Origin of the sequence: Streptomyces sp. TLI_55, assembly GCF_900206255.1 — a bacterium.
Lineage (GTDB): Bacteria > Actinomycetota > Actinomycetes > Streptomycetales > Streptomycetaceae > Streptomyces > Streptomyces aquilus.
The window spans coordinates 229551-344893 of the sequence record NZ_OAOJ01000002.1 but is presented as its reverse complement, the minus strand read 5'-3'; the positions used below and the strand labels follow the sequence as shown (position 1 = coordinate 344893).

The following is a 115343-nucleotide window of genomic DNA, read 5'->3' as shown; positions in this document are numbered from 1 at the left end:
GCCGGGTCGCATCCACCGACCTTCGGCCGAAGTCCCGGCCTCTCCCAGCCCCTAGCGTTGCCGACCATGAAGACGTTCACTCCCCACCTCACCCCGTTCACCTCCGCTCCACCCTCGCTCCCTCACACCTGTGCACATGAGAGGCACACGTCGTGACCGAATACGCACTGGAGGCCGTCGGGTTGGGCCGACGGTACCGCCGCGGCTGGGCGCTACGAGACTGCTCCTTCCGGCTGCCCGCCGGGCGGATATGCGCCCTGGTCGGACCGAACGGCGCGGGCAAGACCACCCTGCTCTCGCTGGCCACGGACCTGCTCACCCCGAGCACCGGAATGATCAGCGTGTTCGGCGATGCCCCCGCCAGCGCCGCCGCACGGCGGCGCACGGCCTTCCTCAGCCAGGACAAGGCCCTCTACAAGCGCTTCCGAGTCGAGGAGATCCTGCGCATGGGGCGCGAACTCAACCCCTCCTGGGACCAGGCACGGGCCGAGAGGATCATCACCGAGGGTGACGTACCGCTGTCCGCGCGGGTCGGAACGCTCTCCGGAGGCCAGCGCACTCGCGTCGCCTTCGCGCTGACACTGAGCAAGCGGCCCGAGTTGGTCCTGCTCGATGAGCCGATGGCCGATCTCGATCCACTGGTGCGGCGCCAGATGACGGAAATGCTCCTGCACGACGCCGCCCAGAACGGCACGACCGTGGTGATGTCCTCCCACATGATCGCCGAACTCGAAGGTGCTTGCGACTATCTCGTCCTCGTCAGAGACGGCACTGTCCGGGTGGCGGGCGAGATCGACGCGATCAGCGATGCCCACCGCCTGGTGTCCGCGCCCGATGCCGACAGCAGCCGGGAGTCGGAACTGACCGGGCACGAGGTCGTAGAGAGCCGCCGGACGCCCGACGGCCGGTTCACGGCACTTGTCCGCCCCCGCGGCCCGCTGCCGCGCGGCTGGCAGGTTGGCCCACCCGGTCTGGAGGATCTTCTGCTCGCCCATCTGCGCACCACCGACGTACCCCCACTGATCACGGCGACCGCGAGCGTCGACACCGCCGCCGCGCGGTCCGCGGAGGTGACCGCATGACCACCTCCAGCCTCCTCCGGCCTCGCAGTGTTCGGCTGCGCGGCCTCACCTGGCTGGTGTGGCGGCAGAACCGTGCCGCCTTCTGGATCGGGCTTGTCATCGCCCTCGCGGTGGCCGTCTACACCGCGGTCCGCCACCAGCAGACGGTAACGGCCATCGATCAGCGGCACCTGGACACGTGCCGCGGCGTCATCGATCCCTCCTCACCCTGTTTCACGAAGATCATCTCCTTCGGCGCCGACTACCAGTACCCGATGCGCCGTCCACTCCAGGTGATGGTCGTCCTGCCGCTGCTGTTCGGCCTGTTCTTCGGAGGCCCCCAGCTGGCCCAGGAACTGGAGACCGGCACCTACCGGACCGCCTGCTCCCAGTCGGTGTCCCGAGTGCGCTGGTTCCTGGCGAAACTCGCCGTGCCAGCGGCCATGACCGCAGTGATCAGTGCCGTCCTGGCCCTGGCCATGACCTGGTGGTGGTACCCGGTGGCGGACGTGATGGGAGGCCAATTCCCCTGGTACCAGTGGTATCCCTACTACGGCATCGGTCCCGTGGTGGTGGGTCTGTCCGTGCTGCTGTTCGTGGTGGGCGTGACGTTCGGCCTGCTGCTGCGGCGCACCGTCGCCGCGATGGCGGCCACGCTGGTCGTGGGCGCCGGGCTGCTCGTCCTGCTGGACCGGATCCGCGGGTACCTGCTGCCGACGGTGACCGTCAACCAGCAACACACCAGCGCGATCCCGGGTCCCGACGACGCCTGGGTGATGTCCGACGGCGCCCTCTCCCCCTCCGGCGCCCGGGTCTCCGACGTCAACAGCTGCTACTCGGCCGGCGACTTCGACAAGTGCCTCGCCGCCCATGGACGGACCGGCCACTGGGCCGACTACCACCCCGCCTCACACCTGTGGCCGCTTCAGGCGGTGGAGACCGGCCTCTGCCTGGTGCTCGCGGCGGCACTCACCGCGCTGTGCGTCTGGTGGATGCGGCGGCGTCTGGTCTGACAGACGGAACCGGTGGGTACGCCACCGTCGCGGACGCCCTGGCCGTGTGCGAGCGCAGGTATCGCTTGCTACGGCATCAGGGCAGTCCTCCAGGCGGATTCCGCACCCTGGCCGTCCCCTTGCCCATGCAGTCAGGGGGATCGCACAGGAGCTGGGTCTGCCGGAGGATCAGGACTGACCCGCGATCCGCAGGTGAGCAGCCCGGCGGTGGCGAGGTGCAGGGTGCGGCCCAGCCGGCCGGAGAAGTCGACCCTGGTGCCGGCCAGACCGGGGTGCCGCTGGGCTTCGACGACTGCCAGCGAGGGATGGGCGAACGGCCAGATACCGGCCGTCGGGAACAACGGCTCGATCCGCGCCCACTGCGCGTCTGTCAACAGCCCACCCAGACCAACGATCAGGCGATCGGAAAAGAGCGGTTGTGGGCTGACCACGTCGCCAGCCGGGCCAGTACGCGGAGGGCCACCCCGGGAGACCGCGGGGCGGGCCGACGACGTGCATGTGGTCGCTAAGGGCGGTCGCCTATGCGGCGCAAGGCTCCACGGGGCATCGGCTACCGCCCTGGCCGGGCTGTAGCACGGTCAGCGAATAGGGAGATCTGATGGTCCTGATCTGCTGACGCGTGCCCAGCTGCACGAGTGTGCCTGACTCGTTGCCAGGGCCGCGCGCCGGATGCGACACGTAGTGCTTAGAGGTACTTCCAGGCGCTGCAGCCAAGGTTGTTGCTGGGGGCGGCCCACTTGCAGACCTGGAACCGAGCCACGTCCTTGGGCAGGCTCGCCGTGGTGGTGCCGTTGTAAGTCGGCCCCCAGACCGCGTACGAGCCATCGGTGTAGTAGACATGCGTGACAGCGGCGTAGGCGTCGTTGTAGGTGTAATCGGCCTGCCAGAGCCAGCTCGCCGCTCCGTTGCCCGGGTTGTTGTCGATTTGGGCCTCGAAGTACGCCCCGCCATTGGAGTAGGAGACGAAACCGGTGGGCTGGGTGGCAGCAGAAGCGGACAGCGGCGCGGCAAAACCTGCGCCCACGCCCATGGTGGCCACCGCGGCCACGACTACAGCCGCCCGCTTGAAACGCTTCAAGGTCATTCGCTTCCCTCCAACATGCCCTCATGTCACGACGGTCGGGTATCGGACTTCCGGGCAGAGAACGTGCATTCACTCCATCAACGGAACTCATGCTGCTACGGGTTCACTTCGGGCAGGCGAGGGCTGGAGACGACCCAGGTGTGAAGGCATGGCATGCGAGAAACGCCATTGCCAAAGGCAAGTTCGAGCTCGCCAAGGACGTCTCCGCGTTCGCGAAGGCCGACGGCGGTCCGCTCGCGTGCGGCTTCAAGGCCGAGAAGAAGCCGACCGAGCTCTACGAGCTCACGGAGAAGGAGACGCCCTTCGACAAGAAGCTCCGTACGACCAGACGGACTGGTCTTGTGCGGTGATCGTCTTCGGTCGGTCACCGCCGCCGTAGTCGTGGCGGGTGGTCATGTGGGTGCTGCCGGTCGGCGAGGTGCCGCGCAGCCCCGGCGCTCGGCGGTCTTGCCGAGGGCGCTGGTGACCACGGCGTTGGCGTCATCAATCGGCTCAACACCCGTTCGACACTGCGTCGTGCGGTCGACCCCGATGAGATGGCCGAGGTGGTGGCCTGGCTCCCCGCGGCGAGTGGCGAGGGCGCGAGGCGGCCTTGTTGCTCCGCCGCCTGGTCGACCGCACGACCGCGTTACTTGGCCAGGAACTCCAGCAGCGCCTTGTTCACGTCCTCCGCGTGGGTCCACAGCAGCCCATGAGGAGCACCCTCGATCTCGACGTAGTCCGCGGACGGAAGGGCCCGATGGAACAAGCGCGCGGTGGATTCGATCGGCAGAATCCGGTCGCCAGTGCCGTGCAGGATGAGCGAGGGCACATCGATCTTGGGAATGTCCTGGCGGAAGTCGGTGCCCCAGGTGAGCGGCGCGGCAGCGGCGGCGTGGGCGCCGCCGCCCGCGGCCACATTCCAACTATTGCGCACGGCTTCGTCACTGATACGCGTGCCCAGGTTCTCGTCGAGGTTGAAGAAGTCCTGGAAGAACGCGGTGTAGTAGGCGTACCGATCGGTCTTGACCGCGTCGGAGACACCCTGGAAGAACTCCGCGGGCGCGGCGCCGTCCGGGTTGTCGTCGCTCTTGAGCAGGCACGGCTCCAGGGAGCCGAGGAAGGCCGCCTTTGCGATGCGCGCGGATCCGTAGGTGCCAAGGTAACGGCCCACCTCACCGGTGCCCATGGAGAAGCCGACAAGAACGGCGTCGCGCAGATCGAGCGTTTCCAGCACGATGTTGAGGTCGGCGGCGAAGGTGTCGTAGTCGTAACCGCTATTGGGCTGGCTGGAGCGGCCGAAGCCGCGCCGGTCGTAGGTGACGACGCGGTGGCCGGCCGCCAACAACGCAGCGGACTGCTTTTCCCACGAATGCCCGTCGAGCGGGAAGCCGTGGATGAGGACGACGGGTTGTCCAGTCCCATGGTCCTCGTAGTACAGCTCGATGTCTGTCGTGTTTTCTCGGCCCACGGTGATGAGCGGCATTGGTTGTCCCTCTCGGATGGCGGGGCGACGGGTAAGACCCCGGAATCGGTTTCGCGACTAAAGACTCATGTCGTGACGCCCACCCCGGTAACCGTCAAATGACTCAAAGTCGTCGGCTTACGTACGCGCTCACGCGAAGGCACGGCCACGGTGAACCGGGCCTCGGGACTCAGATGGTGACCCCGTGAAGTGGTGTGGCCGGGCTGTGGCCCGGAACGCGCGGGTTGCTGCGAGCACGCCGCGCCGCCCACCCGACCGGGCGCAACGGCCACCGTGCCCTGGGCCGCCACACGGACGCGACGCCGGACGAAGGAGGACGAGCAGGTCAGCGGGCCCGCGTCTCGTGGAACCCACGACTGAGAGCTGCAGCAAGTCCTTCTACGGCACCCCCGCTCATCCCGTCTCGCCGCCGACCGCCTGCGGTACCGGTACCGCCGCCGCCCGCACCCCCGGGCCGAGCGCGGCGAGCACCCCCACGGCCGCCGCCCCGGCGAACAGGGCCAGCAGGGACGTCCACGGCACCGCGAGCACCGCCCCGTGCTGGCCGACCACCGCCGCCGCTCCCGCCGCCCCGCCCGCGGCGATGCCGAGAGCGGCGCCCAGCGCCGACACCAGGACCGACTCCACGCGGAGCATCGACCGCACCCCCGGCCGGTCGAGGCCGACCGCGCGCAGCAGACCGATCTCCCGCCTGCGTTCGAAGACCGCCATGCCCATGGTGTTGGCGACGCCCAGGGCCGCGACCGCGACCGTGATGCTCAGCATCGCGTACAGCACCGACCGCAGTTGGCCGAAGCCCTGCTCGGCGGCCCTTCCCGCGTCCGCCCGGTCCTCGACGACCAGCAGCGGATTGTGCAGGGTCCGGCGGATCTCCTCCTTCACCGCCGCCGTCCGGCCGGGCTCGGCCCGCACCAGTACCGAGGTGATGTCGCCCTTGCCGGCGACCGCACTCTCGGGCAACAGGGCCGGGCTCAGGGCGTCGGGGCCGTCGTACACCGCGACGATCTTCAGCCGCAGGTCCTTGCCGACCGTGTCGCCCGCGTCCGACAGGCGTCGGCCGGTGATCCGGTCGCCCAGCCGCCAGCCGTGTTCCGCGGCGAGGGAGCGGGTGACCGCGATGCCGTGGGACAGGTCGTCCAGGTCGCCGGCCTGGACCGTGAGGGGGGCGAGGTGGCCTCGGCCCACCGCCCGCGGGCTCACCGCGGCGCTCCACACCACCGAGCCGTCGCTCAACCGGATGCCGGCCTCGCGCACCGCGCTGACCGCCGCGACGCCCGGCAGGTGTGCCACCTGTGTCGCGGTGCCGGTGCCGATCTCCGCGTAGTCGACCGCGGTGATCCGCAGGTCGGTCGGCATGTCGGCGGTCGCCTCCCGCGCGGCGGTGCTGCTCAGCGAGGCCAGCGCCACGGTGACCGCGCTCACGAGTGCCAGACACACCGTGAGTGCCCCGGCCGTCGCGGCGGTGCGCCGCGGATTGCGGCGGGTGTTGGCCAGGGCGAGTGTCCCTCGCACGCCGAGAAGAGAGCGCGTCGGCCTGCCCAGGGCCCGGGTCGCCCAGTGCGCCAACTGCGGGGTGAGCAGGAGCAGTCCGGCCAGCAGGACGGGTGTGGCCAGACACAGCACGCCGAGGTCCCCGTCGGCGGCCGCCAGCAGCAGTGCGCCGCCCGCGGTCACGGCCGTTCCGTAGCGGTTGCGGCGCCGCAGGGAGAGCGCCGCGGCCGGCGTGTCGGTGCGCAGCGCCGCGACCGGTGCGACGGCGGAGGCCCGCAGCGCGGGTACGAACGCGGCGGCGGCCGTGAAGCCCACTCCCACGCACAGGGCCGTCACCAGCACCAGCGGCGACAGGGCGTCCGGCGCGGCCGTGCTCACGGGGCCGCCGACGGCCCCGAACAGGCGGGTGAGCAGGGCGGCCACGCCGATGCCGAGCCCGTAGCCGACGACGGCCGCCGCGGCGCCGACGACGGCCGCCTCGGTGAGCACGATGCCCAGCACCCGGCGCCGGCTCGCCCCCACCGCGCGCAGCAGCGCGTGTTCACGGGCGCGTACGGCGCTGAGCATGGTGAAGGTGTTGCTCACCAGGAAGGCGGAGACGAACAGCGCGATCCCGGCGAACAGCAGCAGCAGCGTGCCGAGTTTCTCCCGGTCGGGTGCCGCGGCGGCCTCCGCATCCAGCTGGGCGCGGGTGACGGCTGCCAGGCCGTGCGGCAGCTCGCGCGTCACCCGCTCGGCGAGCGCGGCGGGGGGGACGCCGGGGTCGGCGGTCAGGGTCAGCGACGCGTACCGGCCGGGTGCGGGGGCGAACAGGGTCCGCGCGGTGGCTTCGTCGAACGCGATGAGCGTGCCGCCGGCGGCGGTCGCGGGGTCGTACACGGTGAACACGCCGGTCAGCCGTACCTGGCGGACCTCGCCGGCGACGACGATCCGCACCCGGTCGCCGACCCGGTACCCCGCCTTGCGGGCCGCCCACTGGTCGACGGCGACCTCCCCCGGCCGGTCGGGGGCATGCCCTTCGGCCAGCGGGTAGCGCGGGTCGGCACCGCGGGCGCCGGGTACGTAGTCGACTCCGGCGTCAGCGGACGGCGTGCCCACCAGGGTGTCGTCGCGCGCCACCAGGAAGGCACGTCCGCGCAGGGTGCCCCGCACGCCGGCGACGCCGGGCAGCGAGGTGAGCCGTCGCAGCAACGCCTCGCCGGGAGGTGCGCCCCCGGCGGTCGGGCGTACCTCCACCGACACGTCGGGGCGCGAGGCCCGCTGCACCTGTGCGGCGCCCCGGGCCAGCGACTGGGTGTACAGCAGTGAGCCGCTGACGCAGGCCACGCCGATCAGCACGGCCAGGGCGGGCAGGAGGAACCTGTGCCGGTCGCGGAGCACGGATCGCAGGACGGAACGGAACATGAGACCTTCAGACTTTCCAGCACGACGGAACAGGCCGGGCGGGGACCCTTCCGATCCTGGTCCGGCCACCGGGCCAGGCGGATCAGCCGAAGGACCGACCGTCGGGACCCGCACCGCGCCCTCTCGGCCGAACGGTTGAGGCGCCGGGTGTGCCGACCACGTAGCCTCCGCAGACATGACCCAGTTCTTCGACATCCCGGCGGGAGGCCGGCGGATCGCGGCCGTGTGTGTGGCCGTGGTGATGCTGGCCGCGGTGGGCGCCGAGGGCGCGGACACCGGTTCCGTACCGGCCGCCGTGGCATGGATCCTGTCCGGGGCGCTGCTGCTGGCGGCGCTCGCCGTGCGCCGGGACCGGTTCGTCGAGGTGGCCGCCGCCGGGATCGCCGCGTCCTGCCTGGTCACCGGGTTCGGCATCTGGGTGGGGGCGCGAGCCGAGGCGACGTTCGGCCTCGTCGAATCGGCAGCCCTGCTCCTGGTCGTGGTCCGGGCCACGCGGCGGTGCCGTCCGGTGCGGGCGGCGGCTCTGACCGGAGCGGCGCTGGTCGCGTTGAGCGTGATCCCGCTGCGGCTGCCGACGTCGGAGTGGCCACCGCTGGTGCCGTTCGTGGTCCCGTTCTTCTGGCTGACGACCGCTCTGGCGGTGGCGCTGGGCCTGTACCTGCGGCTGCTGGACCGGTACCGGGCCCAGCAGCACGCGGTGGGGCTGCAAGCACAACGCCTCGAATACGCGCGGGAGTTGCACGATTTCGTCGGGCACCATGTGACCGCGATCATCGCCCAGACCAAAGCCGTGCGCTACGCGACCGCGGCCGGCATGCCGCCGTCGGCGGAGGAACTCGACGGCATGCTGGCGGCCGTCGAGGAGGCCGGCGCGCAGGCGATGCAGTCGATGCGGAGCATGGTCACGGTGCTGCGCACTCCCCTGGACGACGGTCCGGACCGCGCGGCCGGGGCGCCGGGCACCTCACCGGCCGAACTGCGCACCCAACTGCGCACTCTCACGGACCAGTTCGCGGCCACCGGCCCGGCCACGACGCTCACCCTCGACCCCCGCCTGGCCACCGGCGCGCTGCCGCCCGGCGTCGCCACCACCGTGCACCACATCGTCCGGGAGTCGCTGACGAACATCCGCAAGCACGCCCGCGGCGCGAAGACGGTCACCGTCGACGTGCGCCTGGACGGCGACACCGCACACCCGGTGGTGCTGGCCTCGGTGACCGACGACGGCCCGGACACCTGCCCGGCCGACGCCACGTCACCGTCACCGGGCACCGGCTACGGCCTGACCGGCCTGGCGGAGCGTGCCGCGCTGGTCGGCGGCACCTTCCAGGCGGGCACCGTGGCGGGTGTGGGCTGGGCAGTCGAGGCACGTATCCCGCTGCCCGGCCCGTTCCCCCCGCTCAACGACCCGGCGGACACTGCCACTCTGAACGCATGACGATCAGCATCCTCATCGCCGACGACCAGCAGATGATCCGGACGGCCTACGGCATGATCCTCGGCGCACAGCCCGACATGAAGATCGTCGCCTCGGTGGCCGACGGCGCCACGGCCGTGCGGGAGGCCCAGCGGCTGCGGCCCGATGTGTGCCTGCTCGACATCCGGATGCCGGGCCTGGACGGCCTGGAGGCGACCCGCCTGCTGGCGGGTCCGGACGTCCCCCGGCCGCTGAAGGTGATCATCGCCACCACCTTCGACCTCGACGAGTACGTGTACCGGGCGCTGCGCAACGGTGCCTGCGGGTTCCTCCTCAAGGACGGCTCCCCCGCCCTGCTCGTCGAGGCGGTGCGCGCCGTGGCCGCGGACAACGCGATGATCTCCCCGGCGGTGACCGTCCGCCTGCTGCGGCACATGGCGGACGCGGCCACCCACCGCACCACCGGCAAAGAGCTCGCGACCGGACCGCGCACGGCGACAGCGACGCCCGACCTTCCCCTGACTCCGCGCGAGCTCGATGTCGTACGGCTCCTCGCTCGGGGCCGGACCAACGAGGAACTGGCCGCCGAACTCCACGTCACCCTCTCCACCGTGAAGACACACCTCGGCAACGTGCAACGCAAACTCGCCACCCGCAACCGGGTCGAGATCGCTGCCTGGGCCTGGGAGAACGGCATCTGCACCACCCGGGACACACCCGGCAGGACGTCGGGCTGACCACATGCGTATCTCGATTCCCCTGCCACCAGGAGGGCGCGCGCTGCGCCCGCTCGGGTGTCGTCGCAGATCACGGGGCCGGTCGTATCCTGAGATGTGTGAGGTCGGGACGTGGGCACGGTGTGCGTGGGGGCCGTCGCGTGCGGTGCGGAAGCAGACGTTGACACGGTGGACAACGGTTCGCAGCACCCGTATGTCGATACCCCGGCTCTTGGAGACAGCAACTCGATGAACGATCTGGACCTGGCCTCGCGCCCCGCTTCCGGGCAGCTGATCGGACGAGACGAGGATCTGGAGTTCGTGCGATCCCACTTCGACGACTCCCGTCACGGGGCGGCCCTGTTGCTGTCGGGTGAGGCGGGCATCGGCAAGACCGCGATCCTCGACGCCGTGGCCGCGCAGGCCACGCTGAACGGCGCGCGTGTGCTGCGGGTGAGCGGTGTGCAGTTCGAGACGGACATCAGCTACGCCGGTCTCAACCAGCTGCTGGTTCCCCTGTTTGAATCTTTCGACCTGCTGGACCCGGGCCACCGGGACGCCCTCAAGGTCGCGGTGGGTATCGGCAGCGGACCGCCTCCCAACCGGCTGCTCACCGCCACCGCGGCCTTGCTGCTGCTGCGCAGGATCGCCCACGACACCCCGCTCCTGATCGTCGTCGACGACCTGCCGTGGCTGGACCGGCCCACCACCTTCGTCCTCGGCTTCATCGCGCGACGGCTCGTCGGCAGCCGTATCAGCTTCCTGGCCGCCTCACGCGTGACCTCCGACGGCTTCTTCGAGGCGAGCGGGCTCACCGAGCACCGCCTCCAGCCCCTGGACGACAAGGCGTCGGCCGCACTCCTCACCCAGGCGCATCCAGGCCTGTCCCACGAGATACGGCGGCGTATCGCCGCGGAAGCACACGGCAACCCGCTCGCGCTGATGGAGCTGCCCACCGCCCTCGACCGTGAGCAGCGCACAGCGCCGGGGGTCGTGCCCTCGGTCCTGCCGCTCAGCGAACGCCTTCAGGCACTGTTCGCCTCGCGCGTGGCCGACCTGCCCAGCCCCGACCGCGAGCTGTTGCTGATCGCGGCACTGGAAGGCACCGGTGACCTCACGGTCATCGAGGCGGCCGCCGGCGGCCGCGATGTCATCGACGTGCTGGAGTCGGCGGAACGCGACCGGCTGGTGGCGGTCTCGCCGGTCTCCCACAGGATGTCCTTCCGCCACCCCTTGATCGGTTCCGCGGTGGTGACGCAGGCCACGGCCGCCGAGCGCCGCAGGGCACACCGGGCGCTCGCCGCCGTCCTCGTCGACCAGCCCGAGCGTCGCGCCGGCCATCTCGGTGAGGCGACGACCGGCCGGGACGAGGCCGTCGCCGCGCTGCTGGAGCAGGCCGCTCGCGTGCGTCTCGGGCGCGGTGACGCGCTGGGTGCGGTGGCGGCCCTCACGCGCGCCGCGGGGCTCAGCCCCTCGCCGGCCGACGAGAGCCGCCGGCTGGCGGAGGCCGCCTACATCGGCACCGACGCCGGCGGCGACCTGGCGGACGCCTCGCGTCTGCTCGTCGGCGCCCGCCGCGCCGACCCGGCCGTCCGGGAGGAGTCCCTGCACGCGGCGGCCGCCTCCGCTCTCCTGCTGATCAACAAGGACGGGGACGTCACCACCGCCCACCGGCTCCTGGTCGGCGCGATCGAGGCCGGCGCACATGGCTACGACGCCTCGGACGAGGCCCTCGTCGAAGCCCTGTTCACCCTGATCACGCTGTGCTGGTACAGCGGCGACCCGGAGAAGTGGGCGCCGTTGTTCCGCACCCTGGGCCGGATGACGCCCGCACCCCCAGACCTGCTGTGGGCGTGCGCCCAGACCTTCGCCGATCCCGCCCGCACCGGCTACCGCGGCCTGCGCATCCTCGAAGAGCAGCTCGCCGACCTCGGCGACGCCACGCACGTCGTGCGGGTCAGTACCTGCGCGGTCTATCCGGACCGGCTTGCCGACGTGAGGGAGGCGTCCCTGCGTCTGGTCGAGCAGGCCCGCGCGGGCGCCGCGCCCGTCCGCCGACACCTCTCCGCGCTGATCCACCTGGGCCTGGACGACTACTACAAGGGCCGCTGGGACGAAGCCGTGCGCCTGACCGGCGAAGGGCTCGCGCTGTGCAAGGAGTACGGCTACCCGTTCTTCGCCTGCAAGTTCCAGTTCGTGCAGGCGCTGGTGGCCGGAGCACGCGGTGACGTGGAGGCCTGCGAGGCGCTGTGTGAGGAGATCACCGCCTGGGCCGTTCCCCGGGGTGCCCATGGCGCCCGCGCACTGGCCTTCCACGCGCGGAGCCTGGCCGCGCTCGGCAGTGGGGACTTCGAGACCGCCTTCCGGCAGGCCACCGCCGTCAGCCCGCTCGCCCCTCTCGCCCCGTACCTGCCGCATGCCATGGCCGGTGCCCTGGACCTGGTGGAGGCCGCCGTCAGATCAGGACGGCCGGCCGAGGCCGCCACCCACACAGCGGCTCTACGGGAGTCCGAGATGGCGCGGCTCTCCCCGCGCCTGCACATGCTCGAGCTGGCCTGCGAGGCGCTGACGACGTCCGGCGCGGAAGCCGTGCCCCTGTTCCAGCAGGCGTTGTCCCTCCTCGACCCCGACGCATGGCCCTTCGACGTCGCACGGGTGCGTCTCATGTATGGCGAACACCTGCGGCGCCGGCGCGCGACCAAGGAAGCGCGCGAACAACTGGTCCTGGCCCGCAGGGCGTTCGAGAGGCTGGGGGCGGCCCCCTGGGTGCTGCGCGCCAAGGCCGAACTGCGCGCGAGCGGCGTCGCGGCGTCGGCCGGCACGGGAGGCAAGGGGGTACTGACGGCCCAGGAGTTCGAGATCGCGACGCTGGCCGCGACCGGACTGACCAACAAGCAGATCGCGGAGCGCCTCTTCCTGTCACACCGAACGATCGGCGCGCACCTCTATCAGATCTACCCCAAACTGCACATCGGCTCCCGGGCCGCCCTCCGGGACGCCCTCGCCGCCCTCGCTCTGGAAGAGGTCGACTGAGGGCGGGGCGGCTGACGGACACCGGGCGGATGTCACGGCGCCGGAACGGGTGCCGGACCGATGGGGATGGTCGTGGCCAGGGCCTGAGGGATTGCGACGAGGGCGTCGGCGACGGGGCCTTACTTGGTGCCGAAGTCGGCGTCCCTGATCGACAGTAGCTGGCGGGACACGGAGGCTGCACTGTCCCGTGCGAACATCGTCCCGGGCCCGAACCGGGAGACCTACGGTCAGGCGCTGCTTGGACCGTCGGACCGGGCGACGGACCGGAGCTGACGGGCCGGAGCAGCCTCGCGACGGTGGCCCGTCCGCCGGATCCGAGAGGCCGTCAGCCGTTCTCGATGCGGCGGATCTGTTCGTCCGGCGAAGCCGAGGGGACGGCGTGCAGGAATGTGGCGATGACTGTCCAAGAGGACTCCGACACGGTGATCACACCAACCATTCCAAGATCATGGCAGGCCGGATACGGCTGCCCTCACAGGCAGTTGAGCCTCTGAGGCGGGAGGGAGGTTGGCGACCGTGTAGGCCTCCGCGATGCCGAACATGCTCGCGCAGCGTGGGCACTCCGCCCGGCCGAACAGATGGCGGATGCCCTCGGCGAGTCGGAGTTCTCCGTCGCGGACTGCCGTGGCGTGCATCCATCGGCCCGGGTCGAGCAGTTCCTCGGTTGGCGCCGGCCGCAGGACACGCTGCTCGACGTCGCCCAGATCCCAGTCGCGGATCGCCGAGTAGTGGCCGTAGTCGCCGATGCCGATGGTCACCTCGACATCGCAGTGGGGACAGCACACGGTGTAGAAGTCGTCGGTGAAATCCCCCAGGGCCGCGCTCCAGTGATACTGGCCGGCAAACGCGAGTAGATCGCAGAAGACCCGGTGGTAGTCGGAAGGACGCGTCCGGAGCCGCTGGTCTGCCAGTTCTCGCAAGGTGGCGATGACGTCTGCGCACTCCTCGATCAGAGCCTCGCCGTCGTGGTACTGAAGGACGCACCGCATGATCGCGCCAGCCAGTTCTAGGGCCTGGTCGCTTCTTGGGGCCAGCGTTGCCAGGCGTGGAAGCGCTGCGAAGCCGGCCGAGGACACGGTCTCTCCATGAAGGCAGAGACGGTCCCACAGCTCATCCCATGCCTCCGTGGTTTCCGCGCGCTCGACCTGCTCCAAGAGCACCGGCACTCGTTCGGTCGCCCCATGGGCATCGACCGCCTGCGTCAAGTCCGTCACCCCAGGCATTCAACCCTCCTACCGGAGCCCGCGGCGCCACGCAGACAGTCGGAGGTGATCTTTGCGGGACAACCCCCTTATCGCGCCCATCTCTCCTTCCGTGAGAAAGCGGCGCCGCGGGACGCGGACGCGCGGGAGTGTGATGCGTCGGCGTACGTGTGAGGTGGTCGGCGTTCGGGTGCTTCAGCGGGCGGAGGACGGCGAGCGGAACGCTTCCTGCCAGGTTCCGTCGCGGGCGATCCGGGTGAGTCGGTCGATGTCGAGCGCGGGTGTGGTTCGTGTGCCGGGCAGGTGGTAGGCGCGGGCGTTGACCTCGCTGACGAGCACCCGGACACCGTTCCTCGACAGGGTGTCGACCCGCCACTCGACGGCTCCGGAGCCGCCCTTCGCCGACGGCGTCCTTGACGTCAGGACACGGGTGCCGTCCGGTGTCGTGCGTGCTTTGGCGAAGAGTGCGGCGATGTCGGCGTCATCCGGCTTCCAGTGCTGCACCGTCACGGCCACCAGGCAGGCCCCGAGTCCGTCGTCAACGGTGAGGTGGCCGAATCCGGGCTGGCCGCCGGCGTGCGCGACGTCCAGCCCCGAAGGCAGCGATCTCTCGATGATCGCGGTGATCCTGTCGGCGGGCAGGGACTGATCGACACTCGGCGCCGCCGGAGCCGGCACGTCGGGCAGCGAGGCGAGTACCGGCCGCCACTTCTCCGAGTCCGCCATGCCGGTGAGTTGCCGCAGCGTGAGGGGCAGAGGTGTGCGGTCTCGGGTTGTCGCGGTTCCCGCACCGGCCCCCACCGTCGATTCCGACAGCACCAACTGCCGTCCGTCCGCAGTGGTGAGGACTGCGGTCAAACGCCGGCCGGCGGACGGACTGGCCCCGTCGAGGGGCTGCTCGTCGGAGATCAGAACAGCTTCGCGGCGCTTCCTGGTGACGCATTTGCTGTAAGGGTTGAGTGCGCTGTCAGGGCAGCCGGAAAACTGGGGAGGAACCGGTGACGGAAGACGGCTGACGGATATTCTCAGATCACCGACGGCACCATTTCTCGTCAGTGTGAATGAGGCTGCGCTCATCGGGCCGTCGTGAGCGGGGGAATTTTCCTGCTTTTGCGCGAGGCTACCTTCGGGGACCAACGCGCGCATGGTGCGGACGAGAGCGGTCCGCACCGTGCCGGAATCGCCGGCCCGCTGCGCCGGGCCGCTCGACGAGGTGCAGCCGGCGGCGAGCAGGAGGCAGGCTGCGGTGCCGAGCAGAACCGTCGGCCGACGGTGATCAGATGACTTCATCACTCCGACTTCTCCGAAAGCGGCCGGCGGACCGAGGGGGACCTGGCCGGCCGCATCATGGGCGGGTGACCGGCCGGGCCCTCCGCTACGGGGTGTCGACTGCGATCAGCAGGGGCGGCCGGAGGAAATGCTGTCGTTGTAGGGGTAACTCAGGGTGTTCCACGTGTAGTTGTTCTGGAACACGCCCTGGATCCCGGAGTAGTTGTTGTCCGTCCAGAGGCACCAGGTACGGCCGCTGTAGTTCTGGATGTAGGAGATGCTGTCCTGGAAGTTCCCGTTGCTGGCGTACGCCATGTTGGGAACGTCGGTGTACTCGTAGGTGCAGCGGTTGGAACTGTTGTAGGCGTCCTCGCAGAGCTTGATCGTGCTAGTCGTCGGCGCGGCCGACGCGGGAACGGCCGTGAAAGCGGTCAGCGCCACGGCCGTCAAAGTGAGGCCGACAGCCGCCGTGGCCTTCTTGGTAAACCGCATGAACACTCCTTCTCGAACGACTCGGGGGTGCCGGCTATTGAGCCGGAGGTCGATGAGCGTCAGCAACTTAAACAACGTCCTCCTGGCCGGACAAGAGATTCATTGCCGAACGAATTTCTGCCGGACGAGGTTCTGTGAGCAGTCTCACGTGACTGAATATTGTGCCTTTGGTTTGAGAATTACTGCCCTCCGGTGACGCGGCGGAGGAGGCTGACATGCGGTGGTGGCAAGCGGATGCGGATCGCGCATGAACGCCTCCCGCTTGGAAGTGGCCGAGAACTGTCGGAAGTTACCGGTCCGGGGGGCGGGGGGTCACGCGAAGAGAGGGCTGCCCACACGTGCGGGCTCGGGCTGTCCCTACGGCAGCGGGATACGTGCCCGTGGGGCCTGCCCAATCGCTTCCCGGCCGGGTGTGCGCAACCCTGGAGGTGTCGCGTTCGGCAGCGGGGACGCCCCCGACCCGGCTGCCGAACGCAGCCAGTGAGCGTGGCGGGCCTTCGGAGGCGGACCGCAGTCCCCATGATTCCTGGGCCGGCATGCTTCCCCCCGCATGCCGGCCCAGGCACGACGTCCTGCGTGCCGAGCCAGGCACAGCCCGCCTGATCCTGTTGCTGACGTCTGCCCCGCCGCAGCGGGGCATCTGGATCGCCGTCGACCGCGGCGGCACACTCGCGCCCGCATCGGACCATCCCGTCGCCGTTCTGGGCGAAGTGGTGTCGCCCGCCCACTGACGGTGTCCACCGAGGAGTGAGCCAGGGACCGAAGGGACCGGATTTCCGAATCTTCGTTGCCCGATCCGCAGAGGCCCTGGGGGAAGGCGCCTTTCACATGACCTGGGTCAGTTTCTGTGCCACAGGTTCGCCGGGCCGTCCCCGGCCGAAGCACAGTAGTAGCGACCTCGTGAGTCCCCACTGCCCCCCTTGGTCCATGCAGCGACTGCGGCGTCGGCGAAAACAGCCGCCGTGGACGTGGAGGACATCGTCGACGACTTCCGGGGCGAGAGCATGAGCGGCACGGGGTCTTCGTGGGACGACCGGACCGCGCTGGACGGGCGCTCCGTGCTGCCGGGTTCCGTCCCGTTGCTCCGGGACCTGATCTCCGGCCGGATCCCGCGATGAACCCTCAGGCTAGGGTCGGTTCATGCGTCTTGCCCTGTTCGACCTGGACGGCACCCTGGTCGACCGTCGTGCCGCGTTCGCGGATGCCATAGCCGAGCTCGTCCACGACCATGCCTACGGGCCGGAGATCGAAAGCTGGCTGCGTGTCGAGCTGGCCGCCACCGCTGATCGCGGCGACTTCGAGCGGCTGCGTGACACGTTCCACCTCAGAGAGTCAGCCGAGCATCTGTGGCGGGTGTACGTCGATCGCATGGCGTCCGCCGTGCACTGCCGGCCCGTCGTGCTCGACAGCCTGGCGCGGCTCAAGGACGCCGGCTGGAGCATCGGCGTCGCGACCAACGGAGCCAGCGACATTCAGCGTGCCAAGGTCCGGGCCACCGGGCTCGCCGATCTGATCGACGGGATCGCCGCGTCCGGCGACATCGACGTGCGCAAGCCCGATGCGCGGCTGTTCGAGCTGGCTGCCGCACGGTGCGGTACGCAGTTGACGCCCGGGGACTGGATGACCGGGGACAACCCCGAGTCCGACATCGCCGGTGGTGCGGCCGCGGGGCTGCGCACGATCTGGGTGCGGGGCCGGGTCTGGCCCGAGGGGCTCGCGGTTCCGCATCACACGGCTGACGATGTCGTCGACGCCGTGGACTATCTGCTGGCCAACTCCACGCCGTAGCGGGGCCTGGTCATGGCATGCGCTCGCGCAGGCGGCGTAGCAGTGCGTGCAGGGCAGGGTCGTCGTTGGTGCGGCGCCGGACCAGGTCCAGTTCGACGGCGGCCGGCGTGGGCAGTTCGAGGGGTTTGAAGACGACCTCGGGGAGCGGAGTTGTGCGGCGGTCCCGGGGCCCAGGGCCACGCCGAGGCCTACGTTGACCAGGGGAGGATGCTGTGGACCTGGTTGAGGTACTGGCAGTGGGACCGGCCCGCCGCACAGCGGATGGGGCGGGCGTTGGAGGAGTTCGGGCTGGTCTGGATCGAGGAGCCGCTCGACGCGTACGACGCCCGGGGCATGCCGCTCTCGCCGCGTCGCTGGACACGCCGGTCGCTTCGGGCGAGATGCTCGCGAGCGTCGCCGGGCACCAGGAGCTGCTGCGGCACCAGGCGGTGGACGTGATCCAGCCGGACGCGCTGCGGATCGATGGCATCACGCGGTTCCTGTGGCGGGCGGCGCTGGCCGAGATCCAGCACGTGCACCTCGCACCCCACCTCGCCATGGAGATCCATCTGCGTCTGACCGCCGCCTATCCGCACGAGCCGCGGGTGGAGCACTGCGGCTGAACTGGAGCCGCTGTTCAACGAGCGGCTGAGGATCAGTGACGGTCGGATGCGCCTGTCGTCGCGGCCCGGCCTCGACATCCCCTCAGCGAGCAGGGCCGCGCCTGGACGCGGGCGGCGTACGTGGTGGGCGCGCGGCCCTGAGCCGACGTTTTTCGGCGGTCGGCACCCCCGGTGCGCTCCGGCCATTGACCAAGCGCGGTCATCACCCTAACCTCCATCCTCATATGTAGATGGAGTCTATATACATGGAGTGAGTTCATGACATTGAACAGGGCGGCTCAGGACGCTGCTCGACGGCTGCGGGACGGCATGGCACGCGGTGTGCTGTCCTTCCCGCTGACCAGCTTTACGGAGGACGGCAGTCTCGATCTGGACGGCTACCGGTCCTATGTGGCGGGGCAGTTGGCCACCGAGCCCGGTGCGGTGTTCCCCGCCTGCGGCACGGGTGAGTTCAGCGCGCTGGACGAGGACGAGTACCGCCAGGTCGTCAGCGCGGCCGTGGAGGTGGCCGGCGGCCGGATACCCGTCGTCGCCGGGATCGGGTACGGGTGGGCGCAGGCCGTGCGGTTCGCGCGGATCGCGGAGGAGGCGGGCGCGGACGCCGCGCTCGTGCTCCCGCACTACCTGGTGAAGGCCCCGCAGGAGGGTCTGGTCGAGCAGGTGCGCCGCATCGCCGCGGGCACCGGCATCCCGCTCATCGTCTACCAGCGCGACCATGTCGCCTTCAGCCTCGAGAGCCTGCGCCGCATCGCCGAACTGCCCACGGTCATCGGCCTCAAGGACGGCCACAGCGACCTCGACCGGCTCCAGCGCCTCACCCTCGCCGCCCCCGACCACCTGCTCTTCTTCAACGGGGCGGCCACCGCGGAGATCCAGGCCCGCGCCTATGCCACGGTCGGCGTGCCCGCGTACTCCTCGGCCGTGCATGCCTTCGCGCCGGAGATCGCCGACGCCTTCTTCGCCGCCTTGAACAGCGGTGACGACGGCACGGTCGACTGGCTGCTGCGCGACTTCTACGTCCCGCTGGTCGAGCTGCGGGACCGAGTGCCGGGCTACGCGGTCTCGCTGGTGAAGGCCGCGGCGCGGCTGCGAGGCAAGCCGGTCGGCCCGGTCCGGGCCCCGCTGACCGATCCCGGCGCGCAGGACCTCGCCGAGTTGGAGAAGCTCCTGGAGACGGGGCTGGGGATGGTCGGCGCGGCGCGCTGAAACGCCCGGGTGCGGGGCGTCGGCGAGGCCCTCCTGCCCGCCTTCGGCCTCACCACCCGCGGACCCCCTGCTCCGGCCCGCCGGCACAACACCCCACGGCGAGCCCTCCCGCCTGCCTGCCGCCACATCCCGGATGGCCGGCGAACCCCACGGTGAACCGACACCCCGGCAGACCTCCAGCCCGCCTGCCGCACCCCCTCCGGCGGGCCTCCCCCACCACGGCCCCACCGTGCCCCGTCCCGCCCCCACCTCACCACGACAGACGACCACCGCCTGCCGCGCGGGCGCCCGGTCGTCAACTGCGCACAGTTCAAAGGGGAACTGACCCATGCCTCTCGTCGTCGTCGGAATCAGCGTGCTGGTCCTGCTGTTCCTCATGACCAAGCTCAAGCTCAACGGCCTCATCGCCCTCCTCCTCGTGGCCGTCGGCGTCGCGCTGGTCCAGGGGATTCCGGCCGCGGAGATCGGAGACACCCTCGGCGAGGGCGTCGGCAGCCAGATCGGCGACACCCTGCTCGTCGTCGGACTCGGCGCCATGCTCGGCCGCGTCATGGGCGACTCGGGCGCCGCGCAACGCATAGCCGGCCGGCTCGTTGACGCCTTCGGACCGCGGCACGTCCAGATCGCCATGGTCATCACCGCCATGCTGATCGGCGTGACCATGTTCTACGAGGTCGCGTTCGTCATCATCGTGCCGATCGCCTTCACCATCGTCCGCGTCACCCGCAAGAACCTGCTGTGGGTGGGCCTTCCGATGTCGATCGCGCTGTCCACGATGCACAGCTTCCTGCCGCCGCACCCCGGCCCCACCGCCGTCGCCGCCACCTTCCACGCCTCCGTGGGCCACACCCTGCTCTACGGCCTCTTCTTCGCCGTCCCCATCGGCGCGGGCATCGCGCTGGTGTGGCCGCGGCTGCCGTTCGTGCGGCGGATGGACCCGGCCATCCCCCAAGGGCTCGTCACGGAGCGGGTGTTCGAGGAGGACGAGCTGCCGGGCATGGGCTGGTCCCTGTTCGTCGCCCTGGTCCCGATCGTGCTGATCGCGGGGGCCGCCGTCGCCGACATGGCGGTGGACGACGACAAGAACCCGGTCCTGCACGCCGTCGACTTCATCGGCTCCGCCCCGGTCGCCCTGCTGCTGACGCTCTGCCTGGCCATCTGGGCGTTCGGTCCGCGCATCGGCCGCAGCCTGGACGAGGTCAGCGCCTCCTGCGTCTCGGCGGCCAAGTCCATGGCGATGATCCTGCTGGTCATCGGCGCCGGCGGCGCCTACAAGCAGGTCCTCGTCGACGGCGGCATCGCCGACTACATCAAGGATTTCACCGAGGGCTGGGACATCTCACCCATCATCCTGGCCTGGCTCATCGCCGCGATCCTGCGCATCGCGCTCGGCTCGGCGACGGTCGCCGTCGTCACCGCCGCCGGTGTGGTGGCCCCGCTCGTCGCGGGCAGCGGTGTCCACCCAGAGCTGATGGTGCTGGCCGTCTCCTGCGGCTCCATCGCCTTCAGCCACGTCAACGACCCCGGCTTCTGGATGTTCAAGGAGTACTTCAACCTGTCCGTCGTCGACGCGATCAAGGCGCGTACGACGTACACGACCGTGCTGGCGATCCTCGGCCTGGGCGGCGTACTCGCCGTCGAACGCGCCCTGGACGCCCTGAGTATCTGAACCGACCTCCCCAGCCCCAAGGACGTGCCATGACCAGCCGCACCCAGCCCACCGTCACCGCCTTCGCCGTCTATCCCGTCGCCGGGCGGGACTCCATGGAACTGAACCTCTCCGGCGCCCACGGCCCCTACTTCACCCGCAACGTGGTGGTGCTGACCGACTCCGAAGGCCGCACGGGGCTGGGTGAGGTGCCCGGCGGCGAGAAGATCACGCAGACGCTGCGGGACGCCGAGTCGCTGGTCATCGGCGCGCGCGTCGGTGACTACAAGCGGGTCCTGCGGGAGATCGGGGACCGGTTCGGCGACCGTGACTCCGGCGGCCGCGGCCTGCAGACCTTCGACCTGCGCACCACCGTCCACGCCGTCACGGCCGTCGAGTCCGCGCTCCTCGACCTCCTCGGACAGCACCTCGACGTCCCCGTCGCCGCCCTGCTCGGCGACGGACAGCAGCGCGATTCAGTACGGGTCCTCGGCTACCTCTTCTACGTCGGCGACCCCGACCGCACGGATCTGGAGTACGTCCGCGAACCCGACGCGGACGTGGAGTGGTACCGCATCCGGCACGAGGAGGCGCTCACCCCCGAGGCGATCGTCCGCCAGGCGGAGGCGACCTACGCGCACTACGGCTTCCGGGACTTCAAGCTGAAGGGCGGGGTGCTGAAAGGCGCGGAGGAGGTCAAGGCGATCCGGGCGCTGAAGGACCGCTTCCCCGACGCGCGGATCACCCTTGACCCCAACGGGGCGTGGTCCCTGCGCGAGGCGGTCGAGCTGTGTGCGCCGCTCGTCGGCACCCTCGCCTACGCCGAGGACCCGTGCGGGGCGGAGGACGGCTACTCGGGGCGGGAGATCCTCGCGGAGTTCCGCCGGGCCACCGGCCTGCCCACGGCCACCAACATGATCGCCACCGACTGGCGGCAGCTGACCCATGCCCTGGCGCTTCAGTCGGTGTCCATCCCGCTGGCCGACCCGCACTTCTGGACCATGCAGGGCTCGGTACGGGCGGCGCAGTTGTGCAACGCGATGGGACTGACCTGGGGTTGCCACTCCAACAACCACTTCGACATCAGCCTGGCGATGGTCGCGCACTGCGGGGCTGCGGCGCCCGGTGAGTACAACGCGCTCGACACCCACTGGATCTGGCAGGAGGGTCTGGAACGGCTCACGGTCGCCCCGCCGCGCATCGTCGGCGGCGAGATCGCGATCCCCCGGGCGCCCGGTCTCGGCGTCCAGCTCGACACCGATCGTCTCCTCGCCGCACACGAGCTCTACCGCGAGAAGGCCCTGGGCGCCCGCGACGACGCGATCGGCATGCGCTACCTCGTGCCGGACTGGACCTTCGACAGCAAGCGGCCGTGCCTGGTGCGCTGATCAGGTGGTGAGTCAGGGCAGTGCCGGAGCAGGGGTATTGCGGCGCTGTCCGGAGCGGGTAGGCCATGCCGTCGGCGTCGTCCACGACGGGCGGGCCGCCCCACCGAGCACGGCCGGAGCGGACTTACCGCTTCGTGGGTGGCGGACGTCACCGTTGACCGGTGGCCTCACACGCCGAAGGGGTGCCCGGCCGACGTGGGCTGGACACCCCTCCAGTCAGAAAGTGCCTGTCAGTAGTGGGCCCACCACAGGTTGACCTTGATCGCGCTGGCCGAGGAGCAGTAGTACTGCTCGGCGCCCGTGGGGTTGGCGGTGCCGTAGGTGGTGTAGTTCCTCTGGTTCTCCGCAGCCTGACACTGGGTCCAGGCGGATACCCCCAACTGGTCGTGTAGTAGGACAAGATGAATTCGTTGTGCAGCGCCGTGGGAGCTGCCGAAGCCGAGCCGGCGGTTGCCGCGAGCAGGCCGACGGCAGCGGTGGCGGCCAGTGCAATTCCGGTGGAGGTTCGCATGAGCTTCTTGATCATGCCCGCAGTAAATCTATTGACACCCTGTCATCACAAGAGATGAAAGCATCAACGAATTTCATCGATAAAAGGTTCTGCAACACTGAAAAAAATCTTATGGGGCTTTCCGTGCCCGGTGACGGCTCTCAAGGCGTCGGCATGAAGACAGATTTCGTCTCCAGGAAGCTCTCCAGCCCCTCGGGTCCGCCCTCCCTACCGATCCCGGACAACTTGCGGCCGCCGAAGGGCACATTCGGTGACATCTCGAAACCGTTCACGGCGAGGTGGCCGGCCCGCACCCGCAGCGCCACCTCGAACGCGGTGTCGGCGTCCGCCCCGTACACACTTCCGCTGAGTCCGTAGTCCGTGTCATTGGCGATGCGTACGGCGTCGTCCACGTCGTCGTAAGCCTGCAATGTGATCACTGGGCCGAAGATCTCCTCACGCGCGATGGTCATATCGGCCGTGACGTCGGTGAAGACGGTGGGATCGATGTAGTGCCCCCGGCCGAAACCGGGCCGCCTGCCACCTCCGGTCAGCAGGCGGGCGCCCTCACGGCGGCCTGTGTCCGTGTAGGCGAGGACGCGGGCGTACTGGCGTGCGTTGAGCACCGGCCCGACGTCGGTCGCCGGGTCCCAGGGATCACCGACGGTCAGCGTCTCGACCGCTGCGACACATGCCTCCTCCACCTCGGCCATGCGGTGCCGCGGAGCCAGCACCCGGGTCTGTGCGAAGCAGATCTGCCCGGAGAACGGCATCGCCAGCGGGACGAGGGCAGGCATTACCGTGGCGGGATCGGCGTCGTCGAGGAGGATCGCGGCGGATTTGCCGCCCAACTCCAGCGTCGTGCGGGCCATGCGCCGGGCGGCCACCTCGGCAATACGTGTGCCCACGGCCAGGCTGCCGGTGAAACTTATCTTGTCCACCCCGGGGTGGGCGACCAGGCGGGCGGACTGCTCCGCGTCGGCCGTCACCACATTGACGACACCCGGAGGAAGGCCGGCGGCGATCGCGCACTCGGCCATGACCAGCGCTTCCAGCGGGCTTTCGACCGGTGATTTCAGCACGACGGCGCACCCGGCGGCCAGAGCGGCGCCGACCTTGTGCGCGAAGATGCCGAAGGTGGCGTTCCAGGGTGCGATCAGCGCGGCCACGCCCACCGGTTCACGCAGCACCCGCGCGTGGCCGCGGCGGGTGGGGCGCCGGTCGGCGAAGGAATAGGTGCCGGCGAGCTTGGCGAAGAAGTCGAGGCGGCTTTCGCCTGCCCCGATGAGGCCCTGGGCGAAGCTGACAGGTGCCCCGACCTGCGCGGTCCACAGCGCCGTCAGCATGGGCAGTCGCCGACGGACCTCCTCGGTGAAGCGCGCGAGGTAAGCAGCACGTTCGGTGGCGGGCATCCGCGGCCAGGGGCCGTGGTCGAAGGCGCTACGGGCCGAAGCGACGGCCCGGTCCACGTCACTCTCGTCGGCGAGCGGGAGGTCCAGGGTGGGTTCCTCCGTCGACGGCGAGGTCAGCGTGACTCGGCGTCCGGAGTCCGCGCGCACCCACCGGCCGCCCAGCGGGAAGCAGTGCAGGAACTCGTCCGGCAGATCGAGAGGGAAGCGCGCTGTCCCCGCGGCCGTCGAGGTGGCAGGGGTCTGCATGGCCCGGTCCGCGGCGCTCATGCGGCCACGGGCCTGGGTGCGGCGGAGCAGGTGGCGAAGATCCACCGGTTGGCGGCCAGCGCGTCGTCCGGAGCCGGCTGGGGACCGCGCCCGTACTGACGTGTGAAGTCGAAGGGGGTGTACACGTCGCTCCTCCAGCCCAGGGCCGCCAGTTCGGCGACGGTTTGTGGACGTGCCTCAACGCTCAGCAGGGTCAGCAGATCGATCCCCGTCCGCTCCCGCACGGCCGCGTAAATGGGGTAGTCCCGTTGTGCCACCGCATCGACCCCGTGTTTGACCTCGCAGCCGAGCATGCTTCCGGGGGCGCTGTGTGTGTCGAGGATCCGCAGGAGATCCCGCTCCGCCGCGGGCGGCAGATAGGGCAGCAGCCCCTCGGCGAGCCATGCTGTCGGGCGGGTGGGATCGAAGCCGGCGGCGATCAGCGGGCCGGTCCAGTCCTGCCGGAGGTCGACGGGCAGGGCGACGCGTGCGGCACGCGGTACGGCGTCGCGCGCGTCGAGCACGGACTGCTTGAAGCGGAGCACGTCCTCGTGGTCGATCTCGAAGACCGTGGTGCCCTCCGGCCACGGCAGGCGATGGGCGCGCGTGTCGAGGCCGGCGCCCAGGACGACCACCTGACGGCAGTTGTGGGCCGCTTCTATGAGGAAGTCGTCGAACGCCCGGGTGCGCAGCCCGAAGAAGCGGGCGAGCCGACCCCACAGCGGATCCGCGTCGCCGTCCGGCACCTGGCCCGTGTGGGTGGGCCAGTCGGCACATCCCGGCGCCGCCTCCAAGAAGGCCCGCGCGTAGGTATCCCGGGCCAGGGCGTCGGTCCGCGACGCCTCGATCGATCGTCCCGCGGCAACGAGAAACGCGGTCATCCCCACACCGGCCACTCCTGTACCGCTCACCTGTTCTGTGCCGGTCATCGTGCTCCTTGCTCCATCGGCGGTGCCGGCACGGGTCGCGTGCGCCGCCGGGGCCGCCCCGTCGGCACGAGATCGCTCGCACGCCCCACATCCAGACACCTTCTCCGCTGAAACGTTTGCGGCGATGACCCGGGTTCACACCTTCAGATGCCCAGGCCTGGTGGTGTGACCCGAGTCACCGCCGCAAACGTTTGGACTCTCGAAGCGACCCCGACTCGGATCCGTGTCTCAGTCCAGTGCTCGCAGTGCGCCGGTGACCGCCGACTCCAGGAACGTCCGGTCCGCGCGGGCCCGTTCCATGACGTGGATGCCCTGGATGAACGTGGTCAGGAAGCGGGCGCAGTGCACCGGGTCGACCGCGCCGTGCAGTTCGCCTCTCGTCCTGGCCTGGTGCAGGGCCTCGGTCAGCACGGATTCCACGGCGTTCAACGTCATGCGTACTTGTTTCACCGTGCCGTCGTGGCTTGCTCGTTCAGTGGTCGCGCCGACCAGCAGACAGCCCTGTTCGGGGGCCGCCAGGTCGGTCGTGATCATGGTGATCAGCAGAGCGCGCAGTGCCGTGCGGATGTCTGCGCCGGTGTGCACGTCCCGTTCGAGGGTCGCGACCAAGCCGTCACAGTAGCGTTCCAGAGCCCGGGCGTAGAGACCGTCCTTCGATCCGAACGCGGCGTACAGGCTGCCGCTGCCGATGCCGAGCGCCGCAGTCAGTTGGGGAATCGGCGTGGCGTGGTAGCCCTGTTGACGGAAGAGCGTCGTGGCCTGTTCCACTGCCCCGTCCAGGTCGAACGCGCGGGGGCGGGCCACGTCAGGATCCTTCCTTCGGCGGGGTCACCGCGTGGCAGCGAAAGAGTCGATGATGCGTCGAGGGTTCCTGCTTCGAGGGCCTCGTGGTGGAGAGATGGGGCACGTCGCCGACTCTGGCAGACGCCGCGCGCGGCGGCATGGGTCGGTTGACTGCAAACGTCAGATCCGGTTGCGGTGGCCGTTCGTGTGTCGGTGTGTGCGCACGTGGAGGGGGTGCTGTCAGGTCTGTGGTTCGGGTGCGTGCAGCGACTCCGCGACCGCTCGTACTTCCGCGGCCCGAGGGCTGTTGATCGCGCTCAGGAGTTCGGCCGCCCTGAGCAGGGAAGTCCGTGCCGCGAGGAGGTCGTTCTGCTCCTGCTGCACCGTCGCGAGGTGTTCGAGGACCTCGGCCTGGTTGTAGCCGTCGAAGGCCTCGCCGTAGAGCCGCAGGGACTCCTGGTAGTCCGTGGTCGCGCCGTCGAGGTCACCGAGGCGTTGGCGGGCGTAGGCCAGGGTGTCCCAGGCCGCGGCCTCGATGCGGATGTTGCCGTCCCGGCGCAGGAGGGGGATCGCTTCCTCGCAGAGGGCGACGGTTTCCTCGTAGCGGCCCAGCAGAGCGAAGTACCAGCCCACCGCGTTCATCTCGCGGGCCATGCCTCGCTCGTCGCCCAGCGTGCGGTAGATGTCCAGTGCCCTGCGGGCATGGTGCAGGGCCTCCTCGTGGCGTTTCTGGCGGCCGCGGACCCAGCCGATGCTCCGCTCGACGGCCGCCTGCTCCATCGGGGTGATCCGGTCCAGTTGGCCGAGCATGAGCTCGATCTGGCGGTCGGCCTCGTCGGCCTGCCCCGTTTCCGCCAGGGCGCGGGCCAGGTCGGCGGCGTTGCGTGCGACGGCGACGGGATCGTCCAGCGCCAGCGCGGCGTCCAGGGCGACGCGCTTGGTCTCGATCTCGTCGCTCCACCGGCCCATGACGGAGTAGTACGCCACCCAGTTCTGGGTGAACGTCATGCGCAGGCGCAGCAGCCGCGGGTCGTCGACGGAGCGCAGGGCCGACATGACCGTCGCCTCCTCCTGGCGGAACCAGTCGAGCGCCTCCTCGCGGGTGTGCGGGGCGACGCTCACCACTCCCTCGGCCGGGGGGTGGGAGGCCCGCAGAGAGGTGGCGCCCAGGAACCCGTTGGCCTCGTGGGCGTTGTGGCGCAGGTAGTCCAGCAGGCGGGTCCGGGCACCGAGGATGTCGTCCTTTTCGTCCACGGCGAGTTCGGTGCCGTAGGCGCGTACCAGGTCGTGCAGCACGTAGCGGCCCTCCGCGTCTCGCGACAGCAGGTTGGCCGAGGTGAGGCGGCGCAGGTGGCGGCGGGCCTCGGGCATGGGGATGCCGGAGAGGGAGGCGGCCGCCTCCGTCGACAGTGACGGTCCGGGGTGCAGGGCCAGGTGGCGGAAGAACGCGGCCGTCTCCGGGGGCAGAGCCTGGTAGGACCAGGAGAAGACGGCGCGGACGTCGTCCCGTCGGGTGCCGGCCGACAGGACGTCCAGCACGGATTCGGTCTCGCGCAGTTCGCGTAGCGCCACCAGCAACGGGAGCTGGGGTGCGGCGCTGAGTTGGGCCGCGACGATCGCGATCGCCAGGGGCAGGAAGCCGCACAGTCGGACAAGTGCTGCTGCGGCTTGCGGCTCGGCTCGGCAGCGTTCCTCGCCTACGCGTGCGGCGAGTGCGGCCAGTGCCTCGTCGTGTGTCCACACGTCCAGGCCGATCAGGCGGGCACCTTCGCCCACGGCGAGTCCGGTGAGCCGGCTGCGCGACGTGATGATGGTCAGGCATCCCGTCGAGACCGGCAGCAGTGGCCTGACCTGCTCCTCGTCGCGCGCGTTGTCCAGGACGACGATCAGGCGGCGGGTGGCGGTCCGTTCACGGAACAGGGCGCTGCGTTCCTCGGTGCCGCGCGGGATGTCGCCGTCGGGTACGCCGAGGGCGGTGAGGAACCCGCCGAGGGCCTCGGCCGGGTCCAGTGGGTGGCCGGCTTCCTCGAAGCCGCGCAGGTTCACATACAGCTGGCCGTCCGGGAAACGGTCGGCGACCTGGTGTGCCCAGTGCACCGCGAGGGTGGTCTTGCCCACGCCTCCCATCCCGCCGATGGCGGAGACGACGACGTGACCGCCCTCTTCGGCGATCTCGGAGGTGAGTCCGTGTGCGGTCTTCAGCGCATGTTCGTGACCGCGGAACACCGCGAGATCGGGCGGGAGTTGACGCGGAGTGCATCCCTCGGGGCCGCCGGGGGCTCGGCGCAGTGACGCCTCCACCAAGCGGCGCCGGTCCTCCTCCTCCAGTTCCAGGGCGTCCATGAGTTCGCTCAGGGTGGCCTGGCGGGGCAGGCTGTGCCCGCGCTCCATGTCGCTGATGGCGCGCACGCTCACCCCTGAGGCCTCGGCGAGACTCTCCAGTGTCAGCAGCGACCGCTGCCGCGCCTCCCGCAGCAGTCGACCGAACTCGGTCCTGTTCACACCCGCTCCCGGCGCATCCGTTCTGGAATGCCCATTAAAGCAAGGGGGTGGGGTGCCGTGGACGGATCTCGGTCACAGACGTGTGCTGTATCGCGGTTCTGCGGTCCGGGACATTGCACGAGAGCACACAGATGTCTCCTACGAGGAGTGCTGCCCGCATGTCCGGCTGTGCCGTGCACACCGCCATCGCGGACACACTCACGGTCGGAGTGCCTGCGCCCTGGCTTCCATCTCGGCGGCACGGGCGACACGCAGGCTGGTGAAGAGTTCGGCGGCCTCCAGCCAGCAGGTACGGGCCTCCTCGATGGCTCCGCGCCGCTGGTGGACCGTGGCGAGGTTGTCGAGTGTTTCAGCCCGGTTGTAGACGTCGAGGGTCTCCTCGAACATGTGCAAGGCCTTCTCGAGGTTGTCGACCGCGGCGTCGAGCTCGCCGAGGCCGAGCCGGGCGACCCCCAGCGTGCCCCAGGCCATCGCTTCGAAGCGGCGCTCCCCGGTCACCCGCGCGACGGGCAGCGCCTCCTCGCACAACGCGACGGCCTCGCGGTGTTCACCCAAGTCGGAAACCTTGAAGGCCAGTTCGAGGAGAGACCGGACCAGTTCGTCCGGCCGGTCGAGCGTACGGGTGATCGTCAGGGCCGTACGCGCGTGGGACAGCGCCTCGTCGAAGCGTCCGAGCTTGCTGCACACCCAGGAGGCACGCCGTTCGGCGCCCGTGCGGTGCTCCGTGGGGAGCCGGGGCAGGTAGGCGAGCCGGGTCTCAATCAGGCCGCCGGTTTCGTCGCCGCGTCCGGTCTCGATCAGGGCGCGGATCAGATTGTGGCTGCTGCGTTCGACGGCGACCGGGTCGTCGAGCTCAAGGGCCGCGTCGAGGGCGATGCGCGTGGCGGCGATCTCCTCCGGCCAGCGTCCCGTGGCCTCGTTGTAGGCCACCCACTCCAGCGCGACGGCAATCCGGCGGCGTTGCAGCCTCGGGTCGTCCACGGCACGCAGGGCAGCTGCCGCCGTGTGCTCCTCCTGGCGGTACCAGTCCAGGGCGTCCGTCCGGTTGTCGATCGGCACGTGGACCGCGCCCGCCGCCGGATCGTCGGACAGGCCGGAGCGGAACTGCTGCATCACGTAGGCGTTGGCGCTCTTGGCGTTGTGGTGCAGGTAGCTGAGCAGCCGGTCCAGGGCGCCGAGACGGTCGTCGTCGTGCCGCTCGGCGAGTTCGGCGCCGTAGGCACGCACCAGGTCGTGCAGGATGTAGCGGCCCTCGGAGTCCCGGGAGAGCAGGCTGGCCGAGGCCAGTTCGCGAAGATGCCCGCGGGCCTGCGCCATCGGGAGACCGGCGAGGGAGGCCGCCGCCTGCGCGGACGCGGCCGAGCCGGGGTGGAGGGCCAGGTAGCGGAAGAACCGGGCCGTGTCCGGGGCAAGCGCGCGGTAGGACCGGGAGAAGACGGCGCGGACGTCGACACTCCGGTCCCCGGCGGACAGTGCGTCCAACCGGGGCCGGGCCTCGCGCAGCTCGGCGACGGCGACTCGCAGCAACAGGTCGGGTTCGGCGCCGAGTTGGGCGCCGACGACCGCCACCGCCAGTGGCAGGTACCCGCACAGCCGGACCAGTTCCGCCGCGGCTTCAGGCTCCGCCGCGCACCGTTCGGCGCCGATCCTGGCAGCCAGCGCGGCGAGAGCTTCCGGGGGCGTCCACACATCGAGACTGACCGGTGTGGCGCCTTGGGCCGCGGCCAGACCGAGGAGCTGATCGCGTGACGTGACGATGGTCAGGCACCCGGGGGCGCCGGGCAGCAGAGGCCTGACCTGCTCGGCGTCCCGGGCGTTGTCGAGGACCACCACGAGTCTGAGGGAAGCGGCCCGCCGGCGGAACAGAGCGCCCCGTTCCTCGGTCGCGGAGGGGATGTCGGTACTGGGGACTCCGAGCCCCCGCAGAAACACGCCGAGGGCGTCGCCCGGGTCCAGCGGTTTGCCGGCATCGTCGAAGCCGCGCAGGTTCACGTAGAGCTGGCCGTCGGGGAACCGCTCGGACATCTGGTGCGCCCAGTGCACCGCGAGGGCCGTCTTGCCGACACCGGCCATTCCACCGATCGAGGAGATGACGACATGGCCGCCCCGGGCGGCCGCCCGGTCCTCGAGGGCGCGCAGCTCCGCCAGTACGCCTTCGCGGCCCCGGAACACCGCGAGATCCGGTGGCAGTTGCCGCGGGATCGGCCGACTGCCCGGCCGGGCCGCCGCCACCAGACGCCGCCGCTGCTCCTCGTCCACTTCGAGGGCGTCCATCAGTTCACCGAGTGTGGCCTGCCGCGGCAGGCTCTTGCCCCGTTCCATGTCGCTGATGGCCCGGACGCTGACGCCGGAGGCCTCGGCCAGGCTCTCCAGAGTGAACAGTGCCTTCTGCCGTGCCTCACGCAGCAACGGACCGAACGCGCTCGTCTCCACCATCCACCCCCGAATCGATCTCCGGGGCAAGCGTCTCACGAGGTGGATCTTCGCCGCCCACCGCGGCAGACCCAAACTGCATGTGAACTGCCTGGCCGAGCGGACCCCTGTCCGGTGGGATGAGGAACGGCCTGGAGAACGTCCCGCGCACCCGGTGGGAGCGTTCGCGCAGGGGAACAGGGGTCATCATGAACGCAGCCGCCGGGGCCGTCTCGCTCAGCGCATCAGCACAGCAGGACGCTGTACCAACGCCCGTATCGCTCTCCGTCGCCGCGGTCCGCGAGCGGCCGACGGCGGCCCGCCTCATCGGTCGCGACAGCGAACTGCGGGCGATGGAGATGTTCCTGCGGCAGGGTCTTGTCGGCGGGGCTGCGCGGACTGTGTACGGGACGGCGGGCTCGGGCAAGTCGGAGCTGCTGGAAGCCGGGGTGGAGGCCGCGGCCGGCGCGGGCCTGCGCGTGCTGCGCTGCGCCGGTGTACGGGGCGCCGACCCAGGCCCCCGCTCGGGGCTGCTGCAGCTGATGTGGCCACTTCTGGACGGCCCTCTCCCGGCCTGTGACCCAGGCCCGCTGAGAGACCTGGAGGAACTGCTGCTCGACAGCGCGCCCGGCGCCGTCACGGCACCGCTGCCCTTCCTGGTGCTCGGCGCTCTGGAGTCGGCCGCGGCCGAGCAGCCGCTGCTGCTCGCCGTGGACGACTTCGACGCGCTCGACGCAGCCAGCGCGACCGTACTGGCCTTCGTGGCGCGGCGGACGGCGGGACGGCCGCTGGCGGTGCTGATAGCCGCCCGCCCCGACCCCGGACGGCGCACCTTGCTGACCGGCCTGCCCGAACTGCCGCTCGGTCCGCTGTCCCTGGCGCACTCCGCCGAACTTCTGGCCCTGCGGCGTCCGGGCTGTGACCCGCTGGCCGAACGGGAACTGCTGGCGACCGCGGCCGGAAACCCCCTGGCTCTGCTCGAACTCCCGGCACGGACCGCGGAGTCGGTGCCCGACCTGCCCCCGTCCTCCGACCGGCTGGCCGCCGCGCTGGCCCCGGGTGCGGCACTGCTCCCGGCGGGCACCCGTGATCTGCTGCTGGTGACAGCTCTCCACCCCGATGGCGAACTGCCGCTGCTCATGTCGGCCGCGGCCCGGATCGGGGGCACCGCACCGGGCTACGAGGCGGTGGAGCAGGCCGAGCGGGAAGGGCTGTTGGTGTGTGAGGGCACGGGGTTGCGGTTCACGCATCCCGCCACGGCCGGCGCCGCGGTGCACGGTGTCGGCCCGGCTCGCTGCCGTGCCGCCCACGCGGCCCTGGCCGAGGTGCTGGAGCGGGACCCGGTACGCCGCGCGTGGCACTCGGCTCAGGCGGCGGAGGGCACGGAGGCGGGGCTGGCCGCCCGGCTGGAGGCGGTGCACGGCGACGCCCTGGAGCGGGGTGAGCCGCTGACGGCCGTCCGCATGCTACGGCGCGCGGCGGACCTGTACCCCGCACCCGAGGACCAGGGGCGCTGTGCACTGCTGGCGGCCCGGCTCGCCCACGACCTCGGTTCGCGGCGTATGGCACGGATGCTGGCGCGCCGGGCCCTGAGGCACCCGCTCGGACCGCTCGGCACACTGTGCGCCCGCCTCCTGGCGGGGCAGAACGCCGGGGACGGGGACGAGCGGCGTTCCTTGACAGACCCGGCCGACTGGCCTGCGCCGGACGGCTCCCGCGAGATGGAGCACGCCTTGGAGCTGGCCCGGCTCACTGCGCCCGGGATCGCGGGCGACGTACGGCGTTCCGAGGCGCTCCTCGCCTTCCTCGACCACATGCCTGGGCAGGCGGCCGATCCACGGCTGGTGCACGCCATGGCGATCGTGGGCGGCACGCGTCGCGCGGGAACCGTCGTCGCACGGTTGCCCGCCACCGCGGACACACACCTGCTGCCCGTACACGACCTGGAGCGGCTGGGTGAGGCCGCCCTGCTGGCCGGGGCGGCGCTGCGGGCGCTGGACCTCTACCGGCAAGCGGAACACCGGTGCCGTTCCCGTGGCCTGGACGACCGGCTGCCGCAGTTGTGGCTACGCCAAGGGGTGGCACACCTGCTCATGGGGGACTGGGGCCAGGCCGGGCGTTCGTTCACTCGAGGCGACGGGCCGGCACCGCACCGCGGCCAGAAGCAGCTCACGTCCGCCGCAAGCCTCCTCCGACGCCTGGTACGGGCGCTGCAGACAGGCACGGTGCCCTCCGTCGACACCGCGGAACTGGCAGCCGCCCGGCTCTCGGTCCGGTTCATCGACGACGTCGTCGCGGTTGCCACGGCCTGGGCTCGGGTGGAGGGTGGCGACTTCGCCGAAGGTCACGCCGGACTCCTCGCGCTCCTGACGGACCCGGGCCGCACCGCCGTGCCCCGGTACGCCCTGGTTCCCTTCGCGGAGGCGGCGGACGCTGTGGGCACCGGCCCGCAGGCACGGGCGTTGCTGAACCGGCTCACCGCCGAGACGGAGGCGGATCGCACCTCGCCGATGGCCGCCGAGCTCGCCGTAGCAGGGGCGGTGCTCTCCTGTGAGCAGGACGCCGACGACCGGTACGGACAGGCGTTCGCCATGGACTTGTCCCGACGTCCGTTCCTTGCCGCGTCGTTGCGGCTGGCCCACGGACGGCTGCTGCGGCGGAGGCGCGAGGTCACCGACTCCCGCGTTACCCTGCGGCAGGCGACGGCCGCCTTCACCGTGGCGGACGCACAGGCTCGGGTGGCGCGCATCACCGCGGAGCTGCGCGCAGGCGGAGCGCGGACGGAGACCGTCACCTCGGGCGAGGCCCGGCCGGCGAGCGTCCGTGACCTGCTCAGCGCGCAGGAGCTGCGGATCGCCCAGCTCGCGGCGCGCGGTCTGTCCAACCGGGCCATCGGCGAGGAACTGGGCCTGGCGCCACGCACCATCGGGGCGTACCTGTACCGCATCTTCCCCCGCCTGGGGGTGACCGCGCGTACTCAACTCGTCGCGGTGCTGCGGGAGCTGCGCGACGACTGACCGGTGCGGTCCGAGCGGGCGGTGTTACGACGGGTCGACGCGCTGGGCGGGCGAGGTGCTGCCCGGTTCGGGGAAGCCCTGGTCACGGTGCGGAGTCAGCGTGCACCAGGAGAGCGCAGTTGCTCCAGGACCGCCCGGTCGGGCCGGCCGCGGGCGGCTAACCGGGCGATGCTGCGGGGGCAACACGTCGCCGGTCGGTTCCGGCCTGATCCGTGCCGGCCCGGTCGCTGCTCGGCTGCGACCAAGGGCTCCCGGGATTCCAGCGGTCGGCGCCGGTGCCCGGCGCCGTGCGCGACCCGCGTCACCACCGACAGCAGCGGCCACTGCCCGGCCCCGCCGCCGAGGGCCTCGGCGTAGCGGGCCCGGGCCTCCTCGTCGGTGGCGAGCACGGCATGGGCGTAGGTCAGGCCACGTTCCGGCAGGCCTCCGCCAGGACCAGCGCCCAGTCGGTGCGCGCAGCTGAGCGTCCATCGGCAAACCGGCCGGCGCCGGACGCCGCCGGCGCGCGGGTGAGGGCGGCCGGGACGAAGACCGAGGCGGACAACCGCCTCCTCGTCTTCGGCGCCGATCGCCCTTGAGGGGCGCCTGAACCTCAACCAGGATCAGCCGTTGTCTTCCGCACCCGCCCGACCCTGCTCCTTCAACATCGCAAGCTTCGCCATCGTGCCTTCACGGCGTGCCTTGCGCCATCCCTGTTTGGCGAACACTCCGTTGAAGAAGGTCTGCACACTCTTGATCGGGGGAGCCGAGAAACCGGATGACGTGTGCGGTGCATAGACGATGGCGTCTCCGGACACCTCGAGCCAGCCAGTGCAGATCCGGTTGGCCAGGCCGACAGCTTGCGGCCCGAACGAGTGCGCGGTCAGTCCGGCGCGGCGCGCGCCCTCAGGAATCAGGCCGGGGGCAGCCTGGAGGAGCAGTCCCCGCTCACTGTGACCGGCGACATGGACGGGAACGACGACGGGGTACCCGTCCGCGCCGCGGTAGCCGAGCAACTGGTGTGCCAGTCTGTCCATCCTGCTGTGGAGCCTGCCCGTGTCGACCCGCGGCCCTGTGCCTTTCGTGGGTTCTGACTGGGTGGCAGGGGTGTCCGGCCAGGTGATGCCGGAGACCGTGCGGTGCCCGGTGCCGTGTTCGTCGGGCCAGGAAACCACCCGCCGCACGGCGATGTCGATGACGATTCGGTTGTTGAAGTAGTCACCGAGGATCCAGTTCCAGAACCGTCCGCTGGGTATCGGGCCGAGAAAACGCTCGACACGCGGTGTGAGGCTTTGCAGAATCTCAGGGGACGGCTCCAAGGGAACCTCGGCGACCCCCTGGACCAGGACGAAGTCCGCGGCCTTCGCGAAGCCGTGCTCCCGGGTGTGATAAGCCATCGCGACACGAGAGTCGCGCAGCAGGTTGAACAGCTTGCCGTTGAAGGCCAGTGATGTCGTCACACCGATCGCACCTGCGTCCCGGTCGACAAGGCCCGTCGGTGAAACCGGAATGACCACACAGCCACCGGCAGGCGTGCTGTAAGCGAGAGCGGTCACCAAGTCGCCCGCCATGACGTCCTGCGCGGCGTCCGACCAGGGCACGATGTCAGCCGCAGCACCCGGAGGTATCGATTCATTCATAATACGTATCCCTTTACTCGGAGGCACGTGTGATCCACTCTCGACGCCCGCTACGAGGACCGACTTCCGCAGGTAGGGGCCGTTCCCGTGAGTAACAGGAAGCTCGGCGGCACCGAGCCACTGGTGATGCGCAGCAGATGCAGGGACGTGACGGGGACTCCTCGCCCGGCACCGCCGCGGGGCGCTGCCCCAGGGCCTGCCAAGGTGCGGTGCCCTGATCCGCAGGGGAGTTGGGAGTGGGCGGCCCCACTGGATCACCGACTCTGACGCCGAGTCGTCAACTCGCCTCGGCTCACCACAAGATCAATGGCCGGCCGATTTGGTCATGACGACTTGCGTATGTGCACCAGCAGGCCGATGAAGCCCGCGAAGAACCCGCTGGCCAGTCCGGTTATGGCGTGGTTGACAGTGTTAGCCGTCGCGTCTGCGGGCAGGCCGACCAGGCTGCCGTTGACGAAGGCGCTCACCACGGCGCCCATGACACCACCGAACAGGCCTCCGACGGCGGCGGTGCGCACCTGGGCCGAGCGCGTGTCGGCGCGCTTCGGAGATGTGCGTGTGCTCAAAAGTGTGTTCCTCCCCAACTGGCCGCGGACAGGTCGTCGGCGGCTACGCGGCACACCCTGTGTCACGGGCCAGACATATGTCAAATGGCCCACCGGAGCGGCGAGTTGCCGCTCAAGTGTGTGGTCGGGACACCTAGGCCGAGTTTTAGAACCGGGCCTCATGCCGTGATGATCGCGGTGTGGGGCGTGGGGATTGACGGGATCCGCCGGCGGGTGCGAACCAGTGCTCCGTGGTGGGATCTGCCAGTGGGGTTCGGGCCGTGGCAGACGGTCTACGGGCTCTTCCGCCGCCGGCAGCGGGCGGCATCCGGGCGGCGGCGCTGACCGGGCTGCGGGCCAGGGCGGATGCGGCCGGGCTGATCACATGGGAGGTCAACATCGACTCCACGATCTGCCGGGCACACCAGCACGCCGCCGGCGCCCGCCGGGAGGGGCAGGCCCAGCAGGAGCCGCCCGGTGGGGATCGGCTGCGAGCCGGACGCCCACGGGCTCGGCCGGTCCCGGGGCGGCTGGACCACCAAGATCCACCTGGCCTGCGACCAGGACCAGCGACCGCTGTCGCTGCTGGTCACAGCGGGCCAACGAGGAGACAGCCCGCAGTTCGTGACCGTCCTGGAAGGCATCCGCGTGCCCCGGGCCGGGCGGGGCCGTCCGCGCAGACTGCCCCTGCGAGTGCGAGCAGACAAGGCCTACTCCTCGCGCGCCAACCGCGCCTACTGACGCAGGCGCGGCATCCGGTGCACCTTGCAGTCCTCACGGTCGAAGGCGTAGGGACGAGGCCCGGCATGCCGTCGAGTGCGGCATCAACCGGCTCAAGCGCAACCGAGCGGTGGCCACACGGTTCGACAAACTCGCCGTTCGCTTCGAGGCCACTGTCCACATCGCCGCGATCGACGAACGGCTGTGACCACACGGGGCTGTCCGCCCCGCATGCCATCCACCACGGCCCGACGCAAACCGCGCGGCGTCCAGGACTTCGTCCGGGTCACCGTCCAGCCATCACCACCGGCCACCACTCCGGACTGGGCCCGCCCGCAGATCACCTCAGCGACGTCGAAAGGGAAAGGGGCACTCACAGCGTCTTCGGGGGCGGCAGGAGCGCGGTGGTCGGGACCGGTTCCCAGCGGTCGCCGGTCAGGCGTCCGAATGTCTGGTCACCGAAGTGGAACGCGAAACCGATGGTGTGCGGTCGGGCCAGCTCCGCCGCGATGCGCCTGCGGCCCGCCGTCACCCCCGCGTGGTCCATGTCGGGCCGCGAGGGCCACTCCGGATGTACCAGCTGTGCCGGGGTGTGGAACACGTCCCCGAGAACCACCACCCGCTCGCTCCCGGCCGTGATCACGTACGAGGTGTGCCCCGGGGAATGCCCGGGTGTGACGAGGGTCCGCACGCCGGGAAAGATCTCCTGGTCGTCGTCGACCGGAGTGTGGGCCTCGCCGATACGTGTGAGGATCTCCGCCGCCGGTGCGCCCGGCACCACCGTGCCGCAGTCGTGCGGCGCCCATTCGGCAGCGGCAACGAGGTAACGGGCTCGCGGGAAGGTCTTGTCCGGGGAGAAGGCCCAGCCGGTGTGGTCCACGTGCAGATGGGTGAAGGCCACCGCCTCGATGTCCTCGGGCGCGTGTCCGAGCCGGGTGAGCACCTCCAGGAGCGCGCCGCTGTCGCTGTGGCCCACGACGTCGTCGACGACGTGAACGGGGCCGCTGACCGGGCCCAGACCGGCGTCGATCAGCAGGCTGCGCCCGTCCCGCTCGACCAGCAGACCGCCCGCCGTCATGGGTACCCGGCCGCTCCCGTCGAGCGCGTCCGGGCGGTCGGCCCAGTAGGCCGGGTCGAAGCCCGGGAAGAAGGCGGAGGGGAGCATCGCCATGGCGCCGTCGACGACATATGTCAGCCGGACGTCGCCCAGTTCGAGCGACCGGACCGCGGACTGCTCGTTCAGCTGGCCTGCCTGGTGCATGTCACACCGCTCCTACCGGCTGGTCCTGAGTGGCGAGTTGCGCGAGGGCGTCGATCAGCGCGGACAGGAGTTGCTGGGGCGCGGTGCCGTCCGGGAGTCGGCCGTCGTCGTCGAACTGCTGGTGGGCCTGGAAGAGCAGGAACTCCGGCTGCTGCACGACGCGGGCGTTCATCTTGTGCAGCACCTGACGCAGGGCCAGCTGGGCCCGGACGGTGCCGAAGGGGCCGGGTGAGGCCCCGACGACGCCGACCGGCTTGAGCAGCAGCGCGGGGCCGCCGTCCTCGGCCGGGCGGGAGAGCCAGTCCAGGGCGTTCTTCAGCGTGCCCGGTATCGAGGCGTTGTACTCGGGTGTGGCGATCAGCACCGCGTCCGCCTCCTGGACGCGGCGGCGCAGTTCGGCCACGGCAGGCGGGGCCGGGTGCTCCTCGTCCTCGTTGAAGTGCGGCAGACGGCCGAGTCCGTCGAAGTGGTCGAAGTGGTGGTGCGCGCCCAGCCGTTCGGCCTCCCTCAGGAGGGCGGTGTTGAACGAGTCGCGGCGCAGACTCCCGGACAGGGTGAGGATGCGGAGGCGGGTCACAGTCTCTTCCTTCGTGGTTCGCACGGGCGGTTCCACCCCGGCGATCACCGGAGCGGACCGGGTCGGTACGGGTACCGGCCCGCCGACCTCGACGTGATCAATCCTCGGCACAATGGCGGTATAGCGCCAGAACCGACATCAAGAAATCATGTTGTACGCCATGCATAGCGGCTATCTTGCCGAATATGCGCCAATCCCTGGATGAGACGGATCGCCGGATCGCCGCCGCTCTGATCGCCGCACCGCGCGCCTCGTGGCGTGCGGTCGCCACCTGCCTGGGGCTGTCCGAGCGCACCGTGGTGCGGCGGGCCGGGCCGTTGTACGCCGACGGCACCCTGCGCGCCACCGCGGAGCGCAACCCGATCCGTTTTCCCCATCTGGTGCCCATCGCCCTGCGCATCCGCTGCCGTCCCGACCGCGTCAGAACGGTCGCCTCCACCCTGGCGCGGCGCACCGACACCCTGTGGGTGGACATCCTCGGCGGCGGAGACGAGATCAGCACCATCGTCCACCTGGACGGAACGGAGCAGCGCAACCGTCTGCTGCTGCGCGACCTGCCGGCCACCGCCGCGGTCCACAGCTGGACCTCCCACACCCTGCTGAGGATCTTCCCGGCCTCCCTCAACTGGGGTGCCCGGCTGCTGAGCGACGAGGAGACGACACGCCTCGGGGTACGGCCCTTCCCGCTCCGCACACGATCACCGGCCCCGCTGTCCGAGGCCGACCTGGCAATGATCCAGACTCTGACCGAAGACGGCCGCACCGACTACGCCACCCTCGCCGAGCGGGCCGGCACCACACCCCGCACTGCCCGGCGCCGCCTGGAGAGCCTGCTCCACGACGGCACGGTCCGTCTGGTCACCGAGACCGATCTGGCCCTGCTCGGGCTGGAAGTCAAGGCCCAGCTGTGGCTGTCCGTTAAACCGAACGCGCTCCAGGCGGCGGGCGAACACCTCAGTCGCGAACCCGCCGTCCGCTTCACCGCGGCGACCACCGGGCCCGCCAATCTCCTGGTCATGGTCACCACCACGGACCTCGACGGCCTGTACCGCTTCCTCACCGACACCATCGGCGGGATGGACCAGGTCACCGCCATCGAGACCACCCCGGTGCTGGCCACGGCCAAGCGGACCGGGCTGATCCGCCCGGGTTTCTGAACCCGGGCGGAGGGCGGGCAACGTCCTGGCACCGCTGATCGCGTCTCTCGATCGAGACGGTCACCGCCCGGTCCCGCTCCGGTTCCGCCGAGCGAGGTCGCATCATACGTATCTACTCGCGGGCGTTTCTCCCTAGAAATACATATCTCGTGACACACTTGTGGTTCACTGATACCTGATATGACGAATCATTGGTTCGTTCGCTCTTGCGGTCGATGTCGAACCGACGATTCGCCCAGGACCATGGAGAACGGATCAGTCATGTCTTCTCAGCGATCTGACCACGACGTCGTCATCGTCGGCGGCGGCACGGCCGGCTGTGTGCTCGCAGCGCGTCTGAGTAAGGATCCCGGCACCCGCGTGCTGCTGCTGGAGGCGGGGTCGGCCACCCTACCCGAGGCCGTGGCATACCCGCCGGCCTGGCCTTCGCTCGCCGCCTCGGAGGCCGGCTGGGGGGACGCCACGGTGGTCCAGCAGTCCTCCGGAGCGCCGGTGCCCCTTCCGCGCGGGCGAGGCCTGGGCGGCTCGTCCGCCATCAACGCCATGGTCTTCGCCCGCGGTCACCACACCAGCTACGACAGCTGGAGCGAACACGGCGCCAAGGGCTGGACGTACGACGACCTGCTCCCCTACTTCGAGCGCAGCGAGACGGCCACGAGCGGTGCGCCCGGCCGCGGCACCGAGGGTCCGCTCACCGTCGGACCGGCCCGGCACCCCAACGAGATCCTGCTCTCCTGCCTCGACGGCGCGGTCGAGAACGGCCACCGCCGGGCCCTCGACATCAGCGGCGGCCTGGAGGAGGGCTTCGCCCCGGTCGACCTCAACATCGTCGCCGGGCGCCGGCAGAGCGCCGCCGACGCCTACCTCGCCCCGGCCCTGGAGCGCCCCAACCTCGACGTGGTCACCGGAGCGACCGCGCACCGGCTGCTCTTCGACGGCACGCGGTGCGTCGGGGTGGAGTACGGCGTCGACGGCTCCACCCGCACCGCGACGGCAGCAGGCGAGGTGGTGCTGACGGCCGGGACCATCGGCTCCGCGCTGCTCCTGCAGCGTTCCGGCGTCGGCGCGGAGGACGACCTGCGGCAGGCCGGGGTCGATGTCTTCCACCGGCTCCCGGGGGTGGGCCACAACCTCCACGACCACCCGCGTGCCAACCTCGTCTACGAGGCCCAGCAGCCGGTTCCCACCCCGCGCAACAACCACGGCGAGATCCTGGGACTCCTGCGCAGCACCGAGGACGTCGACGGGCCGGACACGCAGATCATCTTCATCGACATCCCGCTGCCCAACCCGGTCGCGCCGGTCCAGAACGGCTTCTCCATCGGGATCTCGCCGATGCGTCCGATCAGCCGCGGTTCGCTTCGGATCAGCTCGGCCGACCCTTACGCGGCACCGGTGATCGACCCGCGTTACTTCACCGCGGAGCAAGACGTCCGCGTCGTGCTGTCCGGTATCGCCACGGCCCGCCGGATCGCCGGTTCGGCCGCCCTCGCCGGATGGGGGGTGAAGGAGATCAGCCCGGGGCTCGACACGGTGGACGAGGAAGCACTCGCCCAGTACGTCCGAAGGTACTTCGGCTCCTACTGTCACCCGGTCGGCACCTGCCTCCTGGGTGAGGACGAGATGTCCGTCGTCGACTCGGAGCTGCGCGTGCACGGCCTCGAAGGCCTGCGGATCGCCGATGGCTCGGTGATCCCCTCCATACCGTCCAACAACACCAATGCCACGGTGTACGCGATCGCCGAGCGCGCCGCCGACCTGCTGCGCCGATCCTGAGCCGTCGGGCGGCCGCGGCCGGTCCACCGTCCGCACCGCCGGGACGGGCGCGGATGAACCATCCGAACGATTGCTCGCGTTACCTGAGCGAAGCCTGCCGCTGCGGCAGGCCAGTCATGGAAAGGGCGCGCAAGGTGATCAAGAAGCGACTCGCAGCACTGCTCATAGGAGCGGCGGCGATGGGTGCCGCAGTGGCAGGCCCCGTCTCCACCGCCTCGGCGGCACCGGCGAGCGACGGCGGATGCGACTCCGCCACCTACGAGTTCTGCGCGTACACCGGTACCGGTTACACCGGCTCGTCCATCAAGGTGCGCTGGGGACAGCCCGACCAATGGATCTCCCTGCGCAACACGGCCCTGTGGCACCAGATCTCATCCGTGGTGAACAACACCAATTACACCTGGGGCCTGGCCAGCGACGCGGGCCAGGTGTACCTGTCCGTGGCGCCGTTCCACCACCTCTCGAGCCTCGGGAGCGCCGACAACAAGGCGGAAGTCCTGGGGCTCTGGCACTGATCCGATCGTCGGTCCTGACACCGGTACCGGCGTCAGGACCGCAGCGGGCGGGTCCGGCGAGCCGCCGGACCCGCCCGCGGGTGTGGTGCGAACTGTGATCAGTGCCGACGGTACGACTGGACGTAGCCGGTCGCGGGTGTGCCCACGCCGGTCACGTCGTCGTAGCCCTTCACGGCCTTGAGAGAGGTGTCCTTGCCGAGGCTGCGCACCGACGTGAGCAGGCCGTCGGTGGCGTCGTGACCGTTGGCGAAGTCGACGCGGGCCACGGCGAGTTCGCTGCCGGTCGGGGTGTCCGTGACGTCGTGGTAGCCCTTCGACCCGTACCTGGCGTAGATCGCCGGGTTGGCGAAGCCGAGGGGTGTGCCGCCGCGGGCCTCCTGGGCCAGGGCCTGCACCGCAGCGACGACCGGAGCGGCCAGTGAGGTACCGCCGATGCGGGACTCGCCGTACCGCAGTGACCCGTCAGGGAAGGTCTGCGTCTGGCCGATGAGGAAGCCGGTGTTGGGGTCGGCGACCGCGGAGATGTCCGGGACCACCCGGTTGCCGTCGGCACTGTTGGCCTTCGCCAGCGCGTCCGGGACGATGCCGTGCTGGTAGAAGGGCGCGGCCACGGTCGTGCTGGTGCCGCCTCCCGCGCCGCCGTTGAACGTGCCGGGGAAGCCTGCCCAGGACGTGCCGTCCGCGGACAGAGCGGCCCTCTGGGTGCCCCAGCCGGTCTCCCACAGGTACTTGTCGTTCTTGCCGACGGCCAGGGAGGTGCCGCCGACGGCCGTCACCCAGGCCGACTGGGCCGGGAAGTTGGTCTGCTTCGTTCCCGTGGCCTCGGCGTTGTCCCCGTAGTCGCCGGAGGAGAAGTAGAAACCTATGCCCTCCACGGCGCCGAGCTGGAAGACCCGGTCGTAGGCAGCCGCGATCTCCGGCGTCTGGTTGGCCTCCAGGTCGCCCCAGGAGTTGGAGACGATGTCGGCGAGGTGGCGGTCGACGACCGTGGACAGCGCGTCGTAGAAGGCGTCCGTGGAGCACGAGGAGGCGCCCACGTAGGTCACGTCCGCGGCCGGCGCGACCGCGTGCACGGCCTCGACGTCGAGGGTCTCCTCGCCGTACCAGCCGGCCGCCCCGCACTCCTCGGTGTCGGTCCAGGTGTCCGCGAGCACCTGGGTCAGCTGACCGGGCTTCCAGGCGGCGTCGCCGTGTGCCTTCGCGTAGACGGCCGCGTCCTTGGCGATGGTCGGCGAGGCGTAGGCGTCGGTGATGGCGACGCGCACTCCCTTGCCGGTGTACTTCCCCGCGCCGTAGGCGGCGCGCAGCTGCCGGCCGGTGTAGCCCTTGACGGCGTAGGGGATCTTGCTGCCGTAGGCGTCGGGCAGCGTGGTCGCGGTCTTGGAGCCGTAATACGTGGAGAACGGTCCCGAGTTGACGAACACCTCACCCGGCGGCGGCAGTTGGTCGTCGTGACCGACTCGGCGCGGCGCGTTGTCCAGGCCGGTGACCGCCAGGACGGCACCTCCCAGGGAGGACGGCACCGAGGCGGCGGCGGTCGGGGCGTGGTAGGTGCGGGAGCCCTTCGCGTAGTCGTGCAGCTGCGTGCCGAACGCCTTCTCCACGGCGGCCACTTCACCGGTCACGGACACGAAGTTCCGGGTGACGTCGGTGACCTTGAGCCCGGCCGACGTCAGCCAGGTCCTGACCGCGGCGACCTGGGCCTTGCTCGCGCCGAAGCGGGCCTGCGCCTGCTTCGCGCTCAGGTACTTGCCGTACAGCGGCGAGGCGGGGTCGGCGACCGCGCGCGCGTAGTCCGCGAGACCCTTCGCGTCACGCCCGGCGAGGTAGACCCGTACGGAGATCTCCGCTCCGTTCGGTGTGGCACCCCGGTCCGCCTTGGCCGTCGCCCAGACAGGCCTGGTACCGGCCAGCGCGTGCCGGCCAGCTGCGTCCGTGGCCTGGGCCTCGGGTGAGCCGAGCATCAGCGTTACCGCGAGCAGCGGTAACGCCGCGAGGCCGGCGCCGGCCCGCCGCATGGTGAGATCGTTCTTCATCAACACTCCTGCCGTTCGGTTCCGTTGCATGGAGTGGTCGGGCGGCTGGAAACCTGACCATTGATACGAACGGAACCGAACCAGCTCCGAGTTCACACCGATGTGTCCTGGCGACCGGTGTCACATCGAGCTGTCGGCGCCACGCCAGTGGTGTGGAGACGCGGTCCTGGACGCCGTGGCGGAGGCAGCCACCGTTGACCTCGCTCTCCCCGCGTCACCTAGGGGAGGTGACGGCGGAGGCTCAGGGTGTCCTCGGCCATTCCTCTGGCATACGCGTAGATTGCGCGTTCGGATTCCAGGGACGGGGCGAGGCGGCGGTTGCAGTGCATGTGCAGGAGGGCACGGAGGACATTCGACGGAGAGAGCCAGGGCTCGGACGCTGCTGCCTTGCGGAGCCCCGCGCCAAGGTGGGCCAGCCGCTCTGCCCAGTTGTCCGGCGCGGCGCTCGGGGGGTCGTCGGTCACCGACGGTGTTGACATCAGGACACGGGCCTCCCGGCGTCGGGAGGCGTAACCCCGGTGCAGCACCGGGTCCTTGGGGTAGGCCTGGAGCAGCCACTCGGCGGGGTCTGCGGCTGTGCTGCTGCCCGGCCTACGTCTCCAGGCGCCTGTCACCACCAGCAGCCCGCTGTCCGACCTGCGGGTGGGATGGGCAGGGTTCTGGTCGCGCCCCTGGCTGTGGAGCTACACGACGGCCGGGACCGTTCTCGTTGCGGCCTGGTTGGTCGGCTTCCAGATTCTCGGCCTGCTGGTCACCGCGCAGCGGTACGCCGGGGCGCGTGACTGGGGTCTGATCCAAGCGGCCTACGCCGCCGGGCTGTTGACCGGATCGCTGGTGTGCCTGCGATGGAAACCGTACCGGCTCCTCGCCATCGCGATCGCGACCAGTGGCGCTCTCGCCCTTCCCCTGATCGCCATGGGAAGTGGCCTGCCGCTGCCCGTCGTTCTCATCGCCGCCGTTCTCGCGGGGATCGGGCTCGATATCGAGGTCGTCACCTTCACCACCGCGTTCCAGCAGCACGTCTCCCCCACAGAACAAGGCCGGTTGAGCGCCTTCAGCGGACTCGGGGAGCGGCTTTCCATTCCCTTCGGCTGCCTTGTCACCGCGCTGGCCGCCCACTCGTGGACCAGCCACGGGTTGTTGCTGACATGCGGCGGACTGATCGTTGCCGCCACGCTTCTCAACCTGTGTGTCCCGGACGTCCACAGAATCAACCGTCTGCCGGGAGACATGGCCTCCGCCAGCGGAACATGACCTCGGCCGAGTGAACTCGGTGTCGTCCCGGGCACGTCATCGCCATGTCAGAACAGGGTGCCCGCCTACCGGCGGCCCCCCATCGACGCGACCGACGCACAGACACAGACCGGGGTGGCGCGCGCTCACGGCCGGTGCCGTGAGCGCCCTGGCCTTCGGGGTCGTCACCCCTTCCGCGCCCGCTGCTGTGCCGGCGGCGGCACGGCAGACGGCCACGGCCACGGCCGTCCGGGGGGTGGTATCGCGGCGAGCCGGTGTGCTGTGTGGGTCAGCTGAGGATGGCCGCAAGCTGGTCGGCGACCTCGCGGGGAGAAGGCATCGCGGAGATCTGCTCGGCGACGGCTTGCGCATGGGTGCGGTACGCGGCGTTGTCGAGTACCTCGGTGACGGCTTCCGCGACCGCGTCCGCTCCGGCGGGCGGCATGACGGCGACACCAGTGCGGGAGCCTGCCACGGCGCCGGCCTGGAGGAACTGGTCGGCGCCCTGCGGAACGACCACCAGGGGCAGGCCTCGCGACAGGGTGCCCAGGGTCGTGCCCGCACCGCCGTGGGTGACGACCAGGTCGACGCCGTCGAGGAGTTCGGTGAGGGGGGTGAAGCCGACGAACTCCACGTGGGCGAGTTCGTCGCCGTAGTCGGCGGCTGTGGCGGTCAGGCCCAGGGTGACGACGAGGTCGGCCTTCGGAGCGAGGGCATCGATGATCGGACGCAGGACCTGGGGTGCGGCGAAATGGGTGCCGAAGGAGAGAAGGACCTTGGGCCGCGGGCCGCCGGTGGCGCGGGTGGTGCCGGTGACGTCCGGGCTCTCGGCGCCGCGGTGGGCCTCCGGCCGCAGGGGCAGACGGCCCTCGGGCGCCTGCCAGTCGGGGCCCTGGAGCGCCTCGGGGCAGGGGTCCAGGTACCAGGTGGGGGCGGTCATGCTCAGGTCACGGGCCTTGTAGCGGCGCTCGGCCACCGCGTCGAAGGCGTTGGTGAACTGGGCGGGGATCAGCGGGCCGAACGCGAGCTTGGCGTACGGCACCTTCAGGGTGGCGGCGACGAGCGGGCCCACGTAGTCGGTGGCCTCGGCCACGATCAGGTCCGGGCCGAACTCCCGTGCCGCGGCGACTGCCTCATCCGCGGTCAGGTCGATCCGGGCACCGGCGAACAACTCGGCCGCGACCGCGGGGTCGGGCACGGTCGGGTCGTCCACGCCCGCGAGTCGGGCCGCCTCCGCCAGAAGTACGGGGATCTCAGGGCCGACGGGCAGCAGCGTGATGCCCTCGGCGGCGAACAGCGGCCCGAACGACGCCGAGGTGATCACGGCGACCTCGTCACCACGGTCACGGAAGGCACGGGCGAGGGGAAGCACCGGCAGCAGGTGGCCGTGCTGCGGAGTGCTGGAGAAGAGGATACGCATGTGTGCAGCCTAGAGCATTGAATAAAGTGTGTATCTATTCAATGTTTCATGATAGACACATGTCGATTCCTGTGTCTGCGTGCCGACTTAGAACTGCGCCTGCCAAGCCCGACACACTGCTGACCCTGACCATCCGACACGTCGCTGAACCCGTCGCACACCCCCGCCCGTGTGCCGGACCCGGGTTCAGGGCAGGCCGTTGAGCAGCAGCGACGGCAGATCGTCGTGGGACCTCGCTGACGAGCACGTGTGACACCCGTGGATGTCTCGTTGCCGTCTTCATCGCGCGTGCCCGACCGGCGTGACGCCGATCACAGGGGAATTCTCCGTCCGGAGGTAATAAACGGGCCGCTGCGCACATTTCCAGGTATGAAAGCCGAGATGAGGGGGTGCTCGTGACACCTGCCGAGCGCTTCCACGATGTCTACGAGCAGTGCTACCCGCGTGTCCTCGCCTATGCCACCAGCCTGGTGGGACGCGAGGTGGGCGAGGACATCACCAGCGAGACGTTCACCATCGCCTGGCGGCGGATCCACGACGACCTCCCGTACCCGGCCCTACCGTGGCTCCTCGGGGTGACCCGCAACCTGGTACGTGAGATGCGCCGCCGTGACGCGCTGCGCTACCTCCTCGCCGCCGAGGAGGCACAGCGCATCGCCAGCGGCGCTCAGGACCATGCCGGTGACGTCGCGGCGGTGGTCGCCGACCGGCACATCGCGCTGCAGGCTCTCGCCGGGCTGCCGGAGAGCGACCGGGAGTTGCTGACCCTGATCGCCTGGCACGGCCTGAGCAGCAAGGAAGCCGCGCATGTCCTGAAGTGCACGACCGCGACGCTGGCCGTCCGCCTTTACCGAGCGCGTCGGCGCCTGGAGAAGGCCCTGGAGGCGGCGCAGGCCGCAGACCCGTACGAACCGGCCGAGGTAGCGCCGGTCCGCCCCACCGGCACGCCCCGACCGCACTGCGAAGGAGCACCCGCGTGAAGAACGCACAGGATCGATCGAAGCGACCCGACGCCATGCAGGCGCTCGTGGACGCACGGCCCGATGAACTGGACCCGGCACGGCTGACCGACCCGGCACGGCAACGGCGGGACTTCGTCCGCATCGTCTCCGAACCCGTCGACAGCCGCGTGGCACGCCGGTCCCCGCGCTTGCGTCCGCTGGGGGCGGTCGCACTCGCGGCGGTGGCGGCGTCCGTGGTGGTGTCCGTGACCTCCTTCGACCGGCAGGCACCGGCCGATCAGGCTACCGCGCAGCCGTCGGCCCCGGTCAGGGCGCACGCCCCGAGCGCAGCCACCGACCTGCGGGTCGACGGACGTATCGAACTGCTCAGCGCGGCCAGGAAGGCGGAAGCCTCGCCCGCCGAGGGGACGTACTGGCAGACCACCACGCTGTCGCAGTCTGTGGATGTCGCCGAGGTGGGCGGGCGGCTCTTCGCCGTGCGCAGCACGGCGACCGACGCCTGGTCGGTGGGCGTGCGGCCGGGGACGAAGAGTCTGATGGTCTCCGGTCTGGACTCCGTGACCGAGCCACGGACCGCGGCGGACAAGGCGGTGTGGCAGGCCGTGGGTTCGCCGCGGACGGTGCCGGTCAAGACCGGGCACTCGGTCGCCTTCACGATGGGGACCGGACGGCCGACGGTCATGCGGACGGACGTTGGCGGCAAGATCTACGCCGTCGGCCCGGACAACGTCTCCTACGAGGACCTGCGGGCGCTGCCCGCCACCAGCGACGGACTGCGCCGTTACCTGGAGAAGCTGTACGCGCGGGGCAACGGGACCGAGGGCGCCGGGACCGACCGCACTGCCTGGCTTCTGCGACAGGCGGGCAACCTCGTCACGATGCCCGTCAAGCCCGGCGTCCGGGCAGCGGCTTACCGGGTGATGGCCGGGCTGCCCGGAGTCCGGGTGGTCGGTCATGTCAGCGATCCACTGGGGCGTGAAGGTGTGGCTGTCGAGTTCCCCGGCACGTACCGGACGCCGCTGGGGACGACGAAGCAGCGGCTTGTCATCGACGCCTCCACCGGTGACCTGCTCAGCGACGAGCTCCGGATCGTCGCGCCCTCGGCGAGGGCCGAGGCGGCGGGTCTGAAGGCGGGCACCGTGGTCAACTACCAGGCGACCAGCCGGATGGGCTGGGGCGAGCGTCAGATCGCCGTGCCGAAGAACGCCCACAACTGATCCGGGCACCCGCCCGGGCAGGCGAACGCGGTCGCGCTGTGACACGCGGCCGGCGCCGGGCCGCGAGCTCTTCGGGGGCCGCGGCTCCGGCGGCGCGACCGCAGCCCCTTGTCTGCCCCGCACCTCACGGCACCATCCGGCCCCCGTCCAGCACCGCCTGGCCCCCCAGCCCCCTCCGGGGCACCTCGAACCTCCCGAGAAAGCCCATGCTCATGCGTCTGCGCAGGCCTTGCCTTTCAGTGACCGCGGCGCTCGCCGCGTCCGTGCTGGGGATCACCGCGTTCCACCACGCGGCCGCGGGTGACTCCAACCAGGCCCACGTCCGGGCCGAGGGCACCGCGTCGTCCGCCACGGCGACCGGGGCATCGGCACCCCCGTCCGCCGCTCCCTCGCAGACGGTCCGGTCACGGCCGCAACTCCCCTCCCAGTTGCCGGGGCTCGGCCCGAAGACGCTGGCGCGGATCCCGGCCGACGCCCGGCAGGTCCTCGTCGTCACGGGGACCGCCAAGAACTCGGCGTCCTCGCGGGCCGTGCTCTGGCAGCGGGTCGACGGAGGCTGGCTTCGCGGTGAAGTGTGGGCCGCCCACAACGGTTACAAGGGCTGGACGGACAAGCACTACGTGGGCGATCTGCACAGCCCCATAGGGGTGTTCGGCCTCACCGACGCCGGCGGACGCCTGGCCGACCCCGGCACCAAACTGCCCTATCACCGGTCCGGCGCCTTCTCGGTCAGCGGCACCGGCTTCGAAGGCGAACCACTGGGCGGGTCCTTCGACTACGTCGTCGCCCTCAACTACAACCGGCAGCCCGGGACATCACCGATGGACGGCACCAAGCCGCTGGGAGAGAGCCGCGGCGGGGGCATCTGGGTCCACGTCGACCACGGCGGCCCGACGCATGCCTGCATCAGCCTCTCCAAGGCGCACATGAGGCAGTTGCTGCGCGCACTCGATCCCGCGGACCATCCCGTCGCCGTCCTGGGCGACGCCGCGTCGCTCGCCCACTGACCGTCCCGGCGAGCACACGGAGGTGCTGCGGCCCGTACCCGTGTCGCCGGCGCGGTGACCGATGCGCCGCGCCAGAGCGGGTGGCGCCCTCGGGGATGTGGGCCAGGGACCGGAGGGACCGGTTTTCCGGCTCACCGTCGTTCATCACGCACTGGCCGGGCGCTCCGACGGCACGTGTGAACCCGTGGCCCTACAGGTCACGTGTACAGAATGCCCCAGTGAGACACGGCGGCCCACCGTCGTTTCCCCCGAGGGCCGTCCTGTCCCGCTTCCGACCCGAAGGACCCACCGTGTCTGTTCGTTCCCTCATCACACTGGCCTGTGGTGCTGCCGCGGCTCTGGCTCTCGGCGTCTCCCCCGCATCAGCGGCGCCGGCCGCGCCCACCGCAAGCTGCGACGGGGCCCTCATACTCTGGGACAACGTCAGCTACAACGGCACCCACATCTGCTTCGGTTCCTGGGAATCGGAGAGCGACCTGGGCAAGGTATCGGCGCTCCCCAGCGGGAGCATGCAGGACAAGACCTCGTCCGTGCAGAATTTCACCAATTCCGCCTTCTGCCTGTACGTCGACAACGGCTACTCGGGTGACAGGTTCACCATCAACGCGCACACCTCGGTAGTCGACATGCGAGTCCCGAGCTCGTATTGGAACGACAAGATCAGTTCCTTGCGTCCTGGCGCCTGCTGAGGCGCCGTCCATGCTCGCAGCCTCGCCGGTAAACCCCTTGGCACCGTTGTCCACTCCGAGGTCGACGACATCCAACACTTCAGCGATACAGGGTGAACATGACGTACATCGACACAGGCTTGTTCGGCGATCTCGCCGGTGATCTTTACGGGACCCCCGACGACGTACAGCCGCCTCTGGTCCTCCTGCACGGGCTGACGTTCGATCGGCGGCACTGGGGGCCCTTCCTCGCCCAGCTGCCCGCGGGCCGCCGGGTCCTGGCCCTCGACCTTCCCGGCCACGGCGCCTCGCCCGAGAGCACCTCGTACACCCCGGACGACGTGGCCATCGCGGTGCACCGGGCCGTCACCGCCGCAGGCCTCGCCACCCCCGTGCTGGTCGGGCACTCGATCGGCGGCCTGCTGGCCACCGTCTACGCAGCGGCGCGCCCCGCGCGTGGCGTCGTCAACATCGACCAGCCGCTGCTGCCCGGCCCGTTCGGCGAACTGCTGCGGCAGAACGAAGAGCTGCTGCGCGGCCCGGAGTATCTGCGGCTGTGGGAGCGCCTGACCGCCGGCATGGGGATCGGCAGCCTCCCGCCCGCCGCTCAAGACCTGGTCCGCACCGCCACCACTCCCCGGCAGGACCTGTTCCTCGGCTACTGGCACGACCTGCTGTCCAAGTCGGCGGATGAGATCCGCGCGCGGCGTGAGCGGGACCTGACCGCCCTGCGCGAACGGAGCGTCTCCTACCGGCATGTGAGCACGAGCGAGGTGCCCGGGCCCTATCGCGCGTGGGTCCGTTCCAGCCTGCCGGACGCCCTGTTCAGCGTCATCCCATCGGCCAGTCACTTCCCCCATCTCTCGCACCCCAGGGAGCTGATGGATCTCGTGCCATGACAGTTTCCGGGGTGCGCTTCCGCCTCGACGCCCCCGCGACGGCACGGTCCGTGACGCGGCGGGCATCCGCACGTGATGCCGCGGCCAACGCGGTGCCCCGGACGGTGGTCCGGGCCTTCGGCCTCTCACGTGAGGGACGCCGCCCCTGTGCTGCGCGTGCCCGCACCGGAGGCTTACGGTGCGGGCACGCGTGCGTCGCCAGGGCCTGACAGGTCAGAAGGTCAGGCTCCAGCGGTCGAGGTATCCGCCCTCGCTCGGCGGGATGCCGGGCGCGGCTGGGGTGTAGTCGGTGACGCGGAGCTTCCAGACGCCGTTGGCGGGCAGGCCGGAGGCGTCCAAGGGGAAGGTGTCGTGGAGTTCGGTGCCGGTGTCCCACCTGAAGTCCTTGACCAGCAGCACCGTGCCGTCGGGGGCGACGAGCTGGACGACCTGGGCGCCGATGAAGGTGTGGACGAGGTCCACGGAGACCTTGAGGTCGGCGGGGGCGTCGCCGGTGCGGCCGGTGACCGTCAGGGGGATCTCGACGCTCTGCCAGGGGCCGTAGTCGTGGCGGTCGGGGTCGACGAAGAAGTCGCCGCCGGAGGCCACCACGGTCCAGTCGAAGGTGTAACGGCGCTTCTCGGCGGCCGAGTCGGTGAAGACGACGGTGGTCCGGAAGGTGCCCGCCGTGGTGGGGGTGCCGGAGATCAGGCCGGAGACGGAGTCGAGGGACAGGCCCGTGGGCAGTCCGGTGGCCGCGTAGGTGACGGGGCCGGGCCGGGTGGAGACGGCGGAGACGGTGCGGGCGACCGGCTGGCCGACGGCCGCGTCACGGGTGTTCAGGGACGTGATGGCGATGTGCTTGACGTAGCGGGGGCCGACGTTGACCGCGGCCCAGGCGTTCGCGACGGACTCGTAGGCGTCGCTGGTGGTGCCGAACAGGTCGGCGGCGGCCTTCAAGGTGGCGGTGCGGGCGCCAGCGTAGTCGGTGGTGCTGGTCATGTAGTGGGTCAGGGCGCGGTACCAGACGTTGGTGGCGTTGCGCAGGCCGATGCCGGAGACCGGGAGACCGTCGTAGGTGGGGCTGTCGTAGTGGACGCCGTTGACGGTCTTGTGGCCGCTGCCCTCGGAGATCAGGTAGAAGAAGTGGTTGGCCACCCCGGCGCCGAAGTGCGGGTCGAGCAGGTGGGTGCCGGGCGTCCAGAAGTCCTGTGAAGTGCCCTTCTCCGAGGCGTCCTTGGAGGGCTGGTCCAGGTAGCGCAGGGGCTTGCCGGTGCCGCGGACGTCGGCGAGCTCGCCGATGGTGAAGTCGGGCACGTCCTTGGGGTTGTTCGCGTCGAACTCGACGGCGGTGCCCATGATGTCGCTGGTCGCCTCGTTGAGGGCGCCGGACTCCCCGGTCTCCAGCAGGCCCGCGGTGGCAGCGGTGACGCCGTGGGTCATCTCGTGGGCGGCGATGTCGAGTTCGGTGAGCGGGTGGCGGTTGTCCAGGCCGTCGCCGTAGGTCATGCAGAAGCAGCTGTCCAGCCAGTAGGCGTTGGCCAGGCCCGCGACGTGGACGTTGGAGACGGCTCCCACGCCGTCGTCGGCTATGCCGTTGCGGCCGAAGACGTCGTGGTAGAAGTTCCAGGTCGTACGGGAGCCGTAGGCGGCGTCGACGGCGGCGGTCGCCCGGTCGTCGGCGGTGCCGTCGCCCCACACGTCGTCGGCGTCGGTGAACAGGACGCCGAGGCCGCCGTTGGTGACGTCACGGACGCTGTTGCCGCCGCGCTGGGTGTCGACCAACTGGTAGGCGTCCCCGACCCGTTGGGTGTCGAGCTGGACGGTGCCGCTGTACTGGCTGTTGCCGATGCCCGCGGTGACCTCGTCGTAGGCGGCGAGGCGGCTGCCGGTGGCGGCGTCGAGGACGACGTGCAGACGGCTGGGCGTGCCGTCCGCCCGCTTCCCGTCGATAACGTTGTCGAAAGCCAGGCGCGGAGTGCCGGAACCGGCCCAGACGATGCGGCGCGCGGTTCCGCCGACGGCGGTGTGCGCGATGTGCTGCTTGCCGGCTTCGGCGAGGGCTCTGCTCCTGAGCTGCCGTACCGTCACACCGTCGTGGACGGCGGGCACGGACAGCGGGGTGCGCAGGGAGTCGTCGACACGGCGACCGTGCGGGCCGTCGTGCACGATCAGGTCGCCGCCGCCTTCGACGGGCAGCCCCTGGTAGGTGCGCGTGTAGCGGGTGTGGACCGTGCCGTCGGCGTCCTCCAGTACGTCCTTGGCCACCAGGTTCTCCTGGCTTCCGGCGTGTATCGCCCTTCCGACGTCAGCGCGGACGCGGTCGGCCCGGTGGAGAAGCGCCGTGCGCTGGGCGGAGTTGAGGGACAGGGCGTTGGCGCCCGCCCTGGCGCGTGCGCCGACGAGCGGGGGCGCCGGGGTGTGCGCGGCGTCGCGGACGGTACTCGTGAGGGCCGGTGCGGCGGTGGCGGTCGGGATGGTCAGGGCGAGGGCGCCCAGAGTCACGGCGAGGGACACCGCGAGCGGGCCCCCGGGTCTGAGACGCGATGTCGGCCGGTCCGCGCACGGCACTGGTGCGGCGATCTTGAGGCGGGGCATGGCTCTCCTGGCTCGGAGGTGCAGGCGACACAGGCGCCGCGGCACTGGGGCGCCTGTGGAGGCGAGAGAGTGCTGCGACGACGTGCGAAGCAGCGGGAGCGACGGGATCGTTGCAGGTAAGGAGCCTGCTGTCAGCATTCCGGTGATCGCTGTTCGAAATCCGGCCACGCGCGGGCCTTCCCCTGTCGGACCACCCTGGGCTCCGACGGGCGCCTTTACGCTGCGGCAACATTCGGCCACTGCGCAACTTTGGCTGTTTTCCGACGGGGTGGGTGCGCGTGTGCGTGCGGCGACGCCTGGGATGCCGCACACCCGGCCGCACACACACCTGGCGTCCGACAGGCCCGCCCTGGGGGCGACGCGTCAGACATGTTCAGTTCCGGCCCCGGAGGAACCGGTCATCGGCACACACCTGACGTCCGGAGGTGTCTCCATGACCCCTCGGACAGTCGCATTACGGCGTGAACCGGGCAGGGACATGTCTAGACGGGGGTTCTGCGGCTAGTTTTGACGTCATTGACGGCAAACAGCCCGAGGACCAACATGCAGGTGCACCTGAACCCCCCGCTCGAACCCGGTAGTGCGCCCCAGCTCGCCGCCGCCATCGTCGCGGCGGCAGCCGACATCAGTGATGCGGACCTGGACTACAGTCCGGAGACCATCGATGTCGTCGAGGACATTGTCGACGGCTTCCGGGCCGAGGGTGTGAGCCGTGAGGAGATGGCCGAGTCCCTCGTCGGCTTCGGCTGCTACCTCGGCGAGATCGTGACGCGCCACATAGGAGGTGTCTGGCGGCACACCCCGACCGCCCACCTCACGGCCGCCGTGTTCGTCGTGGTGCTTCCGGACGCACGGGAGTGCCATCCCATCGACTGGGTCTTCAGCCGGCTGGAGTCCGGGGCCGCTGTCAGCATCCGTGCCCTGTACGCGGCGACAGCGGCCGGCGGCGCGGACAGCACACTCGCGGAAGAGGGGGCGCATGAGTGAGTGCATGTCGCAGACCTTCGGGCCTGGAACGATAGAGGTGACCGGGTACGGGGCCGGCCTGTGAAGGGGCCGGGAGAGTGGGAGGGTACGTGATCAGCGCGCATGTCGGCACGGAGGCGATCGGCCTGACGGGAGCATCCGGTCTGGCCGACACCAGCCTGGTCGGCCGGGCGCGGGAACGTGAGCTCGTGAGCGCCCTGCTCACGGACCTGCCCCGGGTCGGCGGCCCCGTGCTCCACCTGAGCGGCGCGCCGGGTACCGGAAAGTCCGCCCTCTTGCGCTTCGCCGCGGCAGAGGCCGCGCGGCAGGGCGTACGCGTACTGTCGACAGCCTGGGCGCCCGGCGAAGAGGGGCTGCCCCACGCCGCGCTGCACGGTCTCCTTCGCCCCGCCCTGACACGGGTCGGCGACCTGCCGGACCCGGAACGCACCGTGCTGCACGCCGCGTTCACCGGCCTCGCCGCCAGGCCGACGCCGACCGAGCTGGCCGCGGCGGCGCTGCGGTTGCTGGCCGCACTGTCCGAGCCCGTTCTGCTGTGTGTGGACGACCTCGACCGGCTCGACGCCCACAGCCGCGACACCGTGCGCTCCTTGGCCACGATCCTGCCCGACCGCTCCACGCCGACGGGACCGGTGGGCATGATCGTGACCGAGCGCGCCGTCGGTGACGCGACCTGGCCCCCTCCGCTCGGGACCGCGGTGACGCTCGGCCCACTGTCCGACGCGCACGCCCGCGCACTCGTGGCCCGCGCGGGACGGATCACCGGGTACGGCGAGGAGCAGCTCGTCCTCGCCGTGGCGCGAGGCAACCCGCTCGCCCTCACCGAGCTCACCCTGGGCGGTGACCGGCTCGGGGACGCGGCCGGATTCGGCATGCTGCCCGCGACGCCGCGCCTGGCCGAGGCGTACGCACACGACTGGGAGCACTTGGCGGCGCCGGCCCGCGACGTGCTGCTCACCGCGGCGCTGAGCATCTCACCCGGCAGACAGGGCATCCTGCGCGCGAGCGCCTTGCTGCTCGACGACGCCGACGCCGCGCGAACCGGCCTCGCGGAGCTCATCGCCGGCGGACTGGTCGTCGAGGTGGCCGACGCCCAGGAAAGCGGCGGGGAAGCCGTCCAGGACGACGGCGCCCGGGTGCGCTTCCGTGACCCGCTGATGCGTCCCGCCGTGGTACGGCTGGCGTCGGCGGCGCGGCGCATGGCCGCGCACGCCGCGCTCGGGCGGAGCCTGACCGGCCCAGCCCAGAGCGCCTGGCACACGGCCCAGTGCGTGGCGGGTCCCGACGAGGAACTCGCGCGGCGGCTGGAGTCGACGGCGGCCGGTGGGCGTTCGGTCACCGGGGTCCTGGTGGCGCTCGCCGCGCTGGAGACCGCGGCGCGGCTGTCCGCGGACCCCGAGAGCCGGGCGGTACGGCTGCTGCGGGCGGCCGAGCTCGCCTGTGACCACGGGCTGGTGGACCAAGCCCTCCGGAATGTGCGCCAGATCGATCCGACCGAGCTGGGGACACTCGGCCGCGCGCTGCTGCTGCGGGTGCACGACGCGCTGCCGGGCAGCAGCGCGGCCGGCCGGGAGCGGATCGCCGAACTGTGCGAAGCGGCGCGCGCGGTCGCCGCGCAGGATCCCGCGCTCACCCGGAAGCTGATGCTCGCGGCGGCCCGCAGATGCCGGTGGCAGCAGGTCGGACCGGGCGAACGCGACCTGGTCCTGCGGACGGCGGAGGCGCTGCGTGCCGGGCCCCGGGACGGTTGGTACCTCGTCGTGCTGTCACTGACCGACCCCCTGCGCGTACCCCGACCGCCGGTTCCGGAGCCCGCCCCCCGCGCCGGGGAGGTCGAGGGACGCAGCCTGTTCAGTCAGGTCACCACCCTCACCAACGACTTCGAGCAGGCGGCCCCGCTCCTCGAGGAGATGGAGGCTGCCTTCCGCGCCGTCGGCCGGTACGGGCAGCTGCCGCTGATGCTCGTACCGCGGACGATGTGCCAGATCTGGCTCGGCACCGAGTGGCACACGGCCCTGGCGCTGGCCGAGGAGAGCCGGATGATCGCCGAACGGACGGCACAGCCCGACTGGGCGGCGCGGGCCACGGGGATGCTGGCCATCGTCGCGTCGCTGCGCGGGGAGTACGACAGGGCGCTGGAGTGCGCCGCGGAGGTCGAGGAGTCCTCCTTGCGCCTGGGCCAGGACCGGCAGCTGAGCCTGGCCGTGCTGGCCCGCGCGCTCACCGCGTCCGGCATGGGCCGGTACGCCGAGGCCTACGTCCGGCTGCGTTCTCTGTTCACCGACCCGACGACGCCGTACGCCTTCGAGCAGTTCTGGGGGCTCTCCTTCCTGGCGGAGGCGGCACTGCCCGCCGGCGAGCAGGCCGACGCCCGCAAGGTCGTCGCCCATGTCAGGTCGCTGACGCGGTCGGGGTGCTCCCCCCTGCTGGAACGGATCATGGCCTACGCCGACGCGGTGCTCGCGCCGGACGGTGAGGCGGAGGGACGCTACCGCCAAGCGTTGCTGCCCGGGATCGAGGTGTGGCCGCTGCTGCACGGCATGACCCAGTTCGGGTACGGGGCCTGGCTCAGGCGTCGGCGGCGCGTCACGGAGTCCCGCACGCCCCTGTCCACGGCCGAGTCGGTCTTCCGGGCGCTGGGGGCCGCGTCGCGCGCCGAGCAGGCCGCCTCGGAGCTGCGGGCGACGGGCTGGGCGGCGGACGAGCGGCCGGCCGAGGACGACCTGACCGACATCGCCCGCGTGCTGTCGCCGCAGCAGCTCACCATCGCCCGGCTCGCCGCGCGTGGCCTGAGCAACCGGGCCATCGGGGAACAGTTGCGGCTGTCACCTCGTACGGTCGCCTCGCACCTGTATCAGATCTTCCCGAAGCTGGGCGTCTCCTCCCGGGCGCAGCTCGCCGCGCGGTTCGGGGCCGAGTGAGGGCCGGGTGACGCGGGGCGCTCAGGGGTGTTCGGGTCCCGCAGCGTCTCGGCGAGCTGTGCGCGGGAGGTCACGCCCAGCTGGGGGAAGATGCGGTAGAGGTACGCCCCGATGGTGCGCGGCGCGAGACCGAGCTGTTCGCCTATCTCCCGGTTGGACAGTCCGCGAGCGGCCAGCTCAACGATCCGCAGTTCCCGGGCGGTGAGCAGATCGCGCACCGCGGCAGGCCGTGGTGCGCCCGGGCCGGCGCCGTCCGCCCGGTCTCCGGAGGCCCGCAATTCGGCGGCGATCCTCGGCGCGCGGGCCTCGGCGCCCAGCATCGTGAAGCCGGCCGCCGCCTGGCGCAGGGCGGCCTGGGCGTCGGCGAACTGCCGCCGCAGTCGCAGCCACCTGCCCTCCGCCAGCCGCAACGGCGCCTCCAGGTAGGGCCAGCGGGACAGGTCCTCGCGGAAGGCGCGGTCATAGAGCGTCCGAGCGTCCTGGTCGTCCGCGAGGACGGCCCGCGCCACCGTGAAGCGCAGGGCGAGCACGCGGGGGCACTGCGGGCCCAGCTCCCGCTCGAGCCGGTCCAGCGTGGCGAGCGCCTCCTGGGAGGCGTGCTCGGCCTTGGCGGCCTCGGCGAAGGTGACCACGGCGAACAGGGCGGCCGCGCGCGCGTGCGGATCTGTCAGGAGCGCCGACAACGTGGGCAGGGCGAACGCGGTCTGACCGGACTCCACCAAAGCCCAGGCCGTGCCGACCGCGAGGATCGCGTCGATCGCCCCCACCGAGCGCCGGGCCGCCATCAGATCATGGGCGTCGGCCGGGTCCACCTGGGCACCGGTGCGCAGGGCCCGTACGAGATGTTCCAGAAGCCGGGCGGCCACCATGTGGTGCTCTTGGCCGTACGCTCCGTCGGCCAGTTCCGCGCACCGTCGGAACGCGTGCTCGGCCTGGACCCAGTTGCCCATAGCCAGGTGCGCCAGTCCTTGCCGCAACAGCACCCACGGCAACTGGTCGGGCAGGGCGTGGAAACGGCGGCGCCGCTCCGCGTGCCGGAACAGGTCCAGGGCCCGCAACGGGTCGCCGGAGAGCAGCGCGGCTTCTCCGAGGCGTTCGATGTCGCGAACCGGCACATCGTTCAGGGACCGGTCGGCGCAGGCGCCGGCGAGGACGCCGGCGGCTCGGCTCAGGGGGCGGACCGTGGCCATGGCGTGCAGGAGCCGCGGGTCGTGCGCACGGTCCGGGATCGCGTCGAGGAAGGCCAGCAGCGCCTCGGACCGACTGTCGTCGCCCGCGACCACGGGCGCTGTGATCCGGGCCAGCTCCAGAGCGTTCTCCTGCTCGGCGGTGCCGACGGGGGCGGGCCAGGAGGACGGGTCGGTGGGGCAGGAGGCGACGGAATCGGTGGGACCGCCGGTGTGCGTCAAGGCCTTGGCGCACAGCATGCCCAGGGGGCCCAGGGGGTGGCGCAGGGCCCGGTACGCCAGCGTGCGGGTCATGCGGTCCAGGCCGTAGAGCTGGGCCAGTTGTGCGGCCCGGAGCGCGCAGCGGCCCCGGTCGGCGGGGTTCGGGTGGAGGTCGGCAGCGCGCCGCAGCAGTCGTACGGCCATCGTCGGGGCGCACTGTTCCAGCGCGTCGCCGTGCACCGCTTCCAGGCGTGCGGCCAGCTCCGGATCGGGTCCCTCCACCGCCTGGGAACGGTGCCACAGCATCCGCACCGAACCGGGCGGCAGGGCCGCCGCCAGGGCCGCGTGCGCGGCGCGACAGCGGTCGGGGGCGGTGCCATGGACGGCCGCCCCCGCCATCGCGGGGTGGCCGAAGCGCGGAAACATGCCGTCGAACGACATGAGACCCGCGCGTTCCGCCGGCTCCAGCGCCGCGAAGTCCAAGGCGGTGCCGCCGAGACGGGACGCGGCCGAGAGCAGCAACGGGAGGTCTGCCTCCGGGTGCAGCGCCGCGACCAGCAGCAGGTCCCGGGTTCCGGCGGGCAGCCGCGGGGCCTCGGGCGCCATGGCGGAGGCCAGACGGTCGGAGGAGACGGGCAGGCTGGGCAGGGAGTCCTCGGAGGGCGCGGGGAGTTCCAGCAGTGCCAGGGGGTTGCCGGACGCGGTCGCGAGGAGTTCGCGGCCGGTCTGCGCGTCCAGGCCGGGCCGCCGCGCGGCCAGCAGCTGAGCCGACTCGGCCGGAGAGAGCGGTCCGAGGGACAGCGTGGGGACTCCGGTCAGAGGATCCGGCAGGGTGCGGGGCGGGCGGGAGGTCATCAGCAGGGCCAGCGAATGGCCCTGGGCCCGCCGGGCGACGAACATCAGCACGTCCTTGCTGGGTGCGTCCAGGGCGTCCCAGTCGTCGACGGCGACCAGGAGGGGCGGTCCGGCGCGGCTGACGGACGCCAGCGCCTCCAGGACGGCGAAAGCGAGCCAGGAGTGCCCGGTGCCGGGTGCGGGGGCACCGTCGACCAGCACGCTGACCAGCGTGTCGATGTCCGGTGTGGGGACCTGTTGGAGGGCGGGCGGTGCGGGGGGCAGGAAGAGCGGACCTGACGGGGGCGACGAGTCCGACAGGGCCGGCCAGACGGTCTGGAGCAGACCGGACAGGTGGGGCGGGTCGCTGCCACGGATGCCGGCGCACCGCAGGACGCGCATGCCGTCGGCCCGCGCCGCCCGGACCGCGGCTTCCAGCAGCGCCGACTTGCCCGTCCCGGGCTGCCCGGTCACCACCAGGGCCGCTCCCTGGTCGGTCGCCGTCGTCGCGAGCAGGACGTCCCGCAGCGCCCGCAGTTCGGCGGCGCGGCCGACGAAGTCCGGGTCGCCGTGCCCTGCCCGGTGCGGGGAGGGGGTGGGCGGCCCGTCCTCGTCGGCGGCGAGGGAGGCGAACCTGCCGTGCCCGTTCATCGGTCCCCCTGCTGTGGTGCGCACGCTCCCCTCCGTCACCGGGAGCGCTCTCGTGCATGCTCCCACCCCGTCGGTGACAACGGCGAGCGACAAGGGCGGTCCGTCTCCGCCGCTGGGACTCGGGGTGAACCTTCCCGTGCCGCCCCACCGTGTTCCCTGTGCGACGTTGATCCACTTCCGAGCAGCGGGAGCGGAGACAGGGAAGGACGGTTGGACATGGCACACCTCGGGACACGACTCGCCACCCTTGCGATGGCGGGTGCGGCCGCCGCGACCATCACACTCGGCACCGCCGGTTCGGCGTCGGCGGACGCCTGGATCGGCTCCGGGTCCGACAAGTGCGGCAGCCAGTACGCCCTGTGCATCTGGGACCAGGGCAACTACCAGGGCAGTGGGATCGGCGTTCCCTGGGCCGACGTCTGGAAGCTCAACAACATCAGCCAGTACTACGGCTTCCTGGGCAGCAACATCTCGTCCGTCATCAACAAGACCGGCACGGCGTTCTGCGGCGCCGAATACGCCTACGGGGCCGGCAACACCTTCAAGATCCAGGCGTGGGGCTGGTACAGCGGTCTCGGCTCGTGGGACAACCGGATCCAGTCCATCCAGAAGTGGCCCTGTGACCCCGGGGTCTGACACGTGCTGACGGGCCCGGCCGGGCCCCTGTCCGACGGCCGGGTCCCGGAATGTCGGGAACGTGTCGGGATCCTGTCGCCTTCCGGTGTCCTCCGGCCCGGTTTCGCCGCGGCAGTGAGGCGGCGGCTGCCGCGGTTCCTACGATGACCACATGTGTGCGTACGTGGTGCTCGCCGACGACGATCCCAAGCAGGCCGATCTCATCCGCCGCTATCTGGAGCGGGAGGGCCATGCGGTCGGTGTCGTCCACGACGGACGGGCCGCCCTGGACGAGATCCGGCGGCAGCTGCCCGATCTTGTGGTGCTGGACTGGATGATGCCTCGCGTGGACGGGCTCGACGTGTGCCGGGTGCTGCGCAGGGAGTCCGATGTGCCGGTGCTGATGCTCACCGCGCGGGCCGAGGAGGACGACCTGCTGCTCGCGCTCGATCTCGGCGCGGACGACTACATGACCAAGCCCTTCAGCCCGCGCGAGTTGGTCGCCCGCGTCCGCACCCTGCTGCGGCGCGCCGGTCTCCGGGCCGCGGCCGATGCCGGGGACGGCGGGCAGGGCGAGCGGGTGTTCGCGGTGGGGCCGCTGGCAGTCGACCCCGCTCGGTTCGAGTTGCGGGTGGACGGACGGCTGACGGAGTGCACTCCCGGCGAGTTCCGGGTGCTGGAAATGTTGGCGTCGGCGCCGGGTCGGGTGTTCACGAGGAAGCAGATCCTGGAGCATCTGCACGGCATCGACAGGTATGTGACGACCCGTACGGTCGACGGACACGTCATGAACCTGCGCCGCAAGATCGAGCCCGATCCCTCCCGGCCCCGGCTGCTCCTCACCGTGTACGGGGTCGGCTACAAGATCGCCGAGCTCCGTCCGGGGGACGACGCCGCTCCCGGCGGGGGCGGTGCGCGTGCGCGGTGACCTGGCATTGCGCAGAAGTCTGCGCTCGCGGCTGCTGGGATTGTCCGCGCTGGTCTCGCTGTGTTCGATCGTCGCGACGACCTGGCTGGTCGTCAGCCTCACCGCGGTGGCCATCGGACGCGAGCGGGGACAGGTGCTCGCCGACGACGCACGGATCTACGACACCCTTGTCGGGTTCGCGGCCACGCATCCGGACTGGGACGGCGTCGGGCCGACGGTGCGTGCCCTGTCGGAACGGACCGGCCGACGGATCACCGTGACCGACGCGGGCCGCCATCTGCTGGCGGACTCCGGGGGCGGGGGCAGGGCGGGAACGCTGCCGTCGAGGGCGTCCGCGACGGTCGACGCGCTGGCCGTGGACACCACGCTGGCCCGCGCCCTCGACGGCACGTCTGCCGGCCTGGCCGCCGACCGTATCGACCCGCGCGCGGTCGGGCCCTTCCGATTGAGCCGCCGGGAGAGGAGCGACCTGGACGCGAGGGCGTCCCGCGTCACGGCGTGCCTGCGGGGCGACCCGTCGCAGGACGTCGAGGTGACACGGGCACCGAACGGCCGGCCCGAGGTCGAGCTCGCCGGCCGTGCCTTCGACACCGGGGACCGTTGCGGGGTCGACGAGCTGCTGCGGCCCACCCGGTCCGAAAGCCGGGCCCTCGCCCAGCTGAACGGGCTCGTCAACGACTGTCTCGGTGACCGTCACGCCCCGTCGGTGCAACTGTCCGACGATCTGACCTGGGTTCCCGTCGACGTTCGCGGCACACCCGACACCCGAGCGGTGACGGCCTGTGTCGCCACCGCGCGGCGCGAGCAGCTCGACCCCTATGTGGCACCGCCCGCTCTGCTCTTCGCCACCGCTCCCGACCGGAAGATCGCCACGTTCTTCGACCTGTCCGGCGCCAACCGCATGCGTATCGCCGGTGTGACCGTCACGGTGCTCCTGACCACGGTGACGGTCACTTTCGTCGCCGGCACCCGGATGGTCCGTCCGCTGCGGGCCCTCACCGGCGCGGCCCAGCGCATGGCGGACGGTGACCAGAGCGCGCGGGTCGAGGTGGCCGGTGACGACGAGTTCGGCAGGCTCGCCGTGGCGTTCAACCTGATGGCGAGCAGGCGCCAGGAACTGGAGGAGCTGCGGCGGGCGTTGGTGAGCGACGTCGCGCACGAGCTGCGGTCGCCGGTCAGCAACGTCCGAGGCTGGCTGGAGGCCGTCGAGGACGGTGTCGTACCCGCGGACGCGAGCCTGGTCTCCTCGCTGTTGGAGGAGGCGATGCTGCTCCAGCACATCATCGACGACCTGCGCGACCTCTCGGCGGCCGACGCCGGCGCGCTGAGACTGCACCCGGAGGACGTCGACGCGGCGGCGGTGCTCGGCCAGGTCGCCCGCGCCCACCAGGCAGGCGCCGGGTCGGCGGGGGTGGAGCTGCGGGTACGGGCCGGAAAGGGGCTCGTGCTGTCGGCCGATCCGATGCGGCTGCGGCAGGCGGTCGGAAACCTCGTGTCCAACGCGGTACGGCACACACCGGCCGGCGGCACGGTCACCCTGTCCGCGGACCAGGAGGGCGACGACGTGGTGATCCGTGTCGAGGACACCGGGGCCGGCATCAGCGCCGAGGACCTGCCGAAGGTCTTCGACCGGTTCTGGCGAGCGGACAAGTCGCGCAGCCGACAGAGCGGAGGCAGCGGGCTGGGGCTGTCCATCGTCCGCAAACTCGCCGAGGCACATGGTGGCGGCGCGCAGGTGTCGAGCGTGGTCGGGCAGGGGTCGGTGTTCTCGCTGCGGTTGCCTGCCCGACGCTGCCCGGGGCCACTCAGTCCGCGTGCGCGGCGGTCTCGTACAGCGGACGGGTGATCGGGGAGGTGAACTGGGGGCCGACCAGGTGACGGCTGCAGCCCGGGGCGTCGAGGTCGGCGCACACCTCGCCGGCGGCGGTGAGCAGGGCGCTGTGGGTGTTGGTGCCGACGACCGTGCCGAGGCCGCTCACCGGGTCGAGATCGGCGATGCGGGGCCCGCCGCTGGCACCGCCGCCCATCACACAGGCGGTGCCCCATTCGCCTTCGGGCTCCGGGAAGTCCGACGTGCCGGGATCCTCGCGGGCGGGGCCCACGCAGAAGGCCAGCCGGGCGCCGGTGTACTCGGGCAGACCCTGGCGCGCCGGGTCGGACGCGGAGCGCGGGTATCCGAACTCGCGCACCGTCCGGTCGCCCGGCCGGTCGAAGGCGATGCGCTGGGCGGCACCGACCACGTCCTGCACGGCGCGGCCCCGGGAGTCGGGGGCAAGGACGACGAACGCCTGGTCGTGGCCGTCGTACCTGCGCGAGTCGATCGCGTCGTACCGCAGCCAGGTCGTGTCGGCCACGCCCAGTCTGCCGACGAACTTCCCGTACGGCGCGCGGCCGTCACGGTAGCCGGGGACGAACATCACGTTCGTCGTCCACTGGTTGTCCTCGCCGAGCAGGTCCGGGCTGTTCACGCAGTGCCCGCCCGTCACCACGGTGCTGCGGTTGGCGCTTTTGACGACCGTGGCGGTGCAACTGGCGTCCTCACCGTGGTCGGTGAAGAACAGCCTGCCCACGGTCCGGGCGAGGGCGTCGGAACCGGTCCAGGGCGCCCCGTCCGGACCGCTCTTCGGCGCCTGGTCGGGCGAGGACGGCTCGGTGAGAGCGGCGATGCGATCCGGCGTCCAGTAGTTCAGCACGGCCCGCTGCTGCGCCGTGCTGACCGCCTGCGGGTGGACGGCGACGTCGGCGGAAGTCGCCGCGGGGGCGGGGGCGGCCAGGGCGATACCGGTGGCCAGCGCCGCCGTGACGAGGCCGAGGCCTCGGCGCGGGTGTCTGCGTATCCGGTTCCGACGGCCGACTGCGCGGCTGGAGGTCTGCGTCATGTGCGGGAGCGTAGGCAGACGAAGTCGGGATGCTGTCGGCAAACGGTCCGGATCGTATGGGCTGGTCGTGCGTGCGTGTGCGCACGGCAGCCGACGACGCAGTACGAAGGGACCGGCAACGGATCCTGACGGGTTCCCGACACACGGCGCGGACCATGGCGCCCATGACCGACCCCACCCTTGCCCGCCGCGGCCGTGTGCTCGGCGCCGCCGCTCTCCTGTCCTGCGCCGCCCTCCTGCTCACCGGCTGCGGCGATTCCACCGATGACGCTTCCCAGCGCGAGCGGCAGGACGTGGCCTCCCTCCAGAGCGGTGCCCCGGCCGGACAGGCGGGCGTGAGCGTCGCGCCCGACGCGGACGCCGGACGACCCCAGTTGCGGCTGGACAGTTCGGACGCGGAACGGGACCACTACTGGCACCTCTACGCGACCTGCCTCAAGGACCACGGGCACAAGATGCTCCCGCAACGCGGCCCGGACTCCGTCGACGACACCGACCAGAGCCCCACGGCCAAGGCCGCCACCAAGGCCTGCGCCGGCAAACTGCCTTTGCAGCCGCCCGAGTTGGAGCGGTCGACGAATCCGCACTACGACGACGACTACCGGGCCTATGTGAAGTGCCTGAACCGCGAGGGGCTCAAGGTCCACGCGCTGCCCGACAACTCGGGCTGGACGTACGACGGTGACACCACGATGAGCCAGACCCGTCAGACCGAGGTCGACAAGAGCTGCACCATGGAGGCGTTCGGTGGCACGACGCGGTAAGACGGTGGCCGCGCTGAGCGTCCTGCTGGTCGTGGGTCTCTCGGGCGCCGGGGCGGTGGTGTGGAGCGGCGCCCACACGGATCGGGGCAGCGCGGCCGCGGCCCCGCTGCGGGTGCGGACGGCGACGGTGACCAGGACCGACCTCTCCGACAGCCGCACCCTGCCGGGCACCCTCGGCTTCGGCAGGTCGCATGTGGTGAAGGGCGCCGGGCAGGGGGTGGTCACCGCGCTGCCGAAGCCGGGCGCCCGTGCCGTCAGGGGCCAGGCCTTGTACCGGGTCGACGACCGGCCGGTGCCGGTGTTCTTCGGCGCCACCCCGTTCTTCCGTCCCCTGACCAAGACGGGGGTGCGCGGCCATGACGTGAGCGTGCTCGGGGACAACCTGCGGGCCCTGGGGTACGACACCGGGCCCGTCGGGTCGTCCCGGTACAGCGGCGCGGGCGAGGACTTCACTCCCGCGCTGGCCGCGGCGCTCAAGCGGTGGCAGCACGACACCGGGCAGGATGCCACGGGCACGCTCGTGCCGGGCCGTGCCGTGGTGCTGCCCGGCCCGGTGCGGGTCGACACCGTCCAGGCGCAGCCCGGCGACCCGGCCGACGCGCCGCTGCTGACCTACACCTCGGCCGCCAAGTCCGTCACCGTGCCGGTGGAAGCCACCGACGTAGGGACCATCAAGGCCGGTGCCAAGGCGCGGATCACGCTGCCCGACGGCAGGACGGTCGCCGGTACGGTCACGGCGCTCGCCCGCACCGTGCAGGGCGGAGGCACCACGGACTCCGCGGCGCAGACCGGACCGGCCACCGTCGACGTGAGCGTCGTCCCCGACCGGGCCGCGGATGTGCGCGCCCTGGACGCGGCGGCGGTGCAGGTCAGGTTCGACACCACCACCCGCAAGGGGGTGCTCGCCGTCCCGGTGAGCGCGCTGCTCGCCCTGCGCGAGGGCGGGTACGCCCTGCAACGCCCGGACGGCACGCTGATCGCGGTGCGGACGGGCATGTTCGCGGGCGGCCTGGTCGAGGTCAGCGGCAAGGGCCTGACCGAGGGCAGCAAGGTGGTGACGGCCTCATGAGCGCCCTCGCCCCGACTGCCGCTTCCCCGGGGCCCGTTCTCGTGCTCGACGACGTCACCAAACGCCACCCCGGCGGTGTCACCGCGCTGGACCGGGTGTCGTTGCGGGTCACGGAGGGCGAACTCCTCGCCGTCGTCGGGCCGTCCGGGTCCGGCAAGTCGACGCTTCTGCACATCATGGGCACCCTGGACCGCCCTACGACCGGCACCGTGCGCGTCGGCGGGCACGACGTGCGCACGCTGCGCGACCGTCAGCTGTCCGCGCTGCGCGCGCGGTCGCTGGGGTTCGTCTTCCAGCACTTCCACCTCACCGACGGGCTGGACGCCACGGAGAACGTCGCCACCGGCCTGCTGTACGCCGGCGTCCCGCGCCGCAGACGCCGGCCACTGGCCCGGGAGGCACTGGACCGGGTCGGGCTGGCGCACCGCCACACGCACCTCCCCCAGCAGCTGTCCGGGGGCGAGCGCCAGCGGGTCGCCATCGCGCGGGCCCTGGTCAACCGTCCCGCGCTGGTGCTGGCGGACGAGCCGACGGGTGCGCTGGACGCGGCCAACGGGACGGCCGTACTGGATCTGCTCGTCGAGCTGAACGCGCAGGGCACGACCATCGCCGTCATCACCCACGACCGGGACATCGCCGCCCGGCTGCCCCGCCGGGTGGAGCTGCGGGACGGCCGTATCACGGACGACGTGTGTGAGGTGGGTGCCGTATGAGGCGTACGGTTGCCACGCATGGCCCGCGCCCGGTCCGGCTGGCGTTCTCCGACATCCTCCGGCTCGGTCTGCTGGGCATCCGGACCCGAGGACCGCGGGCCGCGCTGTCGGCGCTCGGCATCTCCATCGGCATCGCGACGCTCGTCGTCGTGACGGCTGTGCCCGCCTCCAGTCAGCGGGCCCTGATGAACCAGCTGTCCGCGCTCGGCACGGACATGCTGCGCGTGGCCCCGCAGGCGGACAGCGATCCCCCGGTGGTCCTGCCCGCCGACGCGGACGCCATGGCCGCCCGCATCGGACCGGTGACCAGTGCCAGTGCGGTGGCCAACACCCATACGACGGTGCTGCGTTCGGACCGGGCCGACTCGGCCGACGCGTCCGGCATCAGCGTCCTGGCCACGCGCACGAACCTGCTCGGGGCGGTGCACGGCACGGTCCGCTCCGGGAGGTTCCTGTCGTCGGCGACGGCCCGTTTCCCGACCGTGGTGCTGGGCTTCCGGGCCGCGTCCCGCCTCGGCTTCGACCGGGTGCGGGCCGGCCACGAACCGGGGCAGGTCTACATCGGCGGCCACTGGTTCACCGTCATCGGCATCCTCGCCCCGCTGCCACTCGCCCCCGACCTCGACAGCGCCGTCCTCGTCGGCTGGAAGGCGGCCCGGGACCGGCTCGGTTTCGACGGCCACCCGACAGTCGTCTACGTCACGGCCCGCGAGGCGCAGATCGAGGCGGTGCGTGCCGTGCTGCCGGCCACCGTCCATCCGCAACTGCCGGGACTGGTCCAGGTCAGCCGCCCCTCGGACGCCCTGGGCGCCAAGCGCGCCACCGAACAGACCCTGTCGGTGCTGCTGTTGGGGCTTGCGGGCATCGCCCTGCTCGTGGGGGGTGTGGGCGTGGCCAACACCATGGTCGTCTCGGTGCTGGAGCGGCGGCGCGAGATCGGCCTGCGCCGCGCGTTGGGGGCCAGCCGTCGGCAGATCAGGGGGCAGTTCCTGGCGGAGTCGGTGGCGTTGTCCGCGCTGGGCGGCGGCGCCGGGACCGTGCTCGGGGCGGCGGGGGCGGCCGGGTACGCCGTCTCCCAGTCCTGGCCCGTCGTGTTCCCGCCGTCGGCGCTGGTCTCGGGTGTGCTGGGGGCGGTCGTCGTGGGGATGGTGGCAGGGGTGTACCCCGCTGTCCGCGCGTCCGGGCTGCCGCCGACAAAGGCGCTGGCCGCGGTCTGAGGCCGCTGCCTCGGTGTGAGGGCAGGACCGCGCGCGTCGGCAGGAACCTGTGGCAATAGACATGTGTGTACCGGATCGCACCTTGACGGAGATATGTTCCTACATAGGATGTGTGTCGGCACGAATCATGAAACACATATCGAGGAGCCCGCCTTGCCCGAGGACAACCAGAGGCCGTTGACGACGGTTGCCGGCGCGCCGGTTCCCGACAACCAGAACTCGCTGACGTCCGGTGCGCGGGGCCCGATGCTCCTTCAGGACGTGTGGTTCCTGGAGAAGCTCGCCCACTTCGACCGTGAGGTGATCCCGGAGCGCCGGATGCACGCCAAGGGCTCCGGAGCGTTCGGGACCTTCACGGTGACCCAGGACATCACCCGGTACACGAGCGCGAAGATCTTCTCCGAGGTCGGCAAGCGGACCGACCTGTTCGTCCGGTTCTCCACCGTCGCCGGTGAGCGCGGCGCGGCCGACGCCGAGCGGGACATCCGCGGTTTCGCCCTGAAGTTCTACACGGACGAGGGCAACTGGGACCTGGTCGGGAACAACACCCCGGTGTTCTTCTTCCGCGACCCGCTGAAGTTCCCCGACCTCAACCACGCGGTGAAGCGCGACCCGCGCACCAACCTGCGCGACGCGGAGAACAACTGGGACTTCTGGACCCGGCTTCCCGAGGCCCTGCACCAGGTCACCATCGTGATGTCCGACCGCGGCATCCCCGCCTCGTACCGGCACATGCACGGCTTCGGCTCGCACACCTACAGCCTGGTCAACGCCGAGGGCGAGCGGTTCTGGGTCAAGTTCCACCACCGCACCCAGCAGGGCATCAAGAACCTCACCGACGCCGAGGCCGAGGCGCTCGTCGGCAAGGACCGGGAGTCCCACCAGCGCGACCTCTTCGACGCAATCGAGCGCGGCGACTTCCCGAAGTGGAAGCTGTTCATCCAGGTCATGCCGGAGGCCGACGCGGAGACCTACCGCTTCCACCCCTTCGACCTCACCAAGGTCTGGTCGAAGAAGGACTACCCGCTGATCGAGGTCGGCGAGTGGGAGCTCAACCGCAACCCCGACAACTACTTCGCGGACGTCGAGCAGGCCGCCTTCAGCCCCGCGAACGTGGTGCCGGGCATCGGCTTCTCCCCCGACCGCATGCTCCAGGGCCGCCTGTTCTCCTACGGCGACGCCCAGCGCTACCGCCTCGGGGTGAACCACCACCAGATCCCCGTCAACGCGCCGCGCAACCCGGTGAACTCCTACCACCGCGACGGCGCCATGCGCGTCGACGGCAACCAGGGAGCCACCCCGGGCATCGAGCCCAACTCCTACGGCCGCTGGCAGGAGCAGTCCGCCTACCGAGAGCCGAGCCAGGCCGTCGGAGCCGTCGCCGACCGCTTCGACTTCCGTGCCGACGACGACAACTACTTCGAGCAGCCCGGAAACCTGTTCCGGCTGATGAGTCCGGAGCAGCGGCAGGTCCTCTTCGAGAACACGGCGCGCGCGATCAACGGCGCCTCGCCGCAGACCGTGGAGCGGCACATCGCCCACTGCACCCAGGCCGACCCGGCTTACGGCGAGGGCGTCCGTAAGGCGATCGAGGCGTTGGCGGCCAACTGACCGGAAACGGATACGCGCATGACCAGTGGCGGCGGTCTGACCGCTGAGCAGACGGAACGTGTCGTGGCCGTCGCTCTGGACCTGGCCCGGGAGGGCCGTACCGAGGAACTGGGGGAGTTCGTGGCGCACGGGCTCCCGGTGGACGTGTGCGACGCGGCCGGCAACACCCTGCTGATGCTGGCCGCCTATCACGGCCACGCCGACACCGTACGGGCCCTGCTGCGGGCGGGTGCCGACCCGGACCTGCGCAACACCCGGGACCAGTCGCCTCTCGCGGGCGCCTTGTTCAAGGGCGCGGACGACGTGGTGAAGGTCCTGCGGCGGGCCGGTGCAGATCCCGACTCCGGTACGCCCACGGGCAGGGCCGCCGCGGTTCTGTTCGGTCGCGCGCACCTCCTCGAGGACTGACCACGCGATCCGAGGCGATCGGAATGCGGAATTCCAGTCCCTTCAGCCCCTGGCTCCGCCTCACACGTGGCTGAGTCGCATCTGGGGCCGCGGTGCAGCGGCCGGGGTGGGCGCAGCCACGTCGGCGCGGACCTGGCCGACGAGACCGGCTTCGACCAGGTCACCTTCCCCGAGTTCACCGCGCGCCGTGGTGTACCGCCCCTTCAGGTGGCCGTGGGCCAGGTGCGCAGCTGGGCGGCGATCCTCGCGGTGGTGCAGGCGGGGTCGCGGAGCAGCTCGCGCAGGGCGAGGGCGTCGTCGCGGGTGGGCTTGAGGGGGATGCCGGAGGCTTCCAGGTACATGACGCCGGTGGCGGCGGCGACGGCCATGTTGGAGCGTTCCAGCCAGCGGCAGCGGCCCAGGACGTGGACGAGGGCGGCGGCGCGTGCGTAGGGGCCGTCGTAGACCGGCTGGTCGAGGAGTTCGGCGCGGTGGGCGGCGACGGCGGCGACCGGGATGCCGTAGTCGTCGGGGGCGGGGTCGCGGGCGCCGGCGATCTCGGCGACCTGGAGGATCCAGGGGACGTCGATGTGCAGGTCCATCAGGCGGCGTGGGCTCCCGGGGCGGCGGCACGGTCGGCGTCCTCGGCCTCGTCGAAGAGGGCCTGGTGTTCGTCGAGGAAACGGCGGGCGGCGTCCAGACCGCGGGCGCGCAGCCCGTCGGTGTCCTCCCGGACGAGGGCGGCGATGTAGTCGCCGACACTCAGGCCCCGGTCCTTGGCACGGGCCTTGGCCAGCTCGGCGACCTCGTCGTCGACACGGGCACCCAACTGAGTCTTTGCCATACGAGCATGGTAACAGCCGTTACCAGGTTCCGCCATGTGCTGTGTGACGGTGCCGGTCGCTTCGGTCGCTCCGGGCGGTCTGCGGCCGGCCGGTGATGAGCATGGTCGGCTCGGCGAAGCAGACGGCCACGACGCCGGGGCGGCTTTGCAGTCGAGGAGCGCGGGCCGTGGCGGTGAAGTCGGTGGCGCCGCACGGCGCCGAGTCGGGGGGTCGGCGCCGCGGTCGCCGCACAGGCCGACCTCCAAGCCGTAGCCGCCGTCGTCGTAGATCACCACGAGGCCCGGGCGTCCGGTGCGGATCAGGGTCCCGAGTGCAGGCAGCCCCGTGAGCGCTCCGCCGTCGCCGAGGACGACCGCGCCCGCGAAACCGAGGCCGACGCTCTGGAAAGCGGCTCCAGTGAAGACGTGGGCGGCCGGGTCGGGGACCGTCCAGTTACATGGCGGGCCAGCCGATGAAGTGGCCGCCGTCGGTGACGAGGGGACGTTCCTCGGGCAGCAGGCCGGCCAGGCGGCGGGTCAGGATGCGCGGGTCGGTCCGGTCGCTCGCGGATGCCGCTGCGAAGGCTCCGGGTCCCAGTGGAGGTGGCCGATCCGGTCGGTGACCTCCTCACGCCAGGTGTGCCGAGGCAGGGGGCGCGCCCGGACCCCGTCGAGAAGAGCCGCGGCCGCCTCGGCGGCGTCGCCGGTCACATGGATGTCGACGCGGTCGGTGGTGGGGGCGGGCCAGGTGTCCACCTGGACGAGCACCGCGTTGGGGGCGAGGAGCCCGCCGTCGGCGAGCGTCCAGTGGTCCAGGCTCGCTCCGAAGGCGAGCACGACATCGGCCCGGCTGATCAGCTCGGCGGCGCGTGCCGCGGCGAATCCGCCGCACACGCCCAGCGACCAGGGGTTGCCGGCGAAGAGACCGGCGGCCATGGCGCTGGTCGTGAGGAGCGCGCCGAGCAGGTCCCCGAGTTCGGTAAGGGGTAGGGCGGCCCCGGAACGCCAGGCGCCGAGGCCGCCCAGGATCAGGGGCCGTCGGGCGGCGTCCAGCGCCTCCAGGGCCGCGGCCGTCCCGGCGGGGTCCGCCGCCATCCGGCGTGGGCGCCGCGAGAGGCGGTCGGCCGGTGTCCGCTCGGTGACCTGAACCGTGACCAGGTCCTGTGGCAGGCACAGGGCCACCGGACGCTGCTCGGTGCGGGCCAGTCGCAGGGCGCGCAGGATGTCGGTGCGGGCCGTGGCGAGGTCGGTCAGCCGGACGACGGGTACGCCGAGGGAGTCGAGGAAGCCGTCCTGGTCGACGTCGATCCGGCGGGGCCCCGTGCCGGGCACGTCACCGCACAGCAGCAGGACACCGCTGCGGTGCTTGACCGCGTCGGCCAAGCCCGTGGCGGCATTCCTCAGCCCCTGGCCCGCGCCGACGGTGCACACCGCGACCTCGTCGGTGGTCCGGTAGTAGGCGTCCGCCATGCCTACCGCCCCGCCCTCATGGCGTGCGGAGAGGTAGGAGATGCCGTGCCGGGTGAGACCGGCGACGGCGAGGACGTTGCCGTTGGCCACGACGCCGAAGGCGTGTCGTACGCCGTCGTCGGCGAGGGTCTGTCCGATCGCCTCGGCGAGAGTCGTCATCGTGCGGCCTCCGTGCCGCGTGCACGCGTCCCGCGGGTACGCGGCACGGTGGAGAGGAGCGCGGCTGGGTTTTCACATCCAACACGTGTCTTCGGGTGGGATAGGTTCACGGATCCTCTGAGGCGGACTCCGCCCGCGCGCGGGCCCCACGTGTGCGAGGATTTTCGGTTGCCATGGACATGTGTGAGGTGGCCGGTATTACTCTCTCCCGTGCATGGTTGAACGTGCAAGAGTCTGGCGGGCACGTGCGACGGAGCACGTGGTGAAGTCATCACACGACAGGAAAGGACGGATCACATGTCCCCCTCCAGGACGAGACTCCGCGGTGCAGTCGCCGCGGCCTTCGCGGCCGCTCTGATCGGCGTCGGCGCCCAGTCGGCGGCCGCCGCCGACTGGCCGGCACTGCGAGAGGGCGCGTACCTCTACTCGGGCCCCACCGGGACGGGCACGGTCACCGAGGTCGACCTCGGTGACCTGGGGACCTGTCACACGCTGACGACGGCGGCCCGGTCAGTGCAGATAGCCTCCGGCTCCGCCGCCCTGGAGCTGTACTCCGGTCCGGGCTGCACCGGGGCCTTCCCGTGGCGCAGCGGCTCGCTGACGCAGACGAACCTTCCCTGGGCGATGCTGAGCTACCGGGTGGTCCCGGCCTGACGGTCCCTGTCCGCGCCCGCCACCAGCGGCGGCACCGACCGCTCGGCACGGGGTTCTTTTCAGCCTTGGTCGGTTCCCCGGCAACCGATACGACTCCCCAGTGATCAGCGCGGCCCGGCCGCGGTCGCGGACCACGTGGGTTGACGTCCTCGCCCTTGTCGTTGAGTAGCTGCAACCCCGCATAGCCCTCGGTCCGTACGGTGGTGTGGGCCGAGAAGATCTACGGCTGTGCGATCATCGCTACTCACACGTGTGATGAGGATGAGGTGGTCCAGTGATCTCCGAGCCGGAGATGGCGGAGGGGTTCGCCTCGCGGGAGTCCCGCGAGGTCGAGGGCGACGTCGTGCAGCAGTCTCCCCCAGGCCTCCGGCGGCGCAAGTCCTGGTTGTGGGCGCTGGGGGGCGCGTCGGTGGCGTCCGTGCTCTGGGGCGCGGGCTTCCTTCTCTCCCCCAGTCATCAGGACCCTGATCTGCGCGGCTACCGGTTGGACCAGAAGTCGTGCAGATCGGCACGGCTGGCGTCGCTGCAAAAGGCGCTGGCGTTGAAGAGCGTGCCCGACTCGACCGAGGACGAGGTGCTGAAGCACCCGGCTCTCGACCAGCTCCACTGCTCCCTGTTCTTCCAGAGAAGATCCGAGGTCGCGGGCGGACACTGGGCGGTGACCACCGCCATCGGTGTCTCCGTGGCACTGCACAAGAAGACCGATCCCCGTGACGAGTTCGAAGCCGACCGGAGGGTGACCGACTCGGGTGTCGTCTCGGCGGACAAGGTGAAGAGGGTGGCGGATCTCGGCGATGAGGCCTTCCTGATCGCCAAGGATCTCGAGCACACCGAGCTCAGGGTGCTCGACGGAGCCGCGGTCGTGAAGCTGACCCTTGCCACCGGCAGCTACTACGACGGGGACCTCGCCGCCGACACCGCCGACGCGGCGCCGGAGCTGCCCGATGTGTCCACTTACTGGCCCGCCATGATCAGTGATGCGCGTGAGCTCACGAGCGTCTTCCGGCATCCATAGGAACTGCCGTGAGCCGTCGCTCAGCGGAGGAAGCCCTCGTAGTGGCGCTGCTGCAGCTGGCTCTCGATCTGCCGGACGGTCTCCAGACCCACACCTACGACGATCAGGATGCTGGTGCCGCCGAACGGGAAGTTGTTCGTCGCCCCGAAGCCGATCAGCGCGATGGTGGGGACGAGGGCGATCAACCCCAGATACAGAGAACCCGGCCAGGTGATCCGGGTGAGCACGTACGACAGGTACTGCGCGGTCGGCCGGCCCGCCCGGATACCGGGCACGAAGCCGCCGTACTGCTTCATGTTGTCCGCGACCTCGTCCGGGTTGAAAGAGATGGCGACGTAGAAGAACGCGAAGAACACGATCAGCAGGAAGTACGCCGCGATGTAGATCGGGTGGTCGCCTTTGGTCAGGTTCTGCTCGATCCAGGTCTTCCAGCCGGGGTTGCCGCTCGCGAACTGCGCCACGAGGGCCGGGATGTAGAGCAGTGATGAGGCGAAGATGACCGGGATCACGCCCGCCTGGTTCACCTTGAGCGGGATGTACGTCGACGTGCCGCCGTAGGCGCGGCGGCCGATCATCCGCTTCGCGTACTGCACGGGGATGCGGCGCTGGGCCTGCTCGACGAAGACCACCAGGCCGACCATGACCAGGCCGACCGCGATGACGGTGCCGAACTCGATCCAGCCGCCGCCGAGGGTGCCCTGCTTCTTGATGGCCCACAGCGCGGACGGGAAGGTGGCGGCGATCGAGATGAACATCAGGATCGACATGCCGTTGCCGATGCCGCGGTCGGTGATGAGCTCACCGAGCCACATCACGAGCGCCGTGCCCGCGGTCATGGTGATGACCATGACGACGGTGGTGAAGATCGAGCGGTCCGGGACGATGGACGACGCGAGCGTGCAGCCGGAGAAGAGCGCGCCGCTGCGGGCGGTGGCGACGAGGCCGGTGCCCTGCAGGATGGCGAGCGCGACGGTCAGGTAGCGGGTGTACTGCGTGATCTTCGCCGTGCCGGCCTGGCCCTCCTTCTTGAGGGCTTCCAGGCGCGGGATCACAACGGTCAGCAGCTGCAGGATGATGCTCGCCGTGATGTACGGCAGGATGCCGAGCGCGAAGATCGTGATCTGCAGCAGCGCGCCACCGCTGAAGAGGTTGACCAACCCGAACAGGCCCTGGTTGCCGGAGGCTTGTGAGACGCATTCCTGGACGGCCGTGTAGTCGACGCCCGGGATCGGGACATGCGTACCGATCCGGTACACCACGATGATGCCCAGTGTGAAGAGCAGCTTCTTGCGTAGGTCAGGTGTCTTGAACGCCTGAAGGAACGCGGTGAGCACAGAGCCTCCTGCTGTGAAGCGGCGCGACCTGGGCGGTCACCGCCCCTGACCGGTTACGGACACACCACCATGAGATCACACGTGTCTCTGATGTGCCCTTTCCGTTGAAAGTACAGCAAACGTTTCGAGCACTGTAGGTGTGCCCACTCCGGCATCCAGCGCCGAGGCCGGGCGGCGTCCCTGAAAGGCCCCCTGCTCCTTCTGTCCCTCTTGCCTCTCTTGCCTCTCTTGCCTCTCCTGCCCTCCCACTCCTCGGGCGCCTCGGGGGCGGCAGGGCATTATGGGCGGAAGTGCAGAGATGAAGCGGCCGGGCCCGGAGAGGAACACATGAGCGCGCGGACCAGCGGCCGACGGCGACCGTACCGTAACGACAAGCGGGCGGAAGCCGCCGCGGCTACCCGGGCGACCATTCTCGACACCGCCCTGCGGCTCTTCGTCAGAGACGGGTACGCGCAGGTCACCATCGGCGACATCGCCCGGGAGGCCGGGACCGCGGTGCCCACGGTGTACGCGAGAACCGGCGGCAAGTCCGCCATCCTCACCGTCCTGATGAACCGCGGAGTGGACGATCCGGTCGTCGAACGGACGCTGGAGGAGGTCCGCTCCGCGACGGACGCCAGGACCGCGATCAACGCCATGGCACACGGGGTGCGTCTGGACAACGAACGTCATCTCGACATCGTCCAGGTCATGATCACGGCCGCCGCCGTGGAGCACACCGTCGAGGAGGAACTCCACCAGGTGGCCGCCGCCTACCGCCAAGCGCTCGGTGTGCTCGCGGAACGCCTGGCGGAGCTGGACGCGCTCCGCCCCGGTCTGAGCCAGGAGCGGGCCACCGACATGCTGTGGTTCTTGTTCGGTCTGCCGTCCTGGCGCCTGTTCGTCGCGGAACACGGCTGGTCCTGGGACGAGACCGAACACTGGCTCGCGCAGCAGGCCGCCGCCGCCCTCGTCGCGGAGCCGGAAAGCAGCTGACCGTCGCGGCGGCAGCGGAGCCGGACAAGGTCCGGCAATGGGCGGCGCCGGGTCCGGCTGCCGTCGGTGCGCGCGCCGCGCCGAATGCGCACGTCCGCATGCCGTTCTCCGGGAGAGGTACGGGCCGGTGCCCCACACCGCGCGGGGCGTGGGGCACCGGCCCGTACCGTCGGGTCAGCCCAGGCCGAAGGCGCGGGTGAGGGTCTGGGTGACACCGCCGCCGTTGCGCTGCTCCGCGGTGACGCGGAGGGACACGTAACCAGCCCCGGACGGGGCGTGCAGCCGGGTCTGCCAGGCGTCCTTGTCCTGCTCGAGGTGCTGCTCGCGCCAGGTCGCCCCGTCGTCGTAGGAGACCTCCAGACGGACCGAGGAGACGGCGTTCTCGGGCGCGGTGCTTCCGACCACGACGGGCTTCACGGAGAACCGCGAGGTGCGCCGGGCGCGGCCCGCGAGGTCCACGTCCGTACCGTAGTCGAGCTGGACCAGCGGAAGGGCCTGGTCGTCGGCGGTGCCGGAGCGGAAGGTCCACTCGGTGTGCGTGGTCCTGGAGTACGGCAGAAGGTCGCTGGTCGAGCGGGTGTCGGCGACGAGCCGGTACGGCAGCGTCTGCGGTGCCAGGTCACCCACGCCGAAGTCCGGCCGGGCCCCGTTCCGTACCAGCAGGGTGTCCCCCTGGTAGAGCGCGAAGCTGCGCGTCATCAGATTGCTGTCGCCGCTGTGGGCGGACCCTCCGTCGCCGAAGCCCGCCAGCGTGCCGCCCATGGCGTTGCCGACGCGGTGCGGCACCTCGAAGCCGACCATGCGCGGCCGGACGACGGGTCCGAACCACCGCTCCTCGTGGACGCTGCCTGGCCGGTAGCCGACCACGTCGGTGAAGGTCGACCAGCCGTCGACGGCCGCGTACTGCTGCCACTTGACGCCGTTCCCGGCGGACACCCAGTCGGTGCGATGTCCCGCGGCGACCGGCTCGCGCGGGAACGGCGGCACGCGCGTCATCCCGAACCCGGCGTAAGGGTAGGCGGCCGGCCAGTACTCGTAGGGCGGGCTGTCCTCGCGGCTCTCGGTGACCTGCTTGCCGGCCGGCGGGGCGAAGGTGTTGTCGATGCGTGCCAGGCTGCCGGGATCGGTCCTGGCGGACGGGTCGTCCGGTACGCCTCCCCGGTGGTAGTCGGCCAGGTCGTACAGGTAGGCGGGCGAGGGGTGTGCCTGGATCGCCAGCTTCAGCCGGTTGCGCTCCGCGACCTTGATGCTCCGGATCAGTGCCTCGCCGTCGTCCGCGGTGAGCGAGCTGACGGGGAGCTGCCCGGTGGTTCTGCCGTCCGGGTCGCCGTACCAGTCGAGGCCGCGGCCGTCGCCGTCGTTGACGACGAGGAGCATCGCCGCGCCGGCGGTGTGTGCCGCGGCCGCCTGGTCGGTGGCGGCCACCTCGGTGCTGTGCCGGACGACGACGGCCTTGCCGCGGGCGTCCAGGCCGGCGTACTCGGCGGCCGTGCCGGTGCCTGCGTAGACGGCGTCGACGTGGGTGGTGCCGTCCGGGAAGGGGTGGCTTCCGGGTTGGACCAGCAGGGTGTCGTCGAGGCTGTGCCCGCCGCGGTAGGTGATCTGCAGGGAGGTCTGCTCGGCCCGGATACGGGTGGTGAAGACGAAGCTGCCCTTCTTCACCCGGCCCTTGGTGGGCAGCGCCCACAGGCTGTCGTAGCCGGCCGAGGGCATCAGGATCTCGTGCAACGCCTGTCCGTCGCTGGGTGACGGGGTGGTCGAGGTGAAGGAGCGGAACAGGTCGATCCTGCTGGTGGTGACGGACGTCGGCTTGGGGGTGTCCACCTTGATCCGGCGGATGCGAGAGGCGTCGAGGACGACGTCCCGGTCCCCGGTCAGGTCGAGTTCGGGGGCCGTCAGGACCGCATAGCCGAGGGAGCGGGGGCCGTGGCGTCCCGCCACGTCGAGGGTGGAGACGATCGTGTACGAGCCGGGCGCCAGGCGGGCGGTGAGCTTGCCGTCCGGCACCCACATGATGGTGGTGCGTCCGTCCGCGCCGGTGATCTCGACATCGTTGTCGACAGGCTTGCCCCGGCGGTCCTTCAGATGGATCGTCAGGTCGTACTTCTCCGATTCGACGGACATCCCCACGGCCGTGTGGACGGCGCCCGTGGCGGAGCGCGCGACGACCTGAGCGCCGTACTGCCCCGGTGCCAGCCTCTTCGGGTCTGCGACGAGACCGACGGTGGAGGTGCCGTGGGCGGGGACGGTGACGTGGGAGGCGGCCGGTGTGAACACTCCGGCGGGCGCGGTGCCGGGGTCGACGGAGAGGGCGAGCGTGAGGGCGTGGTCGGTGGTGTTGCGGTAGGTGAGGCGCCGCTCGACCGGCTTGTCCTGGTGGTCTGCCGACCAGCGGACGAGTCCGGCGTCCACCGAGCCGCTGGCGATGACCTGGTCGTGCAGGTAGGCGGCGGCCACGTCGACCCGGCCGGTGCCCGCCTGGTAGGGGCTGTAGTCGGGGGTAGGCGCGCTGGTGCTCATCAGCGCGTCCTTGATCTCCTGGCCGGTCCACCGCGGGTGCTTCTGGGCGAGCAGGACCGCCGCGCCGGTGACGTGCGGGGCCGCCATGGAGGTGCCGCTGTCGGTGCGGTAGTAGCCTTCGCCACCCTGCGAGTACTGCGACCGCGCGGCCAGGACGTCGACGCCGGGCGCGGTGATGTCGGGCTTGAGGCCGTCGTCGTTGAGGCGCGGGCCGGTGCTGGAGAACCCGGCGAGCTGGTCGGAGGCGTCGACCGCGCCGACGGTAAGGGCGGCGTCGGCGGTGCCCGGGGAGCTCACACTGTAGGGACTGTTGCCGGCGTTGCCCGCGGCGATGACGAAGAGGGCGCCGGTCTCGGCGCTGAGCTGGTTGACCGCCTGGCTCAGGGGGTCGTCCTGGGTGTGCCACACCGGCGTGCCCAGGCTCATGTTGACGACCTTGGCGTGCTCGGTGCGGGCCGCCCACTCCATGCCCGCGATGATCTGCGACATCGCTCCGGAGCCGGAGTCGTCGAGCACCTTGCCGACCAGCAGGTCGGCGCCGGGGGCGACGCCCCGCTCCTTGCCGCCGGACGCGGCGCCCGTTCCGGCGACGGTGGAGGCGGTGTGGGTGCCGTGGCCGTTGCGGTCGATGACGTCCTCGCCCGGCACGAAGCTGCGGGTGCCGACGATGCGGGGGACGAGGTCGGGGTGGGTGATATCGACGCCGGAGTCCAGGACGGCGACCCGCACCCCCGCGCCGGTGCCGCCGGCGGACCAGGCCCGGGGGGCACCGACCTGCGCGGTGGTATCGGCCAGGGCGACGTGCGCCTTGCCGTCGAGCCACACTGTGCCGACACCGGCGGTGAACGCCGGGGGCTGGTCGGCGGAGGGGGCCGTGGACCGCTCGGCGTCCTGGCCCGTGCTGCCGGTGAGGGCCGACCAGAAGGCGGCGGCCTTCGTACGCTGGGCGTGCACGGCCTGCGCGCGGATGGCGGGGAGCTGCAAGGTGGTTCTGGCACCCGGCAGTTCGGTGCCGGCACCGGCGCTCGCCCTGGCGGTGCCCTGCGCACGGGTCATGATCAGGGGGAGGGCACTGGTGTGCGCGTCGTCGTAGCCCTGGGCCACCAGCTGCGTGACGTTGAAGAGCTGACGGTCGAGTCGGCCGGTCGCGATGTAGGCCATGGCCTCGTCCGGGTACACATACGTGTCACCGCCCTCCGTGGCGACCCGCACCGAGTCGGCGGCTCCCGGCGGACGCTGCACGCCTTCGACCGACACGGCGTGGCCCGGCCCCCGGCTCACCCTGACCTTGTCGCCGGTGATCAGGGTGACCGTGAGGGGCGCACCGCGGGCGGCGCGATGTTGGGTCGGTGAGACAGCGGCAGTTGGTGGCGGATCTGCGCCATGGGCCGCTGTCGGAACGCCCAGGGCGGCAACCAGGAGCGCTGCCGCCGAGGTTGTACATATTCGGGAAAGGGGAATGGACACATGTCCTCCGTGATCGTGATCGGCCGAATCCGACCATCTTCAGGGAGTCATGTAAAGGAGTTGGACAAGTGGTGTTAACGCGAGGCGAGTTGACCCGAGGGAAAGGGGCCCGGCCGGTCCGGTGTTTGTTCGGTCAGGCGATCACGTGTGTTTCTCTCAGGCCCGGGAGGGCTCAGGCGCCTGGTGAGGGGTGACCCGCACCGCGGCGGTCAGTAGTGGATCGCACCCTTGTAGCCGCCGCTCGGGATGATCGTGTCGCCGTTGAGGGCCACGCTCAGCGGACTGGCCAGGAAGGCGACGACCGACGCGACCTCGTGCGGTTCCACGATCCTTCCGATCGCGACGGACTCGGCCCACTGCCGCTCCAGGTCCGCTCGGCTGCATCCCTTGGCCTCGGCCTGCCGGTCGAGGTTGGCCAGGAAGGTCTCGGTCCGGGTGGCGCCCGGCTGGACCGAGACGACGTTGACCCCGCTGGGGCCGAGTTCGTCGGCCAGGTTCTTGGACATGGCGACCACGGCGGCGTTGCGGACCGAGCCGGTCACCGAGCCGGTCATACGAGCCGCCAGTCCGCTGATGTTGATGATGCGGCCCCAGCCCCGCTCCGTCATGCCCGGAGCGAAGGCACGGACACACCTAAGGTATCCGCGGACCTTGACGTTGATCTCGGCTTCCAGATCGTCGTCGGAGATGTGACCGGGGTTGGTGACGGCGGCGTTGTTCACCAGGATGTCCGCGCCCCCGAACCGCTCGCGCACCACCTCGGCCATGGCCGTCACCGCGGCGTCGTCCCCGGTGTCGGCCGCTACTGCGATGACGTCTGCCCCGGTCTCCTCGCGGAGCACCGCCGCTCGCTCCTCGGCGTGCGCGGCGGACCTGGAGACCAGGGCGACGGACGCGCCTTCCGTGGCCAGGGCGCGAGCCACGGCGAAGCCGATGCCGCGGGTCCCGCCGGTGACCACCGCTCGTCGTCGGCCGAGTTGGAGATCCATGCACTCGTTCCCATCTGCCGGCGGTCGCCGGCGTTCGCATGCTCAGGCGGAGAAGACGACCCAGGATTCTTCGGTGCGGAAACCGGCCTGCTCGAAGAGCGGAAGGGCCTCGTCGCTCGAGTGCAGGTAGGCCGTGTGCGCCCCTGCGGCCCGGGCGTCCCGGAGAATGGCCTCGACGACCGCCCGGCCGACTCCGCGCCGCCGGTGTGCGGGCAGGGTGCCGATGTTGGCCAGGCCGACATGCCGTTCGGTCACGACCCCGAGCCCGGCCGCGACCGGTGTGCCGTCCGCTTCGGCGACGTAGGCCTTGACGAACGGCCGGCCCAGGACGTGAGGCGTGTAGAGACTGGTGATGATGGCCGGCGGCGCACCGAAGGCCGTACCGAGGACCTCGGCGAAGGTCTCGTGCTCCTCGTCGTCCAGCCGACGGACGGTCACCGACTCCCCCCGTTGACGAGTGTCCGGACGCTTCTCCTCCAGGGAGAGCAGCATGAACGGCTGCTTCGTCCGCGTGGTGAGACCGTGCTGTGCGGCCAGGTCGGTGATCTCCTCGCCGACCTCACCGCGCAGCCGGATGCTCCAGGGCAGCTGCCGGACATGCGGCTCTGCCTTCCCGCACAGCAGCTTGATCTCCTCCACGTCCGGTACGTCGGACGCACTCATGACGGTGTTCAGCAGCGGGATCAGGGAACCGGTGACGGCCAGCAGCGCACCGGCGGGACCGCGCTCGTGGAAGCCGTTCGGAAGGCTGTCGACAAGCTGTTCCGTGGCTGCCTGGAAGGCTTCGGCCGCGTCGATCGCTGCCTGCTTGTTGGTCATACGTGTGAGTGTAACCGTGCACGCCTCACCCCGGACTGACACCTGTTCTGCGTATCCCAGGACTCCAGGACCCACTGCATGCAGACATGTATCTGGGGAAGAGTCAGGCCGAGGGACGGCGGTAGGCACCGTGCCACCAGATCCGGGCGAGTTCGCGGGCGAGGACGGTGTCGCCGCTGCCGTCGTCGACCGCGATGTGGTGGGCGATCGCCTGGGCGCCTCCCCAGACGATGACACGGCTCGCGGCGGTGACGTCGAGGTCGGCCGGTGCCGATCCGGCGGCCTGCTCCGAGCGCAGGGTCCGCCGGACGGCCTCGTCGAAGCCTTCCAGGTCGGCGGTGTAGAAGTCGCTCACAGCGGGGTCGTAGGCCGCCGCCTCACGGACCGCGGTGATCACACCCTGGTGCGCGCGGTGGATCGTGATCACCTCCTCGAAGAACCGGGCGAACCGCTCGGCGCCGTCCTGACCGGCGCCCGGGTCCCACTGCCGGGCCAACTCGAGCAGGGAGTCGCGCAGTACGTCGGTGAGCCGCACCAGCACGTCCGACTTGCTCTCGAAGTGCGCGTAGAAGGTGGCCCGGGACACGCCGGCCTCCTCCAGAATTCGCTGGACGCTGATCTCGGAGAAGGCCTCGCCGGAGTCGAGCAGCCGCTCCAGGGTCCGCATCACCCGCGCCCGGGTCACCGCCGAGCGTGTGGCGTGGTGGTCTGCCTGGCGTCGGGTGACGGGCCGCATCAGACGCTCTGGGCGATCTGGACGAGGAGGTCGGCGAGCTTGTCCGGCATGGAGAGCAGCGGGGTGTGGCCGCTGGGCAGGTGGTATGTGGTGCCGGTCCGCCGGGCGAACGGCTCCTGGTAGGCGGGAGGCAGGCTCTGGTCGTCGTCGCAGAACACGTAGCTGGAGGGGAGGACCTGCCACGCGGCCCGGTTCACCGGCTCGGCGAAGGAGAGCGCGCTCTGCGGCAGCAGCCGGGCGAGGGCGGCGTCCCTCTTGTCGTGCGGGACGTCGTTGTAGAGCGTCGTTTCCGGGTTCTCCCGGACGGGGATGACGCCCTCCACCGTGCTGAGGTCCGGCTGTTCGCCGCCGAAGCATGTCATCAGGCTCTCCCCCTCGTCGAGGGCGAAGGCGGACACGTACACGAGGTGGGCCACGTTGGCCGCGCCGACGGCCGCCTGGGTGACGGGGGCGCCGCCGTAGGAGTGTCCGACGACCACGACAGGTGCCTCGACGGCGTCGATCGCCTCGCGGACCACGCGGGCGTCGTCCAGCAGGCCGGGTAGCCTGCCCTCCGCTCCCGCGGGGATGACGCTCGGCAGGTCGACGGTGTGGCACGTCCGGCCGCGCTCGGTGAGGAGGTCCTGGAGTTCCCGCCAGCACCACGATCCGTGCCAGGCCCCGTGCACGAGGAGGAAGTGGGGGGCGCGCGGGTCGTCATTCATGTGGTTCCTTCGTATGTCTGTGGGTTTCCTGCCGTCCGGGGTCAGCCGAGCAGGGGCAGGGCGAGGTCCCACAGGCGGTCCGCGGCGGCGGGGTCGACCGACCAGCGCGCGACACCGGCCATCACCTCGGGACCTCCGTCGACGACCCCGGACTCCTGGTTGTCCTCGAAGTAGCGCCCGCTGACGCCGTCGAGGAGTGGGGAAGCGGCCAGCAGCACCGTGGTGGCGGCGCCTTGGGCCGGGGTCTTGTAGTAGTCGGGGGTGAGGAGGTTGCCGTCCGCGTCCATGGCGCCGAATGCCTGCATGGTGGCCGGGTCGAGGTGGCGCGTGAGGTTGGTGTGGATCCAGCCTGGCGCGCAGGCGTTGGCGGCGATGCCGTCCTCGGCCCAGCGACGGCTGATCCCCACGGCGAGCAGCACGTCGGCGGTCTTGGACTGGGCGTAGGCGAGGAATGGGTCGTAGGGACGCTGCTCGAACTGCGGGTCGTCGAAGTCGAATCCGGCCCGCAGCTGGGCACCGGAGCTGACGACGGTGACGCGGGGCCGGTCGGCCGCCTGGAGAGCGGCACGCAGGCCGACGGCGAGGGCGAAGTGGCCGAGGTAGTTGGTGGCGAGCTGCATCTCCCAGCCCTGCGCGTTGGCCTGCCGGGTCGGCAGCATCATCACGCCGGCGTTGGCGACGAGGGCGTCGAGTGGCCCGCTCCAGTCGGCGCAGAAGGCGCGGACGGAGTCCAGGTCGGAGAGGTCGAGTGCGGCGGTCCGTAGGCCCGGCAGCTCTTTGGCCAGTGGTTCGGCGGCGGCGGGGTCGCGGGTGGCGACCGTCACCTGGGCGCCCGCGCCGGCGAGGGCTCGGACCGTTTCGACGCCGAGGCCGGAGGCTCCACCGGTGACGATCATGCGTCGTCCGCTCAGATCGACTCCGTCGAGGACCTCCGCCGTGGTGGCGCGCGGTCCGAACGGGGTGGTTGTCGAGGTCATACCTGTGCCGCCTTCGGAGGGGTGGATCTCTCATCTCGCCAACCATACAACGTGTTCATACATGTCGATTGCCCGGAGGCCGTCAAGAGAAGACACATGTGACATGCGCAGCCACCGATCCCCCCGGGGCCTCCCGGTGCTCTACGACGGTCGCGCCCTCGGCGGCAGCAGCTTCGCGGCGGCCTCGCCGAGTCTCGGTGGTGTCGGAAGCCCTCGCCGGGGTCAGACAGTGATCGTCTTGTACTCGGTGTAGGTGCCGAGTCCGACCGCGCCGTACTCGCGGCCGATGCCGCTGGCCTTGAAGCCGCCGAACGGGCCGTCGAAGGCGATCGAGGCGCCGTTGATGGTGATGGTGCCGGTGCGGACGCGCCGGGCGACGGCCAGGGCGCGCGCCTCGTCGGCGGACCAGACGCCGCCGGAGAGCCCGTACTCGGAGTCGTTGGCGATGCGGACGGCGTCGTCCTCGTCGTCGTAGGCGATGACCACCAGGACCGGGCCGAAGATCTCCTCCTGGGCGATGCGCATGGAGTTGTCGACATCGGCGAAGACGGTGGGCGTGACGTAGTTGCCCTTCTCCAGGCCCTCGGGGATCTGCGGGCCGCCGGTGACCAGGCGGGCGCCCTCTTCGATGCCGAGCTGGATGTAGTTGCGCACCCGCTCCTGTTGGTCGGGGCGGATCATCGGGCCGATGAAGGTGTCGGGGTCGTTCGGGTCGCCGACCTTCAACGACTCCACCAGGGTCTTGAGGCCGCTCACGACCTCCTCGTACCGGCTGCGCGGGGCGAGGATGCGGGTCTGGGCGATGCAGGACTCGCCGTTGTTGAGCAGGGAGCCGAACTTCACGCCCGCGACGGCCTTCTCGATGTCGGCGTCGGGCAGGATGATCGCGGCGGACTTGCCGCCGAGTTCCAGGCTGACCCGCTTGAGCTGCTCGCCGGCGATGGAGGCGATACGGCGGCCGGCCCGCGTCGAACCGGTGAAGGCGATCTTGTCGACGTCGCGGTGCGACACCAGGTACTCACTGGTCTCCCGGTCCGCCGGCAGGATGCTGAGCACGCCCTCGGGCAGGCCCACCTGCTCCAGCAGTTCGGCCAGGAAGCCCATGCTCAGCGAGTTCTCCGGGGAGACCTTCAGGACCACCGAGTTGCCCGCGAGCAGCGAGGGGATGATCTTCGAAGTGGCGGAGGAGAAGGGCGAGTTCCACGGGATGACGGCGGCGACGACGCCGACGGCCTCACGACGCACCACGCTGCGCACCGGGGACGCCGGGTCGGAGGGGACAAGGGTCTCCTCCCAGGCGAACTCCTCGGCCGCTTTCAGGTAGGCGTTGGCCTGACGGGTCAGACCGGGCTGTCCGGCGCGGGTGAACCAGCCGGCCGAGCCGTTCTCCAGGGAGATCAGGTGCGCGATCTTCTCCGCGTTCTCCTCCCGCAGGGCGTTGAAGCGGCGCAGGACCGCGATGCGCTCGGCGGGCGGGGTCAGCCGCCACACTCCCGCGTCGAACGACGCGCGGGCGGCGGCGACCGCGCGGTCGATGTCCGCCGGCCGGGCCTGCGCGGCACGGCCCACCACGGACTGGTCGTGCGGTGAGGGAATGTCCAGCAGCTCCGGGTTGCTCGGCTCCACCCAGGAGCCTGCGATGAAGAGCCGGTCATAGGTGATCATGTGCGTTCTCTCTTCCGGTGCGCTGTCGGTGCTTTGGGCGTCTCGGGCTTGCGCTCCAGCTCGTTCAGCCTGAGCCTTAAATGCCACTCCAATGTAGCACTTCATATCTCTAGATACACATTGGCGTGGTTCTAGAACTTTTGATTGTCCACATTGGCGGTACTTTTGAACGATGAGAGCCGGTGCAGCACGCAATCTTGCAACCGTCGTGACCACCGGGGCCCACATGCTCGCCGCCGATCCAGGTGTGAGCGTGGCGACCACCGAGGTCGAGTCCCTTTTGATCTCTGTGTTGCTGCAATACAGATCTGGAGGTTCGTGCCGGGGGGCCTGCCGACACCCTCCTGACCTGCGACTTGGTGGCGGGGCAGGGGCGCGGATGGCTTAAGACGTCGTCTGTACCCGGCCGCCTTGGGCGGATGACCGTCACATGACTGATGTGTCCGATTTCGTGGCGGACGAGAGTGTGACCCGGCACCCCCGTTCACGGGTTTGCGGGGCGGCATCGGAACATATGACGGAAGGCTTCACATGATCAACAGGCGCACCTTCAGCAAGGCCGTCGGCCTGGGCACCGGCGCGGCCGCGGTCTCGCTGTCCGGCCTGCAGAGCAGCGCATCCGCCGCGACCGCCGCGCAGCAGTCGAGCGCCGCATCCGTGCCCACCATCGCCCCCGGTACACACACCGAGTTTCCCGCGATCAAGCAGGTCAAGGCCGGTCTGCTGAACATCGGTTACGCCGAGCTCGGTCCCGCCCACGGCCCGGTCGTCATCTGCCTGCATGGCTGGCCGTACGACATCCACAGCTTCGTGGACGTCGCCCCGCTTCTCGCCGACCAGGGCTATCGCGTCCTCGTCCCCTACCTGCGCGGCCACGGCAGCACTCGTTTCCTGTCCCGGCACACGCCCCGGACGGCCGAGCAGTCCGCCATCGCGCTGGACATCATCGCCTTCATGGACGCCCTGAAGATCGAGAAGGCGGTCCTCGCCGGCTTCGACTGGGGTTCGCGCACCGCCGACATCATTGCCGCGCTGTGGCCCGAGCGGGTCAAGTCCCTCGTCTCCACCAGCGGTTACGTCATCACCGACCGCAAGGCTCAGCTGGCGCCCGCCCCGGCGGCCGTCGAGCACAACTGGTGGTACCAGTGGTATTTCGCCACGGATCGCGGCAAGCAGGCCATGGAGAACGTCGACGACCGTCTCGCGCTGTGCCGCTATGTGTGGACGCTCGTCTCCCCCAACTGGAACTTCGACGACGCCACGTACGCGCGCACGTCCCAGGCGTTCCTCAACCCCGACTACGCCGCCATCGTCCTGTACAACTACCGCTGGCGCATCGGCCTCATCAAGGGCGACCACCACTACGACCGCTGGGAGAAGCTGCTCGCGGCGCAGCCGTCGATCGGCGTGCCCACGATCACCCTGGACCCGGCCCTGGACCCGTTCACCGCACCGGGCGACGGCGCCGGCTACCGCAGCCACTTCACCGGCGCGTACGAGCACCGCACGATCGCGAACATCGGACACAACCTGCCGCAGGAAGCACCCACGGTCTTCGCGCAGGCCGTGGTCGACGCCGATCACCTCTGAGCACGAGGAGCCCCCGATGAGTGAAGTCCTGTGGAACCGTCTGACCGCGGCCGACCTGCGCGCCCTCGCGGCGCGGGATGCGGTGGTGCTGCTGCCCATCGGGGCCACCGAGCAGCACGGCCCTCATCTGCCCACCGGTGTGGACGACTTCCTGGCGGCGGAGGTGTGCCGGCGGGCCGCGCTGCTGGCCGCCGAGCAGACCGGTGTGGTGGTGACGCCGTCCGTGCCGACAGGGCTGTCGGAGCATCACATGGCGTTCGGCGGCACGCTCACCCTCAGCCTGCCGACACTGCACGCGCTGCTGCGTGACATCTGCCGCTCCGTGATCCGGGCGGGCTTCTCACGCATCCTGATCGTCAACGGGCACGGCGGGAACATGACCGCCCTCAACGCCCTCACGACCGAGCTGACCGCGGAGTTGTCGACGCCGATCGCGTTCGCCAGCTACTTCGGCGCCGGGCGGGAGGTCGTACGGGACACCCTGGAGACCCAGGACGGCCTCATGCACGCCTGCGAGGGGGAGACGTCCATGATGATGGCGGCCCACCCCGAACTGATCCGCGCCGAGCACCTGCCCGAGGCGCACGGGCCGCGCATCACCCTGCCCGCGGAGTCCACGGAGCCGGTGTACATGGCCGTGCCCTTCGAACGGATCACGAAGTCCGGGGTGGCGGGCGATGCCCGGGTCGCGAGTGCCGAGAAAGGGGAGCGGATGCTCGCCGGGTGTGCCTCGGTGCTGGCGGACATCATCGTGCGGGACCCCTGGGCCCAGTGACGCGGAGGTGCGGCAGGGACGGCGACGCCGTCTCCCGCCGCACCCCGCACATCACGCCTCGGCGCGCTTGGGCAGCCGCCAGTTCGGGCGCGGGAAGTGGCAGGTGTAGCCGTCCGGATAGCGCTGAAGGTAGTCCTGGTGCTCCGGCTCGGCCTCCCAGAACGGACCGGCCGGCACCACCTCGGTCACCACCGGCCCCGGCCACAGGCCGGAGGCGTCGACGTCGGCGATGGTGTCCTCGGCGATCCGCCGCTGCTCCTCGTCGAAGTAGAAGATGGCGGAGCGGTAGCTGAGGCCGATGTCGTTGCCCTGGCGGTTCCTCGTGCTCGGGTCGTGGATCTGGAAGAAGTACTCCAGGATCGTGCGGTAGTCGGTGGCCTTGGGGTCGAAGGTGATCTCGATCGACTCCGCGTGCTTCCCGTGATCGCGGTAGGTGGCATGGGGCTTGTCGTTGTCGCCGCTGTAGCCGACCCGGGTACCGGTCACCCCGGGCAGTGCCCGGATCAGCTCCTGCATCCCCCAGAAGCAGCCGCCCGCCAGCAGCGCCCTCTCCTCGGCGTCGCTCATGGCACCTCACCTTTCCGTTCGCGTCTCTTCGCGTCGCGTTCGTTCGCGCAGGTCTCCAGGCTCGCACGTCGGCGAACTGGAAGCCCCACCCTATCCGTCACCGTCTTGACAGGTGACGAACCCGCATGACAGATTCGTCACCAGTTAAAACGGTTACTTCGTCCGGCAAGGACGCAACACCGCAGTTACCGAGAAAATTTCCCGAGAGGACTTTGTCGTGGTGAGCATCAAGAGTGGACGTAAGCGGCTGATCACGGGAGCCGTCGCGACGGCCACAGCGGGGCTCGCGCTCGGCGCGTTCGCCCTCAGCGGCACCGCCAGCGGGGCCACCGACACCGCCGAAGCGGCCAGTGCCGGCAAGCACGCCAAGCCCACCATCGTCCTGGAGCACGGCGCCTTCGCCGACGGCTCCAGCTGGAACGGCGTGGTCTCCCGCCTGCGTGCCGACGGCTACCCGGTCGTCGCCGCCGCCAACCCGCTGCGCGGCCCCGCGTCGGACGCCGCCGCCCTGCGCGCGGTCCTTGACCATGTCAAGGGCCCGAAGATCGTCGTCGGCCACTCCTACGGCGGCAACGTCATCAGCGAGGCCGCCACCAACGATCCTGACGTCAAGGCCCTGGTCTACGTCGCCGCCTTCCTGCCCGCCCCCGGCGAGAGCGCCCTGGAGCTGACCAACAAGTACCCGGGTTCCACGCTCCCCGACGCCCTGGACCCGGTCACCTACCAGCAGACCGACGGCTCCACCGTCACCGACCTGTACATCCAGCAGGACAAGTTCCACCACCAGTTCGCCGCCGACGTGCCCGCCAAGCAGGCCGCCCTGATGGCCGCCGAGCAGCGCCCCATCGCCCAGTCCGCGCTGGCGGAGAAGGCCACCACCGCCGCCTGGAAGTCCATCCCCAGCTGGGACATCATCACCACCGAGGACCTCAACATCCCGCCCGCCGTGCAGCGGTTCATGGCCAAGCGCGCCCACGCCCACACCACCGAAGTCGCCGCCTCGCACTCCGTCGCCGTCTCCCACCCCCGTCTGGTGACCGACGTGATCGAGCGGGCAGCCCGAACCACCGTTCGCTGACCCCGCGAAGGGCGGCGGGGCGTCGCGCCCCGCCGCCCTCGGCCACATCACACCCGTACCGCCGTCACGGGTGTGCGGATCGCAGGAGAATGGACCCATGACCTCACACTCCGACCCCCGGGCACTCGGCGCGTTCCTCAAGGCACGGCGCGCGCAGCTGGACCCGCGTGAGTGCGGCCTGCCCGAATCGGACTCCGTCCGCCGCATCGCGGGACTGCGACGGGAGGAGGTCGCCGCCCTCGCCGCGATCAGCGTGGACTACTACATCCGCCTCGAACAGGGCCGCGTCCGCGCCTCCGCCCCCGTCCTGGCCACCCTGGCACGCGCCCTGCGCCTCGACGACGACCAGCAGCGCTACCTCTACGAACTCGCCGGCCGCACCGACGACCGGCCACGCCGCCGCCCCTCCGTCCAGCAGGTACGTCCGCCCATGCGGCGCCTGCTCGACCAGCTCGCCCACGCCCCGGCCCTCGTGTTGGGCAAGCGCCTGGACATTCTCGCCTGGAACGCCGCGGCCACCGCGCTCTACACCGACTTCGCCGCGATCCCGGCAGCCCGGCGCAACTATCTGCGCCTGATGTTCCTCGACCCCGCGGTGCGCGGCATGCATCGTGAATGGGCACACGACGCGCGGGACGCGGTCGCCGCGCTGCGCATGGAGGCCGCCGCCGACACCGACGACCCGGACCTCGCCCGCCTCGTCGGCGAGCTGACCACCCAGGACCCCGACTTCCGCGTCTGGTGGGCCGAACACCGGGTCAACAGCGCCACCTACGGCACCAAGAACTACCGTCACCCCCTGGTCGGCGACCTCACCCTCGATTGCGACACCTGGGCCGCGGCCGACGGCTCCGGCCAACGACTCATGGTCCTGACCGCCGACCCGAGCGGCCCCTCCCACGACGCCCTGCGCATCCTCACCTCCTGGGCCGCGAAACCGGCGGCGCCGGACGCGGCGCGGAACAGGAACCGGTAGCGCCCGCCGCGATGCCCAGACAGGACGGATGAACCCGCGCGCCACCCTTTCTCGTGCTCCTAGGGAAGCCCGTGCAGCTCTTGCTCCCGAGGCACGTGTGAGAGAGGTGGCGCATGCTCGCGTACGACGTCCATGGCAGTGGGCCCGGTCTGGTGCTCCTGCCCGGTGTCGGCGGCACCTCGGCCCTGACCTGGGAGACGCTGCTCGCCGGGCTGGCGGCCGAGCACGCCGTCGTACTCGCCGACCTCCCCGGAGCGGGGCGCAGCCCGTTACCCGTCGGCCGGCTGGAGCTCGACACCCTGGCCGACCAGGTCGTGGCCACGGCGGAGCGGGCCGGGTTGGGTGACTTCGTGATCGCCGGGCCCTCGCTCGGCGCGGCCGTCGCCATCACGGCCGCCGCGCGCCATCCCGACCGCGTGCGCGCTGTGATCACGCTGTCCGGCTTCGCCCGGCCGCAGACCTCGCTGTGGCTCGGACTGGAGACCTGGGCGTCGTTGCTGGCCCGTCCGGACGGCACGCTGCACACCTTCCTGACCAGACTGGCCTTCTCCGAGGAGTATCTGGCCGGCCGCACCTCCGCGACGGCCCAGTACCTCGCTTCGCGCCTGATGACGACCGCCTCCGGCACCGCCCGGCAGATCGCGCTCGCCCTCAGCGTCGACCTCCGCCGCGTTCTTCCCACGGTGATGACCCCCACGCTGGTCGTGGCGGCCGCCGCGGACCGGTTCGTGGCACCGCAGCACTCGGTGGACCTCGCGAACGGCCTGCCCGGAGCGCGACTGGCCGCCGTGCCGGGCGGACACGCGGCGACCGTCGAGGAGCCGCTTCGCACGCTGGAGATCCTCACTTCGTTCCTTCGTGACCTTCGTTCTTCCCCTACTCATCGGCCGGCCGCCTGTGCACACGTGTGAATGGCATGTGACTGCTCGGCCCCCACTAGGAGACACTCCCCCATGGCAAAGTTGTTCTACGACGCCGATGCCGACCTGTCCGTCATCCAGAACCGCAAGGTCGCGGTCATCGGCTACGGCAGCCAGGGCCACGCCCACGCGCTGTCGCTGCGCGACTCGGGCGTCGACGTCCGGGTCGGCCTGCACGAAGGCTCCACGTCCCGGGCGACGGCCCAGGAGCAGGGCCTGCGGGTGATGTCGGTGGCGGAGGCCGCCGCCGAGGCCGACGTCGTCATGATGCTGATCCCGGACCCGATCCAGGGCGAGGTCTACGAGCAGCACATCGCCCCGCACCTCGAGGTCGGTGACGCGCTGTTCTTCAGCCACGGCTTCAACGTCCGTTTCGGCTTCGTCAAGGCCCCGGCCGGCGTCGACGTGTGCATGGTCGCCCCCAAGGGCCCGGGCACCTGGTGCGCCGCCAGTACGAGGAGGGCCGCGGCGTTCCCTGTCTGGTGGCCGTCGAGCAGAACCCCTCCGGTGGTGCGCTCGCGCTGGCGCTGTCGTACGCCAAGGCCATCGGCGGCACCCGGGCGGGGGTCATCGAGACGACGTTCACCGAGGAGACCGAGACCGACCTGTTCGGCGAGCAGGCGGTGCTGTGCGGCGGTACGACCGCGCTGGTGAAGGCCGGTTTCGAGACGCTGACCGAGGCCGGGTACCAGCCGGAGATCGCCTACTTCGAGTGCCTGCACGAGATGAAGCTGATCGTGGACCTCATGTACGAGGGCGGCCTGGAGAAGATGCGCTGGTCGATCTCCGAGACCGCCGAGTGGGGCGACTACGTCACCGGCCCCCGGATCGTCACCGAGGTCACCAAGGCGGAGATGAAAAAGATCCTCGCGGAGATCCAGGACGGCTCGTTCGCCAAGAGCTGGATGGACGAGTATCACGGCGGCCTGAAGAAGTACCACGAGTACCAGCGGCAGGACTCCGCGCTGCTGCTGGAGACCACCGGCAAGCAGCTGCGCAAGCTGATGAGCTGGGTGGACGAGCGGGCGTAGGGCCGCGTCAGTCCGTCAGGCGGTCCAGCAGCGCGGTGGCGAGGTGGAGCGCGGCGTGCAGTTCCGTCACCTCGGCGACGGTGGGCCGGACCACGTCGGACCACTCACCGCGCAGGCCCGGCCAGACCGCCAGCAGTACCTGGGCGCCGGCGAGGCCGAGATGGGCCGTGACGTCGGTGCGGTCCTCGCCCGCGGGTGTCCAGGACAGCAGGATCCGGCCCTGTGGGATGGGCGAGGGGTCGTCCAGCGGCACCCAGGTGGCCATCGGGGTGCCGTGCACCGGGGCCACGAGCGCGCCCCGTGCGTCGCCGGGCATGGGCTGCCGGGTCAGCGTCGACAGCTCCACCCGGGTGCCGAGGCCGGTGCCCGGTATCAGGGTGAGGGCGGGCCGTGCCGGTCGGTGACCGCAGGGGTGCTGCCCGGCCGGTGACGTCGTGGCGGGTGCGGGGCCGCCGCCCGGTCGGCTGAACCTGTCGTGTCTCGTCATGTTCTCTCCCCCTCCGCGCCTGGTACATACTTCGTGGCGCAGAGCTTTCCGGACGCGGAGGGCGAGGACATCCGTCATCTGACTGCGGTCCCGGCTCAGAACCCGTCGCCGTCCTGACTGGGTATGCCCGCGGCGACACGTTCCAGGAGTCGCGCGGCACCGGCCGCCGCGTGATCTCGATCGTCTCCGGGGGCAGGGTGTGCGGCCTCCTCGTGCAGCGCGGACAAGAGGCGGGTGAGGCGACCCCCTCCGGCGTACGTCAGGGCGACGCTGCCCTCCCACAGGGTCTCGCGCAGCCGGACCGGGGTGAACTGACCGTCACCGGCACAGGCCACCAGCAGGCGCCCCGCCAGGGCTCGTTCCAGAGGTCCGGGGGCCCAGTGGCCCTGGTCGAGGTCCGCACCGAGGACGGCGGTCAGCTCGGCGAGCCGCCCCGCGGCCGAAGTGTGCCGATGCGGAACGGCGCGAGGGGCGACTGTGTCGTGGGACATGGGATTCGATGGCCTTCTGTTCAGCGGGGGTCATGGGTTGACGTGTGTCCGGCGGGATCACCGGACGACATGTCGGTGTAGGTTTCAGTCAGAATACGTGTCTCGCCGGGCTCGAAGAAACGTGTGCGCTCGGCGGAGAGGGACCGGAGCATCGATGAGATCGGACGCGCAGTCCAACCGTATGCGCATTCTGGAGGCGGCGGCGGAGGTTCTCTCCGCTCCCGGCGGCGCCTCTCTGAAGTCCATCGCGCGCAGAGCGGGCGTGGGCCAGGGCACGCTCTATCGCCACTTCCCCACCCGTGAATCACTGGTGCTCGAGGTGTACGGGGAGGAGGTCGATCAACTGGTGGCCGCCGTACCCGACCTCCTGGGCGCCCTGTCCCCGCAGCGCGCCCTGTGCGCCTGGCTGCGCCGCCTGCTGTACGTCGGGCGGTGCATGCCGGAGTTCGCCGACGCGATGAGCGAGGCCTGCGAGTCCGCGACAGAGCGGTGTCGGCGGGCGTACCGGCCGCTGTCGGACGCCCTGTCGGCGCTGGTGGCGGCCAATGCGGCCGCCGGGACCATCGCACCGGGGACCACGGCGGAGGACGTACTCGTCCTGCTCGGTCCGCTGTGGCGGGTGGGCGTGAACTGCGCGGAAGAGTCGCGGGCCGAGCGGCTCTTCGAGGTGCTGATGCGGGGGCTGTGTCCCGAGGCCCCGCCGAAGGAGCAGGGCCGGGGCCGGGATCAGCAGAAGTCGTCGGCGGGGTAGAGGGTGAGCAGCCTGACCAGCTCCACGTACAGCCAGGTCAGGCTGAGCGTGAGCCCGAACGCGGCCGGCCAGCGCTGGTCGCGGGGTGTGCCGTGGGTGAGGGCGTCCTCGATCCTGCGCAGGTGCAGGGGCACGAAGGACACCGCGAGGGCGACGCCCACCACGCCCATGAGGACGCCCAGGCCGATGGAGTGCAGGCCCAGGCCGTCGGCGCCCATGATGGGGAACACGGCCGTGTCCGCGAGCGCGACGAAGCACCCGGCGAGCACCACGGCACCCACGTAGCCGTACCGCCGCCGGTGCACGCGCATCCAGCCCAGCCGGTGGGCGAGGAGGACTCCCGCGGAGGCCCCCATCGTCCCCAGGACGGTCTGGACGAGCAGGCCTGGGGAGAGGCGGCTGAACGCCGTGGTGGAGAGCACGCCCAGACAGCCGCCCTGCAAGGCGGCGAACGTCAGCGTCAGGGCCGGTGACGGCAGTTTGCGGCGGCACTGGATCACTACCAGTGCCGCGCCGAGGACTCCGGTGCCGGCGGCGATGGCGTAGGCGACGGCCGTGTCGACGGGCAGCCGGTGCAGCAGGGCCCACGACAGGATGACGGTGAGGGCCGTCACCCCGAGTCCTGTCAGCCAGCGGGACAGAACATCGTCCATCGTCAGCAAGTCGCCGACGGACAGCGACAGCGGGTCGGTGCGGTCGCCGGGGACCTGGTGGAGGTCCTGGCCCGGCGCGCTGCGGCCTTGTCCGACGGTGATGCCCGCACGCGGGTCTCTGGCCGCCGTCTTCTGCCCGTTCCGCCGCTCGAACTGCGGCCAGGCCAGTATCGGGTTGCTGCTCTTCAGCGAATGGTGCTGCTCGACCGGTGTCACGCCAGGTCCTCTTCTCCGTGTCGGGACACGCCGGAGGCGTCGGCTGCCGTCAGCCTGCACGAACGGACAAACGCCGCACATCAGTCAGTTGACGGTGCGGTGCGCTGCCTGCGCCCCACCGGCGCGGTCCGTCACGGGACGTCGAATCCCAGTTCACGGGCAGCCACCTCGGGGGTGGGCTGCGACCAGCGCTCGGCGACCGCCTCGTTGGTGGACAGCGAGCGCGGCTGGGCCACGTCCAGATAGAGCGTGCCGTCGAGGTGGTCGCACTCGTGCTGCACGATGCGGGCCGGCCAGCCGGTGAACACCTCGTCGATCTTCCGCCCGTGCTCGTCCTGCCCCCGCAGCCGGACCCGGGCGTGGCGGGCCACCACCGCCTGCCAGCCCGGCACGCTCAGGCAACCCTCGAAGAACGACGCCAGCGAGTCGCCCTCCGCCCGGCAGGTGGGGTTGACCAGCACGTGGAAGGGCAGGGGGGCGCGGCCACGTGCCTCAAGTACCGCACGGGAGCCGCGTGCCCGGTCCTCCACCACCGCGATGCGCAGCGGGACGCCCACCTGGGGCGCGGCCAGACCGACGCCCGGGGCGTCGAGCATCGTCGTGCGCAGCGCGGCCACGAAACGCTCCAGCAGGGTGTCGTCGAGTTGGCCGTCGTAGGGCTCGGCGATGCCGCGGAGCACGGGGTCGCCCGCGGCGACGATGGGCAACGGGCCGCCCGGCGCGAGGAGTTCCTCGACGCGCTCGGACAGGTGCCGGGGCGTGGTGCGTGTCGTCATGAGTCAGCTCGCAGGGGTGTAGAAGCGCATGGCGGAGTTCGGCTCGAAGCCGATCCGCGGGTACACGGGAGCCCCGGCGACGGTCGCGTGCAAGGTGGCCCGGGTCAGGCCGGTGGCGCGGGCGCCCTCGTACAGCGCCTTGCGGGTCACCGCCTCGCCGTAGCCGCGGCGCTGCCGGTCCGGCTCGGTGGCGACGAGGATCACGAACAGGCGGCCCTGGGCCTCGACGGTCGCGGCACACGCGACCGGCGTGCCGTCCCGCAGCGCCAGGTAGGCGTACACCTCCCGCTTCCACAGGGCGGAGCCGGCCAGCCCGTCGCGGCCGTCCTCCAGGTCGAAGCCGTACGCACGTGAGTTGATGTCGGCGTACGCCGTGAGCTGTGCGTCGGTGGTGACCCGCTCGAAGGTGAGCTCGGGGTGGTGGGGCTCGGGGACGGGCAGCAGGTCGCCGGCCATGCCGGTGCCGGGGAAGGCGTGGACGAGACCCGCGCGCTGCGCCGCCTCGTCGAGTGCGTCGCGTGCCTCGTCCGCGAGGAGGTCCTCGAACAGCCACAGGAAGCCGGGCCGCCGCTTCGACCGCATGATGTCCGCGGCCTGATGCAGGCGTGCTTCCAGCAGTTTCCGGTCCGCGCCGACCTCGTTGAGGGTGATCGCGTTCCAGAAGGCGAAGCGGCAGTCCGCCCAGCGGACGGCGATGCCCGGCAGATCGCGTACGTCCGCCTGTCCGTCCCGGTCGAGCACCATGGCGCGCCAGACCGTGGACAGCTGTTCCACCGATTCGACCGCGGCCGCGAGATCCGTCACTGCGACTCCCTCACCAATTGTGTGTGCAGGCTGTGGGTACAACGACCGGCAGCACCGGGCTCCCCTTGTCCGTCCTCGCCCCCACAGCGGGGACGGGAGGGGAGCCCGGTGGGCGGCATGCCCGCATGAGAGCCATACGGGGCAGCCGCCTGGTCCCCGCCCAGGCCGACGGCGAGAACCTGCCGACCTTCACACGGATGCGGGGGCTCCGCGGGTTCACCTGGTCAGGCGCGCTTGGTTCACCTGGAGTTGGAGCACCTGTGGCGTCATCGGGCGGGGGCGATGTTGTAGTTGAAGCGGAAGACGTTGGCCGGGTCGTACGTCTTCTTCAACGCCGCCAGCCGCTCGTACCGCTCCGCCCCGTACAGCTCGCGCACTCCCTCGGTGTCGGTCGCCTCGTCCGGTGACAGGAAGTTCACCAGGCTCCGCTCAGCCGTCCAGGGGGCAAGACCGTCGAAGACCCGCGCCAGCTCGGCCCGCAGCGGTTCCGCCTGGTCCGGGCCGCCCACCGCGAAGCCGAACATGACGTACGGAAGGCCCCGGCTGGGCACCGAGTTGGGGAACTCCGGTTCCCGGTCGAAGGCGCCGCCGAGCGCCCGTATCTCGACGCTCACCAGGCTGCATCCCGACTCCGGACCGGCCAGCTCCACGAGCGTCTGCGCCGTCTTCGCGGAGAACTCCTCCAGACCGAGGCTGCGGTCGTAGTACGGCATCGGGGCGACGGGGTCCATGTGAATCTCCCCGATCGCGGTGAACGGCTTCTCCCCGACCAGATCGATGAGGGCCGGCGCAGACACCCGCAGCGGCTCGATGAGCCGCTCGCCGTCGGCCGCCGAGCCGAGATAACCGATCCGCAGGTGCACCACGAAGGCACCGCGCAGCGGGTCGGGCAGTTCGGGGAGGTCGGGCAGCCGCTGGACGCCGACGGAGGAGGTCATGTCCTCCCCCACCGTGGGCAGCCAGGCCCGCCAGGCGTCCAGCACCTGCGCCAGGTGCTCGCCGGCGAAGTAGATGCCGCCTCCGTAGAAGCGGGAGACCGGGAAAGCCTCGAACTCCATCTCGGTGACGACACCGAAGTTGCCCTTGCCGCCCAGCAGCGCCCAGTACAGGTCCGGGTCGTTCTGCGGGGTCACCCGGCGCAGTTCGCCGTCCGCCGTGACGACGTTCAGCCGGCGTACGTGGTCCGCCGCCCAGCCGTAGCGGCGGCCGAGCAGCGGGCTCTGGCCGCCGCCCAGCGTGTAGCCGACGACGCCGACCTCGGGCGCCGAGCCGACGATCGGGGCCAGGCCGGCCTCCGCCGCGAGCGGCAGCACGTCGCTCCAGCGGACGCCCGCCTCGACGCATACGGTGCCGCTCTGCGCGTCGACGGACATGCGCTGCAGGCGCCGCGTGGTGATCAGCAGCCCGCCCTCCGCGGGCGCGACCACCTGGTGGGCGGCGGACTTCACCGCGACCGGCAGGCCGTGTCGGACGGCGAAGCGGACCGCCGTCACCACGTCCCGCTCGGTGCTCGCGCCGACCACGACGGCCGGACGCAGGGGGCAGGCCAGGTTGAACGTGGCGCATTCCGACTCGTAGCCCGCAGCACCCGGCTCCAGCACCGGGCCGGTGACGGAGTGCCGCAGCTCCACCACGTCCTGAGAACTCGGCCGCCTGCCCGCCGCACCAGACATATCCGCACTCATCTTGATCGCAACCTCACTCACACACGCGGAACACCCGATGGCACGACCGCGCGGAACGGCGCGGAAAGAGGCTACGGGTGTCGCTACCTGACGTGATGGACACGAGCCGAACGCCCTTTGTCGTTCACATGGATGTGTTCATAGGTGTGTGGACACCGACTCATGGGCGGTAGACGGTGCCGGGCCGGGGCGCGGCAGGCGACATGAGGCCGGAGACGGTGACGAAGGTGTAACCGCGTTTCCGGAGCGCGGGGATGAGGTCCGCGACGGCCGGAATGGTCCCCGCATAGCGTTCGTGGAGCAGGATGATGCCGTCGCGTTCCGTCTGGTCCAGGACCCGTTTCTCGATCAGTTCGGTGTCGGTGGTCTGGTAGTCCTTCGCCGTGACGCTCCACAGGATCTGGGCCAGGCCGAGGTGTCTCATCACCTTGGAGACGTCGTCGTCGGTCCTGCCCTGCGGTGGCCGCATCAACGTGGGTGCTTTTCCGGTCGCCTTCTCTATCTCCTGCTGGACCGGTTCCATCTCCGCCAATATCTGCTCGGGCGTGAGCTTGGTCAGGTCCTTGTGCGACCAGGTGTGGTTCCCTATTTCGTGGCCTTCTCCGGCCATGCGGGCGATGGTGGCGGGATAGGTGTCCGAATGTCCCTTTCCCTGGAGGAAGAAGGTGGCCTTCACCTTTTCCCTCTTCAGAAGGTCCAGGAGTTCAGGGGTGGGTTTGCTGGGGCCGCCGTCGAAGGTGAGGGCGACGCAGCGGGCCTGACGGCAGTCCACGGGGCCGGAGGCCGCCTCGTCCGCACTCGCCTCGCCGCGGGCGTCCGCCGGGGAGACGACCCCCGTCAAGGTGCTGCACGAGGTCAGAACGGTGACGGCCAGTCCGGCGGCGAGCGCGGCAGTCACCCTCGGCGGTCGGATGCGACGGAACACCCTCACCGTTCGCCGGCCTCGTCCTGACCGGCGTCGCGCCGGGTGCGCAGGCCCGGGCGGACGACCGCGGCGACGACGGCGGAGCCGACGAGGAGCAGCAGGAGCTGGATGAGCGCCGGGTTGTAGGAGGAGCCGCCGAAGATCAGCTCGGACACGATCTCCGGTGCGCGCCGTGCCAGCGGCAGACCGCCCGCCACGGCGAAGACGGCGAAGAGGGCGGCCACCGCGGTCAGGGCGGGGCGCAGGGTCGATCGGCTGCGGTCGGTCATGCGGGACTCCTTGCGTAAGTTCGACGAGTGAGGCCGAGAGCGGGACTCGACAGAAGCCGCTGATCTCGACCGGAAACACGCTAGGAGCGCGGTAACTGTCTTTCTTCGGCGAAAGGTAGATTCCGCGAAGGCATTCCAAAGTATGTGTGCGGACGCGCACTCATACTTTGGTCTGTTCCCGAGCTCGACAGGCCGGTCGGCGTTTTGTGCCCCGTACACTTGGGCGCTGTGCAGGAGGAAAGAAGCGGGGTCGCGCGGCGACATGTGATGGATGCCCTGGTGGTGTGTGCGAGCGCGGCCCTGTCGGTGACGGTGGGTGTGGCAGCGTCGCGCGGGTTGCAGGTCTATCCGCGCCTGTCCTCACCGCCGACGCTCACCTGGGGCGGAGTGATTCCCCTCCCTCTCGCGGACCTGACCCGCTCCGCGCTGGTGCCGCTGGCCGGCAGTGCCCTGCTGCTGCGGCGCCGACGCGCCGCCGTGCCGGTGACGGTCGTTCTGCTGGTCGCGGCCACCGTGGCACCGCTGATCCCGGCCGCACTCATCGCGCTGTTCACGGTCGCCGCGACTCGCCCCGACCGCACCACCTGGACGCTCGCCGGCCTCGCGCTGGTGCCCCTGCCGCTCTATCTGGTGGCCCAGCCGTCCCTGACGGTGCAGGCGCTGACCACCGTCGTCACCGGGGCCGTCCTGGTCGCCGCCTCGATGGGGTGGGGTTTCTTCGTCCGCGGCATGCACCGCGCCGCCGAGCAGGCACGCGACGAGGCCGCGTGGCGTACCGAACAGGTGCGGCAGCGCGAACGTGAAGCGCTGGCCCGGGAGATGCACGACGTCCTGGCCCACCGGCTGTCGCTGCTCAGCGTCCACGCCGGGGCCCTGGAGGTGAACCAGAACGCCACCCGTACCGAGGTCGCCGAAGCGGCCGGTGTCATTCGTTCCAGCGCCCACCAGGCCATGGAGGACCTCCAGCAGGTCCTGGGCGTCCTGCGCACCCCTCTTCAGCCAGACGCCGCGACCGGGGTCGAGCCGCCGCAGCCCACCCTGGCCGAACTGCCGCTTTTGATCGAGCAGTCCCGGAAGACCGGTATGCACATCACCCTCGACGCCCCCGCCGATCTGGGGGCGGTGCCCGGCACCAGCCAGCGCACCGCCTACCGCATCGTCCAGGAGTCCCTGACCAACGCCCACAAGCACGCCCCCGGCCAGAGCGTGCGCATCCGTCTGCGGGGCGCACCCGGCGAGGGCCTGACCCTGGACGTCACCAACCCGCTGCCCCCGCCCGCCGAGCGGACCGGCCCCCGGCTGCCGGGCGGCGGCTCGGGCCTGAAGGGCCTGAGCGAGCGCACCGCCCTGATCGGCGGCCGCCTCACCCACGGCTCCCAGGGAGCGACCCACCGGGTCGAGGCACACCTGCCGTGGCCGGCATGAGCGACATCCTCCTCGTCGACGACGACGCGCTCGTCCGCTCGGGCCTGCGCCTCATGCTGGCCTCCGCCCCCGACCTCCGTGTGGTCGCGGAGGCCGCCGACGGCACCGAGGTCGAGGCACTGGTCGACGCGCACCGGCCCGATCTGGTGCTGATGGACATCCGTATGCCCGGTCTCGACGGCCTGGAGGCCACGCGCCTGCTGCGCTCCCGCCCCAACGCGCCCGAGGTGGTGATGCTGACGACCTTCACCACCGACGGTTACGTCCTGCGGGCCCTCCAGGCCGGAGCGGCCGGGTTCCTCCTCAAGCACACCCGCCCCGAGCGCATCCTGGAAGCCGTCCGTCAGGCCGCCGCGGGGGAACCGGTGATGTCACCGGAAGCCCTGACCCAGCTCATCGGCGCCGTCACCGAGACGGCCGCGCCCGAGCAGATGCCCGCTCCGGACGCGCGACAACGGCTGTCCCTGCTCGGGGAGCGGCAGCGCGAGGTGGCGCTCGCCGTCAGTCACGGGAAGTCGAACGCCGAGATCGCCCGGCATCTCCACATGAGCGTGGCCACGGTCAAGAGCCACATCTCACACATCCTGGCCAAGCTCGACCTCAACAACCGGGTCCAGATCGCCCTGCTCGTCTACCGCGCAGGCATGACCGGGACGACGTCCTGAGTGCCGGGCCAGGCCGACGATCCCGCCCGGCGGCGCGGCGCAGAGCGCCGGCGGAGATGAAGGCCGCCGCCGTGTGATCGACGCGGCCGGGCAGCCGGGCACGGGTGGCCACGATGTCGGGGACGCAGAGATACATGTTCTGCGCCGAGCCGGGCGTGGCGGTGATGAGGCCGGTGCATGGAAGAACGCCAGGCCATCACCGGTGAGATATCTCCCCAAACAGCGCAAGTACGGCTAAATGTAGGTCTGGTGCCCGGCGGGAGCGAGGGGTGTGCGCACGATCAAGACACACGTACCCCCTGTGTGGAGATACATTGCACACTCCGGGTTGTCTGGTTTCTTTTCATCGGTGGGCGGGGATGAGTGCGCAGCAGGAGTACAAAGGGCGGCGGCTGGGGCTGACGAGCCTGACGGTCGCGGCGAGCGGCCTGCTCGCCCTGCTGATCGGAATAGCGTTCGCGGTCCTGCTGTGGGCGATCTCCGACGCCAACAGCTCCACCTCCGCCCGCCGGGCCTCCCGCACAGCGCTCGTCGAGGCCGGGACCATGGAACGGCTGCTCCTCGATCTCGAGACCGGACAGCGGGGCTTTGTGATCACCAAACACGAAACGTTTCTTCAGCCTTGGTACCAGGCCCGCTCCGCACTCCCCGCGGAGGCGCGGCGGTTCACCGCGAGCGCCACATCCGCGCAGCAGCGACGCACCGCGCAGCACATCACCCGCGGCGTCGACTCCTTCCTGAACGACTACTCGGTGCCGCTGGTCGAGATGGTCCGGCGAGGCGATCCCGCCGCGTCCTCCCTGGCGACGACCACCGAGGGCAGGAAGCGCGTCGACACCCTGCGGGCCCAGTTCGGCCAGTACATGGCGGACGAACGCGCACAGCTCGCCGAGCGCACCGACGCCGCCGGCGCCAACAGCCATCAGGCGGTGCTCGCGGCGGCCGTGGGCCTCGCGGCGTCGATGGCACTCGTGGCCGTCTTCACGGTCCTTCAGCACCGTGCCGTGGTACGGCCGGTGCGCGGGGCGGCAACCGCCGCGCAGGATCTGGCGGGCGGCGACCTGAGCAGGCGGATTCCGCCCAGCAAGGTGGCGGAGATCGATGCGCTGGGCAGTTCCTTCAACAGCATGGCGGCCTCGTTGCAGGACAGCCGCCGGCGGATCATGGAGAGCACCGAGGCAGTGCACCGGCGCACTGCCCGGGATCTGCACGACGGAGCGCAGCAACGCCTGGTGAGCCTGATGATCGGGCTGCGGCTCGCACGGGAGATGCTCCCCGAGACGGAGGCGGCGACGGCCGACCTGCTGGACCAGTCCATCGACAACGCGCAGACCGCCATCAACGAACTGCGCGAACTGGCGTCTGGCATCTACCCGCTCGTGCTGACCGTGAAGGGGCTGGTGGCGGCGGTCAAGGACCTCGCGGCCCGCTGCCCGGTGCCCACGGTCGTGGAGACCAGGGACGAGCGGCGGATCTCCTCCACCGTGGAGTCGAACGCGTACTTCGTGGTGGCCGAGGCGGTGACGAACGCGGTCAAGCACGCTCAGGCATCCCGGATCGACGTGTCCATCGAGTTCGGGGACCTCCTGCGGATCAGGGTCGCCGACGACGGCGTCGGGGGCGTCGACAGGGCGACCGCCGGGAGCGGGATGTCGGGGCTGACGGACCGCGTGGCGGCCTTCGACGGCAAGCTGGCCATCGACTCCCCGTCCGGCGGCGGCACCGCGATCCTGATCCAGATCCCGCTACGTGACTGAACAGGCGTGCGGGGTTCTCAGGGACCGTCGACCGGAGGGAGCGGGATGGTCGCGGTGAGCGTCGTGCCGGTGCCGGGGGTGTGGTTCACCGTCAGGGTTCCGTCGAGGCCGGCGGCACGTTCGGCCAGGGCGCTCAGTGCCGCCTGGTCGGCCGCCGTCACGGGCGGTGCTCCATCGTCGACGATGGTCAGCAGCAGGTCCGGGCCGCCGTCGGCGGTCACGTGGACACGGCTGGCCGCGGCGTGCACCATGGCTCGCTCGACGGTCTCCGCGACCAGGAGATAGGCCTGGGTCTCGATCAGCCGGGGCAGCCGTCCGGACAGGGTGCCCGAGACGGTCAGCCGTCCGGGGTGGCGCCGGGCGAGAGCGGCGAGCGCCGCGGACAGCCCTCCGGCGCGCAGGGCGCCGGGGGACAGAGCGTCGGTGACCTCGCGGACGCCCGCGAGGGCCTCTTCACTGTCGCGTACCACGTCGTGCAGCAGGTCGGCTCCCGGAGAAGGGAGCGCGCCCAGGGCCTGCCGGGCCAGGTGCAGCCCGAGCAGAGCCCTGACCATGCGTTCCTGGACTTGGTACTGGAGGTTCTCGGCGTACCGCCGCTCTCGTTCCGCCTGCCGGTGGGCGAGGCGCCGCAGCGGTGCCCGCGGGTCCTGCGGCGCAGAACCGGCGGAATCCGGCTCTGCGCTCGGCTGAAAGATGTACAGGGTCACGTGGCCGTCCGCCTGGGGCAGAGGCATCCGGCTCCATGCGACCGGCACCAGCGAACCGTCGGCGTGGGTGAGCAGGCCCGTGCCCCGTTCGGCGGCGTCCGGACCGGCCGGGGCCGGGACACCGGACGCGGCACACATGGCGTGCGTGACGGTCGGACGGCCGTCACGGCCCAGCAGCTCGGACGGCCGGGAGTGTCCCGTCGCCTCGGCAGCCGCCGGGTTGGCGTAGCACACGGTGTGCTCCGCGTCGACGGCCCAGACAGGCTGTCGTACGACGTCAAAGACACTTCCCCAGGCTTCGAGCACGCTTCCCCAGGCTCCGGCGATCGACGTCATCGCGCTTTTTCCTTCCCCCCGGCCCGGCGACCTGCCGCCGCACCCACCGCTGGGGAAGACTCTGACAGGCGATTCTCGGCCACGCATCCGTCATATGACTCGGCTCCCCCGCACCCGCGTCGGGACCGCTGTCAGGGAACGGTGGGGGTGAACAGGCTCTTCAGGTCGGCGTCGAAGAGTCTGTCCTTGGCCACGAAGGACGCGATGCCCGCGCGTTCCAGCTCCTCCGGTGACCAAAACGACTGGTCGGTGGAGGTCAGCACGATCCGCGGCCCGCCGTGCTGCTCGCTGAGCCGGCGTGCGACGGTGAGCCCATCGGTGTCGGGCAGGTGCAGGTCGAGCAGCAGCCCGTCCGGGCGGTGCTCCTGTACGGCGGCCAGGGCCGAGGCGCCGTCCTGGGACTCCGCCACCACATGCAGGCCCCGTGCCGCAAGCAGCGTCGTGGCGATGCGGCGGAACCCAGGGTCGTCGTCGACGACGACGATGTTGATGCGCATGGTCCCAGCATGCCGAACGGCCTGACGAGCGGACCATAGGGGGAGCCCTACGCTTTGTGTATCGCTCACGCAAAGCCGCCCCCGCCTGCTCCCAGTGGCTGTTCAGGCCCGGCATGGCAGGCTCCGACTACGCGCGGCACTGCTTCGCCGAACTCTTCGCCCTCCCGGCCACCGGCCTCCGTCTGGTGAGAATCGCCGCACCACGGAGCAGGCGAGGCCGGGGCACGGCGATCCCGCGTCCGAGGTCAGGAACCGGGCGTCCGGGGGGTGCTGCTGGGGCCGTCGGCGGGCTGCGCGGACCGGGCGTCGGCCGCCGCCTGGACCAGGCCGCTGGAGGCGCGCAGCGGGACTTCCTTGATGAAGAGGGTGACCAGGAAGGCGATCAGGGCGACCGGGGCGACGTACATGAAGATGTCGCCGATGGCGTGGCCGTAGGCGTCCTCCAGCCAGGTGCGGACCGGGGTGGGGAGCAGGGCCAGGTCGGGCAGTTGGCCGCTGCCGGAGGTCTTGGCCGCGGCCGCCTGGTCCTGCGGGGCGAGCCGGGTGATGGTCTCGCGCGCGTAGTGGCCGATCCTCGTGGTGAGGACCGAGCCGAGCACCGAGACGCCCAACGCGCCGCCGAGGGACCGGAAGAAGGTGACCGTGGAGGAGGCGACGCCGAGGTCGCTCGGGGAGACCTGGTTCTGTGTGCACAGCACGAGGTTCTGGAGGGTCATGCCGACGCCGAGGCCCATCAGCGCCATGCACAGCGCGATGAACAGGTACGGGGTGTCGTAGCGGAGCATGCCCAGCAGGGCCAGGCCCGCTGTCAGCAGCACGCCGCCCGCCAGCAGCCAGCCCTTCCACCTGCCGGTGCGGGTGATGATCCGGCCGGAGACCGTGGAGGCGAGGAACAGGCCCGCGATGAACGGGATCGTCATGAGGCCGGACTTGGTCGGGGAGTCGCCGCGGGCCAGCTGGAAGTACTGGCTGAAGAAGACGGTGCCCGCGAACAGTGCGACGCCGGTGAACAGCGAGGCGACGGAGGCGAGGGCGATGGTGGGGTTGCGGAACAGCCGCAGCGGGATGATCGGTTCGCTGGCCTTCGTCTCCACGAACAGGAAGACCAGTGCCAGCACGAGCGAGGCGCCGACCAGCGTGTACGTCTGCCAGGACAGCCAGGCGTACTTGTCGTCGGCGAAGGTGACCCAGATCAGCAGGGTGCAGACGGCCGCGGTGACGAAGAACGCGCCGGCCCAGTCGACCTTCACCTGGCGCTTGGTCACCGGGAGGTTCAGCGTCCGCTGGAGCACGACCAGGGCGACGAGCGCGAAGGGGATGCCGACGAACAGGCACCAGCGCCAGCCGAGCCAGCTGGTGTCGGTGATGACCCCGCCGAGGAGCGGGCCGCCGACGGTGGCGACGGCGAAGGTCGCGCCGAGGTAGCCGGAGTAACGCCCGCGCTCGCGCGGGGCGATCATCGCCGCCAGGACGACCTGGGACAGTGCCGACAGACCGCCGCCGCCCAGGCCCTGGATGACGCGTGCGGCGATCAGCGTGGCCGCGTTCGGCGCGAGACCGGCGACGAGCGAGCCTATGCCGTACACGATCAGCGCCGACTGGACCAGGATCTTCTTGCTGAACTGGTCGGCGAGTTTGCCCCACAGGGGCGTGGACGCCGTGACCGCGAGCAGGGAGGAGGTGACGACCCAGGTGTAGGCGCTCTGGCCGCCGCCGAGGTCGCCGATGATCCTGGGCAGCGCGTTGGTGACGACGGTCGAGGACAGGATGGCGGCGAACAGGCCGAGCAGCAGTCCCGACAGCGCCCGCATGATCTGCGGGTGGGTCATCGGTACGGCGTCTTCCGCCACCGGTGCCGGACCGGCGGGTGCGCCGGTCCTGGGGGTGGTTGTCATGGGGTATCTCGTCCTTACGAGGTGACTGCGGGGGTACGGGTGGAGACGTCGTCGAAGCTCGCCCGCAGCCGGGACAGCAGGGACGTCAGCCGGCGGATGTCCTCCTCGCTCCAGTCGCTCAGCCGCAGGGCGAGCGACTCGGCGGCGCGCTCGTAGAGTTCGGCCAGCCGGAGGCGGCCCTCGGGAGTCAGGCGCAGGATGCGCGAGCGCCGGTCGCAGGGGTCGGGGCTGCGGTCGATCCAGCCCCGCTCGGCCAGGTGGGTCACGTGGCGGCTGGTGACCGACATGTCGACGGCGAGCAGTTCCGCGAGGGTGCCGATGCGCAGCCCGCCATGGCGGTCGAGGAGCGCCAGCACCACGGCGGTTCCGCTGGAACATCCGCCCGGCAGGCTCCGGTCCAGCTGTCGTCGTACGGCACTGACGGCACTCAGCTGCCGCGTCAGCTCCTCGTACTGGGCTTTCTCGGCCACATGTGTCTCCTGTTGGGTGGGCCTTTTCATTGCTTGAGGCAACCATGAGATTGCTCGGTTGCCTCAAGCAGGTCTCCAGGTGTGCGTCAGGTCACCGCAGGATCCGGCGGGCGACGTTGGTGTTCACCAGATCCAGCAGCTCTTCGCCCCGGCCGGAGAGGATGGTGCGGATCGCATAGAGGGTGAAGCCCTTGGCCTGCTCCACGGTGACGGCGGGCGGCACGGACAGCTCCTGACGTGTCGTCATCACCTCTACCAGCGTGGGTCCGTCATGGGCGAAGGCACCCTTCAGCGCGTCCTCCAGGTCACCGGGCCGCTCGACCCGGCGGGCCCACAGCCCGATCGCGGCGGCGACCTCGGCGAGCTGCGGATTGTCCAGCTCGGTGGCGTAGTTGACGATGCCGGCGGCCTTCATCTCCAGCTCGACAAAATTGAGCGACCCGTTGTTGAAGACGACGATCTTGGCGGGCAGCCGGTTCTGCCGCAGGGTGAACAACTCGCCTAGGAGCATGGTGAGTCCGCCGTCGCCGGACAGCGAGACGACCTGGCGGCCCGGGTACGCCGCCTGCGCGCCGACCGCGTGCGGCAGGGCGCAGGCCATCGTGCCGTGGTTGAACGACCCCAGCAGCCGCCGGCGCCCGTTGAAGGTCAGATAACGGGCCGCCCACATCACAGGGGAGCCCACGTCGACGGTGAAGACCGCGTCGTCGTCGGCGAGCCGGTCCAGGGTGCGGGTCACGAACTGGGGGTGGATCGGGGTGCGGTCGCGGTCGTTGACGGCGAGCGCGTCGAGAGACTTGCGGGTGCGGGCGTAGTGGGCGAGGGCTCCGTCGAGGTGGTCGTGGGCGTGCTTGTCCGTCTTGACCGACAGCAGCGGCAGCAGCGCCGGCAGGGTGTCCCGGACGCTGCCGACCAGCGGCAGGTCGACACGGGTGCGCCGGCCGATCTGCTCGCCGCGCAGGTCGAGCTGGATCACCTTGGCGTCCTGCGGATAGAACTGCCGGTAGGGGAAGTCGGTGCCCAGCATGAGCAGGGTGTCGGCCTCCTCGATCGCCTTGTAGCCGGAGGCGAAGCCAAGCAGCCCGGTCATGCCGACGTCGTAGGGGTTGTCGTACTCGACGTACTCCTTGCCGCGCAGCGCGTGCACGACCGGGGCCTTGAGGGTCTCGGCGAGCCGGACCAGGTCGTCGTGGGCACCGGCCGCGCCCGCACCCGCGAGGATCGTGACCCGCCGCGCGGCGTTGAGCAGCTCGGCGGCCTCGCCCAGTGCCTCGTCGTCCGGGCGGACGACGGTCCGGGTCGGGCGTACGACGGTGGGGGCGAGGTCCCGGCCGGTCTTGGCGAGAAAGCGCTCGCCGGGGACGACCACGACGGCCACCCCCCTGCGTTCTACGGCGGCCCGCATCGCCATCTCCAGGATGCGCGGGCCGTTCTCCGCGCTGGTGACGACCTCGGCGTAGACGCTGCACTCGGCGAAGAGCTCCTGCGGGCGGGTCTCCTGGAAGTAGCCGGAGCCGATCTCGATGCCGGGGATCTGGGCCGCGATGGCCAGGACCGGGACCCGGCTGCGCTGGGCGTCGAAGAGACCGTTGATGAGGTGCAGGTTGCCCGGGCCGCAACTGCCGACGCAGACGCCGAGCTCGCCGGTCAGCCCGGACTCGGCCGCCGCCGCGAGGGCCGCGCTCTCCTCGTGCCGCACATGCACCCAGTCGACGTCGTCGTCCCGGCGTATCGCGTCCGTCAGCCCGTTGAGCGAGTCCCCGGGCAGACCGTAGAGACGGTGGACTCCTGAGGCCTTGAGCGAGGCGATGACGTGGTCGGCGAAGGTGGCCATGCGGGTTGCCTTTCGTCAGGTGTGAGCGCTTGCCTGATCAGTGTTCGGGAACATGCATTGCGCACACATCCGTCGAATGACTGCGTGGGTGGTGTGGCGGCGGCGGAGACTCCTGGGTCGGACGACTGCCGGACATGTCGGCTTTATGAACGGGAGTGCGGAGCGCGCGCCGCCCGGACGCAGAGAAGCCCGCACCCCCTTCTTTCCGGCACAGGGACGGGGCGCGGGCTTCTTGCGGTCTTCGGCCACGTTACGGGCTTGACTACAGCCCGAGATCGAGGGCGAGACACGAGAAGGTGCGATACGCGGCCGTCTCGTCGGGCGAGGTGTTCGCCCCGCCGTGCGGCTGGGACTGCACCGCTGCCGTCATGTCCTCGTACCGGATGCGCTCGGGCAGCTTGCCGAAGCGGGCGTGCCGGGCCGTCGCGGCGGGGTCCATCGTGGCTTCCTGGCTCATGGCCAGCCTCCACTTCATCGATCGGGGTACGGCCCCGTCAGCCGGGGCCACAGTCAGCTTGCACCTCCGGCTCGTCACCTGTCAAGGCGGTGACGAATTCAGGATTGGGTGCGATACCGCACCGGCAGTACCCCGCGCACCATCCCCGCCGGGAACCAGTCCAGGGACTCGGCCAGCACCGCCAGTTCCAGGTGCGGAAGGCGAGTGAGCAGGGCGTGCAGGGCGACGCGGGCCTCCAGTCGGGCCAGCGGGGCGCCCAGGCAGTGGTGGATGCCGTGGCCGAAGGCGAGATGACGGACGGTGGGACGGGTGATGTTCAGGGCGTCGGGGTCACCGCCGCCGGCCGGCGGGGCGTCCCGGCTCGCCGACCCGAGCGTCACGCCGACGACGTCGCCCCGGGAGATGTGTACCCCGCCGAGCTCCAGATCCTTGGCGACGTACCGGTTGGTGGTGCGCTCGACGGAGCTGTCGTAGTGCAGGAACTCCTCGATCGCGTCGGGCAGCGGCCCGGCTGTTCGCGAAGGCCCTTGCCACGCCGGACGCGGAACAGTGGCCGTTCGCCCTGGCGCGGGTGCGGCTGGCGCATGGCGAGTGGCTACGCAGGTCCAGGGCACTGTCGGAGTCCAAGGCGCCCCTGACAGCCGCACTGAAGACGTTCGAGCGGCTGGAGTCCGCGGCGTGGGCGGAGCGTGCGCGCAAGGAACTGTGGGCGGCCGGCCGGGGCGTACTGCATCCGGACGACCGCAACGGGGCGTGCTCACCGCGCAGGAACGCGAGATCGCGGAGCTCGCCGCGACCAGTCTGACCAGCAAGCAGATCGCCGAGCGCCTGTTCATCTCCACCGCACGGTGGGCGCCCACCTGTACCAGATCTATCCCAAGCTCGACATCGCCTCCCGGGTGGTGCTGCGGGACGCGCGGCGGCGCACGGACCAGGGCCCGGGCTGACACTCCGGGAAAGCCCATGTGAACCCCACATCGGGTGAAACACGTTTCTCCAGTGTCATCGGGTGTGTCGCCGTTGATTCCGCACGCTGGAGATCCCATGAGCACAATGTAAGAGAGTTTCGGCCGGCTCGACACCTCGGTGGCATGGGTGGTGTGGAACGCCAACGGGGGGCTTCCTCGGCGCGCTGCCCGGCGAGCACGGCACCGCCGTGCCCGTCGTACGGCTCTTCACTCTCCGCCGGGACCAGGTGTCCGTCGAGGACGCCTGAAACGTCAGCGGCATGCTCGGCACCGGCGGCAACACCGCCGCCGTCGCGGACGTGTTCGTTCCCGAGGAGCAGGTGGCCCGCTTCGACGTGCCCGCCCGTATGTAGTGGCCCCTCTACCAGGGCTTCATCCCGGCACTGGTGATTCCCGGTTGCTCGGCCGTGGTGCTGGGTGTCGCGCAGAGCGCCGTCGCGGAGGTGGCCTTCGCCAGGACCAAGCCCGTCTTCACCGGCGGCACCCTCGACGCGGCCCGACTCCTGGTACTGTCCACCGCCGCGCCGAACGGCCCGTCCTCACGCCTGGTCCCACTGCCCGTCAGCGGCGACAATTTGGACACGTGTGCAGGGCGCGTAGACTCATGCGCGTCATAACACATGTGCACTAGGCAACCAGATCCGACTCAGCCACATATGACCGTCGTCCCAGCGGGAGCAATACGGTGACCGAACACGACCCCGACACCGCGTCGTCCCCGACGGTCTCGCGGGCCGACGACCGCATACACCTCGTCCACACCGGGACCCGGCCCCCGAAATGGCTCACCGAGCTCGCCGGGCGACTCTCCCCCGCCCGCCCGAGCGAAGCCCTCGTGGTGGTCGGCGCGCCCCTCGACGAGGACGGCGCCGAGGCGTTGTGCGAGTGGTTGGCGCCGAGCCTGGACTCGATCCGGGACGCGCAGGTGCGGCTGCTGACGCTGGTGATGTCCGCGGGCGCCCATGGAGCGGGAGGGCGCCCGTCGGCGGCCAGGGTGATCTGCGAACGCTGGGGGCTGGATGTCCTGGCGGCGGCCGGAACCGCGCTGGTCACAGCCGACGGCGCGCTGTTCTCCCCCGACCTTCCGGGCGCCTCCGGCGGCTGGTGGCACTTCTCCCCCGGCGTGGACGCCCGGCGAGTGAGCAGCCATCTGCCGGTCCCGGAGTGGGAGGCGGCCGTGCGGCGGGTGGGCCGGCAGACGGTCGCCGGTCATGTGGTCGAGCCCGTCCCGGCCGGGCTCTCCGTCCGGCCCGCGGGCCCGACGCCCGTCACGGCCCACACCCGGCCACACGCGATCCCGCCGGAGCGCGACCGGCCACAGCTGATCCTGGCCTCCACCCAAGTACCCGCCGCCGCCCTCGCCGTCGTGGTGGCCGCCCTGCCCGAGCCGGTGCGCGCGGCGCTGCGGTTGCTGTCGCTCGACGGGCAGCCGCTGACGCGGCTCGGGGAGGAGCTGGCGGACCTGTTGGACAGCGAGGTCCAGGTGGCCGTGGGCGCCCCGGCCGGCACGGACAGCGGCGCGCCGAGCGGCGCCTCGGCGGGCGACGCCATGGTGGAGCTGCGCATGGTCGACTCCCGCGGTCGGCCGTCGTGGCGCCCCTTCGCCCGCACTGTGGTCTGCTCACCCGCAACCGTCGGAAGCGGCCGGGCTCCGCGCGTGACGGAGTCGCGGCCGCCGGCGGCCCTGCGCGGGACCGCCGCACCCGACACGCTGTCGGTCGACGGGGACTGCAAGGTGGTCGTGACCCCGGCCGGCCTGTGGCTCGGCCCGCACGACACCGATCCGCCCCTCCTCACCCTGATCCGTCCCCCCGCCCCGGAGTCCGTCGCGGTCGACCTCGGAGTGCCGCGCCAGCCGCTCGCCGACTGCCTGTGGAACGGCCTGGAGACCCTGCTGGGACGGCTGGAGCCCGACGTTCTGGCACGTGTCGTGGTCCACGCGTACGGCGACCTCGATGCGCGGGACCGGGAGCGGCTGGTCGAGTTCTCCGTCCGGCACCGGTTCTCCATGGCGTCCTAGGTGTATTGACCCGCAGGGTTGTTGACACGGCTGATGGGTGGGTGGCCATCGAGTGCGGTGTGGCAGCGGTGGTGGTTGTAGGTGTGCAGGAAGTCTGCCAGGGCTTCGGCGCGTTCGGTGTTGCTCGTGTAGGGCTTGAGGTAGGCCCATTCGTCGAGCAGGGTGCGGTTGAAGCGTTCGACCTTGCCGTTCGTCTGGGGCCGGTAGGCACGGGTGAGTTTGCCGGCCGCGCCGAGGTCGGCCAGGGCATGGCGCCAGGCGAGGCTTTTGCGGTAGGGCCAGGCGTTGTCGGTCAGGACCCGTTCGATGCGGTCGATGCCCGAGGCCGCGAAGAAGGCCGCGGCCCGGCGCAGGAAGGCGGCGCAGGCGGCGGCCTTCTCGTCGTCGTGGATCTCGCTGTAGGCCAGGCGGCTGTGGTCATCGACGGCGGAGTGGACGAAGTCGAAGCCCATGTTGCTGCGGGCGGCCCGGCCCGCCTGGCGGCCTGGTGTCCTGTGGCCGCCGCTTTCGGGAATGCGGCCGAGTTTCTTGACGTCGAGGTGGATGAGTTCGCCCGGGCGGGCGCGTTCGTAGCGGCGGATGAGCCGGCCCGTGGGCCGGTCCAGGAACGCGAGCCGGTTCAGGCCGTGGCGGGCCAGGATGCGGTGCACGGTGGAGGCGGGCAAGCCCAGGATCGGGCCGATGCGGGCCAGGCCCAGCTTGCGGTCCTGGCGCAGCCTGCAGACCTGCGCCTCGGTGGCGGGTGCCGTCCGGTGCTATGTCCTGCCAGGGCGGCTGGAACGGTCGAC

Annotated in this window: 98 protein-coding genes and 4 pseudogenes (1 of these 102 only partly in view); 51 read left to right on the top strand and 51 right to left on the bottom strand. The window is 70.9% G+C overall.

Annotation, left to right across the window (positions count from 1 at the left end; translation table 11 throughout):
- The first annotated feature begins 152 nt into the window (after window positions 1-152).
- The gene (locus CRP56_RS49490) at window positions 153-1082 is read left to right on the top strand and encodes an ABC transporter ATP-binding protein (RefSeq protein WP_097275565.1); all 930 of its coding nucleotides are present in this window, start codon (window positions 153-155) and stop codon (window positions 1080-1082) included.
- The gene (locus tag CRP56_RS44385) at window positions 1079-2074 is read left to right on the top strand and encodes an ABC transporter permease (protein ID WP_097275563.1); all 996 of its coding nucleotides are present in this window, start codon (window positions 1079-1081) and stop codon (window positions 2072-2074) included. Before CRP56_RS49490 ends, CRP56_RS44385 begins: the two co-directional genes overlap by 4 nt.
- 131 nt (window positions 2075-2205) lie before the next feature.
- Here CRP56_RS44385 and CRP56_RS47895 read toward each other — a convergent pair whose 3' ends face one another.
- Window positions 2206-2448 carry a hypothetical protein gene (locus tag CRP56_RS47895; RefSeq protein WP_257042292.1) on the bottom strand — a complete coding sequence of 81 codons (243 nt, stop codon included), beginning with the start codon at window positions 2446-2448 and terminating at the stop codon, window positions 2206-2208.
- A gap of 311 nt (window positions 2449-2759) precedes the next feature.
- Window positions 2760-3158, bottom strand: coding sequence for a hypothetical protein (locus tag CRP56_RS44375; RefSeq protein WP_097275561.1), 399 nt, complete (start codon window positions 3156-3158; stop codon window positions 2760-2762).
- 140 nt (window positions 3159-3298) lie between these two features.
- On the opposite strand from CRP56_RS44375, the gene CRP56_RS44370 reads away from it, so the two are divergent.
- A complete protein-coding gene (locus CRP56_RS44370) occupies window positions 3299-3508 on the top strand; it encodes a hypothetical protein (RefSeq protein ID WP_097275559.1) in 210 nt (69 codons plus the stop codon).
- Window positions 3509-3786: 278 nt separating this feature from the next.
- On the opposite strand, the gene CRP56_RS44365 is transcribed toward CRP56_RS44370, so the two are convergent.
- Together CRP56_RS44365 and CRP56_RS44360 are read right to left on the bottom strand one after the other, a co-directional pair.
- Window positions 3787-4623, bottom strand: coding sequence for an alpha/beta fold hydrolase (locus tag CRP56_RS44365; RefSeq protein ID WP_097275557.1), 837 nt, complete (start codon window positions 4621-4623; stop codon window positions 3787-3789).
- A 393-nt stretch (window positions 4624-5016) separates the two neighbouring features.
- The gene (locus CRP56_RS44360; protein ID WP_097275554.1) at window positions 5017-7518 is read right to left on the bottom strand and encodes an FtsX-like permease family protein; all 2502 of its coding nucleotides are present in this window, start codon (window positions 7516-7518) and stop codon (window positions 5017-5019) included.
- 175 nt (window positions 7519-7693) lie between these two features.
- On the opposite strand from CRP56_RS44360, the gene CRP56_RS44355 reads away from it, so the two are divergent.
- The 3 genes from CRP56_RS44355 to CRP56_RS44345 all read left to right on the top strand — a co-directional run bounded on the left by CRP56_RS44355 (window position 7694) and on the right by CRP56_RS44345 (window position 12684).
- Window positions 7694-8956, top strand: a complete 1263-nt coding sequence (locus CRP56_RS44355; RefSeq protein ID WP_097275552.1) for a sensor histidine kinase — start codon at window positions 7694-7696, stop codon at window positions 8954-8956.
- Window positions 8953-9672 carry a response regulator gene (locus tag CRP56_RS44350; protein WP_097275550.1) on the top strand — a complete coding sequence of 240 codons (720 nt, stop codon included), beginning with the start codon at window positions 8953-8955 and terminating at the stop codon, window positions 9670-9672. Before CRP56_RS44355 ends, CRP56_RS44350 begins: the two co-directional genes overlap by 4 nt.
- Before the next feature lie 228 nt (window positions 9673-9900).
- Window positions 9901-12684: a helix-turn-helix transcriptional regulator gene (locus CRP56_RS44345; protein WP_097275548.1), complete on the top strand. Its 2784-nt coding sequence runs from the start codon at window positions 9901-9903 to the stop codon at window positions 12682-12684.
- A gap of 446 nt (window positions 12685-13130) precedes the next feature.
- Here the strand turns inward: CRP56_RS44345 and CRP56_RS44340 are convergent, their stop codons facing one another.
- The 3 genes from CRP56_RS44340 to CRP56_RS44330 form a co-directional block, all read right to left on the bottom strand.
- Window positions 13131-13889, bottom strand: coding sequence for a hypothetical protein (locus CRP56_RS44340; RefSeq protein WP_143665017.1), 759 nt, complete (start codon window positions 13887-13889; stop codon window positions 13131-13133).
- Window positions 13890-14081: 192 nt separating this feature from the next.
- The gene (locus CRP56_RS47345; RefSeq protein ID WP_143665016.1) at window positions 14082-15179 is read right to left on the bottom strand and encodes a hypothetical protein; all 1098 of its coding nucleotides are present in this window, start codon (window positions 15177-15179) and stop codon (window positions 14082-14084) included.
- Window positions 15180-15281: 102 nt separating this feature from the next.
- On the bottom strand, window positions 15282-15647 hold the full coding sequence (locus CRP56_RS44330; RefSeq protein ID WP_097275541.1) for a hypothetical protein: 366 nt from the start codon (window positions 15645-15647) through the stop codon (window positions 15282-15284).
- Between the two features lie 962 nt (window positions 15648-16609).
- Between CRP56_RS44330 and CRP56_RS47890 the strand changes: the two genes are divergently transcribed.
- The 6 genes and pseudogenes from CRP56_RS47890 (at window position 16610) to CRP56_RS44305 (ending at window position 22279) form a co-directional block, all read left to right on the top strand.
- Window positions 16610-16765, top strand: a complete 156-nt coding sequence (locus CRP56_RS47890; protein ID WP_179851385.1) for a hypothetical protein — start codon at window positions 16610-16612, stop codon at window positions 16763-16765.
- 22 nt (window positions 16766-16787) lie between these two features.
- Window positions 16788-17435, top strand: coding sequence for an HAD family hydrolase (locus tag CRP56_RS44325; RefSeq protein WP_097275540.1), 648 nt, complete (start codon window positions 16788-16790; stop codon window positions 17433-17435).
- A 207-nt stretch (window positions 17436-17642) separates the two neighbouring features.
- Window positions 17643-18037, top strand: a pseudogene (locus CRP56_RS49410) (enolase C-terminal domain-like protein).
- A 258-nt stretch (window positions 18038-18295) separates the two neighbouring features.
- Window positions 18296-19243: a 5-dehydro-4-deoxyglucarate dehydratase gene (locus tag CRP56_RS44315; RefSeq protein WP_097275538.1), complete on the top strand. Its 948-nt coding sequence runs from the start codon at window positions 18296-18298 to the stop codon at window positions 19241-19243.
- Window positions 19244-19571: 328 nt separating this feature from the next.
- A complete protein-coding gene (locus CRP56_RS44310) occupies window positions 19572-20912 on the top strand; it encodes a gluconate:H+ symporter (protein ID WP_097275536.1) in 1341 nt (446 codons plus the stop codon).
- A 29-nt stretch (window positions 20913-20941) separates the two neighbouring features.
- Entirely contained in the window at window positions 20942-22279 is a 1338-nt protein-coding gene (locus CRP56_RS44305) for an enolase C-terminal domain-like protein (RefSeq protein WP_097275534.1), read from the top strand.
- Between the two features lie 230 nt (window positions 22280-22509).
- On the opposite strand, the gene CRP56_RS47885 is transcribed toward CRP56_RS44305, so the two are convergent.
- The 6 genes from CRP56_RS47885 to CRP56_RS44280 all read right to left on the bottom strand — a co-directional run bounded on the left by CRP56_RS47885 (window position 22510) and on the right by CRP56_RS44280 (window position 31077).
- The gene (locus CRP56_RS47885; protein WP_179851384.1) at window positions 22510-22659 is read right to left on the bottom strand and encodes a hypothetical protein; all 150 of its coding nucleotides are present in this window, start codon (window positions 22657-22659) and stop codon (window positions 22510-22512) included.
- 271 nt (window positions 22660-22930) lie between these two features.
- Window positions 22931-24448, bottom strand: a complete 1518-nt coding sequence (locus CRP56_RS44300; protein ID WP_218878127.1) for an aldehyde dehydrogenase — start codon at window positions 24446-24448, stop codon at window positions 22931-22933.
- The gene (locus tag CRP56_RS44295) at window positions 24445-25356 is read right to left on the bottom strand and encodes an SAM-dependent methyltransferase (RefSeq protein ID WP_179851383.1); all 912 of its coding nucleotides are present in this window, start codon (window positions 25354-25356) and stop codon (window positions 24445-24447) included. Before CRP56_RS44295 ends, CRP56_RS44300 begins: the two co-directional genes overlap by 4 nt.
- 228 nt (window positions 25357-25584) lie before the next feature.
- Window positions 25585-26160 (bottom strand): TetR/AcrR family transcriptional regulator, encoded by a 576-nt coding sequence (locus CRP56_RS44290; protein WP_097275529.1) that lies wholly within the window; start codon window positions 26158-26160, stop codon window positions 25585-25587.
- 219 nt (window positions 26161-26379) lie between these two features.
- On the bottom strand, window positions 26380-28641 hold the full coding sequence (locus tag CRP56_RS44285; protein WP_097275527.1) for an ATP-binding protein: 2262 nt from the start codon (window positions 28639-28641) through the stop codon (window positions 26380-26382).
- Window positions 28642-28839: 198 nt separating this feature from the next.
- A complete protein-coding gene (locus CRP56_RS44280) occupies window positions 28840-31077 on the bottom strand; it encodes a tetratricopeptide repeat protein (RefSeq protein ID WP_257042279.1) in 2238 nt (745 codons plus the stop codon).
- A 185-nt stretch (window positions 31078-31262) separates the two neighbouring features.
- Here CRP56_RS44280 and CRP56_RS44275 point away from each other — a divergent pair, with 185 nt between their 5' ends.
- Together CRP56_RS44275 and CRP56_RS44270 are read left to right on the top strand one after the other, a co-directional pair.
- Window positions 31263-34070, top strand: coding sequence for an AAA family ATPase (locus CRP56_RS44275; RefSeq protein ID WP_097275525.1), 2808 nt, complete (start codon window positions 31263-31265; stop codon window positions 34068-34070).
- A 287-nt stretch (window positions 34071-34357) separates the two neighbouring features.
- Complete coding sequence (locus CRP56_RS44270) at window positions 34358-34648, top strand: hypothetical protein (protein WP_143665015.1); 291 nt, start codon at window positions 34358-34360, stop codon at window positions 34646-34648.
- Between the two features lie 24 nt (window positions 34649-34672).
- Here CRP56_RS44270 and CRP56_RS44265 read toward each other — a convergent pair whose 3' ends face one another.
- Complete coding sequence (locus CRP56_RS44265) at window positions 34673-35689, bottom strand: hypothetical protein (protein ID WP_143665014.1); 1017 nt, start codon at window positions 35687-35689, stop codon at window positions 34673-34675.
- A 323-nt stretch (window positions 35690-36012) separates the two neighbouring features.
- The gene (locus CRP56_RS44260; RefSeq protein WP_097275518.1) at window positions 36013-36255 is read right to left on the bottom strand and encodes a hypothetical protein; all 243 of its coding nucleotides are present in this window, start codon (window positions 36253-36255) and stop codon (window positions 36013-36015) included.
- 84 nt (window positions 36256-36339) lie between these two features.
- On the opposite strand from CRP56_RS44260, the gene CRP56_RS49405 reads away from it, so the two are divergent.
- Complete coding sequence (locus CRP56_RS49405) at window positions 36340-36579, top strand: transposase (protein ID WP_373559788.1); 240 nt, start codon at window positions 36340-36342, stop codon at window positions 36577-36579.
- A gap of 132 nt (window positions 36580-36711) precedes the next feature.
- Window positions 36712-36975, top strand: coding sequence for a transposase (locus CRP56_RS48085; RefSeq protein ID WP_218878124.1), 264 nt, complete (start codon window positions 36712-36714; stop codon window positions 36973-36975).
- A gap of 352 nt (window positions 36976-37327) precedes the next feature.
- On the opposite strand, the gene CRP56_RS44250 is transcribed toward CRP56_RS48085, so the two are convergent.
- Window positions 37328-38215, bottom strand: coding sequence for an MBL fold metallo-hydrolase (locus CRP56_RS44250; RefSeq protein WP_097275516.1), 888 nt, complete (start codon window positions 38213-38215; stop codon window positions 37328-37330).
- Between the two features lies 1 nt (window position 38216).
- Window positions 38217-38792 carry an NADPH-dependent FMN reductase gene (locus CRP56_RS44245; RefSeq protein ID WP_097275514.1) on the bottom strand — a complete coding sequence of 192 codons (576 nt, stop codon included), beginning with the start codon at window positions 38790-38792 and terminating at the stop codon, window positions 38217-38219.
- Window positions 38793-38977: 185 nt separating this feature from the next.
- Between CRP56_RS44245 and CRP56_RS44240 the strand changes: the two genes are divergently transcribed.
- The 3 genes from CRP56_RS44240 to CRP56_RS44230 all read left to right on the top strand — a co-directional run bounded on the left by CRP56_RS44240 (window position 38978) and on the right by CRP56_RS44230 (window position 42240).
- Window positions 38978-39949, top strand: a complete 972-nt coding sequence (locus CRP56_RS44240; protein ID WP_097275512.1) for an Lrp/AsnC family transcriptional regulator — start codon at window positions 38978-38980, stop codon at window positions 39947-39949.
- A gap of 261 nt (window positions 39950-40210) precedes the next feature.
- On the top strand, window positions 40211-41725 hold the full coding sequence (locus CRP56_RS44235) for a GMC family oxidoreductase (protein ID WP_097275510.1): 1515 nt from the start codon (window positions 40211-40213) through the stop codon (window positions 41723-41725).
- 134 nt (window positions 41726-41859) lie between these two features.
- A complete protein-coding gene (locus CRP56_RS44230) occupies window positions 41860-42240 on the top strand; it encodes a peptidase inhibitor family I36 protein (protein WP_179851382.1) in 381 nt (126 codons plus the stop codon).
- 98 nt (window positions 42241-42338) lie between these two features.
- On the opposite strand, the gene CRP56_RS44225 is transcribed toward CRP56_RS44230, so the two are convergent.
- Together CRP56_RS44225 and CRP56_RS49400 are read right to left on the bottom strand one after the other, a co-directional pair.
- Window positions 42339-44276, bottom strand: coding sequence for a S53 family peptidase (locus CRP56_RS44225; RefSeq protein WP_097275506.1), 1938 nt, complete (start codon window positions 44274-44276; stop codon window positions 42339-42341).
- A 218-nt stretch (window positions 44277-44494) separates the two neighbouring features.
- Window positions 44495-44803, bottom strand: coding sequence for a lantibiotic dehydratase C-terminal domain-containing protein (locus tag CRP56_RS49400; protein WP_373559787.1), 309 nt, complete (start codon window positions 44801-44803; stop codon window positions 44495-44497).
- A 49-nt stretch (window positions 44804-44852) separates the two neighbouring features.
- On the opposite strand from CRP56_RS49400, the gene CRP56_RS44220 reads away from it, so the two are divergent.
- Window positions 44853-45530, top strand: coding sequence for a hypothetical protein (locus CRP56_RS44220; protein ID WP_097275505.1), 678 nt, complete (start codon window positions 44853-44855; stop codon window positions 45528-45530).
- A 268-nt stretch (window positions 45531-45798) separates the two neighbouring features.
- Here CRP56_RS44220 and CRP56_RS44215 read toward each other — a convergent pair whose 3' ends face one another.
- Window positions 45799-46929 carry a glycosyltransferase gene (locus CRP56_RS44215; RefSeq protein WP_097275504.1) on the bottom strand — a complete coding sequence of 377 codons (1131 nt, stop codon included), beginning with the start codon at window positions 46927-46929 and terminating at the stop codon, window positions 45799-45801.
- A gap of 395 nt (window positions 46930-47324) precedes the next feature.
- Between CRP56_RS44215 and CRP56_RS44210 the strand changes: the two genes are divergently transcribed.
- From CRP56_RS44210 to CRP56_RS44190, 5 genes are all read left to right on the top strand, one after another.
- Window positions 47325-47909, top strand: a complete 585-nt coding sequence (locus CRP56_RS44210) for an RNA polymerase sigma factor (RefSeq protein WP_097275764.1) — start codon at window positions 47325-47327, stop codon at window positions 47907-47909.
- The gene (locus CRP56_RS44205) at window positions 47906-49108 is read left to right on the top strand and encodes a CU044_5270 family protein (protein WP_097275503.1); all 1203 of its coding nucleotides are present in this window, start codon (window positions 47906-47908) and stop codon (window positions 49106-49108) included. Before CRP56_RS44210 ends, CRP56_RS44205 begins: the two co-directional genes overlap by 4 nt.
- 239 nt (window positions 49109-49347) lie before the next feature.
- Window positions 49348-50115: a hypothetical protein gene (locus tag CRP56_RS44200; protein WP_257042273.1), complete on the top strand. Its 768-nt coding sequence runs from the start codon at window positions 49348-49350 to the stop codon at window positions 50113-50115.
- 290 nt (window positions 50116-50405) lie between these two features.
- Window positions 50406-50804: a peptidase inhibitor family I36 protein gene (locus CRP56_RS44195; protein WP_097275502.1), complete on the top strand. Its 399-nt coding sequence runs from the start codon at window positions 50406-50408 to the stop codon at window positions 50802-50804.
- 98 nt (window positions 50805-50902) lie between these two features.
- On the top strand, window positions 50903-51682 hold the full coding sequence (locus CRP56_RS44190; protein WP_097275501.1) for an alpha/beta fold hydrolase: 780 nt from the start codon (window positions 50903-50905) through the stop codon (window positions 51680-51682).
- A gap of 213 nt (window positions 51683-51895) precedes the next feature.
- On the opposite strand, the gene CRP56_RS44185 is transcribed toward CRP56_RS44190, so the two are convergent.
- Window positions 51896-54259 carry a M4 family metallopeptidase gene (locus tag CRP56_RS44185; protein WP_097275500.1) on the bottom strand — a complete coding sequence of 788 codons (2364 nt, stop codon included), beginning with the start codon at window positions 54257-54259 and terminating at the stop codon, window positions 51896-51898.
- 543 nt (window positions 54260-54802) lie between these two features.
- Here CRP56_RS44185 and CRP56_RS44180 point away from each other — a divergent pair.
- Together CRP56_RS44180 and CRP56_RS44175 are read left to right on the top strand one after the other, a co-directional pair.
- Window positions 54803-55246 carry a hypothetical protein gene (locus CRP56_RS44180; protein WP_097275499.1) on the top strand — a complete coding sequence of 148 codons (444 nt, stop codon included), beginning with the start codon at window positions 54803-54805 and terminating at the stop codon, window positions 55244-55246.
- Window positions 55247-55335: 89 nt separating this feature from the next.
- Window positions 55336-58167 (top strand): helix-turn-helix transcriptional regulator, encoded by a 2832-nt coding sequence (locus CRP56_RS44175; RefSeq protein ID WP_257042271.1) that lies wholly within the window; start codon window positions 55336-55338, stop codon window positions 58165-58167.
- Here CRP56_RS44175 and CRP56_RS44170 read toward each other — a convergent pair.
- A complete protein-coding gene (locus CRP56_RS44170) occupies window positions 58101-61064 on the bottom strand; it encodes an AAA family ATPase (RefSeq protein ID WP_257042270.1) in 2964 nt (987 codons plus the stop codon). The genes CRP56_RS44175 and CRP56_RS44170 overlap by 67 nt on opposite strands.
- Before the next feature lie 192 nt (window positions 61065-61256).
- Between CRP56_RS44170 and CRP56_RS44165 the strand changes: the two genes are divergently transcribed.
- The 3 genes from CRP56_RS44165 to CRP56_RS44155 all read left to right on the top strand — a co-directional run bounded on the left by CRP56_RS44165 (window position 61257) and on the right by CRP56_RS44155 (window position 64429).
- Window positions 61257-61676, top strand: a complete 420-nt coding sequence (locus CRP56_RS44165; RefSeq protein ID WP_097275497.1) for a hypothetical protein — start codon at window positions 61257-61259, stop codon at window positions 61674-61676.
- A 151-nt stretch (window positions 61677-61827) separates the two neighbouring features.
- The gene (locus CRP56_RS44160) at window positions 61828-62583 is read left to right on the top strand and encodes a response regulator transcription factor (RefSeq protein WP_097275496.1); all 756 of its coding nucleotides are present in this window, start codon (window positions 61828-61830) and stop codon (window positions 62581-62583) included.
- 7 nt (window positions 62584-62590) lie between these two features.
- Window positions 62591-64429: a sensor histidine kinase gene (locus CRP56_RS44155; RefSeq protein WP_257042269.1), complete on the top strand. Its 1839-nt coding sequence runs from the start codon at window positions 62591-62593 to the stop codon at window positions 64427-64429.
- Here the strand turns inward: CRP56_RS44155 and CRP56_RS44150 are convergent.
- Window positions 64389-65462, bottom strand: a complete 1074-nt coding sequence (locus CRP56_RS44150; protein ID WP_097275495.1) for a trypsin-like serine peptidase — start codon at window positions 65460-65462, stop codon at window positions 64389-64391. The genes CRP56_RS44155 and CRP56_RS44150 overlap by 41 nt on opposite strands.
- Window positions 65463-65626: 164 nt before the next feature.
- Here CRP56_RS44150 and CRP56_RS44145 point away from each other — a divergent pair, with 164 nt between their 5' ends.
- The 6 genes from CRP56_RS44145 (at window position 65627) to CRP56_RS44120 (ending at window position 71244) form a co-directional block, all read left to right on the top strand.
- Window positions 65627-66226: a hypothetical protein gene (locus tag CRP56_RS44145; RefSeq protein ID WP_097275494.1), complete on the top strand. Its 600-nt coding sequence runs from the start codon at window positions 65627-65629 to the stop codon at window positions 66224-66226.
- Window positions 66210-67295 carry a hypothetical protein gene (locus CRP56_RS44140; RefSeq protein ID WP_179851381.1) on the top strand — a complete coding sequence of 362 codons (1086 nt, stop codon included), beginning with the start codon at window positions 66210-66212 and terminating at the stop codon, window positions 67293-67295. Before CRP56_RS44145 ends, CRP56_RS44140 begins: the two co-directional genes overlap by 17 nt.
- Entirely contained in the window at window positions 67292-68008 is a 717-nt protein-coding gene (locus tag CRP56_RS44135) for an ABC transporter ATP-binding protein (RefSeq protein WP_097275492.1), read from the top strand. Before CRP56_RS44140 ends, CRP56_RS44135 begins: the two co-directional genes overlap by 4 nt.
- On the top strand, window positions 68005-69225 hold the full coding sequence (locus CRP56_RS44130) for an ABC transporter permease (RefSeq protein WP_097275491.1): 1221 nt from the start codon (window positions 68005-68007) through the stop codon (window positions 69223-69225). The genes CRP56_RS44135 and CRP56_RS44130 overlap by 4 nt, the downstream gene beginning before the upstream one ends.
- Before the next feature lie 153 nt (window positions 69226-69378).
- Entirely contained in the window at window positions 69379-70836 is a 1458-nt protein-coding gene (locus CRP56_RS44125) for a catalase (RefSeq protein WP_097275490.1), read from the top strand.
- Between the two features lie 18 nt (window positions 70837-70854).
- Window positions 70855-71244 carry an ankyrin repeat domain-containing protein gene (locus CRP56_RS44120; protein WP_097275488.1) on the top strand — a complete coding sequence of 130 codons (390 nt, stop codon included), beginning with the start codon at window positions 70855-70857 and terminating at the stop codon, window positions 71242-71244.
- Window positions 71245-71447: 203 nt separating this feature from the next.
- Here the strand turns inward: CRP56_RS44120 and CRP56_RS44115 are convergent, their stop codons facing one another.
- The 3 genes from CRP56_RS44115 to CRP56_RS44105 form a co-directional block, all read right to left on the bottom strand.
- The gene (locus CRP56_RS44115; RefSeq protein WP_097275486.1) at window positions 71448-71825 is read right to left on the bottom strand and encodes a fic family toxin-antitoxin system, toxin component; all 378 of its coding nucleotides are present in this window, start codon (window positions 71823-71825) and stop codon (window positions 71448-71450) included.
- Window positions 71825-72067: a hypothetical protein gene (locus tag CRP56_RS44110; RefSeq protein WP_097275484.1), complete on the bottom strand. Its 243-nt coding sequence runs from the start codon at window positions 72065-72067 to the stop codon at window positions 71825-71827. The genes CRP56_RS44115 and CRP56_RS44110 overlap by 1 nt, the downstream gene beginning before the upstream one ends.
- A 516-nt stretch (window positions 72068-72583) precedes the next feature.
- On the bottom strand, window positions 72584-73675 hold the full coding sequence (locus tag CRP56_RS44105) for a thiamine pyrophosphate-binding protein (RefSeq protein WP_097275482.1): 1092 nt from the start codon (window positions 73673-73675) through the stop codon (window positions 72584-72586).
- A gap of 297 nt (window positions 73676-73972) precedes the next feature.
- On the opposite strand from CRP56_RS44105, the gene CRP56_RS44100 reads away from it, so the two are divergent.
- Entirely contained in the window at window positions 73973-74329 is a 357-nt protein-coding gene (locus CRP56_RS44100) for a hypothetical protein (protein WP_097275480.1), read from the top strand.
- Between the two features lie 274 nt (window positions 74330-74603).
- The gene (locus tag CRP56_RS44095) at window positions 74604-75344 is read left to right on the top strand and encodes a hypothetical protein (RefSeq protein WP_097275478.1); all 741 of its coding nucleotides are present in this window, start codon (window positions 74604-74606) and stop codon (window positions 75342-75344) included.
- Between the two features lie 20 nt (window positions 75345-75364).
- On the opposite strand, the gene secY is transcribed toward CRP56_RS44095, so the two are convergent.
- Entirely contained in the window at window positions 75365-76678 is a 1314-nt protein-coding gene (gene secY / locus CRP56_RS44090; protein WP_097275476.1) for a preprotein translocase subunit SecY, read from the bottom strand.
- 327 nt (window positions 76679-77005) lie between these two features.
- Here secY and CRP56_RS44085 point away from each other — a divergent pair, with 327 nt between their 5' ends.
- Window positions 77006-77653 (top strand): TetR/AcrR family transcriptional regulator, encoded by a 648-nt coding sequence (locus tag CRP56_RS44085; protein ID WP_097275474.1) that lies wholly within the window; start codon window positions 77006-77008, stop codon window positions 77651-77653.
- Between the two features lie 174 nt (window positions 77654-77827).
- Here CRP56_RS44085 and CRP56_RS49185 read toward each other — a convergent pair whose 3' ends face one another.
- The 7 genes from CRP56_RS49185 to CRP56_RS44050 all read right to left on the bottom strand — a co-directional run bounded on the left by CRP56_RS49185 (window position 77828) and on the right by CRP56_RS44050 (window position 87530).
- Entirely contained in the window at window positions 77828-81454 is a 3627-nt protein-coding gene (locus tag CRP56_RS49185; protein ID WP_306459479.1) for a S8 family serine peptidase, read from the bottom strand.
- A gap of 395 nt (window positions 81455-81849) precedes the next feature.
- Window positions 81850-82629 (bottom strand): SDR family NAD(P)-dependent oxidoreductase, encoded by a 780-nt coding sequence (locus tag CRP56_RS44075; protein ID WP_097275471.1) that lies wholly within the window; start codon window positions 82627-82629, stop codon window positions 81850-81852.
- 42 nt (window positions 82630-82671) lie between these two features.
- Window positions 82672-83448: a GNAT family N-acetyltransferase gene (locus CRP56_RS44070; protein ID WP_097275469.1), complete on the bottom strand. Its 777-nt coding sequence runs from the start codon at window positions 83446-83448 to the stop codon at window positions 82672-82674.
- Between the two features lie 103 nt (window positions 83449-83551).
- Entirely contained in the window at window positions 83552-84184 is a 633-nt protein-coding gene (locus CRP56_RS44065; RefSeq protein WP_097275467.1) for a TetR/AcrR family transcriptional regulator, read from the bottom strand.
- Window positions 84184-84888 carry an alpha/beta fold hydrolase gene (locus tag CRP56_RS44060; protein WP_097275465.1) on the bottom strand — a complete coding sequence of 235 codons (705 nt, stop codon included), beginning with the start codon at window positions 84886-84888 and terminating at the stop codon, window positions 84184-84186. The genes CRP56_RS44065 and CRP56_RS44060 overlap by 1 nt, the downstream gene beginning before the upstream one ends.
- Before the next feature lie 41 nt (window positions 84889-84929).
- Complete coding sequence (locus CRP56_RS44055) at window positions 84930-85865, bottom strand: SDR family NAD(P)-dependent oxidoreductase (RefSeq protein WP_097275462.1); 936 nt, start codon at window positions 85863-85865, stop codon at window positions 84930-84932.
- Window positions 85866-86087: 222 nt separating this feature from the next.
- The gene (locus CRP56_RS44050) at window positions 86088-87530 is read right to left on the bottom strand and encodes an aldehyde dehydrogenase (protein ID WP_097275460.1); all 1443 of its coding nucleotides are present in this window, start codon (window positions 87528-87530) and stop codon (window positions 86088-86090) included.
- Between the two features lie 531 nt (window positions 87531-88061).
- Between CRP56_RS44050 and CRP56_RS44045 the strand changes: the two genes are divergently transcribed.
- Together CRP56_RS44045 and CRP56_RS44040 are read left to right on the top strand one after the other, a co-directional pair.
- The gene (locus tag CRP56_RS44045) at window positions 88062-89120 is read left to right on the top strand and encodes an alpha/beta fold hydrolase (RefSeq protein ID WP_097275458.1); all 1059 of its coding nucleotides are present in this window, start codon (window positions 88062-88064) and stop codon (window positions 89118-89120) included.
- Window positions 89121-89136: 16 nt separating this feature from the next.
- The gene (locus CRP56_RS44040; protein ID WP_097275456.1) at window positions 89137-89895 is read left to right on the top strand and encodes a creatininase family protein; all 759 of its coding nucleotides are present in this window, start codon (window positions 89137-89139) and stop codon (window positions 89893-89895) included.
- Window positions 89896-89946: 51 nt separating this feature from the next.
- Here CRP56_RS44040 and msrA read toward each other — a convergent pair whose 3' ends face one another.
- A complete protein-coding gene (gene msrA / locus CRP56_RS44035) occupies window positions 89947-90462 on the bottom strand; it encodes a peptide-methionine (S)-S-oxide reductase MsrA (protein ID WP_097275454.1) in 516 nt (171 codons plus the stop codon).
- Between the two features lie 217 nt (window positions 90463-90679).
- Between msrA and CRP56_RS44030 the strand changes: the two genes are divergently transcribed.
- From CRP56_RS44030 to ilvC, 4 genes and pseudogenes are all read left to right on the top strand, one after another.
- On the top strand, window positions 90680-91540 hold the full coding sequence (locus CRP56_RS44030) for an alpha/beta fold hydrolase (RefSeq protein WP_097275453.1): 861 nt from the start codon (window positions 90680-90682) through the stop codon (window positions 91538-91540).
- Window positions 91541-91637: 97 nt separating this feature from the next.
- On the top strand, window positions 91638-92516 hold the full coding sequence (locus CRP56_RS44025) for a helix-turn-helix domain-containing protein (RefSeq protein WP_097275451.1): 879 nt from the start codon (window positions 91638-91640) through the stop codon (window positions 92514-92516).
- A gap of 113 nt (window positions 92517-92629) precedes the next feature.
- Window positions 92630-93427, top strand: a complete 798-nt coding sequence (locus CRP56_RS44020; protein ID WP_097275449.1) for an alpha/beta fold hydrolase — start codon at window positions 92630-92632, stop codon at window positions 93425-93427.
- Between the two features lie 138 nt (window positions 93428-93565).
- Window positions 93566-94467: pseudogene (gene ilvC, locus CRP56_RS44015) on the top strand (ketol-acid reductoisomerase); the annotation flags it as partial.
- A gap of 7 nt (window positions 94468-94474) precedes the next feature.
- On the opposite strand, the gene CRP56_RS48845 reads toward ilvC, so the two are convergent.
- Together CRP56_RS48845 and CRP56_RS44005 are read right to left on the bottom strand one after the other, a co-directional pair.
- Window positions 94475-94954 (bottom strand): hypothetical protein, encoded by a 480-nt coding sequence (locus CRP56_RS48845; RefSeq protein WP_257042253.1) that lies wholly within the window; start codon window positions 94952-94954, stop codon window positions 94475-94477.
- 95 nt (window positions 94955-95049) lie between these two features.
- Complete coding sequence (locus tag CRP56_RS44005; protein ID WP_097275447.1) at window positions 95050-95445, bottom strand: hypothetical protein; 396 nt, start codon at window positions 95443-95445, stop codon at window positions 95050-95052.
- Between the two features lie 154 nt (window positions 95446-95599).
- Here CRP56_RS44005 and CRP56_RS44000 point away from each other — a divergent pair, with 154 nt between their 5' ends.
- Window positions 95600-96196, top strand: coding sequence for a TetR/AcrR family transcriptional regulator (locus CRP56_RS44000; protein ID WP_097275444.1), 597 nt, complete (start codon window positions 95600-95602; stop codon window positions 96194-96196).
- Here the strand turns inward: CRP56_RS44000 and CRP56_RS43995 are convergent.
- The 6 genes from CRP56_RS43995 to CRP56_RS43970 form a co-directional block, all read right to left on the bottom strand.
- Complete coding sequence (locus tag CRP56_RS43995; RefSeq protein WP_097275442.1) at window positions 96172-97065, bottom strand: Bax inhibitor-1/YccA family membrane protein; 894 nt, start codon at window positions 97063-97065, stop codon at window positions 96172-96174. The two genes, CRP56_RS44000 and CRP56_RS43995, sit on opposite strands and share 25 nt — an antisense overlap.
- Before the next feature lie 131 nt (window positions 97066-97196).
- Window positions 97197-97841, bottom strand: coding sequence for a peptide deformylase (locus CRP56_RS43990; protein ID WP_097275441.1), 645 nt, complete (start codon window positions 97839-97841; stop codon window positions 97197-97199).
- 3 nt (window positions 97842-97844) lie between these two features.
- Window positions 97845-98645, bottom strand: a complete 801-nt coding sequence (locus CRP56_RS43985; protein WP_179851380.1) for a GNAT family N-acetyltransferase — start codon at window positions 98643-98645, stop codon at window positions 97845-97847.
- A 266-nt stretch (window positions 98646-98911) separates the two neighbouring features.
- A complete protein-coding gene (locus CRP56_RS43980; RefSeq protein ID WP_097275438.1) occupies window positions 98912-100318 on the bottom strand; it encodes an FAD-binding oxidoreductase in 1407 nt (468 codons plus the stop codon).
- Window positions 100319-100490: 172 nt separating this feature from the next.
- Window positions 100491-101255: a polysaccharide deacetylase family protein gene (locus CRP56_RS43975; RefSeq protein ID WP_373559784.1), complete on the bottom strand. Its 765-nt coding sequence runs from the start codon at window positions 101253-101255 to the stop codon at window positions 100491-100493.
- 2 nt (window positions 101256-101257) lie between these two features.
- Window positions 101258-101524: a hypothetical protein gene (locus CRP56_RS43970; RefSeq protein ID WP_097275434.1), complete on the bottom strand. Its 267-nt coding sequence runs from the start codon at window positions 101522-101524 to the stop codon at window positions 101258-101260.
- A 228-nt stretch (window positions 101525-101752) separates the two neighbouring features.
- Here CRP56_RS43970 and CRP56_RS43965 point away from each other — a divergent pair, with 228 nt between their 5' ends.
- The 3 genes from CRP56_RS43965 to CRP56_RS43955 all read left to right on the top strand — a co-directional run bounded on the left by CRP56_RS43965 (window position 101753) and on the right by CRP56_RS43955 (window position 105371).
- Entirely contained in the window at window positions 101753-102949 is a 1197-nt protein-coding gene (locus CRP56_RS43965; RefSeq protein ID WP_143665013.1) for a sensor histidine kinase, read from the top strand.
- Window positions 102946-103614 carry a response regulator gene (locus CRP56_RS43960; protein ID WP_097275750.1) on the top strand — a complete coding sequence of 223 codons (669 nt, stop codon included), beginning with the start codon at window positions 102946-102948 and terminating at the stop codon, window positions 103612-103614. The genes CRP56_RS43965 and CRP56_RS43960 overlap by 4 nt, the downstream gene beginning before the upstream one ends.
- A gap of 359 nt (window positions 103615-103973) precedes the next feature.
- Window positions 103974-105371 (top strand): CHASE3 domain-containing protein, encoded by a 1398-nt coding sequence (locus CRP56_RS43955; protein WP_097275430.1) that lies wholly within the window; start codon window positions 103974-103976, stop codon window positions 105369-105371.
- 17 nt (window positions 105372-105388) lie between these two features.
- Here the strand turns inward: CRP56_RS43955 and CRP56_RS43950 are convergent, their stop codons facing one another.
- The 7 genes from CRP56_RS43950 to CRP56_RS43920 form a co-directional block, all read right to left on the bottom strand.
- Window positions 105389-106414 (bottom strand): PAS domain-containing sensor histidine kinase, encoded by a 1026-nt coding sequence (locus CRP56_RS43950; RefSeq protein WP_097275428.1) that lies wholly within the window; start codon window positions 106412-106414, stop codon window positions 105389-105391.
- 131 nt (window positions 106415-106545) lie between these two features.
- A complete protein-coding gene (locus CRP56_RS43945; RefSeq protein ID WP_097275426.1) occupies window positions 106546-106911 on the bottom strand; it encodes a response regulator in 366 nt (121 codons plus the stop codon).
- Window positions 106912-107156: 245 nt separating this feature from the next.
- Entirely contained in the window at window positions 107157-108740 is a 1584-nt protein-coding gene (locus tag CRP56_RS43940) for an MDR family MFS transporter (protein WP_097275748.1), read from the bottom strand.
- 80 nt (window positions 108741-108820) lie between these two features.
- Entirely contained in the window at window positions 108821-109276 is a 456-nt protein-coding gene (locus CRP56_RS43935) for a MarR family winged helix-turn-helix transcriptional regulator (RefSeq protein ID WP_097275424.1), read from the bottom strand.
- Between the two features lie 91 nt (window positions 109277-109367).
- Window positions 109368-111110 (bottom strand): ubiquinone-dependent pyruvate dehydrogenase, encoded by a 1743-nt coding sequence (gene poxB / locus CRP56_RS43930; RefSeq protein ID WP_097275422.1) that lies wholly within the window; start codon window positions 111108-111110, stop codon window positions 109368-109370.
- A 262-nt stretch (window positions 111111-111372) separates the two neighbouring features.
- Complete coding sequence (locus CRP56_RS43925) at window positions 111373-111567, bottom strand: hypothetical protein (RefSeq protein ID WP_097275420.1); 195 nt, start codon at window positions 111565-111567, stop codon at window positions 111373-111375.
- A gap of 98 nt (window positions 111568-111665) precedes the next feature.
- Window positions 111666-112181 (bottom strand): cytochrome P450, encoded by a 516-nt coding sequence (locus tag CRP56_RS43920; protein ID WP_257042239.1) that lies wholly within the window; start codon window positions 112179-112181, stop codon window positions 111666-111668.
- Between CRP56_RS43920 and CRP56_RS49180 the strand changes: the two are divergent.
- Both CRP56_RS49180 and CRP56_RS43910 read left to right on the top strand, forming a co-directional pair.
- Window positions 112117-112368 (top strand): annotated as a pseudogene (locus CRP56_RS49180) (hypothetical protein); the annotation flags it as partial. The gene CRP56_RS43920 and the pseudogene CRP56_RS49180 overlap by 65 nt on opposite strands.
- A gap of 852 nt (window positions 112369-113220) precedes the next feature.
- Window positions 113221-114555, top strand: a complete 1335-nt coding sequence (locus tag CRP56_RS43910) for a hypothetical protein (RefSeq protein ID WP_097275416.1) — start codon at window positions 113221-113223, stop codon at window positions 114553-114555.
- Here CRP56_RS43910 and CRP56_RS43905 read toward each other — a convergent pair.
- A pseudogene (locus CRP56_RS43905) lies at window positions 114552-115343 on the bottom strand (IS481 family transposase) (it continues 166 nt past the right edge of the window). The gene CRP56_RS43910 and the pseudogene CRP56_RS43905 overlap by 4 nt on opposite strands.

Excerpts from the sequence above, each read along its gene's own strand:
- CRP56_RS44385 (WP_097275563.1), top strand. The coding sequence starts at position 1,079 with ATGACCACCTCCAGCCTCCTCCGGCCTCGCAGTGTTCGGCTGCGCGGC.
- CRP56_RS44375 (WP_097275561.1), bottom strand. The coding sequence starts at position 3,158 with ATGACCTTGAAGCGTTTCAAGCGGGCGGCTGTAGTCGTGGCCGCGGTG.
- CRP56_RS44365 (WP_097275557.1), bottom strand. The coding sequence starts at position 4,623 with ATGCCGCTCATCACCGTGGGCCGAGAAAACACGACAGACATCGAGCTG.
- CRP56_RS44360 (WP_097275554.1), bottom strand. The coding sequence starts at position 7,518 with ATGTTCCGTTCCGTCCTGCGATCCGTGCTCCGCGACCGGCACAGGTTC.
- CRP56_RS44355 (WP_097275552.1), top strand. The coding sequence starts at position 7,694 with ATGACCCAGTTCTTCGACATCCCGGCGGGAGGCCGGCGGATCGCGGCC.
- CRP56_RS44350 (WP_097275550.1), top strand. The coding sequence starts at position 8,953 with ATGACGATCAGCATCCTCATCGCCGACGACCAGCAGATGATCCGGACG.
- CRP56_RS44345 (WP_097275548.1), top strand. The coding sequence starts at position 9,901 with ATGAACGATCTGGACCTGGCCTCGCGCCCCGCTTCCGGGCAGCTGATC.
- CRP56_RS44330 (WP_097275541.1), bottom strand. The coding sequence starts at position 15,647 with ATGCGGTTTACCAAGAAGGCCACGGCGGCTGTCGGCCTCACTTTGACG.
- CRP56_RS44325 (WP_097275540.1), top strand. The coding sequence starts at position 16,788 with ATGCGTCTTGCCCTGTTCGACCTGGACGGCACCCTGGTCGACCGTCGT.
- CRP56_RS44315 (WP_097275538.1), top strand. The coding sequence starts at position 18,296 with ATGACATTGAACAGGGCGGCTCAGGACGCTGCTCGACGGCTGCGGGAC.
- CRP56_RS44310 (WP_097275536.1), top strand. The coding sequence starts at position 19,572 with ATGCCTCTCGTCGTCGTCGGAATCAGCGTGCTGGTCCTGCTGTTCCTC.
- CRP56_RS44305 (WP_097275534.1), top strand. The coding sequence starts at position 20,942 with ATGACCAGCCGCACCCAGCCCACCGTCACCGCCTTCGCCGTCTATCCC.
- CRP56_RS44300 (WP_218878127.1), bottom strand. The coding sequence starts at position 24,448 with ATGAGCGCCGCGGACCGGGCCATGCAGACCCCTGCCACCTCGACGGCC.
- CRP56_RS44295 (WP_179851383.1), bottom strand. The coding sequence starts at position 25,356 with ATGACCGGCACAGAACAGGTGAGCGGTACAGGAGTGGCCGGTGTGGGG.
- CRP56_RS44280 (WP_257042279.1), bottom strand. The coding sequence starts at position 31,077 with ATGGTGGAGACGAGCGCGTTCGGTCCGTTGCTGCGTGAGGCACGGCAG.
- CRP56_RS44275 (WP_097275525.1), top strand. The coding sequence starts at position 31,263 with ATGAACGCAGCCGCCGGGGCCGTCTCGCTCAGCGCATCAGCACAGCAG.
- CRP56_RS44265 (WP_143665014.1), bottom strand. The coding sequence starts at position 35,689 with ATGAATGAATCGATACCTCCGGGTGCTGCGGCTGACATCGTGCCCTGG.
- CRP56_RS49405 (WP_373559788.1), top strand. The coding sequence starts at position 36,340 with ATGGCCCACCGGAGCGGCGAGTTGCCGCTCAAGTGTGTGGTCGGGACA.
- CRP56_RS44250 (WP_097275516.1), bottom strand. The coding sequence starts at position 38,215 with ATGCACCAGGCAGGCCAGCTGAACGAGCAGTCCGCGGTCCGGTCGCTC.
- CRP56_RS44240 (WP_097275512.1), top strand. The coding sequence starts at position 38,978 with ATGCGCCAATCCCTGGATGAGACGGATCGCCGGATCGCCGCCGCTCTG.
- CRP56_RS44235 (WP_097275510.1), top strand. The coding sequence starts at position 40,211 with ATGTCTTCTCAGCGATCTGACCACGACGTCGTCATCGTCGGCGGCGGC.
- CRP56_RS44225 (WP_097275506.1), bottom strand. The coding sequence starts at position 44,276 with ATGAAGAACGATCTCACCATGCGGCGGGCCGGCGCCGGCCTCGCGGCG.
- CRP56_RS44215 (WP_097275504.1), bottom strand. The coding sequence starts at position 46,929 with ATGCGTATCCTCTTCTCCAGCACTCCGCAGCACGGCCACCTGCTGCCG.
- CRP56_RS44190 (WP_097275501.1), top strand. The coding sequence starts at position 50,903 with ATGACGTACATCGACACAGGCTTGTTCGGCGATCTCGCCGGTGATCTT.
- CRP56_RS44185 (WP_097275500.1), bottom strand. The coding sequence starts at position 54,259 with ATGCCCCGCCTCAAGATCGCCGCACCAGTGCCGTGCGCGGACCGGCCG.
- CRP56_RS44180 (WP_097275499.1), top strand. The coding sequence starts at position 54,803 with ATGCAGGTGCACCTGAACCCCCCGCTCGAACCCGGTAGTGCGCCCCAG.
- CRP56_RS44165 (WP_097275497.1), top strand. The coding sequence starts at position 61,257 with ATGGCACACCTCGGGACACGACTCGCCACCCTTGCGATGGCGGGTGCG.
- CRP56_RS44160 (WP_097275496.1), top strand. The coding sequence starts at position 61,828 with ATGTGTGCGTACGTGGTGCTCGCCGACGACGATCCCAAGCAGGCCGAT.
- CRP56_RS44150 (WP_097275495.1), bottom strand. The coding sequence starts at position 65,462 with ATGACGCAGACCTCCAGCCGCGCAGTCGGCCGTCGGAACCGGATACGC.
- CRP56_RS44145 (WP_097275494.1), top strand. The coding sequence starts at position 65,627 with ATGACCGACCCCACCCTTGCCCGCCGCGGCCGTGTGCTCGGCGCCGCC.
- CRP56_RS44135 (WP_097275492.1), top strand. The coding sequence starts at position 67,292 with ATGAGCGCCCTCGCCCCGACTGCCGCTTCCCCGGGGCCCGTTCTCGTG.
- CRP56_RS44130 (WP_097275491.1), top strand. The coding sequence starts at position 68,005 with ATGAGGCGTACGGTTGCCACGCATGGCCCGCGCCCGGTCCGGCTGGCG.
- CRP56_RS44120 (WP_097275488.1), top strand. The coding sequence starts at position 70,855 with ATGACCAGTGGCGGCGGTCTGACCGCTGAGCAGACGGAACGTGTCGTG.
- CRP56_RS44115 (WP_097275486.1), bottom strand. The coding sequence starts at position 71,825 with ATGGACCTGCACATCGACGTCCCCTGGATCCTCCAGGTCGCCGAGATC.
- CRP56_RS44110 (WP_097275484.1), bottom strand. The coding sequence starts at position 72,067 with ATGGCAAAGACTCAGTTGGGTGCCCGTGTCGACGACGAGGTCGCCGAG.
- CRP56_RS44105 (WP_097275482.1), bottom strand. The coding sequence starts at position 73,675 with ATGACGACTCTCGCCGAGGCGATCGGACAGACCCTCGCCGACGACGGC.
- CRP56_RS44100 (WP_097275480.1), top strand. The coding sequence starts at position 73,973 with ATGTCCCCCTCCAGGACGAGACTCCGCGGTGCAGTCGCCGCGGCCTTC.
- CRP56_RS44085 (WP_097275474.1), top strand. The coding sequence starts at position 77,006 with ATGAGCGCGCGGACCAGCGGCCGACGGCGACCGTACCGTAACGACAAG.
- CRP56_RS44075 (WP_097275471.1), bottom strand. The coding sequence starts at position 82,629 with ATGGATCTCCAACTCGGCCGACGACGAGCGGTGGTCACCGGCGGGACC.
- CRP56_RS44070 (WP_097275469.1), bottom strand. The coding sequence starts at position 83,448 with ATGACCAACAAGCAGGCAGCGATCGACGCGGCCGAAGCCTTCCAGGCA.
- CRP56_RS44065 (WP_097275467.1), bottom strand. The coding sequence starts at position 84,184 with ATGCGGCCCGTCACCCGACGCCAGGCAGACCACCACGCCACACGCTCG.
- CRP56_RS44060 (WP_097275465.1), bottom strand. The coding sequence starts at position 84,888 with ATGAATGACGACCCGCGCGCCCCCCACTTCCTCCTCGTGCACGGGGCC.
- CRP56_RS44055 (WP_097275462.1), bottom strand. The coding sequence starts at position 85,865 with ATGACCTCGACAACCACCCCGTTCGGACCGCGCGCCACCACGGCGGAG.
- CRP56_RS44050 (WP_097275460.1), bottom strand. The coding sequence starts at position 87,530 with ATGATCACCTATGACCGGCTCTTCATCGCAGGCTCCTGGGTGGAGCCG.
- CRP56_RS44045 (WP_097275458.1), top strand. The coding sequence starts at position 88,062 with ATGATCAACAGGCGCACCTTCAGCAAGGCCGTCGGCCTGGGCACCGGC.
- CRP56_RS44040 (WP_097275456.1), top strand. The coding sequence starts at position 89,137 with ATGAGTGAAGTCCTGTGGAACCGTCTGACCGCGGCCGACCTGCGCGCC.
- msrA (WP_097275454.1), bottom strand. The coding sequence starts at position 90,462 with ATGAGCGACGCCGAGGAGAGGGCGCTGCTGGCGGGCGGCTGCTTCTGG.
- CRP56_RS44025 (WP_097275451.1), top strand. The coding sequence starts at position 91,638 with ATGACCTCACACTCCGACCCCCGGGCACTCGGCGCGTTCCTCAAGGCA.
- CRP56_RS44020 (WP_097275449.1), top strand. The coding sequence starts at position 92,630 with ATGCTCGCGTACGACGTCCATGGCAGTGGGCCCGGTCTGGTGCTCCTG.
- CRP56_RS48845 (WP_257042253.1), bottom strand. The coding sequence starts at position 94,954 with ATGACGAGACACGACAGGTTCAGCCGACCGGGCGGCGGCCCCGCACCC.
- CRP56_RS44005 (WP_097275447.1), bottom strand. The coding sequence starts at position 95,445 with ATGTCCCACGACACAGTCGCCCCTCGCGCCGTTCCGCATCGGCACACT.
- CRP56_RS44000 (WP_097275444.1), top strand. The coding sequence starts at position 95,600 with ATGAGATCGGACGCGCAGTCCAACCGTATGCGCATTCTGGAGGCGGCG.
- CRP56_RS43990 (WP_097275441.1), bottom strand. The coding sequence starts at position 97,841 with ATGACGACACGCACCACGCCCCGGCACCTGTCCGAGCGCGTCGAGGAA.
- CRP56_RS43980 (WP_097275438.1), bottom strand. The coding sequence starts at position 100,318 with ATGTCTGGTGCGGCGGGCAGGCGGCCGAGTTCTCAGGACGTGGTGGAG.
- CRP56_RS43970 (WP_097275434.1), bottom strand. The coding sequence starts at position 101,524 with ATGACCGACCGCAGCCGATCGACCCTGCGCCCCGCCCTGACCGCGGTG.
- CRP56_RS43960 (WP_097275750.1), top strand. The coding sequence starts at position 102,946 with ATGAGCGACATCCTCCTCGTCGACGACGACGCGCTCGTCCGCTCGGGC.
- CRP56_RS43955 (WP_097275430.1), top strand. The coding sequence starts at position 103,974 with ATGAGTGCGCAGCAGGAGTACAAAGGGCGGCGGCTGGGGCTGACGAGC.
- CRP56_RS43950 (WP_097275428.1), bottom strand. The coding sequence starts at position 106,414 with ATGACGTCGATCGCCGGAGCCTGGGGAAGCGTGCTCGAAGCCTGGGGA.
- CRP56_RS43945 (WP_097275426.1), bottom strand. The coding sequence starts at position 106,911 with ATGCGCATCAACATCGTCGTCGTCGACGACGACCCTGGGTTCCGCCGC.
- CRP56_RS43940 (WP_097275748.1), bottom strand. The coding sequence starts at position 108,740 with ATGACCCACCCGCAGATCATGCGGGCGCTGTCGGGACTGCTGCTCGGC.
- poxB (WP_097275422.1), bottom strand. The coding sequence starts at position 111,110 with ATGGCCACCTTCGCCGACCACGTCATCGCCTCGCTCAAGGCCTCAGGA.
- CRP56_RS43925 (WP_097275420.1), bottom strand. The coding sequence starts at position 111,567 with ATGAGCCAGGAAGCCACGATGGACCCCGCCGCGACGGCCCGGCACGCC.